This is a genomic window from Ideonella sp., assembly GCF_041287625.1.
Lineage (GTDB): Bacteria > Pseudomonadota > Gammaproteobacteria > Burkholderiales > Burkholderiaceae_C > Ideonella.
Genome location: NZ_JBGGNH010000021.1, coordinates 1 through 112,628 on the forward strand (window position 1 = coordinate 1; position 112,628 = coordinate 112,628).

The window sequence follows — 112,628 nt, forward strand, 5'->3', positions numbered from 1 at the left end:
CATGGACGACATGGTCGGTGGCGGCAAGGTCATCAAGGCCGAAGTCCCGCTGTCGGAAATGTTCGGCTACTCGACCACGCTGCGCTCGATGTCGCAAGGCCGCGCCACGTACACGATGGAGTTCAAGCACTACAGCGAAGCCCCGCGCAACGTGGCCGACGCGATCATCAACTCGCGCGGCAAGGGCTGAAGCCAGGAAGGCGGCGCTCAGGTCTGGCCGGCAACGGCCGATAAGCGTGGATCAGCCCCCCTGATCCCATGCGCGCCGCCTTTCTCGCTGTTCTCCTGGCCCTGCCGGCCGCCCTTGCGAGGGCCGCGGACCTGCCGCCGTGCAGCGAGCCTGTGCGCTACGCTGCCGACTGGTTTCCTTCGCCCGAGCTGGACCACGCCAAACCCTCGGCCCAGATCACTTCGCTGGGCAACGAAGGCAAGAAAAAGGCCGGCGGCAAAGGTGTTCAGCTGGGCCATGTGATGGTCCAGACCCAGCTCAGCGTGACGCCGCAGACCAGCTGCGCCGGCATCGTCGTGCGGCTGGGTTTTGTCAATCCGGTGCTGCGCATTGCCAGCGAATTCCCGAAAGACAGCTGCAGCTACGAGCGTGTGCTCAACCATGAGCACACGCATGTGCGCATCTGGCGCGACATCGCCGCCCAGTTCCGCCAGCTGCACTACCCGTGGCCCGAACGCGCCGCCTCTGCCACCGTGCTGGCGAATGCCAGGCAGGCGCTGGCCACGCTGGCGCGCGCGCAGGCCGAGTTCGACAGCCCCGAAGAGTACGCACGCAACAACGTGCTGTGCAACGGCGAGATCCAGCGGCTGTTGAAACTGCCTTCGATGGCTTCGGCCGGCGGCTGAGCTGCCCGCCATCAAGCAGGCTTGCGCGGGCCTTGCGCGGGATCAAGCCTGAGGCGGCCGCCTGCCCGGATCATGGCGGCAAGCCTACCGGAGAACCCCATGAAGACCATGAAAGCCGCTGTCGTGCACAGCTTCGGCCAGCCGCTGCAGATCGAGGAAGTGCCTGTGCCCGAGGTGACGGCCGGGCAGGTGCTGGTGAAGGTGGTCGCCTCGGGCGTCTGCCACACCGACCTGCACGCCGCCGAGGGCGACTGGCCAGTCAAGCCCAGCCTGCCGTTCATTCCCGGCCACGAAGGCGTGGGCTATGTCGCAGCGCTGGGCGCGGGCGTCAAGGGCATCAAGGAAGGCGACCGCGTGGGCGTGCCCTGGCTGCACACCGCCTGCGGCCATTGCGAGCACTGCATCACCGGCTGGGAAACCCTGTGCGACGAGCAGCAGATGACCGGCTACACCGTCAACGGCGGATATGCCGAGTACGTGCTTGCCGACCCGAACTATGTCGGGCAGCTGCCGGCCAACATCGGCTTCTCGGAAATCGCCCCGGTGCTGTGTGCTGGCGTCACGGTCTACAAGGGACTGAAGGTGCTGGACTGCAAGCCGGGCGACTGGATCGCCATCTCAGGCGTTGGCGGGCTGGGCCACCTGGCGGTGCAGTACGCGCGGGCCATGGGCTTTCATGTGATTGCAGTGGATGTGGACGACGCCAAGCTGGCGCTGGCCAGGCATCTCGGCGCAGAGATGACGATCAATGCGCTCACGCAGGATCCCGTGCTGGAGGTGCAGCGGGCCTTGCGCGGCGCGCATGGCGTGCTGGTCACCGCTGTTTCGCGCAGTGCGTTCGCGCAGGCGCTGGGCATGTTGCACAAGCGCGGCACGATGTCGCTGGTCGGCCTGCCGCCAGGCGACTTCGCGCTGCCCATCTTCGACGTGGTGCTGAACGCCAAGACCGTGCGTGGCTCCATCGTCGGCACGCGCAAGGACCTGCAGGAGGCGCTGGCCTTCGCGGGCGACGGTCTCGTGCACACCACCTTCACCGAAGACAGCCTGGACCACATCAACACCGTGCTGGGCCGCATGAAGCGCGGCGAGATCGAAGGGCGCGTGGTGATGCGCATTGGGGACGAAATCGGCGCGTGAAGCCATGCGGCGTGGCCAGCAATGAAGCGGGCGGGGGTCATGCCGCAGAATCCGCCGCATGACTGCCCCCAACCCCTACGCCGCGCCTTCGGCTGCCGTCGAAGACATCGCACCCGACGCCTCCAACCCGCAGAACCTCGAATACGCCGGCTTCTGGATCCGGGCCTGGGCCTCTGTGATCGACACAGTGCTGATCCTGCTGGTCACCACGCCCTTGCTGATCGCCGCCTACGGCTTCGCGTATTACACCGGTGGCAAGGAAGGCATCATCGCCGGGCCGGCGGACCTGTTGATCTCCTATGTGGGCCCGGCCGCGGCCACCATCGCTTTCTGGATCCTGCGCCAGGCCACGCCGGGCAAGATCGTCGTCGGCGCGCGGGTCGTCAACGCCAAGACGGGCGAGCCGATCGGCACCGGCCAGTCCATCGTGCGCTACCTGGGCTACTACCTTTCGCTGTTGCCGCTTGGTCTGGGTTTCCTGTGGGTCGCCTGGGATCCTCGCAAGCAAGGCTGGCACGACAAGCTGGCCGGCACGGTGGTGGTGCGCACTAAGCGGGTCGACGCGTCCAGGCAGGTCAAGTTCGGCTAGCACCTCGGCCGGCCTCGTCAGGCTGCCGGCGGGTTCTTGTCGAATTGCGGCACCGCTTCGGGCAGCGTCAGCCACGGCTGCCCGTCGTGGCCCCAGATGCTGAGCGCTGGCATCAGCCACGAGGTGTCGTCCAGCGTGCCGGACTTGATCCAATCGAGGTCCGGCGTGACGTCCAGCTCGGTCATGATCGGCGAGCCGCACTTGCGGCAGAAGTGGCGGTGCACCGTGCGGCCGCTGCCGCCCTTGTGCTCGAACGTGCCGGGCAGCTCGCCAAGGTATTCGAGCGAGCCTTTGGCAAAGCCCACGTTGACCGAAAACGAGCTGCCGGACTGCCGTTGGCACTGCTCGCACTGACAGAGCAAGGTCATCACCGGCGCTGCGGCAGACCGATACCTCACCGCGCCGCAAAGGCAACCACCCACCAGCTGTTCCATGCCTGCTCCTGTTTGAACGGGCGCGATGCGGCCCAGGTCCATTGGAGGTGCATGCCGCCAAGGCCGGCTCTCTCGGTTGGGAGGGAATGGCCTGTCCCTCATGCGAGGTGGCGCCAGGCCGGCGCTGCGCAAGGTCTGCGAAGGCGACTCGCCGAACTTCGCGTGGTAGGCCTGGGCAAAGCGGCCGAGGTGGGTGAAGCCGCAGTCAAGCGCGAAATGCGCTCACGGGTGCGCAGACGGTGACGGCCGAGCCTTCGCATGTCGTGATCCAGACCCGCACCAACGGCGAATCCTTCGTCGTCCAGGCCGGCCGCTACCTGGACCGCATCGTGCGCACGCTGGCCGGCTGGCGCCATGCCCAGCGCAGGGTGATCTACGACACCTCGCGGGGGCTGACGCTGCTGGCCACGCCGATCTGAAGACAGGGCCGGCCCATTGCCGACGCCGCGGCCTTGCGGTGAACCCGCTGTGCCCCGGTGCGGACTCCGGGGACAATCGCCGGCTCCCCGCGAAAGGTCCTCATGTCTTCCTCTGCACCAACACGGCCGGCCGCCGTGCTGCGCAACTCGCCCCGCCAGGTGGCGATGGCCTCGCTGATCGGCACCGCGATCGAGTTCTACGATTACTACATCTACGCCACCGCGGCGGTGCTGGTCTTCAACAGCCAGTTCTTTCCGAAGGCAGACCCTTCGGCCGCGCTGCTGCTGTCGCTGTCCACGATGGCGCTGGCCTTCGTGGCGCGGCCGGTGGGCTCGGCGCTGTTCGGCCACTTCGGCGACAAGATCGGCCGCAAGCGCACCCTCGTGGCTTCGCTGCTGACCATGGGCCTGTCCACCGTGGCCATCGGCCTGCTGCCGAGCTACGACAGCATCGGCCTGTGGGCGCCCCTCCTGCTGTGCGTGTTCCGCATTGGCCAGGGCATTGGCCTGGGCGGTGAATGGGGCGGTGCGGCACTGGTGGCGACGGAAAACGCGCCGGCGGGCAAGCGCGGCCTGTTCGGCAGCTTCCCGCAACTGGGGGCGCCCATCGGGCTGTTCGCGGCCAACGGCGTGTTCTTCCTGGTCAGCCATTTCCTTGGTGCCGAGGCCATGGTCGCCTGGGGCTGGCGCATCCCGTTCCTGCTGTCCATCGTGCTGGTGGGCGTGGGCCTGTACGTGCGGCTCACGCTGCATGAAAGCCAGGTCTTCCGCGAGGCCGAGAAAGCCGGCAAGAAGCTGAACGCGCCGGTCACCGCGGTGCTGCGCAGGCACGGCCTGCAGGTGCTGCAGGGCACGCTGATCATGACGACGACCTACGTGCTGTTCTACCTCATGACGGCCTTCGTGCAGATCTACTCGAAAAGCCCGTTGGGCACCTCGCCGGCGGGCCACGCCACCGGGCTGGGCATTCCGGCCAATACCTTCACCGGCATCCTGCTGATTGGCGCCATCGTGTTTGGCGTTTGCACCAGCATCGGCGGCGTGCTGGCCGACCGCATCGGCCGGCGCAGCTGGCTGATGGGCGTGACGCTGGCCATCATGGCCTTCGGCCTGAGCATGCCCGGCTTCCTCGGCGGCGCGACGGCCGGCACGGTGCTGCTGTTCATCATCGTCGGCCTGGGCCTGATGGGCTTCACCTTCGGGCCGATGGCCGCGCTGCTGCCCGAGCTGTTCCCGACCGAGGTGCGCTACTCGGGCGCCTCGCTGGCCTACAACTTCGGCGCCATCGTCGGCGCCTCGGTGCCCACGCTGGTGGCGGTGAGCCTGAACCAGACCTACGGCCTGTGGGGCGTGGGCCTGTACCTGGTGGCCAATGGCGCGGTGACGCTGGCCGCGCTGGCATTGACCCGCGAGACCCGCGGCATTGACCTGACGATGGTGCAGAGCGCCTGAAAAGCCCGCAGCGCTGGCTTCAGCCTTTCAACCCGCCAGCGGGAAGGCCAGCCCGATCTGCGAGCCATAGATCGGGTAGCGCACCCGGCAGCGGAACACCCGCAGGCGCGAGGCATCCCAGCCGGCCTGCTCGCAGACGGTGGCGACCAGCTCCGGGTAGCGCGCGAACTCGGCCATGCGCAAGGCATGCGCGCCGCGGCCGAGGAACTGCACGCTCTCCAGCATGTCCAGCCGATCGCCCTGGCGCATCGGGTTGTCCGGATGGGTGATGCCTCGCACCACCGTGTCGTAGATGCGCAGCTCCGGCTTGGCATCCGGCCACACGTCGTCGTGCAGCAGCGCGTCCACCACGTAGACCTCGGCCGGCGGCTCGGCCTGCCCGCCCACGCCTGAGGTCGGAGGACCTTCGCCACGCACGGCCCGCTGCACGCCGCGGTACAGGCGCGCGCTGACCAGGTCCTGGCCTGGGAAGTCCCCCATGCCCAGCGGCAGGTCGCGCACCGTCGTTTCGAGGTACTGGCCGTGCGCCACGCTCTCGGCCTGCGCGGCCGCCACGGTGCTGAAACCCGGCACCATCTCGTCGCGCAGCGAGCCAATGGCGCCACCCGCCAGCGAGGTCACCTGGTAGCTGGCCCCGGGAGGCGCCAGGTGCGAGCCGAACAGCCGCAACAACCCGCTGGGGCGCAGGCGGCGACAGCCCAGCATCGCGTCGACGCCAACGCAGTCGTAGACGCACGGATCGGCCGAAGGATGCACGATGGCGGCGTTGACGATCACGTCGGCCCGCACGCCGCGCAGCGCGCTCATGGACTTGAAGGCCGCCGCCTTGTGGCGCAGCTCGAAGCTGCCGCGAGACTCCTGCACCCAGTCGCACAACACCGCTTCCAGCGTGTTGCGGTCGCCCACCTCGGCGGCCAGGAAATGCTCCAGCTCGGCAATCGCCAGGTTGACCTGCGCCAGGCAGGCCTTGTCCACGCCGGACTTGGCCGCGCCCTTGGCGACCTGTTTCAGCGCCTCCAGCCCCGGGCTGTTGCTCAGCGAAGCCAGTGAATCGCCGCTGCGGGCCGACAGCACCAGGCGGCTGACAGCAGACTGGCTGAGGTTCAGCGCCTCCTGCATGCCGCGCTGGTCGCGGATGCCGCGCCCGCCCAGGTCGGTCAACAAACCGTCGACCGCGGCGCGCAGCCGATCGCCCGTTTCTTCTGCCCTGCGGCGCAGCGCCACTTCAACGCCGGCCGCCTGTGTCTCGGTTCTCATGCTGTCAAGCATAGCGCGAAAGACCCACACCCCGAAGTGACCGCAAGGGTATTTTCAGAATACCTTCACAGAACCCTTGTAGCGATTTCGGAAATGCCTTAGGCTGCGTTCCATCCTTCCCACCCACCTTTGCCTGAGGCCTTAGAAGTGACCGCACAAACCTGTCTCCTGCCCTTGCGCCCGTTGTTGGCGGCGCTTGCACTGGGCACCTCCGCGCTGCCCGCGCTGGCCGGCCTGACCGGCACCTTGTACCCGGGCCTGGGCTATGACCTGATCGAGACCTCGCCCGGCAACTACACGGCCACCGGCTACATGTACCCGTCGATGTCGTACACGCTGCCCAACGCCTCGGGTGGCGGCACCGCCTCCGGCGCAGCAGCCGGCGTGGGCGCAGCGCAGCTGTCGACCGGCACGGCCTTCCTGGGCTACCGCGGCATGGTGATCACGCCTGCGCAGACCTACGTGCTGGGCACCTTGGGCGTCAATTCGGTGGATGGCTGGATCCCGAAGGGCTCCGGCTCCTCGTCCGCCCAGGCCACCAATGCCAACAACGAAGTGGCCGGCACCAGCGAGCTGTACTCAAGCGACGGCACCATGGACCTCGGTGGCCGCGCCGTGTACTACGCGCCCGGCTCGGGCGAGCCCCGGATGCTGGCCGTCCCCAAGGGGTTCACCGATGCCAGCGGCGTCGGCTACATGGGCACGTCGAACATGTCGTCGTCCGGCGTCATCATCGGCTTTGGCGGCGAAGTCGCGGCCAACGGCGCGTCGCGCGTGATCCGCTGGGCCAACCCGACCGCCAAGGGCAAGGTGCTCGACAACGTCACCCTGGGCAGCGCCACCGGCACCGCCAGCTGGGGCGTGGCGGTGAACGCCGCAGGCGACGTGGTCGGCAAGGGCAATCTGTTCAACGCCAAGGGCCAGAACCTGGGCACCGTCGCCGCCCGCTGGCTGGCGGGCAGCACGGCAGCCACGGCGCTGCAGTCGCTGCCCAAGCCGCTTCGCGCCAGCCACAACAGCTCGGCCGCGGCCATCAACGGCGCTGGCGTCTCGGTGGGCTCGTCGGCCAAGTTCTCGGACAGCGGCGCTTCGATGGGCGACGCGGCCGTGCTGTGGCCGGCCGGCGCCACCACGCCCACCGAGCTCAAGGGCCTGGGGCACGGCAGCGACGGCATGGGCTGGACCTACGCGCTGGCCATCAACAACAAGGGCGTCGTGAGCGGCGTCGGCACGTCGTTCAGCGACTCGGGCACCAACCTCGGGCAGCGCGCCATCCGCTGGGCCGCCGGCAGCACCGAGCCCGAAGTGCTGGGCCTGCTGTCCCAGGCGGCGGATGGCGGCTCGTACAGCTACGCCTTCAGCATGAACAACAAGGGCTATGTGGTCGGCACGGCCAACGCCGTCGGCACCGCCTCGGGCGATGCGTCCGACCCGACCGCGCTGGCCGTGCACGCCGTGGTCTGGAAGCCCAACGGCACCGCCGTGGACCTCAACAAGCTGCTGCCGCCCAACAGCGGCTGGCAACTCTTCAGCGCCTACTCGATCAGCGACACCGGCTGGATCACCGGCATCGGCTTCTTCCAGCCGCCTGGCTACGACGTGAGCTACTCGTACCCGCGCCTGTATTCGATGCAGATCAGCAAGACGGACTGACCGCCGCGGTGGTCACCGGCTGGGCAGGCGCCGCAAGGCAGCCCAGTCCTTCCAGCGTCACCGCCACCGCCTGGTCCAGCGGCGTGTGCGGGACCTCGCCGAGGAAGGCCGCCAGCCGGCGTCCGTCCATGCGGACCGGCTGGCGCCACAGGTAGCGCATCTCCTGCATCTCGCGCAGCGTGGGCACGAAAGGCGATGCCAGCTTCATGAGCCACCACGGCAGCGCGGCGAGCTTGGGCGCCGCACCACCGCTGCGCCGGGAGACCACGCGTTGCACCGCCTGACCCAGTTGCTTTCCGTCCTTGTCCCAGTGGCCTTCGAAGTGGAAGCGGGCGAAGGCGGGCAACTCGGCGCGGCGGGCCAGCACGGCCACCATCGCGCGCGCCAGGTCAGGCAGGTAGGCCCACTGGTGGCCCACGCCAGGCGCTGAAGGCAGCGCCACGCTGCTCACCGGCTTGCCCGGCTTGACCATGCCTTGCGCAAACCAGTTGTTGCCAGCGCGCGGGCCAAAAAAGTCCCCCGCACGCAGGATCAACACCCGCGCTCCCTCGCCGCTGGCTTGCTGCAGCCGGCGCTCCATCTCCACGCGGATCGCACCCTTGCGCGTCACCGGCCGCTGCGGCGCGTCTTCGCCGATCAGCGGCTGGGCCAGCGCGTCCGGCCCGAAGTTGTAGACCGTGCCAGGCAGCGCGATGGTCGCGCCTACCGCCTTGGCCGCGGCGATGGTGTTGTCCAGCATCGGCAGCACCAGCTCGGCCCAGCGCAGGTAGCCAGGCGGGTTGACCGCGTGCACGATCACGCCGCAGCCTTGCGCCGCGGAGAGCACGTCCGCCGCATTCATCGCGTCACCGCGCAGCCAAGTCGTACCGTCGCGTTGGAGCTGCGGCTGTTCCAGGCCGCGCTGAAGCGCCCTCACCGTCCAGCCGGCGTCCCTCAGCTGCCGAGCCACTTCGCCGCCCACGCCACCACTGGCGCCCAGCACCAGCGCCGTCTTCGAACTCATCTGCTGTTGTTGCCGCTTGTCCATCTCATGCTCCTTGGGAATCGGGTTGATGGGATGGATTCTGGTCAGCGAGCCACTGATTGGGAATTGCCGAATACAAGCCAGCAGCTATACATTTCCGTATGGCTCAATCCATTGGCTGGGAACTCTATCGCTCGCTGCTGGGCGTGCTGCAGCAGGGCTCGCTGTCCGGCGCAGCCCGCGAACTGGGGCTCACGCAGCCGACCGTGGGCCGCCACATCGCCACGCTGGAACAGCAGCTCGGCGTGCTGCTGTTCACCCGCTCACAGCTGGGCCTGCTGCCGACCGACGCCGCCCTTGCGCTGCGCGGCCATGCCGAAGCGATGGCCAGCAGCGCCGCCGCGCTGGCGCGGCTCGCCACCAGCCAGGGCGACGCGGCGAAAGGTCTGAACGGCACCGTGCGCATCACCGCCAGCGAGGTGGTCGGCGTGGAGGTGCTGCCGCCCATCGTCAAGGCGCTGCGCGATCAGCAGCCCGGCATCACCATCGAGCTGCAGCTCAGCAACCGCGTGCAGGACCTGCTGCAGCGCGAGGCCGACATCGCGGTGCGCATGGTGCGGCCGACGCAAAACCAGCTTGTCGCCCGCCAGATCGGCCAGATCGAACTCGGCCTGTTCGCCCACCCCGCCTACCTCGCCGCCCACGGCACGCCACGCTCACTGCAAGACATGGCCGGCCACGCGTTCATCGGCTTCGACGAGCTGACGCCTTACCTGCGCGCCGTGGCCCAGCGTCTGGGCGTACAGCGCGAGATGTTCACCCTGCGCAGCGACAGCGACCTGGCGCAACTCGCACTGATCCGCGCCGCCGCCGGCATCGGCTTCTGCCAGGTCGCCCTGGCCCAGCGCAGCGAGCCGCCACTGCAACGGCTGCTGGCGAGCGAGTTCTCACTGCAACTGGACACCTGGATCACGATGCACGAGGACCTGCGCCACAGCGCAGCGTGCCGGGTCGTGTTTGATGGGCTGGCGGAGGGGTTGCAGCAGCATGTGGCTGCGGCGGGCAGCGCTTGAGGCGGCCCTGACTCCCAAGAGGGAGCTCAGCGGTTCAATTCACTTGCCTTCCGGCGGTTGCCAAAGCTCCACCTTGTTGCCCTCCGGGTCCATCACCCAGCCGAATTTGCCGTATTCCGATTCCTCGGTTTTCTCCAGCACTTCGCACCCTTCCGCCCGAAGCGCTGCCAGCAGCCCCGGCAGGTCGGCCACGCGGTAATTGACCATGAACGACGACGTGCTCGGCGCGAAACTCTTGCCGTCGCCGATGAACCAGGCGGTGCTGCCGGGCGTTGATTTCCCCGCGCTGTCCACCCACCGAAACTTGGCACCGCCCCACACCTGAACGTCGATGCCAAGGTGAGTCTTGTACCAAGCCCGCAGCGTCGCCGGATCCTTGGCCTTCAGGAAAACGCCGCCGATGCCCGTGACCCTGCTCATCGGCTTCTCCCCTGCCGGGCTGCCTGAAGCATTGCCTGCATCTGCCGCGGCGGCTTCCGCGCCGGCCCACGCCGGCATCGCTGCCAGCAACCCCGCGCACGCCAATGCAACCGCCAATCGTCTCTCACGCATTTGAAGAAATCTCCCGTGTTGACCCACCGCTGGTTCAGCCCACCAAAGCACCCGGTCGGGCTCGGGAGCGGCGCGAGGGCCAGCAAAGGCAAGTTCGCAGCTTGTCTTGTTCAAGCGCGATGAGCAAGCGCTTTCAAGCGGGCCGCTCGGGCCTCGCGCCGGCCGACTCGACCGCGGACTTGATGTCGTTCAGGCCTGCAGCAAGGCCTCACTAAAAACGAGCTTTGAAGAAGAAAGGCAAGCCATGGAATCAACTTTGTGTTGACTCAACGGGAAGTCCCTGTAAAGGGTCAGTCATCAACCCCTCAATAGCACCCTGAAATTCAACATCACCATTAACTTGCTTGAGCAATCTTCCAAGAAGCCGGGTATCCGGATTGTTCAACAAGTTCGTTGTGCTTTCCAACTACACACGAGTCAAAGTATTCCTGAACCTTCGAGTACGTATCAATAATTTCCGAAAGCGCTTGATCCAGCCATACTGAGAAGTAGTGAGTTTCAATGTTTCTTCTGTCAGAAGTCTTTTTGAGAAGTTCCGCCAGACCATCACTCAGACCCGCCATCTCGTAGTAATCGCGACTTCCAAGCATCGTTGACAGTGAAATCGTCTGCACATCAACGAGGTCAATTATTCGTTCGGTCGCTGTCGTCGGGAAACCTCCGGCTGACAGAAGCTCGAACTGCGTAACGGGTCTGGTCTTTTGCCGCTGCTTCAACGTCTTCAATTTTAGATCATTTGCTTTGGAGATCGAATGGACAACCAACTTTTGGTCTACGAGGAATGCTTTGATCGCGCATTCGACAGCCGTACAAATGCAAAACGCATCGATGGTTGCATCGATGCTCAAGAAGATCTCATGCAGCTGAAGGCTTGACGGCCCCGGATTCGATTGAAGAGCCTCCTTGGCATGCTGCAAGTTTTCGAGGCCCGGCGCCTTGCGCAAAACCCCATAGCCTCGACGAAGAAGTGCAATCGAAACATAGCGATGTTCCACGCTGTAGGCCTGCTTGGCTTCATTGGAATGGTTGCTCATTGATGCCTACGTCTGCCCTCTCGATAGTAGGCGTCACTGGCGGGCCTTCAGCAAGAGCGTTACTCCGGGGCCCGACCGGTGAGCAAATCGATTGTTTGGCGAAGTGCCAGCTCTATGTCGTGCATTCCCGTTAACCAGGCTTCCGGGCACTGAGGAGAGCCTTGCTCTCTTGCAACCTGAGCCTCGACTCTCGAGAGCGCCCGCTCTGCCAACTTGGTAGCCACCTTGCTGTTCCCGTTCGTGGCTGCATCCAGGAGGATTCGTAGACCAGAGGCTCGGCCTCCTATCCGCAGTTCTTCCTGTGCATCAAAGGGTTTGCCTGAACTTGTCATGTGCACTCCAACCTACCTTCGTGTGTTGCGTTCGATGAGCGAGATTTTTTTTCGATCTCCTCCAGTCGGGAGTTGACTTGGCTTCCTTGCTGCGACTCCTCATATGACGGCCCGGTGTATTGGTGACGGTCAATGGATCGGAGGAGCCATATGTTTGTGATCAGCGCCGCGACAACGATAACGCGGTACGTGAGGGTCAGCGCCTGTTCTGCATTGAGCTTGAGCATGAACGCGGTCCTTCGATCTGTGGGGAGTTGGTAGCGGATGAATCGGGTGGCGTCGTTCCGCCAGTTTGGTCTGTGACGCCTAATGAATAGCGTTTATCCGCCGAGCCACGGCCGATGGCGAGCGAGAGCCGGCTGAGCGAGGCAGATAAACCGTGTTGAACTGAACCATTGCGCCGTCCGTAGCCTTGTGTGGCGGTGAGTGATGCGCCAAGGAAGAGCGGACGCCCCGGGTGCTTCGGGCCATTATGGTCACGGGCGGGGTCGAGTAAAGCCCTCGGGGCAGGTTTGGCGTCGGCGGGAAAAGCGCGTGTAGGGCCAGAGCCGTACGCGCGGCACACCGAATGCCCTGCGCCTGTGACCTTGCCGCCTCTCTTCTGGAGCCTCGCCATGCCCACCTCATCCCTGCCCTCTTCCGCGTCCCGCCAGGCACCCCTCTCGATCCCGCCCGACGACGTTCGCCCGGTCGCGACGCCGGCAATGCTGGCCTCCACCGATGCCGGCAAGCTGGTGTTGCGGCTGACGGTGGCGGTGTTGATGCTGTTCCATGGCATCGGCAAGGTGGTCGACGGGCCGGGCCAGGTGATGGCGATGTTGACGCAGCACGGCTTGCCGCCGGCGCTGGCCTATGGCGCTTACCTCGGGGAAGTGCTGGGGCCTGTGTTGGTGATCATGGGCATGTACACGCGGGTGGGCGCGCTGCTGATGGTGGCGAACATGCTGGCGGCGTTTGCGCTGGTGCACATGGCGCAGTTGTTCACGCTGGCGCCCACCGGCGGCTGGGCGGTGGAGTTGCAGGTGTTCTACCTGTTCGGTTCGGTGGCCATCTTGCTGCTGGGCGCTGGCCGCTTCAGCCTGGCCGGGCCGCATGCACGCTGGAACTGACGACCAGGGCGCAGCGTGCAGGCAGCTTGGCAACCGGGACGGGACCACGGTTTGCCAAAGAGCCGGGAACTCACTCATCAGGAGATGCCATGTCTCACACCTTTGCCCATTTCGACAGCGCCGCCACGCACCGGCCTTCTTCCATCATCCGCCGCGGGCTGCGCCCGGCGCTTGCCATGGGCGCGCTGCTGCTCGCCAGCGGCCTGGCGACGGCAGCGGACTCGCTTTCGCGCGCCGACAGCAGCTTCATGAAGGATGCGGCCCAGGCCGGCAATGGCGAAATCGAAGCCAGCCAGCTGGCGCAGACCAAGGCCAAGCGCGACGACGTGAAAACCTTCGCGGCGCAGATGATCAAGGACCACACCGCGACGGCTGAGGAGTTGAAGGCGCTGGCGGCGAGCAAGAACGTCCAGCTGTCGGACAAGCCGTCGTTGGGCAAGCGCACCAAGCTCGAATTGATCAAGGCCGGCGACGACGACAAGTTCGACCAGCGTTACGTGGAAAGCTTCGGCGTGAAGGCGCACGAAGACACGGTGAAGCTGTTCCAGAAGGCTTCGACCGATGCCAAGGACGCGGACGTGAAGGCCTTCGCGGTGAAGACGCTGCCAGCGCTGCAGCATCACCTGGAGATGGCCAGGACGCTGCAGGCCGCCGTGGCGCCAGCGGCCGCGGCTTCGCGCTGACCGCCCGGGCCATCGCGGCACATGGCTTGCCGCGGTGGCTGCATTTCCGTGTTTGAAAAGGAGTCTGCAATGACCGCACGTTATGGCGACAAGGCGCAGGAGAAGGTGCACACCGCGCTGCACGAGCAGAAGGAAGGCAAGCTGAAAAGCGGCTCGACCGGCAAGCCCGTGAAGAGCCGCAAGCAGGCGATCGCGATCGGCCTCTCGGAGGCCCGCAAGGAGGGCGCAAAGGTGCCGTCCAAGCGGGGGTCGAAAAAGACCAGCGCACACTGAATCCTGCCTGCTGCGGGCCCAGCGAAGAAGTCGCCCTCGGGCGACTTTCTCCTTTCGTTTGCGCCGCGTTCACAGGCCGCTCGGGTAGGCCTCCGGCAGGTCGCCAGGCATGTCGAGGAGCGCCTCCTGCGACATGGGCTGGCTGCCGCCACCGGCGCGCCAAGCGGATTCGGGCGACAGCGGGCTCAGCGCACTGGTGCTGTCCAGGTGCAACAAAGCGTCGAACTGCTCGGCGGTGCGGGTGAAGAAGTAGTGGCTCTGGCGCTCGGTCTCCGGGCGGTAGATCACGCCGATGGCACGCTGCAGCCGCGGCTCGCGCAGCACCTCGCTTGCCTCGCTGCCGGTGCGCAGCGGCAGCCAGAAGCGAGGCAGGCCGGTGTCGTGCAGCAGCTGCTCCACGCTGCCGCCCAGCGACGGCCGCACGCGCTTCTGCTGTGCCGGGGCGCCCCAATCGCTGGCCGCGGTGACGGTTCCGCTGTGGGTGGACATGCCGATCAGCAGGCAGTCCTCGGGGTCGCGCTCGCGCACCAGCTGTCCCAGCGTCTGTTCGCCACGCAGGCGGCCCATCTCGGTGGCGCGCGCGTCGCCAGTGTGCGAGTTGTGGGCCCAGACGACGATCTTCGGCCGCGACACGCGCCGAGCCAGGTGCGTGCGCAGCTCGGCCAGCATCTCGGCCATGTGCTGGTCGCGCAGGTTCCAGGTGGACACGTCGCCCAAGTACATCGAGCGGTAGTAGCGCTCGGCGTTTTTCACCAGCCTGGCGTTCTGCTCGTCATCGAAATGGGACTCATCGTCGTCCACAGCGTTGCTGTGCTCGGCCGCCTGCCGGCTGCGCTGCAGCAGCTGCGCCAGCGCGGCGCTCACCGCGGCCTCGCAGGAACGCGCCGAACGCAGTCCGGTCATCAGGCCGTAGACCTGGCTGTCCGGCCCGAAGGCGCCGAAGCAGGCGTATTGCTCGCGCAGTGCGGCGGCGGTGCCCGGGTCGACCTGGTCCAGGTGATCCAGCACCGCGGTGATCGAGCCATGCAGGCTGTAGAGGTCCAGCCCGTAGAAGCCGGTGCGCACGGCCATGGGCCGCACGCTGTTGAACTCGCGCAGCCAGTCGATGAATCCCGCCACCACGGTGTTGCGCCACATCCAGGTGGGAAAGCGTTGGAAGCCAGCCAGCGCGGCGGCAGGCTCCATGGGCCGTGTGGTGGCGCTGGTGCGGTCCGCCGGCCGGCCGGTACCGCGCACGTGGCGGTTGACGCGCGCCGCGTCCGGCCAGTCGCCTTCGATGGCCACCGCGTGGAAGCCTTTCTCGGCGATCAGCCGCTGCGTGATGCGGGCGCGCTGCAGGTAGAACTCGTGCGTGCCGTGCGAGGCCTCGCCCAGCAGCACCAGGGACTTGTTGCCGACCAGATCGAGCAGCAGGTCGTGGTCCGTGGCATCGCCGCGCAGCGGGCGCGCAGCCCGCCGCAAGAGGTCCACGCATTCGTCATCGGGAGTTCGCATCGGGAAGTGTCTCCGGCGCCCGCGTGAGGGAGCGCACGCCGGTAGCAGGCAAGCGGCATGCCTTTCGCGCAGCGCCCGCCGGCAAGGGCATGCTGATTGCCGCGGCGAATGCACACCGTCCTTCCAGGAGACCACCATGGGCAATGCCGCCACCAAAACCAAACATCCGGAACAGCCGAGGGCCGACAAGGCCAAGGCGCCTGGGCCGCAGCGCGGGCCGGAAACCGAATCCGACGCGGGCGAGGAAGACCCGGGCGCGGCGCTGGACATGCCCGGCACCCGCGAGGCGATGGCGCCCGGGCTGCCGCAGCAGGAAAAGGGCGACGCGCTGGGCGGCGGCCGCAAGTAGGCCGCGTGGGATTCAGCGCGCCGCGTGTACGGCGCGGCAACTGCAGCAGCGGCTGCTCAGGGCAGGCTGTTGTGGATGTGCGTGGCTGCAATCGCGGCGACGCCGGTGGCCACGGTCAGCTGGTCCAGCCCGTCGATCACGTCGCCGGCCGCGTACAGGCCCGGCACGCTGGTGCGGCCGTGTGCGTCCACGACGATGGTGCGGGGCTTGGCCAGCTCGGCGCCCAGCGACTGGGCCAGCCCGGAAGCCGGGCGGGTGCCCAGCGCGGCATAGACCACGTCGGCCTGCACCGCCTCTCCTTCGCTGGTGTGCAACGTGACGCGCGGATCCTCTCCCACCCGCAGGGCCTCGGCCATGCCGGGCAGGCGGCGCACGCCCCGGCGCGCCAGCCGCGCCAGCAAGCTGGGGTCGGTCTCGCGATGCGCGCCGTGTGCGGCAATGCTGACGTGCTCGCTGAACCCGCGCAGGAAGAGCGCCTCGCGTGCCGCATGGTCGCCCTGGCCGATCACCAGCAGGCGCCGGCCGCGGTGTTCATGGCCATCGCAGATGGGACATTGCCGCAACAAATGCTGCTCGCGCAGCGCCTCGGTGCCGGGCAATGTCGGTTCCAGGTCCACCACGCCGGTGGCCAGCAGCACCCGCCGGGCGCGCAGCTTGCGGTTGCCCAGCTGGGCCTCGAAGCCGGCATGCGCCAGCGCCGGGTCGACGTGGATGCCGGGATCGGCCGGCTGCGGCGCCGGCAGTTCGGTGGCCGCGCAGGACGTTGCCGCGCCGCTGGACGGTTCGCCCGTGCCGGCCTGCGTGCAACCCGGCGGCGGCAACCGGGACAGCTGGCTCACCAGCCCCCAGGTGATGTGCGCCCCGGCCATGCGCAGCTGGGTGCGCATGCGCCGCAGCAGTTCGGTGCCGCTGATGCCCAGCGGGAAGCCAGGGTAGTTGTGCGTGCATGGAATGCGCTCGGCGCGGCTGTTGCCGGCGTCGACCAGCGCAACGCGGCGCTCGAAGCGCGCCAGGTACAGCGCCGCGGTGAGCCCGGCCGGGCCGCCACCGACGACCAGGCAGTCCAGCGGTTCGTCGCCGCTCATCGCTGCGAGGGCGCGGGGTCGTCCTGCGGGATGTCGTCTTCGTCGCCCCGTTCGGGCTCCTCGCGGGGCGGTGGCGTGCCTGGGGCAGGCGCGGGAGCAGTGGGCTGCGCGAAGCGGGCGTGGGTGTTCATCATGCCGCCGCTGCAGCAATCGGCGATCCCGGGCCGGCTTCAGCCGCCCAGGGCTTCCGACATGGCGCGGGCTTCGGCCTCGATTCGGCTCAGCAGCGCCAGCGCGGCGGGCTCGTCCAGCCGCAGCTGCAGCCAGGCGGCGGCGTCCAGTGGCGGGACGGCTTCGTCCGGCTCGTCGGCCAGGTCCAGGGCGTGGGCCAGTGCGTCACCCACGTGGATCAGCACCGTCAGCTCGGCCACGCCGGCCGCCAGCGCGTCGCCGGGCTGGTGGTGGTTGGCCATGGCTTCGCTGATGAGCGCGGGGAAGTGCCAGTGGCGGGCCAGGCGGGCGCCAATCTCGGCGTGGTCCATGCCCAGCACGGCCTGCTCTGCCAGGTGGCTCGGCAGGTCGCCGGCTTGTGCATGGGCGCGCACCGCGGCGGCCTCGGGTGCGAACTGCGAGACCAGCACCAGCTGGCCGATGTCGTGCATCAGCCCGGCGAGGAAGGCCTGTTCGGCGTCCATGCCCAGGCGCGGCGCCAGCGCGCGTGCGGCAACGGCGGCGGCCACGGCATGGCGGGTGTAGCCGCGCAGCGACCAGCCGGCAGGTGCGGCAGCGGGCTGCAATGCATCGCCAATGGACACCGCGGCCAGCATCGAGCCCATGGCCCGCAGGCCCAGCAGGTTGACAGCGTCGCCAATGCGGGCGACGCGGCCGGCCAGGCCGTAGAAGGCGGAGTTGGCCATGCGCAGCGTGCGGCCGGCCAACACCGAGTCCTGCTCGATCAGGTGCACGCAATGGGCGGTGGAAAGGTTCTCCTTGTCCAGCGCCTGCCAGACCGCGCGCAGCGCTTCGGGCAGCGGCGGCAGCTTGGCAATGCGGCCGTCCAGCCGCGCGGCGAAGGACTGGGGATCGGGCGTCACGATGGGCTCAGCCTCCAGGGCCTGGCGTGGTGTGGGTCGGCGGCAGCGCGCCCGTCAGCCCGCGGTGGCGGCGCAGCAGCGCATACAGCGGATGCAGGCGCTGCTCGCCCAGCGCGCGGCGGAACAGCCTGGCCAGCCGCTGCTCGGTGGCAGCAGCGTCGGCAGGATTTGCAGCGGGCAGCTTGCTTTGCGGTTCGTTCATGAAGCAGCAGGCGGCGAGGCCTTGGGCAGGAAGACCAGGCTGTGGCCACGCGGCGAGCCGTCGGCCACGCGCAGCGGCTGCACCAGCACCTGGCCGGGGCGGCCTTCGAAACACTGTTCCGACCAGTCCGAGGCCGGCAGCGAGATCACCGCCGGCATGCCGGGCCGCGTCAGCTCGGCCAGCCAGCCACCTGCCGGCAAGCCCAGTTGGGCCGCGGCTTCGGGCAGTTGCAAGTGGGCCTGTTCATTGGCATAGACGAGCAAGCCATCCGGATCCAGTCCCAGCACGGCCAGCGGCAATTGGTCCACCAGATCGCGCATGCCGCCGCTGCGGGCCTGCAGCAGTTGGTCCTGGGCTTCTTCGCGGGCCTGGGCGCCGGCCAGTTGCTGGCGCAGCAGCGTGACCTCGGTCTGCAGGCTGCCCAGTTCGTCCTGCAGGCGGCGGTGGTCGTCGCCCATCAGCTGCTGGTGGAAGGCCTGCGCCACCTGCGCGCAGAGCCGTGTTTCGTCCCAGGGCTTGGCGGCCACCTGGTGCAGCGCACCGCTGCTGGCCCCGCCCGCCACGGCGGCCCATTCCTCCGGGCCGGCCAGCGCAATGCGCACGACTTCCGGGTGCTGCTGCTGCGCATGCGCCAGCAGCGGCGGGCCGGGCAGGCCGGGGTCGCACAGCATCACGTCGACCGTGCTGTCGCTCAGGCGGGCGCGGCCCTCGGCGGCACTGGCGGCGGTGAGCACGCGGTAGCCCTCGCGGCGGAACAGCCTGCGCAGCGCGGAGAGCGCGGCCACGTCGTCGTCCACCAGCAGCAGTGTGCGGGTCTTGTGTCCGCCGCGCACGCGGTCTTCCGGCAGGCGCCGGCCTTCGCGCAGCAGCGCGGCCATTTCGTCGGCGGTGATGGGGCGGCTGAACAGGTAGCCCTGCATCTGGTCGCAGCCCTTGGCGACCAGCAGCGCCAGCTGGTCTTCGGTCTCCACGCCTTCGGCCAGCACCTGCATCTTCAGGCCCTGGGCCATCGTGATGATGGCGCGCGCCATCGAGACGCTCTCGGGCCCGTTGGTCATGTCCTGCACGAAGGAGCGGTCGATCTTGACCACGTCGATCGGCAGGCGGCGCAGGCAGCTGAGGCTGGAGAAACCGGTGCCGAAGTCGTCCAGCGAAATCTCGATGCCCAGCGCCCGCAGCTCGCGCAGCATGGCCGCGGCGCGCTCGGGGTTCTCCATCAGCGTGCTTTCGGTCAGCTCCATGCCCAGGCAGGCGGGGTCGGCACCGGTTTCGAGCAGCGTGCGCTGGACCTGGCGGGCCACATCGCCCTGCTGGAACTGCAGCGGCGAGAAATTGACCGCCAGCCGCACCGGCGGCAGGCCCTCCTGGCGCCAGATGACGGACTGTTCGCAGACGCGACGCAGCACCCAGTCGCCAATCGCGCCGATCAGCCCGGAGCGTTCGGCCACCTGGATGAATTCGACCGGCGACACGTCGCCCCATTTGGCCGAGCGCCAGCGCAGCAGCGCCTCGGCGCCGATCACGGCACCGGTCGCCAGGCTGACCTGCGGCTGGTAGCGCAGGCTCAGCTCGTTGCGCACCAGCGCATGGCGCAAAGCGCCGGCCAGCTGCATTTCGCGCAGCGCCAGCGCGTTGGATTCAGGCCGCGCGAAAGCCACGCCGCCGGCGGCTTCGGCGCCCAGCCGCGCGGTCTGCGCAGCTTCGAGCAAGGCATCGGCGGCTTCGCCATCGGCCGGGAACATCGCAATGCCGATGTGGCACAGCGGGAAGACTTCGGTGGGGCCGACACGCGCGGCCTCCTGCAGGCCGGCCTGCAGCGCCTGGGCGCGCAGGTGCAAGGCCTCTTGCGCGGCCGGACCGTCGAACACGCGCATGACCGCGAACTCGCTGCCGCCGACATGCGCTACGACCTCCTGCTCGGTGGCCATGCGCGAGAGCCGCGCGGCGATGGTCATGGCCAGGCTGTCGCCCGCGCCGAAGCCCATGGTGGCGCGCAGCTCGGTGATGCGCGGCACGTCGATGGAGATCAGGCAGAAGCCGCGTTCGTCCCAGCGCGCGGTGTGGGCGCGGGCATCGAGCTGGTCCAGCAGGCTGGAGCGGTTCGGCAGCCCCGTCACTTCATCGAAATTGGCCAGTTCCTGGATGCGGTGCTCGGCCTCGTGCTGGCGGGTGATGTCCTGGATCAGCGCCAGGCCGCGTGGCGGCTGGCCGGGTGCGCCGGCCTGCAGGATGCCGCGGTGCAGCACCACCAGGCGCTCGCCATCGGCACACAGCAGCCGGTGCTGCAGTTCGAAGGGTTCGCCGACCACGGCATTGCGCCAGATCGCGGCCAGCAGGCCGCGCTCGTCCGGCGGCACCCAGCTGATCATGTCCACCGTGTCGACCAGGTCCACCGGCGTGCTGCGACTGCCGGTCAACTCGCGCAGGCCCTGGGATGCCAGCAGGCGACCCGAAGGCCACTCAACCTCGAACGAGCCGGAGCGGCACAGCGACTCGCTGCGCGCCAGCAGGCTGGCGGTCCATTCGCTGCGGCGCAGGGCGTCCTTCAGCTCGGTCACGTCGGTGAGGGTCACCAGGTCGGCATGGTGGCCGTCGAACATCACCCGCTGGCCGAACAGGCGGGCGTCGAACTCGCTGCCATCGGTGCGGCGGCAGCGCACGTCGTAGGCGCTGCCCGGCTCGCCAGCCAGCCGGCGGCGGATCTGCTCGGCCACGTGCGCACGGTCGACCTGGGCAATGAAGTCGAGCAGGCTGCGGCCAATGACGGGCCGCCCGGGCGCGTCGCCCAGCAGCCGCAGCGCGGCCGGGTTGGCAAAGCGCAGCCCGTCCGCATCGACCACGACCAGCCCCACCTGGGCCTGGTCGAGCAAGGCGGCGGCGCGGCTGGCGTCCAGCCTGGCTTGAGCTGCGTTCGCGAAAGGGTCTTGCGCCATGGATGTGTGAGTCGGAAAGGCGGGCCGGGGCCCGCCATGAGGCCACTATCGGCACGGGCCCGCCCCGGCTTGAGAACAAGCGGCCTTCCATGGGGCTTTTCACCAGCCCGAGGCAAGCGCCGCGCCCGGAGAATGGCACTGCCGAAGGTCCCTGCTGCGCCGCTGCGCTTTCGGCCGGACCTGGCCGTTCCAGGCGCGAGGTGACACGATGACAACAACTTCACACCCTGCCTCCCCACTGCACATCGGCATGGCCGGCGCCGGCCTGTCCTGCGCGGTGATCGCCCGCGAGCTGGCCGAACAAGGCCACCGCTGCACCTTGTTCGAGAAACGCCCGCACGTGGCCGGCAACTGCCACACCGAGCGCGACGAGAAGTCCCAGGTGATGGTGCACATCTACGGCCCGCACATCTTCCACACCGACGACGACGAGGTCTGGGCGCTGGTGAACCGCTACATGCGCTTCATGCCCTTCGTGAACCGCGTGAAGGCCACCGCGCGCGGCCAGGTCTTCTCGCTGCCGATCAACCTGCACACCATCAACCAGTTTTTCGGCAAGACTTTCTCGCCGGCCGAGGCCGAGGCCTTCATCACGCAGGAACAGGCGGACACGAGCATCTCCGACCCGCAGAGCTTCGAGGAGCAGGCGCTGCGCTTCATCGGCCGCGAGCTGTACGAAACCTTCTTCCGCGGCTACACCTTGAAGCAGTGGGAGGTGGACCCGAAGCGCCTGCCGGCGGCCATCCTGAAGCGGCTGCCAGTGCGCTTCAACTACAACGACAACTACTTCTTCCACAAGCACCAGGGCATGCCGGAAAACGGCTACACCGAGATGGTGGAGAAGATGCTGGACCACCCGAACATCGAGGTGAAGCTGGGCACGCCGCTGGCCCCCGGTGCGCTGGCCGAGTTCGACCATGTGTTCTGGTCCGGCCCGGTGGACGGCTTCTACGGCTACGACCTGGGCCGCCTGCCCTACCGCACGCTGGACTTCCAGCGCTCCGAGGCCGAGGGCGACGTGCAGGGCTGCGCGGTGATGAACTACTGCGACGAAGCGGTGCCCTTCACCCGCATCACCGAGCACAAGCATTTCTCGCCCTGGGAAACCCACGCGGCTTCGGTCTGCTACACGGAACTCAGCCGCAGCTGCGGCGAGGCCGACATTCCGTACTACCCCGTGCACCTGACCGAAGGCGACGACCTGCTGCAGGCCTACCAGGCGCGCGCCGCCGCCGAGCCGGGCGTGACCTTCGTCGGCCGCCTGGGCACCTACCGCTACATGGACATGGACGTGACCATCCGCGCCGCGCTGGACACGGCGCGCGCCTTCCTGTCGAAACGCTGAGTAGGCACCGGGAACAGCCACCCGGGCTTTACGCGGTTTCCACAGGCCTGGCCGGCGACCAAGGGACTACCCTAGGAGTCATGGCATAGCATTGAACTGTGCCGATCCCAAAGGAACCCCCTGTGACGTCTTCCCTCTTCTCGCGCCGGCACACGCTGGCTTTGGCGCTTGCTGCCGCCCTGCCTGGCCTGGCCCATGCGCAAGCCGCGCCCTGGCCCAGCAAGCCGATCCACTTCGTCGTGCCTTTCGGGCCCGGCGGCTCGAACGACATCGTGGCCCGCGCGGTGGCCGAGGCCACCGCCAAGGTGCTGGGCGCGACCATCATCATCGAGAACAAACCTGGTGCCGGCTCGATGCTGGGCGCCGACATCGTCGCCAAATCCGCCCCCGACGGCTACACCTTCCTGACGCCTGCGGCCGGCGTGATCACCAACGCGATGATCAAGACGAAGATGCCGTACCAGGAAGACGCGCTGGTGCCGGTGGTGATGATGGCGGTCAGCCCGTCGGTCATCGTGGTGCCGGCCGATTCGAAGATCAGGGACCTGAAGGGCCTGGTCGCCGCGTCGAAGAAGGGTGACGGCCTGAACTTCTCGACTGCCGGCACCGGCAGCACGCCGCACTTCGTCGCCGAGATGCTCAAGCTCAAGGCCGGCGCGAAGATGCAGATCATCCCGTTCAAGAGCGGCTCGGAAGGCATGTCGGCCGTGGTCGGCAACCAGGTGGATGCGACCTCCGAAGGCAGCCCCATCGTGCTGCCGATGATCAAGGGCGGCAAGCTGATCCCCATTGCCTCGACCTGGAGCCGCCGCATTGCCGCGCTGCCGGACCTGCCGACCGCGCAGGAGCAAGGCTTCAACGACATCGTGATCGGCCACTGGACCGGCGTGTTCGCACCCAAGGGCACGCCGGACGCGATCCTGGACAAGCTCAATGCCGCGGTGAACACGGCGCTGAAGTCCAGCGAACTGCGGGCCCGGCTGATCCCGATGGCGATCGACCCGACCGGCGGCAGCCGCGAGGACTTCCGCAAGTTCCTGGCCGCCGAGAAGGCCAGGCTGGCCCCCATCGCCAAGGCCGCGCAAATGCGCGAAGACTGAACGCGAGGACTGAGCGGCTGAGCCCTCGCGCTACTCGGCGGACTGGGTGAGCGACTGCAGCGCGGCTTCGTAGTCGAAGCGCTGCAAGTCCTGCAGCAAGCGCTGCAGCTGGGTGCCACCCAAGGTCCGCCGCAGCGCGGCTTCATGGGCATGCGCGAAAGCCCCGGCGGTCAGGTGGCCAGTGGCCAGGTGCTCGCGCAGCTGCATCAGCACCTGCTCGGGGCTCAGCGCCGATGGCTCCGCGGGGTTTGCGTCACCAACTGATGCCGCCTCGGCCGGCGCTTCGGCAAGCGCATCGGTGAGTTCGGAGAGCAGCGGCGTCAAACGGGCCAGCAGCGCCTCGACCAGGCTGGCCAGCGCGGCCGGCTCGACGGGCGCCGCTTCGGTCTCGCCGCGCAGCGCCAGCTCCAGCTCGCGGGCGGCCTCGGTCAGCGCTTCAGCGCCGATCGCGCCGGCCGCGCCCTTGAGCGAATGCGCAGCCAGCCGCAGGCCGGCCGCATCCCGCTCGGCCAGCAGGCTGCCCAGCCGCGCCGGGTCTTCCGCATGGCTGCGGGCAAAGGCCTTCAGCACCCGCTGGTAGAGCGCCGGGTCGCCGCCGCAGACCTGCAGGCCGCGCGCCAGGTCCAACCCTTCGATTTGCGGCAGGCTGGCTGCGCCGCCGGCCGCCGCAGCAGGCAGCGGCAGCGCCGGCAGCCACTGCAGCAGGCAGCGGTACAAGGTGTCGGGGTCGACCGGCTTGCGGATGAAGCCGTTCATGCCGGCGGCTTCGCAGGCCTGCCGGTCATCGTCGAAGGCATTGGCCGTCAAGGCGACGATGGGCAACCCGGCCAGCGCCGGCTCGGCACGCATCGCGCGGGTGGTGTCCAGCCCGTCCAGCACCGGCATCTGCATGTCCATCAGCACCAGCGCGTGGCTTTGGCCGGCGCGCTGGGCCTGGCGGGCCAGGTCCAGGGCCTGCTGGCCGTTGCCCGCGGTGTCCACCGCCAGGCCCACGGCCTGCAGCAGGTCGACCATGACTTCGCGGTTGACCGCGTTGTCCTCGGCCAGCAGCACCCGCGCCTTGGTGCGGCGGGCGCGCAGCTGCTGCGCCGCCTCGCCACGCTGGCCCGGCATGGCCACGCGCGCATACGGCAGGCCACGCTCGAACCGGGCACTGAACCAGAAGGTGCTGCCCTGCCCCGGCTTGCTGGAGACGCCGGCTTCGCCGCCCATCAGCGCCGCCAGCCGGCGCACGATGGCCAGGCCCAGCCCGGTACCGCCAAAGCGCCGGGTGGTGGACAGGTCGGCCTGCTCGAAGGCCTCGAACACCCGGCCCGCCTGGTCGGCCGTCAGGCCGATGCCGGTGTCGCGCACTTCCAGCCGCAGCTGCACGCCGGCGGCGGTCTGCTGCAGCACCCGGGCCGACAGCCGCACCTCGCCTCGCTCGGTGAACTTGACGGCGTTGCCGGCGTAGTTGAGCAAGGCCTGGCGCAGGCGCGTGGCGTCCCCGCGCAGCCACAGCGGCGGCTCGACCGGCTCGACCCACACCGCCAGGCCGCGCGCCTGGGCCGGCTGCAGCACCAGCGTGCGCACTTCGTCGAGCAGCACGCCGAGCGAGAAGTCCACCGCCTCCAGCTCCACGCGGCCGGCCTCGATCTTGGACAGGTCCAGCACGTCGTTGAGGATGGACAGCAGGTGGTAGGCCGCGGCGTCGATCTTGTCCAGGCGCTCGGCCTGCAGCGGCGTGGTGTCGGCGTCGCGCAGCAGGTGGGTCAGGCCGATGACGGAGTTCATCGGCGTGCGGATCTCGTGGCTCATGTTGGCCAGGAAGCTGGTCTTGGCGGTGTTGGCGGCCTCGGCGCGCAGCCGCGCGTCGGCCAGCTCGGTGGTGCGGCGCTGCACCAGCTCTTCGAGGTGGTTGCGGTGCTGGTCCAGCTCGTCGAGCAGGCGGCGCTGCTCGGTCACGTCCTGCACAAAGCCTTGCAGCACCGCCTGCTGGCCCCGGCCGTTGGCGCTCGACAGCCCGGCCGGCAGGCCCACCACGCGCAGGCTGCGCTGGCCGCCGCCGGGCAGCATCAGCGGCTGCTCCAGGTCGAAGGGCTGGCCGCTCATCAGGCCGGCGTCGATCGCGTTGCCAAGGCGCTGCCTGTCCTCGGGCCGGCACAGCGCCAGCAGCTTGGCCAGCGTGACCGGCCGGCCGTTGGCCTGGCCCAGCATGCGCGAGACCTCGTCGGTCCAGGCTTCGCCGAGACCCGCGCCTGGCAGGCCGGTCAGCCGGAAACCGCCGATGCGGGCCATGGTGCTGACCTGGTGCAGCATCTCGTCCTGCTCGCGCAGCAGCTGCTCGGCGCGCATGCGTTCGGTGACGTCGCGCAGGATGCCGAACAGCCCGATGATCTCGCCCTGGGCATCGCGCAGCGGGCCCTTGGTGCTGAGGAAGGTGCGCTCGCCCAGCACCGTGGGAATGACTTCCTCGGCCGTGATCACCTGCTGCGCACGCATGACCCGGCCACAGGACTCTTCACGCTCGCGGGCCATCTCGGGCGGGAAGATTTCGCTGTCCAGCCGGCCCAGCACCTGGTCCACGGTCAGCCCGGTGACGGCGCAGGCTTCGCGGTTGAACAGCAGGTAGCGGCCTTCGAGGTCCTTGGCGAACATCAGGTCGGTGGAGCTGTCCGACAGGGCCTGCACCAGGCGCAGCGCCTGCAGTTGCCGGGCCTGGGCCTGGCGCTCACGCTCGGTGGCAGCCAGTTCGCGGCGCTGGCGCGACTGCCACAGCACGCCGGCCACGATGACCAGCGTCAGCAACCCGGCCAGGCCGATCCAGGTCAGGTCCTGCGCCGCGCCGGCGCGCACCTCGGCTTCGTCGATCTTGGCCAGCAGCAGCCAGTCGCTGCCCTCGACCGGCCGGGCCACCGCCAGTGCGGGCTCGCCGGCATAGTCGTCACCTTCCAGCAGCTGGCCCACGCGGCCGGGTTGCAGCAGGGCCTGGGCTTCGAGTGCATCGGCCTGGCCCAGCGGGCGGCTGCGCTGGCCGGCGGCATCGGCATCGCGCCGCAGCGGGTTCAGGAACACCGCGCGCTCGCCCCGGCGCGCCACCAGCACCGTCTCGCCACTGCGCGTGGGCACGGGCCACTGGCCGAGCGCGCGCACCGAGTGCCAGTTGCTGTCCACCCGCATCACGACGACCGCGACCTCCCCGCCCGGCAAGCGCGGCAGCGCGGTGAGGAAGTCCAGCCGCAGCACGCCGTCCGGATCGCGGTAAGGGCCGATGCGGCGCAGCCCGCCCTCGCGCGCCAGCTCGCGGGCCAGCGCCTGCAGCTGCGGGGCCAGGCTGGCAGCGGCGGGCCCGTCGGGCCGGCCCGTGTCGCCACCGGCCTGCAGGTTGTCGATCTGCAGCTGCAGCTGGCCCTGCTCGTCGAGCAACAGCACGTTGCGAAAGCCCTTGTTCTGGGCGAAGGCGATCAGCCGGTTGCGCAGCAGGTCCAGGTCGTTGCCGTCCTTCGTGGTGCGCCAGTGCTGGTAGAGCTCGGTCCAGGGCTTCGCGCCGCTGATGAAGCGCAGGTCGCTCATGCGTTCGTTGAGCCAGTCCGACAGCTGGGTGGACTGGGCCAGCGCAATGGCCTGCAGCCGCGCCAGTTCGGTCTGCCGGTGCTGCTGCAGGCTGGCTGTCGCAGCGCCCATGGTGACCGCGCCGGTGCCCAGCGCCGCCACCAGCAGCGGCCAGCCGACCGACCACCTGCGGGGCCGCCGCGCCGGCAGCAGTGAGCCGGGCCGCGCGGCCGAATAGCGGATGGTGAAGTACAGCAGCACCGAGGTGATGGCGACGAACAGCCAGCCCTTGAGCGTGCTGAGCAGCAGCAGCTGGTCGAAGTCGGTGACCAGCCAGGCCAGCACGCGGTCGGACAGCAGGATCCACAGTGCGGCGAAGATGGCATAGGCCAGCACGATCAGCCCGGCATCGACCTCGCGGGCGGACATCGTCTCGGCCTGGTCGGCCTGATCCACCGGAGTGCCAGCCGCGAAGCTGGCGTCGGGGTCGGGATCTGCAAGGGCGGCGGGCGCGGCTTGGGCCGGGGCCGTGTCGCGCTGCTCGGCCGCTTCGCTCACGGGTGCAGCTGCCAGCGCTCAATGCACGCGCGGCACGGCGGCCGGCGGCTTGTCGCGGTGGCGGTTGGCAATGTCGACGAAGCGCTGGAACTCGTCTTCGAAGACGTCGACCACCGCCGGGTCGAAATGGCTGCCGCGGCCGTCGCTGATCATGCGCCGGGCTTCGTCGAAGCTCATCGCCCGCTTGTAGACCCGCGGCGAGATCAGCGCGTCGAACACGTCGGCCACGGCCATCAGGCGGGCGGCAATGGGGATGGACTCGCCCGCCAGGCCGTCGGGGTAGCCGCTGCCGTCCCAGCGCTCGTGGTGCGAGCGGGCGATCTGCTTGGCCAGAGAAAGGAATTCGACCGGCCGGTCGATGTCGCGCTCGGCCTGCTCGATGGCCGCGGCGCCGAGCGCGGCATGGGTCTTCATCGGCTCCCATTCGTCGGCCGTCAGCCGGCCGGGCTTGAGCAGGATGTGGTCGGGAATGCCGACCTTGCCGATGTCGTGCAGCGGTGCCGAGCGGGTCAGCAGCTCGATGGTGTGTTCGTTCAGCGTGGCAGCGAAGCGCGGATGGTGGCTCAGCGCGCGCGCCAGCAGCTGCATGTAGGCCTGGGTGCGCAGGATGTGATTGCCGGTTTCCGGGTCGCGGGTTTCGGCCAGGTGGGCCAGCGCGCGGATCGTCACCTGCTGGATCGCGTCGTTCTCGGCCATGCGGCGGGCCACTTCGGCTTCCAGCGCGGCGTTCTGGTCGCGCAGCCATTCGTGCAGCCGGCGCGCGTCGATCTGGCTGCGCACCCGGGCCAGCACGACGGCGGGCTGGATGGGCTTGGCCAGATAGTCCACCGCCCCCAGGCTCAGGCCGTGCTCTTCGTCGCGCGGGTCGTCCAGCGCGGTCAGGAACATCACCGGAATGTCACGGCTGCGCGGCTCGGCACGCAGCCGGCGCAGCACTTCGTAGCCGTCCATGCCCGGCATCATCACATCGAGCAGGATCAGCTCGGGCGATGGCGTCTGGGTGGCCAGCCTGAGCGCGGCCGGGCCGCTGTTGGCGACCTGGACGATGCAACCGGCGCCTTGCAGCACCTCGCCGAGCACAGTGAGGTTCTCCGGTACGTCATCAACAATGAGGACGCGTGCCCGCTCAAGGTTGGACGTCGAGCCAAGTGTTTTCACAAGCCGTCATCCCGTGGCCGAGGCCGCCTCCCAAGCGGCATGCACCATGCGCGTCGCCATCGACCTCGATGGCGTTAGGCTACTCCAGTCCACCCCTTCTCCGTCACCCGCAAACCCTTACAGGTTGCGCACCCCCAAGGACCGGGCTAGTCAAGGCTGGTACTTCCAGGCGCCTTTGTCGATCTTGACCAACACCCGGGCCCGCTGGTCCAGGCCCAGGTGGTCGGCGGATGACATGTTGAAGATGCCGTGCGCGCCGGCCAGTTCCTTGACCTGTTCCAGCGCATCGCGCAGCGCGGCGCGGAAGGCTGGCGTGCCGGGCTGTCCCTTCTTCAGGGCCACCGGCACCGCGGCAGCCATCAGCAGGCCGGCGTCCCAGGCATGCGCGCCAAAGGTCGAGACCGAACCCTTGCCGAAGGCGGCTTCGTATTTGGCAACGTACTCGAGCGCGCTCTTGCGGGCCGGATGGTTGGCCGGCAGCTGGTCGGCCACCAGCACCGGGCCGGACGGCAGGAAGGTGCCTTCGACATTCTTGCCGCCGACGCGCAGGAAGTCGTTGTTGGCCACGCCATGGGTCTGGTAGACCTTGCCGGTGTAGCCGCGCTCGACGAGGCCGGCCTGCGGCAGCGCAGCCGGCGTGCCTGAGCCGGCGATCAGCACCGCGTCTGCGTGTGCACCGACCAGCTTCAGCACCTGCGCGGTGACCGAGGTGTCGGTGCGGTTGTAGCGTTCGTTGGCCACGACCTGCAGGCCCTTGAGGCCGGCGGCCTTGCCGAACTCCTGGTACCAGCCTTCGCCGTAGGCGTCGGCAAAGCCGATGAAGGCCACCGTCTTGATGCCGTGGTCGGCCATGTGGCTGGCAATCGCCAGCGACATCATGATGTCGTTCTGCGGCGTCTTGAAGACCCAGCGCTTCTTGGCGTCCTGCGGCTCGACGATGCGGGCCGAGGCGGCCATCGAGATCATCGGCACCTGGGCTTCGGCGACCACGTCGATCATCGCCAGCGAGTTCGGCGTGGTGGTCGAGCCGAGCACGATGTCGACCTTGTCCTCGGTGATCAGGCGGCGGGTGTTGGCCACGGCCTTGGTGGTGTCGGAAGCATCGTCCAGCACGATGTAGTTGACCTTCTGGCCGGCGATGGTGGTCGGCATCAGGCTCACGGTGTTCTTCTCGGGAATGCCCAGCGAAGCGGCCGGGCCGGTGGCCGAGACGGTGACGCCGACATTGATGTCGGCCAGCGCCTGGCCAGCCAGCACCAGCAGTGCGGCGGCGGCCAGGGCTTGCGGCAGCTTGTTCAGGGAAGGAAGGTTCACTTTGCTTGTCTCCTGTTGCGGTGTTGTCAGATCACGGAAATCGGCGCTGGCAGCGGGGCCGGCATCGCCGCCGCCTCGGGTGAGCCCACGGCGGCCAGCCCGCCGAAGAACAGCTCGGCCACGATGGGCGCCATCTGCTCATGGGTCAGCGGCTCGCCCGGTCGGAACCAGGTGAACAGCCAATTGATCATGCCGAACAGCAGCATCGTCAGCGGCCGGTGCAAGCCGCTTTCGGCTAGCGCCGGCCGCACTTCGGCCAGCGTGTCGGCAAAGGTTGCGACGACGCTGCGCTGCACATCCAGCACCCGCTCTCGCCGGGACGCTTCGAGCCGCTGCACGTCCTCGGTCAACACGCGGTGCTCGTTCTGCGCACTGGCGTATTCCTGCACGAAACGCACGATCAGCGCGCGCAGCCGGGGCTCGGGCGCCAGGCCTTCGTCCAGCACCTGCCGGACCACCGCCGCCAGCCGCTGCACATGGGCCTCGGCCACATCGGCCAGCAGCTCGTTCTTGTCACGCACGTAGTGGTACAGCGCGGCCTTGGACACGCCGCAGGCCGCAGCCACCTGGTTCATCGAGGTGCCCGCATAGCCTTGCGCCGCAAACAGCGCGGCCGCGTGCTGCAGGATCAGTTCGCGCTGGCCGTCATAGCCGGAGGAACGGGGCCTGGCCATGCGCCGGTCAGCCCGCCGCCAGGTCGCCCGGCGGCAGCTCGACCACCGGCTTGCCCTTCATGGTGTAAGAACGCCCGCGGAAGACGGCAATGCGCTCATCGCGCTGGTTGCGCACTTCCACGTCGTAAAGCCCCGTGCGGCCGGACTTGCTCAGCTCGACCGCGCGGGCCGTCAGCACGTCGCCCTCGCGGCCCGGCGCGATCAGGTCGACATTGAAGCCGGAGGCCACGGTCACTTCGTTGTGGGCATTGCAGGCGAAGGCGAAGGCCGAATCGGCCAGCGTCGTGACCAGGCCGCCGTGGCAGATGGCGTGGCCGTTGAGCATGTCGGCGCGCACGGTCATCTGCATCACCGCCTGCCCCGGCGCGATGAACAGCAGCTGCATGCCCAGCGCCTTGGAGGCCCGGTCGCCGGCCCACATGGCGTCCCGCACCGCCTCGGCGACGCGCTGGGCGCGCGCCTGGTCATCGTTCATCGACTGCATCGGATGTCAGCGGTCCTTGAAGGCCGGCACGCGCTTCTGGCGAAACGCCTCTACACCCTCCGCGAAGTCATCCGCGTGGCCCAGCTCGCGCTGCACACGAGCCTCCAGCGACAGCGCCTGCTCCAGGTCCATCTGGCTGGCCTGGTCCAGCGCGCGGCGGGTGGCGACCAGGGCCTTGGTCGGCATCGCCGCCAGGCGCTGGGCCATGGCCATCGCGGTGTCGGCCAGGTACTTGTCGTCCACGCATTCCCAGATCAGGCCCAGGCGCACCGCGTCTTCAGCGCTCAGCTTGTCGCCTGTCATCGCCAGCCCCAGCGCCATTGGCCGGCCCAGCAGGCGCGGCAACAGCCAGGTGCCGCCGCAGTCCGGCACCAGCCCGATCTTCGAGAAGGCCTGGATGAAGCTGGCCGAACGGCCGGCGATCACCATGTCGCACAGCAGCGCCAGGTTGGCGCCAGCACCGGCCGCCACGCCGTTGACCATGGCCAATACAGGCACCGGCATCTCGCGCAGGCGCAGCGCCAGCGGCTTGTAGTTGGCCTCGATCACCGCGCCAACGTCCACCCGCCCGTCCGGGCCAGGCACCATGCCGGAGTCATTCAGATCCTGCCCGGCACAAAAGCCGCGGCCAGCGCCCGTGAGCAACAGCGCCCGCACGCTGCGGTCTTCGGCGGCAGCGTCCAGCGCATTGCGCAACTCGGCATGCATCGCCGAAGTGAAGCTGTTCAGCGCAGCGGGGCGGTTCAGCGTCAGGGTGCGCACAGCGCCTTGCTGCGCCACCAGAACCAGGGCTTCGGACATCGGGGGCTCCAGTGAGAGGAAACCACCCGATTCGCATTCACCAACCGGGCGGTCGGTGAATGATAGGCAGGGGATCGGCGCCGCACAAGGCGCTCAAGCCAAAGCCAGACCCGAGGTTTCCCGGGCTGGCGCGGGAGTTATCGGCTCACTTGCCGTCGTTCTGAACCATCGGGTCAATGGGCAGCCTGTCTGTGGTGCCGACCTTGCGCACATACACGTGGTAGGGATGCTCGCCCTTCTTAGTAGCCTTGTTGAAAAGTGCCAGCTCGGTGGGGCTGAGACGCCAGGGCTGATACGGAAACTGGCCACTGGCTTCATCGAACACGATGGGATCGTCGGGGCAAAACTCATAGCCCTCGGTGGCCAGCGTGTACACCATCAAGGTGTTGTCCTTCTTGATCACAGCATCATGCGGATCAACATCGCCTTCGTCGCGGCCATCGGCCCCCGAGGAGACGGTGACCGTCAACGAAAAGAGATGGCTGGGTTCCATGGATGCACTCATGTTGGATTCAAATATGGGTGGGTGAGGCTTCAGGTCAATTGCCTAAAGCAGGTGAAGCGCTACAGCTTGGCAGCCAAGTGTTGGCGCAATTCAGAATACAGCGGATGGCGAAAAGCACTGTGCTCCAACGCATCCGCAAGTGCTTGCGCTTTCTCTGTTTGTGCTAAGCGCAGCAGCACATGTGCAAGCAAGGCTTTGGCATAGGGATCACCGCTTTCGGCAATGCCCTTCAATCGCCCGCTGGCCTGCCTCCACGAGTCCTGGGCTTGCGCAGAACCGCTGCTCAACCGATCACCCAGCCGAAGTTCCAATTCAGCAACGACGAGTTCCTGGACGCGGCTGAGCCGATTGCCGGCCTCAACAAAGCGCCGAACTTTCGCCAGATAGTCACTGGCCTCCTCTTGCAGTGCGTTGGTCAAGGACCCCGCTCCTGGGCCAAGTTGCTGCACAAGCCATCGGCCGCGCACGACGACGAACCATTTCGCCTGGGAGATTGACTGCTGCTGCTGCGCGACTTGCAAGCGATCCATCCGAGCAACAAGCATTGGCTCAACCAAGTTCGAAGCCGAGCCTGGCTGGGCTTGCCTCGCCGCGTCTGCTTTGATGCGCGCCAAGCACCAGTTCTGAATCCAGAGCAGGTTATTCGAATCTAGTTTGATCAGAGCTTCCAGCTGCGCAACGGCCCGCTCGAAACTTTGCAACGAGTCGCCCAACTTTCCCTCGCTAAGAAGCAAGTCGCCGATGGACAGTTCGGCCAAAGCGAGCTGGTATTGCTGTCTCCTGTCGCCAGTCCCTGGCTGCAAACGCAGTGCCTCAATCTTGGCCTGCTGGGATTGCAACGCACCCGCGTATTCCCCCAGTGCATCTTGCGCGTCGGCCTCCCATCCATAGGCGTTGGCCAGGTCAAAGTTGTGAGATGCCTCTTCTCCTGCGATGCCTAGCCATACCTTGCGAGCAGCGACAAAGGTCTGCAAAGACTCGCGTGCATTGCCGGTCTCCAACGCCAGCACGCCCAGGTTGTTGTGCGCGTAAGCCTCTTCAAGGCGCCAGTCGAGCTTCCCTGGTTCGAACTGCGTGAGCTGCTGCGCCAGTTGCAGGTAGCGCCGCCACTGCGTTTCGGCCTCCGGCAACTGGCCGCGCCGTCTTGCCACCCAGCCCACCCAATACACGCTCTGCGCATGGTCGAAGATGCGCTGGGTGTCTTTTGGATAGCGAGCAAGCAGTTCCGCGGTACTGTCCGCAGCCTCGCGAAACATGCGCTCAGCCTCGGCCAGCTTGCCTTGGGTGTCCGCCACCTCGCCCATCAGATGCAAGGCACGCGCGCGGCGACCCAACGCGTCCGGGTCCAGCCGGCTGAGTTGCTGGTCAGCGTAGTAGGCCAGGGCTTTTTCGCCGACGGCGTCCAGCACGTCGAGCCGGCCCACGGGCTCCAGCTTTTTGCGCAGGTCGCCCAGCATGAACTCGATCAGGCCTTCGGCTTGTTCGCGTTGGTGGCGGGCTTCGTGGGTTTGCCACAGGGCCAGGCCGAAGCCGGTCGCCAGGCCCAGCGTGGCCAAGGCGCTGGCGCCCACGCCCCACGGGTGGCGACGGACGAACTTGGCGCTGCGGTAGAGGCGGGTGTCGGGGCGGGCGCTGATGGGCTCGTTGTGCAGCCAGCGGCGCAGGTCATCGGCCAAGGCTTCGGCATGGGCGTAGCGCTCGGCGGGTGCCTTCTTGAGTGCCTTGGCGACGATGGTGTCCAGGTCGCCGCGCAGCTCGCGAACCTGCCGGGCGGTCTGGGCTGAATTCGACTCGCCCGGCGCTCCGGTCTTCGCAGCCATGGCGGCGTGCTCATGCAGCGCTTCTGAAACCCGCTTGGGCTCGACCTCCACCAATGCGCGCAGGCGCTCCAGCGGGGTGTCACCGTGCTGGCCGGTGTGATGCTCGGTGGGATGGGCGCCGCTGAGCAACTGGTAGAGCAGCACGCCGAGTGCGTAGACATCGGTGGCGGTGGTGACCTCGTCGCCCTGCACCTGCTCGGGCGCGGCATACAGGGGGGTGTAGGCGTTGCCTGCGCGCTGCGTGAGCTCTGTGGCCGGCGTGGGCATGGGCTGGGTGGCGTCACCGGCGAGCAGCTTGGCAATGCCGAAGTCCAGCAGCTTGGCCTCGCCGGCGGCGGTGACCAGGATGTTGCTGGGCTTGAGGTCGCGGTGCAGGATCAGCCGTTGCTGGGCATGGGCCACGGCGGCCAGCACGTCCAGGAACAGCGTGATGCGCTGGCGCAGGTCCAGGCCGTGCATCCGGCAATGCTGGTCAATCGGCTGACCGTCCACGTACTCCAGCACCAGATAGGGCTGCTGACCCTCGGGGCTGACGCCGGCGTCGATCAGCCTGGCGATGTGCGGGTGGGCCAGGCGGGCGAGGATCTGCCCTTCGCGCGCGAAGCGGCCGGCGTCACCCTGGCCCAGCAGGCCGCTGGAGAGGAACTTGATGGCCACCTGGCCCTGGTAGCGGCCATCGGTGCGGCTGGCCAGCCAAACGCTGCCCATTCCACCCTGACCCAGCATCCACTCCAGGGTGTAGACGCCCACCTGCTGGCCGGCCTGCTGGCTGCCGGGCAGCGGGCCCAGCGGCGCCGGGGTGGCGAGGAAGTCGGCTGCGTGCTGGGCCTGTTCGCGCCGCAGCAATTCCCGCAGGTCCAGCAGCAGCTCGGTGTCTTGGCCCGCCAAGCCCTGCAGGCGCGTTTCGCGCTGCTCGGCGGGCAGGTCCAGCAGTTCGTCCAGCATGGGGCTGAGCAGCGGCCAGCGGGACTTGTTGATCTCGCGGAACGCCGCGCGGGTGGTGTCGGCCGGACCCATCACTTCATTGCCATCGAAAGGAACAGCCTCGCCTTGGCCCAGTCGCGCTGCACGGTGCGCTCGGTCACGCCCAGGGTCTCGGCGATCTCGGCCTCGCCGAGGCCGGCAAAGTAGCGCATTTCCACCACCTGGGCCAGGCGGACGTCCATGGCCGCAAGCTCTGCCAACGCTTCATGCACGCGCAACACTTCGTCGTCGCGCTGCGGTGCCAGGTCGGCAATGCCGGTGTTGAAGGTGACCTGCTGCAGTGCGCCGCCGCGGCGTTCGGCCTGGCGGGCGCGCACCTGGTCGATCACGATGCTGTGCATCACCTTGGCGGCATACCCCAGGAAGTGTTTGCGATCCGGGAAGTCCAGCCCGCCGGCACGCTGCAGCCGCAGGTAGCTCTCGTGGACCAGCGCGGTGGCGTCCAGCGTCAGGTCGCCGGACTGGCGCAGCCGGCTGCCGGCAATGCGGCGCAGGTCGACATACAGGCGGGCGACGACTTCATCGGCCGCACGGGCGTCGCCCGCGCTGGCCTGGTGCAGCAGCTGGGTGATGCCGTCCGCGCCATCCGCACCGTCCGCGCGGTCATGGTCACGCTCCGGCGGGGCGGTGGCATCGGCGGTGGGCGGAAGCGTCATGGAGTCCATCGGCGAAGAACAACGACCGGGCGCGCGGCTGGCGCACCAGTGCAGCAGCCGCGGACAGCACTCTATCGCAGCGGTGCGAAAGATTTCGGCGGGCGATGTCGGGTTCTCGCGGCGCGTCCCGTTTGTGCAAGGGAGAGCCTGTCATGCAGCAACGGTCAGGGAGGTCCGCGTGAGACCGCCGCGCTGGGTGCCAGGTTCTCGCTCACCCCAAGTCCATGCTGAATCCCTGCCGCGCCCATGCCGAATCCACCCGAGGACCCGCCCATGTATGCCGTTGAAACCCAGTACCAGCCCACCATGCCAGCGGTCGCCCGGCAACGCCCGGCCGAAGAGGCGGTTGGTAACGATCAGCGCCCGCTGGACCGGCTGGGCTTTGTGCAGCTTGTGCACCGGCACCTGAACCAGGCCCGCCGCCACGGCACCTGCCCGGCGGTGCTGCTGGTGACGCTGCAGGCCACTGACGCCATGGTCACCACCGGCACGCTGGCACAGCACGCACAGTGGCTGCAGGCACTGCGCGAGCGGCTGCGCCAGCAGCTTCGGCGCTCGGACCTGCTGCTGCCACTGGAAGGCGGCTGCATGGGGGTGCTGCTGCTGGACACGCAGGCACCTGCGCTGCCGAAAATCCAGCAGCGGCTTCAGAAGGCAATGGCCTGGCCGCTCGAAGGCCGTGCCGCGGCCGCGAGGCCCCAGCTGCGCATGGGCGCCGCGGTGGACAGCACGGAACACGGGCAGGAGCCCAGCGCGGAGGAACTGGTCTGGGCCGCAGAGCGGGCCTTGCGCCCGGTCACGGCGGGCACGGAACAGGCGAACTGACAACACGGCCGCAGCCGCGGCGCCTGCGCGGCAGGATCAGGCTGCCGCGGGCTTCACCAGCGACAGCGGCGAGCCGAAGCGGCGCACCACCGCCTGCTCGATGCCGGCAGCGTCCAGGCCGCAGCGGGCCAGCAGTTGCGCGGTGTCGCCGTGTTCGATGAATTCATCCGGCAGGCCGAGTTGCAGCACCGGCGCCGCCAGGCCGGCTGCCGCCAGGCATTCCAGCACCGCGCTGCCGGCACCACCGGCGATGCAGCCTTCTTCCACGGTCACGAGGTGATCGTGGGTGCGGGCAAGTTCGAGCACCAACGCCTGGTCCAGCGGCTTGACGAAGCGCATGTTGGCGACCGTCGCGCCCAGCTTTTCACCAGCGGCCAGCGCCGGGTACAGCAGCGTGCCGAAGGCCAGGATGGCGATGCGCGAGCCTTTGCGGCGAACCTCGCCCCGGCCCCATGGCAGGGTGGCCAGCGTTGAATCGATGGCGACCCCGGCGCCCGCGCCGCGCGGGTAGCGCACGGCGGCCGGGCCGGCATGCGCAAACGCGGTGGACAGCGCCTGGCGGCATTCGTTTTCGTCGGCCGGGGCCAACACCGCCATGTTGGGCACGCAGCGCAGGAAGGCCAGGTCGAAAGCGCCGGCATGGGTCGCGCCGTCGGCACCGACCAGGCCGCCGCGGTCCACCGCGAAAACCACCGGCAGGTTCTGGATCGCCACGTCGTGGATCAGCTGGTCGTAACCGCGCTGCAGGAAGGTCGAGTAGATCGCCACCACCGGCTTCAGGCCTTCGCAGGCCAGGCCGGCAGCGAAGGTCACCGCATGCTGCTCGGCAATGCCGACGTCGTGGTAGCGCTTGGGGAAACGCTTCTCGAATTCCACCAGGCCGGAGCCTTCGCGCATCGCCGGCGTGATGCCGACCAGGCGTTCATCGGCCTCGGCCATGTCGCACAGCCACTGGCCGAAAACCTGGGTGAAGGTGGTCTTGGGCGGCGTGGCGGGCTTTTGGATGCCGATCTTGGGATCGAACTTGCCAGGGCCGTGGTAGTTGATGGGATCGGCCTCGGCCAGCTCGTAGCCGTAGCCCTTCTTGGTCACCACATGCAGGAACTGCGGGCCTTTGGCATCGCGCAGGTTTTCCAGCGTCGGCACCAGCGAGTCGAGGTCGTGGCCGTCGATCGGGCCGACGTAGTTGAAACCGAATTCTTCAAAGATGGTGCCCGGCACGACCATGCCCTTGGTGTGCTCTTCGAAGCGCTTGGCAAACTCGTACAGCGGTGTGTTGCGCAGCACGCTCTTGGCGCTTTCGCGCGCGGCGGCGTAGAACTTGCCACTCATCAGGCGGGCCAGGTAGCGGTTCAGCGCACCCACCGGCGGCGAGATCGACATGTCGTTGTCGTTCAGGATGACCAGCATGTCGGGCAAGCCCGCCGCGCCCTGGTAGCCGCCGTGGTTCAGGGCCTCGAAGGCCATGCCACCGGTCAAGGCACCGTCGCCGATGACGGCCACGGCCTTGCGGTTTTCACCCTTGAGCTTCGCGGCATGGGCCATGCCCAGCGCGGCCGAGATCGAGGTCGACGAATGACCCACGCCAAAGGTGTCGTATTCGCTCTCGCAGCGGCGCGGGAACCCGCTGATGCCACCCAAGGCCTTCAGCGTGGCCATGGCTTCACGCCGCCCGGTGAGGATCTTGTGCGGGTAGGACTGGTGGCCCACGTCCCAGACCAGGCGGTCATGCGGCGTGTTGAACACATGGTGCAGCGCGATGGTCAGCTCCACCGTGCCCAGGTTGGACGACAGGTGCCCGCCAGTGCGGCTGACCGACTGCAGCAGGAAGTCGCGCAACTCCTGGGCCAGGGTCTTGAGCTGCGCACGGCTCATCTGCCGCAGCGCCTCCGGGCCTTGAACGCTTTTCAGCAGCGTGTGTTGACTCATGCGATTCGCTCCGCTGAATTCTTGTGGTGTGCGCCGGCCAGGGTATCGCCCTCAGTGTTCGCGGTCGACCACCAGGTCGGCCAGCCAGCCCAGGTGCTGCGCGGGCAGCCCGCTGCGCTGCAGCGCCTCCAGCGCCTGCTCGTGCAGCGCGCGGGCATAAGCCTGCGCTGCGTCCAGGCCCAGCACCGAGACATAAGTCGGCTTGTTGGCATCCATGTCCTTGCCTGCCGTCTTGCCCAGCACCTCGCTGACCTGGGTGACGTCGAGGATGTCGTCCATCACCTGGAAAGCCAGGCCGATGGCCGCGCCGTATTCGGACAAGGCCTGCCAGGCGGCAGTGCTGATGGTGCCGCAAGCAGCGCCCATCAACACGCTGGCTTGTAACAAGGCGCCCGTCTTGCGGCGGTGCATGTCGCGCAACACGGCTTCGCTCAGCGGCTTGCCGACGCTGGCCAGGTCGATCGCCTGGCCGCCGGCCATGCCGGCGTGGCCAGCGGCACGCGCCAGCAGGCTGACCAGCCGGGCCTGCAGTTCGGGCGCCATCGAGCCGTCTTGTGGCGTCAGCACCTCGAAAGCCAGCGCCTGCATGGCATCGCCAGCCAGCATGGCCTGGGCCTCGCCATATTGGACATGCACCGTGGGCTTGCCGCGGCGCAGGGCGTCGTCGTCCATGCAGGGCATGTCGTCATGTACCAACGAGTAGGCGTGGATGAGCTCGACCGCGACCGCTGCGCGGATGGCCGCTTCAGCGTCACCCAGGCTGGCATCGCAAGCGGCGCGCACGAGCAGCGGCCGCAGGCGTTTGCCGCCGTCCAGCACGGCATAGCGCATGGCTTTGCCAAGGCCGACCGGCGCATCGGCCGGCACCAGGCGGTCGAGCGCTTGCTCGATGGACCGCAGTTCCTCTCGGACCCAGCGATCCAGATCTTCATTCGTCATGCAGCTGACCAGGGCTTGAGTTGCCCTTCCTCCAGGACCTTGACTTGTACTTCAACCGCCTGAAGCCGCTCGCGGCAGAACCCCAGCAGTACCGCCCCACGCTGGTAACTCTCCAGCAGGCGGTCCAGCGGCATCTGCCCGGTCTCCATCGCCAGCACCAGTTGGTCCAGTTCGGCGACCGCGTCGTCGTAGCTCGCGGGCGGGGGGCTGGCGGATGAAAACGACTCGCTGGGCATTTCGGCAGGTGAAAATTTAGCGCGATTGTAGTCAGGGTCTGCCCGAGGTCTGGCAGAAGATCCGGTCATGTTGCCGAATGCAAGGCGCATTTGGTGAAAATTCGCATTGACTGGCAGACCTGTTGCTTTCCCTTGGTTAGAATGCCAGACCGCCCTCTCCTTGCCGAGAGGGCTTTTCATTTGTCACAAACCCATCCGCGGGGCCACCGGGTGGGGGGTTTACAGACATGTTTTTTGGAGATCCTGGGGATCATGTCGGACCTGAGCATCAAGCTGGAAGCTCTGGAGCGCGCGCGCTCTCAACTCTCTGTCAGCACCTACTTCGATGAGGACCTGTTCCGCCGTGAACAGGAAGTCATTTTTCAGCACGGACCGCGCTACCTGGCGCACGAACTGTCCGTTCCCGAGATAGGCGACTTCTACGCCCTGCCGCAGGAAGGCGAGGGGCGTGCGCTCGTGCGCTCGCGCGACGGGCTGGAGCTGATCTCAAACGTCTGCCGGCACCGCCAGGCGGTGATGTTGAAGGGCCGTGGCAACACGCGAGCCAACATTGTCTGCCCGCTGCACCGCTGGACTTACGACCTGCAGGGTCAGCTCGTGGGTGCACCGCACTTCGATCGCGACCCCTGCCTGCACCTGAACAACTACAAGCTGCGGACCTGGAACGGCATGGTCTTCGAGGACAACGGCCGCGACGTGGCCGCCGACCTCGCCAACCTCGGTCCACGCGCCGACCTGGACTTCTCCGGCTACGTGCTCGACCACGTCGAGAAGCACGTCTGCAACTACAACTGGAAGACCTTCATCGAGGTCTACCTGGAGGACTACCACGTCGGCCCGTTCCACCCCGGCCTGGGCCAGTTCGTCACCTGCGACGACCTGCGCTGGGAGTTCGGCAAGCACCATTCGGTGCAGACGGTGGGCGTCAACGGCGGGCTGGAACGCGCCGGCTCACCGGCCTACCAGCGCTGGCACGACGCGGTGATGAAGTTCAACGGCGGCCGGCCACCCAAGCAGGGCGCGATCTGGCTGACCTACTACCCGAACATCATGATCGAGTGGTACCCGCACGTGCTGACCGTGTCCACGCTGTACCCGCAAGGGCCGCAGAAGACGCTCAACGTGGTCGAGTTCTACTACCCCGAAGAGATCGCGGCCTTCGAGCGCGAGTTCGTCGAGGCCCAGCGCGCGGCTTACATGGAAACCTGCGTCGAGGACGACGAGATTGCCGAGCGCATGGACACCGGCCGCCATGCGCTGCTCCAGCGCGGTGACGACGAAGCCGGGCCGTACCAGAGCCCGATGGAAGATGGCATGCAGCACTTCCACGAGTGGTACCGCAAGGTGCTGGGCATGGGCCGCCGGCCCGGGTGAAATTTCTTTTGTCGGTGCTGTAAGAACCACGCGCCTGGCGCGACTGACGTTCAGCCCGGATGACAAGTCCGGGTCGCCTTCCTGACGGAAGCGCCGTCTGATTCTTCTTCATCACATCACAGGAGTCATCCCATGTTCCATACCGCCAAGACCGGTGTCGCCATCGCTGCTGCCGCTGCCGCCATGTTCACGATGGGCGTTGCCCCGCTGGCCGCGCAAGCTGCCGATGGCGCCGTGCACTGCACCGGTGTCAACAGCTGCAAGGGCACCTCGGAGTGCAAGACCGCCAAGAACGAGTGCAAGGGCCAGAACAGCTGCAAGGGCCAGGGCTGGGTCAGCAAGAAGTCCGCTGACGAGTGCACCAAGGCTGGCGGCGCCGTCGTGAAGGGTTGACCCCCACGCCCCCCTGCCAGGGGGCTGCCCCCCGAGGGGGCTCGCGCAGCGGACCGGCGAAGCCGGATCCGCGCACGCCACTTGATGTGCGGCGCCCTGACGGCGCCGCTCGCGCCATATGCCTGACTTGACCGGCTTCGGCCTGGGCCTGCGGCCCGAACACTACGCCGACTTCCGCCAGCAGCCCGCGCCCGAATGGGGCGTGGACTGGCTGGAGGTGATCAGCGAAAACTACCTGGTGCCCGGCGGCAAGCCGCTGGCGCACCTGGACGCCATCCGCCGTGACGTGCCCATGGTGATGCACGGCGTGTCGCTCTCCATCGGCGGGACCGATGCGCTGGACCTGGACTACCTGCGCCAGCTGCGTTCGCTGGCGCAGCGCATCGAACCCGGCTGGGTCTCGGACCACCTGTGCTGGACCGGCGTGGCCGGCACCCAGTTGCACGACTTGCTGCCGCTGCCCTACACCGAGGCCAGCCTGCGCCATGTGGCCAGCCGCGTCCAGCAGGTGCAGGACACCCTCGGCCGGCCGCTGGTGCTGGAAAACGTCTCCAGCTACGCCGCCTGGGCCGGCGACGAAATGAACGAAGCCGAGTTCCTCGCCGCACTGCTGCAGCGTACCGGCAGCGAGCTGCTGCTGGACGTCAACAACGTCTTTGTCAGCGCACACAACCACGGCTTCGACGCCAGGGCTTTCATCGACACGCTACCGCTGGACCGTGTGCGCCAACTGCACCTGGCAGGCCACAGCGAGGAAACCCACGGTGGCCGCAGCTGGCTGATCGACACGCACGACCAACCGGTGTGCAACGGCGTGTGGGACCTGTACCGCCACACCTTGCGCCGCTTCGGCCCGCTGCCCACCATGATCGAGCGCGACGACCACATTCCGCCGCTGCCCGAGTTGCTGGCCGAACTCACGCTGGCACGTGAACACGCCGCGCAGGCCCTGGCCCAAGTGCCGGAGGCCGCATGACGCTGGACACCTTGCGCAACGCCCAGCTCGCGCTGGCCGCCTTGATCCAGCAAGCGGAGACGCCACCCGCCGCCGCGTTGCCGCCGCTGCTGCGCGCACTTCACGGCAGGCCCGACTCGCCGCAGGTCTCGCTGGGGATCTACCGCAATGCCTGGCGCGGCCGCCTGGTCGAAGCGCTGCGCACCAACTACCCGGTGCTGCACCGCGTGCTGGGCGATGACGGTTTCGCCGAGCTGGCGATGGGCTTCATTGCCGCGCACCCGCCACACACGCCGTCCATCCGCTGGTTCGGTGCAGCGCTGCCGGCTTACCTGCAGCAACAACCCGATGCCCTGCCCCACCCTGCACTGGCCGACCTGGCCGGCATGGAGTGGGCGCTGGGCCTGAGCTTCGACGCGGCCGACGCCACGCCGCTCGATGGCGCGCAGCTCGCCACGCTGGCGCCGGAAGACTGGGCCAGCCTGCGCCTGTCCCCCCATCCTTCGCTGCAACTGCTGGACCTGGCATGGGCCGTCGAGCCGCTGTGGCAGCAGCTCACGCATGGGCAGGACGACTCCGAGACCGAGCCGCCCGAGCCGCTGCAGCATCAGCTGCTGGTCTGGCGCCAGGACCTGGACAGCCGCTGGCGTTCGCTGCAGCCCGAAGAAGCCGCGCTGCTGCAGGCCACGCTGGCCGGTGTGCCGTTTGGCGAGCTGGGCCTTGTGGCGGCGCAGCAGGTGGGGGACGAAGCTGCGCCTGGCCTGCTGGCCTCGGCGCTGCAGACCTGGGTCAACCAGGGACTGCTGGTGATGCACGACCGGTAGCCGCCTGTCACACCGGCAGCGCGCAAAAAGCCTGCTTGCTTGTGCGAATTCATCGCATACAGATCGGCCCTGACGCGGGTTTTCCTTGGAAGGAAATCCCACCTGCCGGCGGACGCCATCCCTAGAATCGACTCCTCGTCCCCACGCCTTGCCACGCCGACAGAGGAGCACCCCCATGTTCGACGATCTGGAAGACGGTTCGCACCTTGGCCTTTGGGCCGCCGCAGGTCTGCTGGTCATGCTGCTGTTGGGCTTGGTGGGCGGGCTATGGGTGCAGCAGCACAGAGAAGCGAAAGCGCTTCTTCGTGCCGGTTCCGGCACTCACCTCGGCGCTCCGGCGTCAGCCGTTTTGGCCAATGGCCAGCCTGGCATCCAGCTTCACTGAAGCCACCCGGCTTTTTTTGCTGAAGCCCCGTCCGCTGGCGATGCCCCGGCGGGCGTGAGGGTGGTGCGCCACGCCACAATCACGTCCCCATGCCCGGCATTCACATCACCGACATCGAATCGGCCATCAACTGGTGGCGCGAGCGTTCTCCTTCCGCTGATGGCATCTCTGCCTGCCCAGAAGTCCGGGCACTGGCCGAGGTCTATGCGCTGATGGTCTATTACCACGAGCCCGAGGCCGACGAGGCCAGCATGCCTGCGCGCGCCCGCACCGCCTGGCTGGACTGGTACGCCAGCACGCCGGACGCGCCGTGCATCGCGATCTGCTCGACCGCCCAGGGCGACCCGATCTGCAAAGGCTGCGGCCGCACTGAAGACGAGGTGCAGCACTGGCCGCTGCTGAGCCCGGCGGAAAAACGCCAGGTCTGGCGCCGCATCACGCTGGACGCCAAGGCCTGGCGCTTCAACCGCTATGCCGAGCGCGCGCGGCTGTCCGGCAGCAGTCCGCAGGATGACCCGCCACCGAACCCACCGGCTGAACAAGCCCCCCTTTCCAGCCCGCAGCCGGCAGGCGGCCCCTGGTGAGCCGGGTGCTCCCCGCCCAGGGCGCAGGTCATGCCAGCGCCGGCAGCCGCTTCGCGCGCTGGCAGGCCGACGTGCGCGAGCTGCTGCCACTGGCCTGGCCGGTGGTCATCGGCCAGCTGGCCATGCTGGCCTTCAACACCATGGACACGATGATGGTGGCGCGACACTCGCAGGCCGACCTGGCTGCATTTGCGGTTGGCGCTGCGGCCTACATCACCGTCTTCATCGGCTTCATGGGCGTGCTGCTGTCCGTCGCGCCGCTGGCGGGACAGCTGTTCGGCGCCGGGCGCATGGAAGCCGCGGGCGACCAGGTGCACCAGGGCATCTGGCTGGCGCTGCTGCTGTCGGTGGCCGGCTGCCTGCTGCTGATCTTTCCGCAGCCCTTCCTGTGGCTGGCCAAGGCCACGCCCGAGGTCGCTGCCAAGGTGCGCGGCTACCTGCTGGCACTGGCCTGCTCGCTGCCGGCGGCGCTGATCTTCACCGTGGTGCGCGGCTTCAACACCGCCGTCTCGCGGCCCAAGGCGGTGATGCTGCTGCAGGTGGGCGGGCTGGCGCTGAAACTGCCGGTGACCGCGCTGCTGGTCTTTGGCGTGCCGTCGCTGGGGCTGGCGCCACTGGGCGTGACCGGCTGCGGCATTGGCACCGCCACGGCCCTGTGGGCGCAGTTGCTGGGCGCCTGGTGGCTGATGCGGCGCGACCCGTTCTACGCGCCCTTCCAACTCTGGGGCCGCGGCCTGCATGCACCGCACTGGCCGGCGCTCAAGGCGCTGCTGAAGCTGGGCGTGCCGATGGGCGCGTCCATCCTGGTAGAGGTCACCGCGTTCAGTTTCATGGCCTTGTTCATCGCCCGGCTCGGCACCGTGGCGGTCGCCGGCCACCAGATCGCGATCAACCTGGTCTCGATGCTGTTCATGGTGCCGCTGGCGCTGGCCAATGCCACCAGCACGCTGGTCGCGCAGCGCATCGGCGCGGGTGACCTGCCGCACGCGCGCCGGCTGGGCTGGCATGGCCTGGTGCTGGGCATGCTGCTGGCAGCACTGCTGGGCGGCGCGGTGTTCATCGGGCGGCGGGCGGTGGTGGGCCTGTACACGGCCGACCTGGCGGTGGTGGCTGCCGCGCTGCCGTTGCTGGCCTGGCTGGCGCTGTTCCATGTGGTGGACGCGATGCAGACCATCGTCGCCTACACGCTGCGCGCCTGGCGCATCGCCACCGCGCCCATGGTCATCTATGCCTGTGCGCTGTGGGGCGTGGGCCTGGGCGGTGGTTATGCGCTGGCCTTCAACCTCAGCGGCACGGTGCCGGAGTCGCTGCAAGGCGCGCCTGGCTTCTGGACCGCAGCCTTTGCCGGCCTGACGGTTGCCAGCCTGGGCTTGACCGGCTTCATGGCGCTGGTCCTGCGCCGCACGGCAAGCTGATTCAGCGCCGCGGCGACAGCACCAGCAGCCGGTCCGCCGGCAGTGTGATCATGAAGCAGCTGCCGCCGCCTTCGTGCGGCAGGCAGCTCACCTCGCCGCCATGCCGGCGCGCGATCTGCCGCACCAGCGCCAGCCCCAGGCCCACGCCGCCTTCGCGCTCGGCATGGCCGGCCATGCGGTAGAACGGCTCGAAGATGCGCTCGCGCTCTTCCTCCGGCACGCCCGGCCCCCGGTCGCAGACCCGCAGCAGCACCCGCCCACCGCCGGCTTCCTGGTGCAGCGTGGCGCTGATCTCCGCGCCACCGTAGCGGCGCGCGTTTTCCAGCAGGTTGCGCACTGCGCGGCGCAGCAGCCGGTCGCTGCCCTTGACGATCAAGGCGTCCCCGGTCACCCCGGCCTGCACCCGCGCGCCCTCTTCGGCCAGCAGGCCCAGCAGGTCGACCGGATCGCCCAGGTCCATCGCCGCACCCGCTTCCAGCCGGCTCGACAGCAGCACTTCCTCGACCAGCGCGTCCAGTTCGCCGATGTTGACGTTGATCTCACGCCGCAGCGACTTCTTCAGCGCCGGTGGCGCGTCGTCCTCGAACATCGAGACCGCCATCTTCAGCCGCGCCAGCGGCGAGCGCAGTTCGTGGCTGGCATTGGCCAGCAGGCTCTGGTTGGCCTGCATCAGCGTTTGCAGGCGGGCGGCGGCCTGGTTGAAGCTGGTCGCCAGCGCCGCCACTTCGTCGCGCCCTTCTTCCTTGACCCGGTGGTCCAGCGCGCCGGCGCCAAAGGCCTCCACGCCACGCTTCAGGGCTTCCAGCCGCCGGGTCAGCCCCCGCACCACCGGATAGGCACCGGCCGCCACGGCGATGAACAGCAGCATCAACAACACCAGCAAACCCACGCTGGCCGGCCAGTCACGCGGCAGCCCCGGCATGTCCCAGCCAAACGGCATCGCGGTGCGGCTGACGATGCGGCGGTTCACCAGGCTGCCGCGGTCCTCGCCCGGCGGACCGCCGAGGCCATCGGGCGGCGGGCCGGGCGGCAGCTGCGGCCCGCCAGCCGTCGCGGCATCGTCGGGCCGCCCCGGGCCACCCGGACCTTCGCCGGGACGCGGGCCGTCGTCCATCTCGCCATGCGGACCGCGGAAGTCCCGCCATGGCCGCATGATCCACAGCTTGCGGCCATCGTCCAGCTGCAGCATCACCGGCCGGCCGCGGCCCTCGGCCAGCAGCCGGGCATAGGCTTCGGACTGGGCGATCACCTTGCCGCGGGAGTCGCTCAGCGCCAGCGGCATGCGCAGCCGGGTCGACCATTCCTGCAGCGCCTTGGCCTGGTCCTCGCCAGGCGCATCGCGCTCGGGCAGCGAGTTCTGGATCAGCGTGCCCCAGCCGGCCATGCGCTCGGCCATCGCAGCCTCGGCGCGTGCATGCTCCTGCGCCAGGTGGCTCTGCAACAACCAGCCGGAGACCAGCGCGAACAGCGCCAGGGCGGCCACCACGGTGAGCCAGATGCGCAGGTACAGGGATTTCAAGGCGTCAGGTGCAAACAGGCATGGCGGCGGACCGCCCAGGCAAGACAAAGGGGCGCATCAAGCGCCCCACGGGAAAAGCAGGCTTCGGAAAGGCTCAGTCCGCGTCCTGCTTGCGGGCGAAGACGTAGCCGGTGCCGCGCACAGTCAGCACCCGCTTGGGGTTCTTCACGTCGTCCTCGATCACCGAACGGATGCGCGAAATGTGCACGTCGATCGAGCGGTCGAAGGCTTCCATCGGGTGGCCCTTCAGCGCGTCCATGATCTGGTCGCGGCTCAGCACCCGGCCGGGGCTTTGCGCCAGCACCACCAGCAGCTCGAACTGGTGACCGGTCAGGTCGCAGCGCTTGCCGTCCAGCCTGGCCTCGCGCGCGCCCAGGTCGATCTCCAGCCGGCCAAAGCGCAGCAGTTCCTCGCTGGCCTGGTCCGGGGCTGCGCGGCGCAGCAAGGCCTTGACACGGGCCAGCAGCTCACGCGGCTCGAAAGGCTTGGGCAGGTAGTCGTCCGCGCCGATCTCCAGGCCGACGATGCGGTCCATCGGCTCGCCGCGGGCGGTGAGCATCAGCAGCGGCAGGCGGCGCAGCCGGGCGTCGGCACGCAGTTCGCGCGTCAGGTCCAGGCCGTCGCCGTCGGGCAGCATCAGGTCCAGGACCAGCGCGTCGACCGAGGTGCCACGCAGTTTCACGCGGCCCTCGGCCAGCGAGCTGGCGGTTTCGACTTCGAAACCGTGGCCGCGCAGGTAGTCACCCACCATCGCGGTCAGCCGGGTGTCGTCGTCGATCAGCAGGAGTTTGGCTGCAGACATCTCGATCGGTGCACCGAGGCCAGGGCCGCCCTGGCGGGCGAGGCGCACGGTTTGTTGGGCAAACGTCATGGTATCGCCCTCTCGGCTCAGCTGCGTGGAGTGCCCGGGCGGGCATCGGGGCCAGCATCGGGCCGGCCGTCAGGGCCGGGACCGGTGCGGCCACGCGGCTCGCCGTCGTGGCCCATGTGCGCCAGGTGCTCACCCATCTGCTGGCGCTGCTCCGGCGTCAGCACCTTGCTGGCGGCCAGCATGCCCTGGGTCACGCGGCGGCTGATGCTGTCCTCGCGGGTCATTGCCCGCTGGCGCAAGGCCTCGACTGCCGCCGGGTCAACGTTCGGCTGGGTGAACAGCTTGCCCAGTTGCTCATGTTCGCCGCGACCGGCCTCGTGCAATGCCTTCACGTCGTCGCGCATCGCGCCAACGATCTTGCGCAGCTCGGCGCGCTGCTCGGGCGTGGCCTTCAGTTCGTCGAGCAAGCGGTCCAGCGGCGGACCTTCAGGCGGCAGGCCGCCACCGTGGCCAACCATCATCATTGCGGGCATGAAGCCACCGCGGGGCATGGCGCCGGCACTCGGACGCGGATGCTCCTGCTGCTGCTGCTGCTGCTGAGGCTGCATCTGGCCCGGCGCCTCATGCGCGGAAGCCATGGCCACCAGGCCCAGCCCGCCAACCAGCGACAGCAGCAGGCCCAGGCCGACCAGGCGAGCCTGGCGCGAAGTCGTGTTCTTCATCGTGTGTCCTCTCGTGCTGTTGCGTTGGCACAGCGTGGAGTGAATGCTCGCGGCCCCGTGTTGGTCCGGCTTGAGCGCGCCGTAAAGATGCGTAAACCGACCGGTTTGACACCGCGAAGAGGCCGCCGGTGCCGGCAGGAGCGCGCTCCGCTAAAGTCGGGCTCACCATGACCGACACCGGCAAAGCTTGGCTCGTCCGCCTGGGGGTGCTGGCAACCGCCACCGCAGGCCTGCTGGTGTACTGGCAGTTGCGGCCGCTGGCCGACGGCCGCAAGGCAGAGATTGCCTCCTACGCCCCCGGCAGCGCGCGGGACCGGTCGCTGCAGTATTTCAAGGCCACCGAGTACCGCGTGGTGGACGCGCACTGGACCTCCGAACAGGACTTCAACGTCGCGGTCTTCAACGACAAGGCACCGCGCGACCACTACGCCCAGTACGTCTGCGAGATCCTCACGGCCAACGGCATGCAGGGCCAGGACGTGCGTGTCCACGTGATCGACGCGGCCAAACTGCTGCAGGATGGCCAGTCGGTGACCTTGGCCGAGCGGCGCTGTTAAGGCAGGGGCAGCACCGTGTCCTGCACAGGCACGAAGAATTGCCGCCCCGGGGACATTGGCAGGCTCGCGGCACCGGTGAATTCGCCAAAGGCCGGCAGCACCAGCAGCCCGGCTTCGCCGCCGCCGGGCCGGTCCAGGCAGAAACACGGCAGCCGCAACCGATCGCGGCCCGGGCCTTGCAGCGACACGGCCGGGTGCCAATGCCCGGCCAGCACACGCCTGCCCGGCAGCACCTGCGGATGATGACAGGCGAGCCACGCACCGGGCTCGTCCAGCGGCCAGGGTTCGTCGACCACGCGAATGCCCAGCGACGGCGGTGGATCGCCAGCGCGCAGGTCATGGTTGCCTCGCACCAGCACCACCTCCAACACCGCATGCGCTTCGCGCCATTGCCGCACCGCCGCCAGCACGGTCTGCGTTCGGGCTTCCGGCGCGTGCAGGAAGTCGCCAAGGAAGGTCAGCTGCGTGGCCGGGTAAGCGGCCAGCAGCGCGTCCAGCCGCGCCAGGTTGGCCGCCGTGGTGCCGGCCGGCACCGGCTGGCCGAGCGCGCGGAAAGTCGCTGCCTTGCCGAGGTGCAGGTCCGCCACCAGCAGCAGGCCCCGCGACGGCCACCACACGGCGCGCTCGGGCAACAGCCACAGTTCCTCGCCAGCCCAGTTCAGCGCGTGGTGGCTCGGCATGGTCACAGCAAGGGCAAGGGCCGGGACGCCCGGCGCGGGCGGCGCCGCTTGCCTGGCTCGCCAGTGTCGCGGTCTTGCCCAAAGGCCAGGCCCTGCTGCACCTCAGGTGCTGCGGCCTCCGGCGCGGCGTCGCCCGTGGTCTTGGTGGCGGCGGCTTCCAGCTGCTGCACCATGCGCGCAATGCGCTCGGCCAGCGGCTCGTTGCTGAGCCGCTCGCGGAAGCGCTCGACCATCAGCGGAAAGGCCAGCGGCGTTGGCCGCTTGGGCGCCTGCAGCACCAGGTCGCGCGAGCGCATGCGCTGCAGCGCCGCCTGCAGGCGCTCGATGTCCAACTCGTTGGCCAGCAGTTCCTGCTCGGCCTGGCGCAGCAGCGGGTTGGCCGGGTCGTACTTGCGGAACACCTCGTAGAACAGCGCGGAAGACGCCTGCAGCTGCCGGTTGCTGCGCCGCTCGCCCGGGTAGCCCTGGCTGATGAGCCCGGCCACGCGGGCGATCTCGCGGAAGCGCCGCTGCGCCAGCTCGCTGGCATTCAGGCTGGCCATCACCTCGGCCAGCACGTCGGCCTCGGTGTCCAGCAGCGCCGGCAGCTGCTGCGCCCAGTCGCGCTCGGTGGCGCTGAGCAGCTCGAAGCCGTAGTCGTTGAAAGCCATCGAGAAGGTGCCGGGCGACAGCTGCGCGGCGCGCCAGGCCAGCAAATTCGCCAGGCCCAGGTGCACCTGGCGGCCGGCAAAGGGGTACAGGAATAAGTGCCAGCCCTCGCGCGTCTTCAGCAGCTCGGCCAGCAGCATGCCCGGCGCCGGCAGCCGCGACCAGGCCTGCTGCACCGCCAGCAGCGGCCGGGCGAACGCCAGCTCCTGGCTGTCGAAGCGGCCCGCGTCGGCCTCGGAGAACTGCTGGACCATCGCGTCTGCCAGCGTGGTGGACAGCGGCATGCGCCCGCCGTTCCAGCGCGGCACGGTGGCGCGGCCCGCCGGCGCGCGCTTGACCTGCGCCGTCATCTGATGCACTCGCACCAGCTCCAGCAGCCGGCCGGCAAACAGGAAGCGGTCGCCCGGTTTCATGCGCGCGACGAAGCTCTCTTCCACCTGCCCCAGCCGCGCCCCGCCAACGAATTCCACCGTCATGCTGGCATCGCTGACGATGGTGCCGATGTTCATGCGGTGGCGCCGCGCCACCGCCGCATCCGGCACGTGCCAGCGGCCGGCCTCGTCCGCCGCCACGCGCCGGTATTCTGGGTAGGCGGCCAGCGAAGGCCCGCCGCGCGCCACGAAGTCCAGGCACCACTGCCAGGCCTCGGGCGACAGTGCCGCATAGGCTGCCGTGCGCCGCACCTCGGCGTACAGCGCCTGCGGCTCGAAGCCACCGCCCAGCGCCACCGTCACCAGGTGCTGCACCAGCACGTCCAGCGGCTGGTGCGGCGTGCGGCGGGACTCGATGTGGCCCGCCGCCACGGCTGCCCGCGCAGCCGCGCCTTCGATCAGTTCCAGGCTGTGGGTGGGCACCAGCGTGATGCGCGACGGCCGGCCCGGCGCGTGGCCCGAGCGGCCGGCGCGCTGCAGCAGCCGCGCCACGCCCTTGGGCGAGCCGATCTGCAGCACCCGCTCCACCGGCAGGAAGTCCACGCCCAGGTCCAGGCTGGAAGTGCAGACCACCGCCTTCAGCTGCCCGGCCTTCAGCCCGGCCTCGACCCATTCGCGCGTCTCGCGCGCCAGCGAGCCGTGGTGCAACGCGATCTGCCCGGCCCAGTCCGGCCGCGCGTCCAGCAGTGCCTGGTACCAGAGCTCGGCCTGCGAGCGGGTGTTGGTGAAGACCAGCGAGGACGGGCTGCCGTCCAACTCGGCCACCACCTGCGGCAGCATGCGCAGCCCCAGGTGGCCGGCCCAGGCAAAACGCTCGGCGGTGGGCGGCAGCAGCGTGTCGATCTGCAGGGTTTTGGCAAGCTGCGCGCGCACCAGCCTGCCCGGCCGCGCCGGCCCCACCAGCGTGGCCATCGCTTCTTCGAGGTTGCCCAGCGTGGCCGACAGCGCCCAGCGCATCGGCCCCTGCGGCGAGCGGGACAGGCTGTCCAGCCGCGCCAGTGCCAGCTGCACCTGCACACCGCGCTTGTTGCCCAGTTGCTCATGCCATTCGTCCACCACCACCAGCCGCACCGCGCCCAGCGCTTCCGCCACATCGGCCCGCGCCAGCATCAGCGACAGGCTTTCGGGCGTGGTCACCAGCGCAGTCGGCAGGCGCCTGTTCTGCGCGCTGCGCTCGGCGCTGGTGCTGTCTCCGGTGCGCAGGCCCAGCGTCCAGCGTGCGAGCGGCGTGCCGCCGTCGCGCAGCGCCAGCAGCGGTGCCTCCAGCGCGCGCTGCGTGTCGGTTGCCAGCGCGCGCATCGGCGTGATCCACAGCACCGTGAGCGGCGGCCCGGCCTTGCCCGTGGCACGCACCTCGTCCGCCAATGCCAGCAGCGCGCCCAGCCACACCGCATAGGTCTTGCCGGCGCCTGTCGTCGCATGCAGCAGGCCGGACTCGCTGCGCTGCATCGCGGCCCACACCTCGCGCTGGAACGGGAACGGCGACCAGCCCAGGCCTTCCCACCAGGCCGCGAGCGCGTCCTCTGTCGGTGTCACGCCTTGGCCCCAGGCAGCAGCAGCGAAAGCGTCTGCAGCGTGTCGGCCTCGTCGATGGGCTTGTCCGTCCGCCAGCGCAGCATGCGCGGGAAGCGCACCGCAATGCCACTCTTGTGCCGCGGGCTGCGCGCAATGCCTTCGAAGCCCAGCTCGAAGACCAGTGTGGGCTCGACGCTGCGCACCGGCCCGAAGCTCTCGCGCGTGGTGCGGCGGACGATCGCGTCGACCTGCTTCATCTCCTCGTCCGTCAGCCCCGAATAGGCCTTGGCAAACGGCACCAGCGCGCGCTCGGGATCGTCCGCAGGGCCGTTCCAGACCGCGAACGTGTAGTCGGTGTACAGGCTCGCGCGCCGGCCATGGCCACGCTGTGCGTAGACCAGCACCGCGTCGACCGCATACGGCTCGATCTTCCACTTCCACCACACGCCGTCCACCCGCGTGCGGCCGCTGCCATAGGCCGAAGCCTGCGACTTCAGCATCAGTCCTTCGACACCCAGCGCCCTTGACTGCGCCCGCTGCTCGGCCAGCTCGGCCCAGCCCTCCGCCGTCGGCACGCGCGGGCTGAGCCGCAGCGAAGGATGCGGATGCGCTGCCACCAGCGCCTCCAGCCGCGCGCGGCGCTCGTGCTGCGCCACCTGCCGCAGGTCCTGCCCGCCCTGCTCCAGCAGGTCATAGGCCAGCAGCGCCACCGGCAGTTCGCCGAGCAGCTTCGCGCCCAGCGTCTTGCGGCCGATGCGGCGCTGCAGCTCGGCAAACGGCTGCACCAGCCCGTCGCGCCAGACCACCAGCTCGCCGTCCAGCACGGTGCCCGGCGGCAGCACCGCGGCCAGCGTGGCGACTTCAGGAAAGCGGTCCGTCACCAGTTCCTCGCCGCGCGACCACAGCCAGGCCTGGCCTTCGCGGCAGACCAGCTGCGCGCGGATGCCGTCCCATTTCCACTCGACCAGCCAGTCGTCGGGCGACCCGAGTTCGGCGCCCAGCGCCTCAGGCGTGTCCAGCGCCGGCGGCAGCGGGTGGGCCAGGAAAAACGGATACGGGTGGCCGCCGCGCGCGGCCGGCAACGCTTCACCTTCGGCCACCTCGGCAACAGGCTCGACCAGGTGCGCCCAGGCGGTCTCGTCCGGCCGCGCCTGCGGGTGTGTGTAGCCCATCAGCCGCTGCGCAATCGTCTTGGCGTCCACGCCGGCCACCGCGGCCAGCGCCTGCGTGACCTGCAGCCGCGACACGCCCACACGCAAAGCGCCGGTGATCAACTTGAGGTACACGAATCGCTCGTCATCCGGCAGCGTGCGCCATTGCTGCAGCAGCTCGGCCACGCGCTGCGCGTCGTTCATCTCGCGCAGCGGCAGCAGGTGTTGGTTGATCCACTCGGCCAGCGGCCGGCGCAGCGGCGCTTCGGCCGGCGGTAGCAGCAGCGCAATCGTCTCGGCCAGGTCGCCCACGGCTTCGTAGCATTCGTCAAACAGCCACTCGGGCAGCGCTGCAGCCTGCTGCGCCAGCGTGCGCAAGACCTTGGTCGGCACCAGCTGCCGCGGCTTGCCGCCGGCCAGCACATAGACGGCCCAGGCCGCGTCGGCCGGCAGCGCGGCGCGCAGGTAGCGCTGCAGCGCGTCCTGCTTGGCGCGGGTCGAGGTGGACGCATCCAACTCGCGGTAGAGCGTGGCGAAGTCCTTCATGCGAGGCCTTTCACGCGTCGGGCTCTGGTGTCGGCGTGGCTGCGCCGCTTTCGGCTGCGGGCGGCGTGAGTTCCGGGTCTGCCTCACTGCCGCCCTCGCCTTCGTATTCGGTGCTGAAAGCTTCGGCCTGCAAGCCCTGTTCGGTCAACCAGCGCACCATCACCGGCACGCTGCCGTGCGTCACGATGACCCGCTGCGCACCGGTCGCACGAATCGCGCTTTGCAGCCCGGGCCAGTCCGCGTGGTCCGACATCACGAAGCCGCGGTCCACGCCACGCCGCCGCCGCGCGCCGCGCACCAGCATCCAGCCGCTGGCAAACGCGTCCGAGGCATTCGGGAACCGCCGCATCCAGGCCGAGCCCAGCGCAGACGGCGGCGCCACTACCAGCGCACGCTTCAGCTCGGTGGCCGAACAGTCCGTTGCCAGCCGCGTCTCGGGCAGCGCCACGCCGGCCGCACGGTAGGACTGGTTGACCGCCTCGACCGCGCCGTGCACCACCAGCGGCCCGGTCGACGTGTCCAGCCCGGCGAGCAGCCGCTGCGCCTTGCCGAAGGCATAAGCGCCGACCACGCTGGGGCGGCCGGCTGCGGCGTTGTCGGCCCACCATTGCTGCACCTCGGCCATCAGCTGCGCAGGGGTGGGCCAGCGGTAGATCGGCAGGCCGAAGGTCGATTCGGTGATGAAGGTGTGGCAGCGCACCGCCTCGAACGGCGTGCAGGTCGGGTCGGCCTCGACCTTGTAGTCACCCGACGCGACCCAGACCTCGCCCTGCCACTCGATGCGCACCTGCGCAGAGCCCAGCACATGCCCCGCCGGGTGCAGCGAGATGCGCACGCCTTGCTGCGTGACGAGCTCGCCGTAATCGAGCGTCTGCAGCTCGATCTCACCCAGCCTCCCGCGCAGCACGCCGGCGCTGGCCGCATGCGCCAGGTAGTGGCCGTGGCCCACGCGCGCATGGTCCGAATGCGCGTGCGTGATGATGGCCCGCGCCACCGGCCGCCAGGGGTCGATGTAGAAATCGCCGGGTGGGCAATACAGGCCCTCGGGACGGGCGACAACCAAGTCCATGACCTGACGCTAGCACGCAGCACGCGGCCTGCGTGTCAGCGCAGGCCGACTCGCACCCCCTTCACAGTAGGTGTTTTGCGAGCCTGCGCGCGCCGCCTACGATGGTGGTCACAAGGAACACCAGGGAAGCCCATGCCACGTTTCAACATCGCCTCGTCCACCGCACTTTTGCTGAGCGTCTTCACGCTGGCCCAAGCCGCACCACCGGCCGAGCCGCCGCTCAAGCCGGCCTTCGACTACAGCTTCCCGCTGCAGGAACTGGCCAAGCTGCGGCTGAGCCGCCTGGGCGACGGGCAGACACCGACCGAATTCCGGCTGAACCAGTGGATCCACATGCGCGCATTGCTGGGCCCGGCCGACCGGCGCGTCACCGCGCCGAACAACGACACGCTGTATTCGCTGGCCTGGCTGGACCTGGCCAACGGGCCGGTGCGGCTGTCGCTGCCCGATACCCAGGGCCGTTACTACTCGGTGGCGGTGCTGGACATGTACACCAACAACGTCGCCGTGCTGGGCCGCCGCACCGGCGGCACGCGGGCGCGCGAGGTGCTGCTGGTCGGCCCGCGCTGGCAAGGCCCGCTGCCCGAAGGCCAGCAGGTGGTGCAGAGCACGACCAACGACGTGCTGCTGCTGTCGCGCATGCTGGTGGATGGGCCGGCCGACATGCCCGCCGTGCATGCGCTGCAGGACCAGCTGAAGCTGGCGCCGCTGGCCGAGGCGCCTGCGCAGCCGCTGTGGATCAGTGCGCCGCTGGTGCCGGCCAGCGACACCAGCCCCATGGCCGCCGCGCGGCGCTACCTGGAGATGGTCAACGAGATGCTGGCGCGCAACCCGCCGCCCGCCTACGAGCAGGCGAAGCTGGACGCCTGGGCCGCCATCGGCATCTGCGGCAGCCGCTGCCGCTGGAGCCAGCTGTCGCCCGAAGTCCAGCAGCGCTGGGCCACCGAGCTGCCCGGCCTGCTCGCCGAACTCAAGCGCAATGCCAGCCTGGGCAAGCCGCAGCCCGGCGGCTGGACCAAGCCGCTGGACACCCTGGGCGACTTCGGCACCGACTACCGCTACCGAGCAGACGTGGCGCTGACCGGTCTGCTGGCCTTGATCCCGCCGGAGGACAGCAACGCCACGGTGAAGGTGGACGGCCGCGGCGAACCGCTGAGCGGCCAGCACCGCTATCGCCTGAGCTTGCCGGCCGGCGGCATGCCGGTGGACGGCTTCTGGTCGCTCTCGATGTACCAGGAAGAGCCCGACGGCCGGCTGTTCTTCACCGACAACCCGCTCAAGCGCTACACGCTGGGCGACCGCACGCCGGGCCTGAAGCGAGGCGCTGACGGCAGCGTGGTGATCGAAGTCAGCAACAGCCAGCCGGCCGACGCCACGGCCAACTGGCTGCCTGCGCCGGCCGGCCCGTTCATGCTGGTGATGCGGGCCTACCAGCCGCGGGCCGAAGTGCTGGACGGGCGCTTCCAGATGCCGGCGGTGCAGCGGGTGGATTGAGGCCCTGGGCCGCCGTGGGCACGTGGATTGCCCTCAGGGTTGCGTGCCGCACAGGCGCAAACGGTTCATGCAGCCGCCAGGGCAAGCAGACCTGCTTCATGAGAAAAACAGGTATGTGCCCAGGCAACTTTTACACCCTAACCCGGAAGCTTCGACGATGTACAAAAAAATCATGGCCGCCAGTGCACTGCTGGCTTCGATGGGCATGGCGCACGCTTTCGTCAACTCGGCCATCTCGCTGGATGGCTATTGCGACAGCTTCACCGACCTCACCACCGAAGGCCAGACCGGTGCCGCCGGCACCTGGCAAAACGCGGACTGCAATGGCACCGCCCTCACCACCGGCGGCGCGCAGGTTCGCGCCGGCACCAGCGCCCGCATCGGCTACGTGCTGGGCAGCAGCGGCGCGGCGATGCTGATGCCCAGCGGCAAGGAAGTGACCTGGTGGATCAAGGACGACAGGACCTGGACCGTGTATGACTGGCAAGGCGTGGTGCTCAACCAGGGCACCTGGAGCCCGGTGCTGCGCGGCACCCTCGCGCCCACCGGCAGCGCACCGAGCGTGATCGGCCGCTGAACCCAGCCGTCTTGATGCTCAGGGCCGCCTCCGAGGGGAGACGGCCCTTTTTTACGCCTGGCTTCTTGACGGCCGCGTTTGGCGGCCACGCGGGCTTGCTGCTGCCAGGGTTGGCGCATTGCTGAGGAGTTGGTTACAACCGCGGCCGGCCGAGCCCTGACCCTGCAAGGATGTGCGCGGCCGCATCGAGCAGCGTCTGGCAGCGGTGGTGCGGCTCGCGTTCGGGCGTCATGCGCCACTCGGTCTCGCCGCCGCGGTCCAGCAGCACGCTGCGGCAGCCGGCGCGGCGGCCGGCCTCCACGTCATCGAGGATGTCGCCCACCATCCACGAGGCGGCGAGGTCGATCTGCAGCGCCTCGGCAGCCGCGTGCAGCATGCCGGGCTGCGGCTTGCGGCAGCTGCAGCCGGTTTCGCCAGGGGCCGCCGGCTTGTGCGGGCAGGCGTAGAAGCCGGCCAGCGTGATGCCGGCTTCGGCCTGCAGCTTGTCGCACAGCGCCTGCTGCAGCCGCGCCCATTGCTCGGGGTTGAAGCGGCCCAGCGCCAGGCCGGACTGGTTGCTGACGACGACCAGCAGCCAGCCCGCTGCGGCGAGCTGCTGCAGGGCCTCGCAAGCCTGCGGCGTGAAGCGCAGCAGCGCCGGGTCGACGTTGTAGGGCACGTCCTCGACCAGCCTGCCGTCCTTGTCCAGGAACACCGCCCGCCGCAAGACCGCCATGTTCAGGCCGCCACTTCCCGGCCGGCCAGCCGGCGCAGGGTCTCGATCAGCTGCGCGCCGCCGACCGGCTTGCCCAGGTGCGACTGGAAGCCGGCCAGCATCGCGCGCAGCCGGCCCTCCGGCCGGGCCAGGCCACTGAGCGCCAGCGCCGGCATGCGCTGCGCCAGGTCCACCCCCCGCCTGGCCTCCAGCTGGCGGATCGCCTGCATCACCGTGTGGCCGTCCTCCTGGTCGCCAAGCAGCAGGTCGCAGACCAGCAACTGCGGCCATTCATTGGTCGGGCGCGCGGTCAACCAGTCGATCGCTTCGTGGCCGCTGCCGAAGCTCACGACCTGCGCCCCAGCAGTCTCCAGCAGCAGCGCCAGCGAATCCCGCGCGTCGGCCAGGTCGTCCACCACCAGCACGCGTTGCCCGGCCAGCGCGTCTTCGCGCCAGGGCTCGGGTGGCGCCGCGGCTTCGCCGTTTGCTGCCACTTCGGGGCTGGGCGCCGCTGCCGGGTCGACCGCACGCAGCGGCAGCGTGATCCGGTAACGCATGCCGCGGTGCGCGGCCGGCGGCTCGATGGTCAGCCGGCCGCCCTGGCGCTCGACCATCGAGCGCAGTGCCAGCGGATCGGCCGGCGGCTCGGCCAGCGCGCCGGCACTGCCGGGACCGCCCGGCAGCGGCGCCTCGCCGGCATGGCGGCCGTCGGTCACCGTGAGGCAGGCCTCCACGCCCTCGCGCGCCAGCGCCACCGCGATGCGGCCGCCATCCGGTGTCGCGTCCAGCGCCGTCTGGCACAGCGCCTGGACCACCTGCGCCAGCGCCAACGGATCGCCATCGACCAGGCCGCTGCCCAGGTCCACATCCGAATAAAGGCTCACGCTGCGGGCGTCCACCGCCGCACGCAGCGTGTCGAGTGCGCCGGCCAGCAGCACCGCCAAGTTGACCGGCTGGCGCGCCAGGCGCCGCTCCAGGCGCTCGAAGGCCTGCTGCTCGCGCTGCAGTGTCCACAGCTGGGCGTACAGGCCTTGCGCGGCCAGCAGGTCGTCGTGCCGGCCACGTTCGACGATGCGCCCGCGGTCCATCACGACGATCTGGTCGGCAGCCGGTGCGCGATGACCAGCGTGGTGCGGCCCTTGGCGATCTGGTCCAGCTGCTGCTGGATCGCCCGTTCGGCCCGCGTGTCCAGCGCCGAGGTGGCTTCGTCGAAGATCATCAGCGGCGGGTTCTTGACAAAGGCGCGGGCACCTTCCCCGCCAGTGACCCGATCTCGCCCAGCGCGGCGATGCACGCCGAACAGGAAATCGCGGGGCAGCATGACGACAAGGACTGGACCTTGCAACCATCGAAACAGCCTGTTGGCAGTGCGCAAGCGAACGATGCGGCGAGCGAAGTCCATGCCTCCGGGGGCGGTGACGGCAACGAAGGTGCCTTTCCCTTTCCCACGCAGGCTCACCCTCCCGACCGGGAAGCCCGCATTGCGTTCGCGGCCCACGCCCGGTACGAAGCCCGCGGAAGGGCGCCCGGCCTGGCGCTGCAGGACTGGCTGGCCGCAGAAGCCGAGATTGACGCCGAGCTGAACGGCGAAGCGGCAAAGCGCGCCGCGGGTTGAATCGGCCCGATCCGAGGCATGCAGCCTGCAGGGACCATCCGATGGCTCCATCGCCGACCGAGCGCCGCGCCCCGGGCGCGTCGCCTCGTCCCGCACGGGATGCCACCGCGGTCGGCCGGGCCGACGCGGATCAGCTCGCCGCGCTGCGCCACACGGCACACCAATGCCAAGACTGCCCGCTCTACCTGCATGCCACGCAGACCGTGTTTGGCGAAGGACCCAGCCGCCCGCGGGTGATGCTGGTGGGCGAGCAGCCGGGCGAGCAGGAAGATCAGGCGGGCCGGCCGTTCGTCGGGCCGGCCGGGCGGCTGCTGGACCGGGCGCTGGCACAGCTGGGCTGGCAGCGCGAGGAGCTCTACATCACCAATGCCGTGAAGCATTTCAAATTCGAGCTGCGCGGCAAGCGGCGGCTGCACAAGAGCGCGTCGGTGCTGGAAGCGCTGGCCTGTCAGCATTGGCTGGAAGCAGAAATCGCGCTGCTCCATCCGCCGGCCATCATTGCGCTGGGCGCGATGGCCACGCGTGCATTGCTGCGTGGCAGCGGGCCAGCCTCCGCCGTGCCTTCGGTGATGCGCGAACGCGGCCACTGGCACCGCCGCGCCGTGGACAACATTCCGGTGCTGATCACCTTGCATCCTTCGGCGTTGCTGCGCGGTGAGCCCGAGCAGCGGGACGCTGCCTTTGCCGCCTGGCTGGCCGACCTGCGCAGGGCCGACAGGGTGCCGGACTGAGCGTCATGGAACGCGCTTTGCCAAAGCACGTCTGTCGTGTCTTTTGAATTTGATTCGAGATGAGCCTGTCCGATCTTCGCGACCTCTTCACGTTCTCGATGTCGCCAATCGAACTGATGATCCGCGGCAGCGCGATTTACGTGTTCCTGTTCGTGATCTTTCGGTTTGTGCTGAGGCGAGACGTGGGCTCCATCGCCATTTCAGACGTGCTGCTGCTGGTCCTGGTGGCCGATGCCTCGCAGAACGCGATGGCCGCCGAATACAAGACCGTGGCGGACGGCATGGTGTTGGTCGGCACCATCGTCGGGTGGAACTGGGTGCTCGACTGGGCGGCGTTTCACTTCGATGCCGTCCATCGACTGCTGGAAGCGTCCCCGTTGCTGCTGGTGAGGAATGGCCGAATCCTTCGGCGCAACCTTCGCAAGGAGTACCTGACGGTGGACGACCTGATGTCGGAGCTCAGAAAGCAGGGCGTGGATTCGGTGGCCGAGGTCCGATCGGCGCTGATGGAGGGCGACGGCGAAATCAGCGTCATCCGTCGGGACGGCCGGCGCTTGCAGCGGCCCAGGGACCTGCCGACGTAGCGCGGAGATGGCCATGACGCGCCCTCAGCGCATCCAACGCAGCGGACTCGACGCCAGCGACACCGTGCTGCTGCTGGTCGACTTCATCAACCCCTTGGACTTCCCCGGTGCCGAGGCCATTCGGCCGCCAGCGGTGCTCGCAGCCCGGGCCGCGGCCGCGCTGCGAAGGCAGATGTCCAAGGGCGGCTGCGCGACCGTGTACGCAAACGACAACTACGGCGTCTGGCGGGCCGACTTCCCCGAGATCTGGCGGCGTTGCCACGCCGCGGGCGCAGAGGCCGCCGAGATCGCCCGGCGCCTGAAGCCTCGCCGGCAGGACTACACCATCCTCAAGCCTCGGCACTCCGCCTTCTATGCCACACCGCTGGGACTGCTGCTGGAAGAGCTTCGGTGCAAACGTTTGGTCATTGCGGGTTTGGCCGCCGACAGCTGCGTGCTCTTCACCGCGATGGATGCGTATTTGCGCGGCTTGTCGATCTGGGTGCCGAGCGACTGCGTGGCGGCGGAAACCGAAGAGGCGCGCCAAGCCGCACTGCAGCAAATGGCGCGCGTCCTGAAGGCCGACATCGCGGCTTCGAGCCCGGCGCACCCATGACATGAGCGAAGTCCTCGGGCACTGCTCGGCGCTGCCCTGGTGACGGCCTGCGGCGAACGGCACTGGCCAACGGCTTCGACTGATGTCGAAGCCGTTGACACGTCACAGCTAGACGATGGCCGCTGCCGAGTCACCGGCCAAAAGGCATTGAGGCACCTGGGTGAATCGGGTCCGGCCTTGATCGAAATCGATGATCCACACCATGTCGAACCGGTCCGCAGGCCACCGGGAGGGCACCCATTGATCGCCCCCAACCAGATCCCGAGCAATGGCAGACAGGCCTTGGTGCGACCAGCACACCAGAACCACACCATCCGTCGTTCGCGCCAGTTCAGCCAAGCTGGCTTCATCACCCTTGGCCACATGGCTGCGAATCGGCATGGACAGCATCTCCGCCAGCGGAAGCAGGGTTAGCCGAGGCCGTTCGCTCCCTGACGGAACAGTCGCGGGTGCGAACAAGGCGCTGGGCACAGCCAAGCCGGCGCGGATGGCCTGGCCGCTCAGAGGCGAAAAAAGTCGCACCAGCGCACCAGCCCGCTGCCAGCCCCTGACGCTGAGCCCGTTGTCGTCGGCCTGCCCGCGCGGCCCCACGCCGAACTGCACGCCATCTTCCGAAGGCTTCTCCCCATGCCGGATCAACATGACTTTGCGAACCATGCCCGTCCTTCGCGCCGCTTCAAAGCTTGAACCCGAGCGCCTTTGCCGCTGCGTCGAGCGTCCTGGCTGCCTTCGCGTAGCCCTTCCAGGCGTCGTTGCCCACATCCAGGCGCGCCTGCACCGAGCGGATGGTCCAGTGGTCGCCGCCACGCAGCTTGGCGAGTTCCTCCCAGGCCACCGGCACCGAGATGCCCATGCCCGGACGCGAGCGGGCCGACCAGGCGCAGGCGGTGGTCGAGCCGCGGCCGTTGCGCAGGTAGTCGATGAAGATCTTGCCGACGCGGTTCCTGCCGCCGGACTTGCTCACGAACATTTGCGGAATCGTGCGCGCCACATGGTCGACCACCGCCTTGGAGAAGGCCTTGGCGCGGTCCCAGTCCGCCTTGGGTTTCAGCGGCACCACCACATGCAGGCCCTTGCCGCCGCTGGTCTTCAGGAACGGGCCGAGGCCCAGGTCGCCAAGGAAGGCGCGCATCAGTTCCGCCGCCTGCTTGATCATCGACCAGTCCACGCCCTCCCCGGGGTCGAGGTCGAAGACGATGCGGTCCGGGTGTTCGTAGTCGCCGGCCAGCGCGTTCTGCGTGTGGAACTCGACCACGTTCCACTGCGCAGCCGCGAGCAGGCCATCGGCCGTGGCCACTTCGAGCATCGGCGGATGATCGGCGTCCAGCGAGGCGTCGAGCTGGACCACGCCGGGCAGCTTCTCCACTTCGGCATGCTTCTGGAAAAAGACCTGGCCGGCCACGCCGGCCGGTGCGCGCACCAGCGACACCGGGCGCTTGCGCAGGTGGTCCATCATCAGCCGGCCGACCAGGCCGTAGTAGCGGATCAGCTCGACCTTGGTGATGCCGGTCGAGGCGTCGATCACCCGCTCGGGGTGGGTGATGCGCAGCTTGGTGTTCAGCGCATGCGAGACCGGCGCTTCCCGCGTCTCCTGCGTGGCCTTGGCCGCCAGTGGCGCCGCCTTCGCGGGGCTTTGGGCCTTGGCCCCGCGCGGCGCCGACTTGGCCTTTTCGCGCACGATGGCCTTGGCGTCCTTGTCCAGCCGCAGCGCGTGGAACACCGAGTGCCGGATGTGGCCGGCGCTGGTCCATTCCCCGAAGGTGACCTCGGCCACCAGTTCGGGCCGGACCCAGTGCGGCTTGCCGGGAATGGCGTCACCCTTGGCGAAGGGATTGGCATCCGACGCGACACCGTCGAGCTTGGCGCGGGTGGACGACAGCGTCCTGGTGTCGAAGCCGGTGCCCACGTTGCCTGCATAGCGGAGCTTCCCGCCCTCGTACACACCCAGCAGCAGCGAGCCGATGCCGGTGCGCGAGGCCTTCGGATCGGTCCAGCCGCCGATCACGAATTCCTGGCGGTGACTGCACTTGAGCTTGATCCAGTCCGATGAACGCGTGGACCGATAGGCCGCGTCGCGGCGCTTGGCGATCACGCCTTCCAGGCCGAGGCGGCAGGCGGAGGCCACGACGCTGCCGGGCGGCGCATCGAAGGCCTCGCTGAACTTCACGTGCTCGGACGGGCGCGTGGCGAGCGCCGTGCGCAGTGCCGCGCGGCGGTCGTCCAGCGGCACCTCGCGCAGGTCGAAGCCGCCCATGAACGGGACGTCGAACACGAAGTAGACGATGGGCTTGGGGCGTGCGGCATCGAACGCGGTCTGCAGCGCGCCAAAGTCCGGCACGCCCTTGTCGTTGAGCACGACGATCTCGCCGTCGTACCAGCCATCGGGCAGCTTCATGCGCGCGATCTCGGCCTGCAGCGGCTTGAGCTTGGCCGTCCAGTCGTTGCCATTGCGGGTGTGCAGCTGCACATCGCCAGCGTCAATGCGCGCGAGCAGCCGGTAGCCATCGAACTTGATCTCGTAGACCCAATCCGAAGGGTCGCCGGGCGGCGCGTCGACCAGCGTGGCGAGCTGCGGCGAGAAGGTCTTGGGCAGCGCGGCGGCGGGCTTGGCACCGGGATGCAGCGGTGCGGCCCCGGCGCCGCGTTTTGCGGCACGCTTGGCCGGTGCCTTCCTGACGGCCGTCTTTTTGGGCGGCGGTTCTTGCAGGCTTTTGACGCTGTCGGGAAACTCGTCGACCACGCTGAACTCCGAGGCGGGCCGCACGTATTCATCCTTCTCCTTGATCAGCAGCCAAGGCTCCTGCTTCTCGCCGCGGCCCTTCATGCGGATCAGCGCCCACTTGCCCTTGAGCTTGTGGCCGCGCAGCTCGAACTTCAGGTTCCCGGCGCGAAGCGCAGCGTGCGAGTCCCCGACGGGATGCCAGGTGCCCTCGTCCCAGACGATGACCTTGCCCGCACCGTATTGCCCCGCGGGGATGGTGCCCTCGAAGCTGGAATACGAGATCGGGTGGTCCTCGACGTGCGCCGCCAGGCGCTTGTCGTGGCTGTCGTAGCTCGGACCCTTGGGCACGGCCCAGGACAGCATCACGCCGTCCAACTCGATGCGGAAGTCGTAGTGAAGCCGCGTCGCCCAGTGCTTCTGCACGACGAAGCTCAGCGCGTCGACCCCTTCGACGCCGCCTTCGGCCGGCTCGCCGGTGATGGAGAAGTTGCGCTTGGCCTTGTACGCGGCCAGCTTCCCGGTGGCCGCGGTGCTCATGGCCGCATCCTCACGCGTGCGATGTGAGGTACGCCCCGACATCCGCCGCCATCGAACCGACAGCCTTCGCCGCGGCCTTCAACGCTTCGGTGCCGACGCCGGGCTTCTTCGCCCAGGCGCGGACCTCGTGGTCCTCCAGGGAGTTGATGCGCAAGCGGTCCTGGCGGCCGGTCTTCAGCTTGTCGTCGGGCATGTCGTTCTCCTCAAGACAGCAACAGGGTCACGCGTCGCCAGCAATCGGCGCGCCCGACCCGGCGCCCAAACGCTGCCAGGCCTGTGATCGAGAGCGCCGTGCGGCGCAGGCGCGTGGGCCACGCTCACGGCCTCACGCGCTCACCCGCGATGGATCATTTCGGCTTGGGGCTGCCGCTGCCGGTGCTGCTGCTGCCTGCGGTACTGCCGGCGGCCGCGCCGCCCGAGCCTGCGTTGGCGCCCTGGCCCGAACTGCTGCCGCTGCTGCCGGCACCGCTGCTGGCCAGCGAGCCCGTCTCTCCGGCGACCGTGCTGCCCTGGCGCTGGCCGTTGGTCGAGCCGGGGTTGCCGTTGCCGGGCTGTGCCTCGACCTGGGACACGCCACCACCTTGGCCGCGCCGGTTGCGCCACTGGCCGAAATCTTCGGAGAACTTCTGGTAGCGCTCCTGCTGCCAGGCGCGGTAGTCGTCGTCGAGCTGGCGCATCTGTTCGCTGCGCCACTGGTGGTAATGCGGATCGCTGCGCGACCAGTCGCGGTCCGCCCCGCCCTCGCGGTCCCAACCGCCCGGGCCGCGGCCCAGAGGTTGGCCCCAGCGGCCCAACTCGGACGGCGCGCCCATGGTCTCGCCGTCTTCGCCCTGGCGGTGGCGCATGGTGGCGTCGTAGCCGTAACCGCCCCCACCACGCGGGCCGCCGCGGCCGTAGGCCCGACTGCGGGCGGCGTCGCGGTTGCGGTCCCAGTCCAGCTCGCTCTCCTGGCCGCCGCGGGTCCAGTCCTGCGAACCTTGCCAGGCCCGTGCCTGGCCGTATGCGTCTTCGCGTTCGTCGCGGCCCATGCCGTAGCCGCTGGGGTCGTCGTAGCGCCCAATGCCTTCGTAGCCACCGCCGTAGCCACTGCGGCCGGTCGGGTAGCCGACCGAGCCGGCATCCCGGCCCATCGGACCCGGGCCGCCCTCGTGACCGTAAGGCCCGCCTTGCTGCTGGCTCCTGCTGCCACCAGGGCCCTGCCAGTTGCCGCCTTGCTGGTGGCGGCCACCTTGATCGAAAGCCTGCTGGCCGCCACGGTCGCGGCCGGCGTCCTGGCTGCCGCCCTGCTGGCCGCCGCTGCTGCCTTGGCCGTGGGACTGATCCTGTTGCCGAAGCCCGCCTGCTTGCCGCGACCACTGCGAATCGCCGTCATCCTGCCACTGCTGGCCGGGGTTGTTGCGTTGCATCATGCTCTTGCCCTCTGTATCAGTTGCACAAGAACTGGAATCGGCATGATTCCAGTCTCGTGCTTGGGCAATGCATGTGCCGAGGCGGCGGACCGGCCGATCCGGTTTCGAGCGGCATCAGGGCCTCGCGCAGGGACGGATGCGAGACACCCGGCTGCAGTGCTAACTCGCGCTCCGGCGGCACCCGCTGCCCCAACGTGTGGACGTGTGGCAAAGCAAGATGTTCGAGTGAGGCGAAATCGCCTCCGGCAACCATGCCTCCCAGCCAGGAAACCTTCCTGAACGGGACCGGAGTCAGTGCTGTGTGCTGGGTGCGACGGGAAATGCAGGGGACGCCTCTGCGCACCGCGCCCTAGAACGTGCCCCAGTGCAGGTGATCAGGACCTCTCGGCCACCACCTGTTGGGAGGCCAGTTCGATCTTGAATGGCTTGAAGTAGCCTTTGACGCAGGCTGGGTCGAGCACCGCAATCTGGATGTGACTCTTTTCGCGAATGCCAGCACCGTCGTAGATGGGCTTGCCTTCGAGAAACGGGCCCCGCACGGTTTGGTAACGCTCGAGCCCGTTGTTTTCCCGGAGAAGGTGAAGCGCGGTGAACACCGCGGCATCAAGCTCGCGGATCACGAGGTCGCCATCCTCGTCCTTCTTGCGATCTCGATTGGTCGGCAACGTGCCACCCGCAGCTTCGGTCATGTCCTTGAGCCAGGCATGTGCCCGCTTCAACTCATCGACCGTGGCCATGTCGGCCAAGTTGAGACAACGCCCCAGATCGATAATCGCGCCCAGCACGAAAGGCGTGGCCTTCTTGACGCTTACCGCCCACTCTTCCGCTCGCTGGGGGCTGCCCTCCCAAAAGTACATGCCATTGCCGAGCCAGTCCCACGGGTTTACGCTCGGCGCCAAGTGGTTGCCCTGAATGGCATCTAACCCAACCTGCTCTTCACATCCGTGAAAGCCAAGCACGAAGGCCGGCTGGGCCTTGTACAAGTCCCAGCAGCCAACGCTCACTTTTTGGCGAACGCTGGTGTCAGATGCCCGTTGCTGTCCAGCACCCCTGCCGCCATCAGAATGCGATTGCGGAACGCGATGTCCCTTCGTCCAAGTGCCTTGAGCTCGACCACGTCATCGTCCGACAGCCGCACGGGCTCGCCTGGAACATGGACCCGATTCAGACCCGGCACATGAGCTTTCACTGGCTTGGGCGTAAGGTCTGACATCGCGGCTCCTTCTTTCGATTCACAAGTTCTCGGCAGCAACCTTCACAAGTTGAGCCGACGCTCGTCTGGTTTGGTCTTCGAAACGACTTGTCGTTCGTAGGACTTCACTGATTCGAGCATATTGACGGCTTCGTCAATTACCGGAAATGTACCGGGAATGACGCACTGCAACCCATACGACTCAATAGGAATCGCCAATTGCGTCTCAAGTCCTTATAAGGATTTTCGTTCCCATACGCCTTGTAGATGGGCACATTTCGGCGGCGGTAGAGTCGTCGCCGCCCGACTCCGAATGTCGGCACGAAGTTACCAGCGCTGCGCAGTTGCGCTGTCGGCATGGCCTGGCTCTACGAGGGGTACGCGTAGCGAGGCTCACTGCTGCACAAGCCGCAGACCGAGGCTCGCGCCCAGCATGGCGGGCTGTGGGTTCGCGCCGACCCTGTGCTCACGGCCTGGGCAAAGGGAGACTTCCCCCTCCGCTCATCCCGCAGCCTTGAACGGCGGCGCGTGGCCTCGCATCGACAGGTAACGCTCGAATTCCTCTTCGGTGGTTTCACCGTCCGCGACATCGACCAGCACCTGCGTGTATTCCGCGTCGAGAGTGAGGTGCATCAATAGATGCTCGGCGATGAGCGCGACCGCAGTCAGATTTTCGGGCCGGCTCATCAGATCAACAGCGCGGGATTTGCAGCCTTCCAGCCCGCCTTCGAGGGACCAATCATCTGCGAGCGACTCGGCGCTCTCGAAGTCCGAGTCACAACCTGGCGCGGCGGCGTCATCAGCTTGACCAACCGCTTTCAACGCCGCGCAGCCAGCGCAATCGGCAATGGCCATGTCCTCCGCGCCGGCAGCAGTCCAGACGTCGCAGTTGCTCAACACCGCTCCCTGCAGTTCATCGGTGGGGACGATGCTGGCCCGCATCTGGTCAATCTGCAGCCTCACGTGGGCCAGTGCATGCCCCGCCTCGTGCAGCGCCGTCAGCCTGGCCTGATCCATCACGCGACCCTCAACGGCACGACATTGGCGCCCTGGCGCAGCTGATCGAGGTGATTGGCCCAAGCCTGCATCACCTTGCGGCGCGCCGGCAGGTAGGTGGCGAAGTTGTAGGCAGCAGAAACTTCGTCGCGCTCCATGTGCGCCAACTGCAGATCGATGTGGGCGTGGTCGAAGCCCATCTCGTGCAGCGCGGTGGAGGCCACGCCTCGGAAGCCGTGGCCGGTCATCTTGCCCGCGTATCCCATGCGGCGCAGAGCGCCCAGGATCGTGCCGTTGCTCATGGACTTCTCATGGTCCCGCTCGCCGGGGAACAGCAGACCGCTGAGGCCGCGCAGCTCGTTCAGACACCGAAGCATGTCAACGGCCTGGGTCGACAGCGGCACGATGTGCGACGTGCGCATCTTCATCCGCACAGCAGGGATGCGCCACTCGGCCGCGTCCAGGTCGAACTCCTCCCAGCGTGCGCCGATCAGCTCACCGGTGCGCACGAAGGTCAGCGTCATCAGCTGAAGGGCGAAGCGCGTGTAGGGCGAGCCGGGATAGGCCTCGATCTTCCGTAGCAGCTCGGGCAGTTCCCTGCCCTCGACCCGCGCGAAGTGCTGCTTGTCGCGCGGCTTCAGCGCCACGCTGGGCTTCACGTCCTTCGACGGGTTGCGCTCAATGGCGCCGTGGGCCACCGCGTATTCGAAGACCTGGCCACAGGTCTGCCAGCACCGGCGCGCGATGTCCTGGGCGCCGCGGGCCTCGATCTTCTTGGCCATGGCCAGCAACTGCGGCGCCGTGATGTCGACGATCGGCTTCGCCCCCAGCACCGAAAACACATCGGCTTCCAGGCGTCGGATCACGTACTCGGCATGCCTGGGCGAGCGCGGCCCCTTCCAGTGGTCAAACCACGTGCGGGCCACCGCCTCGAAGGTGTTGCCCATGCGCACGGCGTCTGCCAGCTTCGCGTCCTTCTTGGCCTGCACCGGATCGCTGCCGCCCTTCAAGACGTCGCGCGCCTTGTCGCGTTCACTGCGCGCCTTGCTGAGCGACACGTCGGGGTAGCTGCCAAGCGCCAGCCGCTTCTCTTTGCCGCCGAAGCGGTACTTCCAGCGCCAGTGCTTTGAGATTGACCCATCTGCCTTCGGGGGCTGCACTTCGAGGTACAGGCCACCACTGTCCGAGTACCTTTCGCGGGCTCTGCCGTCGGGGCATTTCGCGTTTCTGCAGGCAGCGTCGGTCAGGGCCATCTGGGGGACTTTTCGAAGTTTTGGGGGCACGAAGCGCCTCCGTTCCCCCAAATATGCCCCCAGCAAAACGCGACTGTCAACGAACAACGGCGGCGCTCCACAAACGGAAAAGCCCCGGCTAGCGGGGCTCTTACGTGGATTCTGCGGTCGTCTACGACGTTTACCGAATCTATCCTTGGCGGAGAGGGAGTCTTTCGAACCGGTATCTCAGGACGTCCCACTAGATCCCGACACCTCATCTAGGCCATTGATTTCATTTGATTTTTCTTCCACTCATGTCCATAGTGATTTCATGACGTCTTGTCAAAGCGCGGCGCGCTCTGTAGGTACATCTGTAGGTAGAGAAATGACCAGCCCAATACACCGACTGTCGGCACGCGCCGTTCAGAGTCAGGCCGAACCTGGGTACTACGCCGACGGCGCCGGGCTCTATCTGCAGGTCAAATTGACCGCGAAGAACACCGCTGTGACGCGGTCATGGCTGTTCCGTTACAGCCATAGCCAGCGTGCGCGATGGATGGGCCTTGGTTCGGCTCGTGACGTCAGCTTGGCGCAGGCACGACAACAGGCTGCCGATTGCAGGCGCCTTTTGGCACAGGGCAAGGATCCCATTGACGAGCGCAATGGGGAACGCACTCTCCTGCTTGTCAAAAAGCAGCGCGCAATGAGCTTCGACAAATGCGCCGAGGCCTACATCGCCGCGCATCGTGATGCGTGGAGGAACGCCAAACATGCGGCGCAATGGGAAAGCACACTTCGGCTTCACGCGAGCCCTGTGATCGGGAAGTTGCCAATCCACGAAGTCGAGTTGCGGCACCTACTGTTGATCCTTGAACCGATTTGGCGAGATCGCACGGAGACCGCTTCACGTGTGAGGGGCCGCATCGAGTCCATATTGGATTGGGCGACGGTTCGTCAGTTGCGGCACGGCGACAACCCTGCACGCTGGCGCGGGCACTTGGACCAACTGCTGCCAGCACCAACCAAAGTCAAAAAGGTCGAGCATCACGCGGCCATACCCTTCACGGGCATGCTCGACTTCATGCAGAAGCTCGCAGGACAAGAAGGCACCGGCGCACGCGCCCTCACCTTCTTGATCCTCACCGCAGCGCGCTCGGGTGAAGTCCGTGGCGCGACCAGCGGCGAAATTGACCCTCAGACCCGCGTTTGGAACATCCCGGCCACGCGGATGAAGGCGGGGCGCGAACACAGAGTGCCACTATCGGACGCGGCCTGGAGGCTCTTGCCAGACCCACTGCCGCAAGATTCCACCGTCCTGCTCTTCCCCTCGCCCCGTGGAGAGCAACTCTCGGACATGACTCTGACCGCGGTGATGCGACGCATGCAGGTTGGCGCGGTTCCGCATGGGTTTCGTTCGACCTTCCGTGACTGGTGCGCGGAAGCTACCGACGTGTCCCGCGAGGTCGCCGAAATGGCACTCGCACACGCAATCGGTGACAAGGTTGAAGCAGCATATCGCCGAGGCGATCTGTTTGAAAAGCGGCGAAAGCTCATGGACGAGTGGGCACACCACTGCTCCAGCAAGCCAAGCCGGCTCAAGTCGACGGTATCGACCAACGGCTGATCGGCACAAAGCCCGCGCTTTCGCCCACGGCCGCGCGGAACTGGCGGGCAAGCAGTCGCTCACGAGCAAACGCCGCACGACTTCGCGTTGCGAATGCAGTTGGCGGGCGATGGTGGCCAACAGCTCCTTCGTGATGCAGTTCAGGCGCCGGGGCGAGATCCGCGCTACCAAGTCCAGGGGCGGTGACCATGGTGCCGCCCTGGATGCGAAGCAGGTAACGAGCAGGATTGCAGCCCGAATCGAGCACATCGCCGATCCCGCGCGCGTCCTAGAGTTGCGCACATGCCTCTCACCGGAGATCGCCTGTGCAATCCAACCCTTCCGAACAATCGCGTGGCCACGCGGAGGCCGTGACGCCGGTCTTTCTACGGATGCCCACTGTCATGCGCATGACAGGCCTCGGCCGGTCGACAATCTATCGACTGATCGCGGACCACAAGTTCCCGAGCCCGGTGCGCCTTGGCCCTCGCGCAGTTGCGTGGAGGAGTTCAGACCTCGATCAGTGGAGCGAAGCTCGTCCTTTGGTTGCGCACTGACCTGCGAAACGCGCAGCGGCCTTCATCGGGCCGCCAGCTTCGTGTCGCATCTGACGGTCTCACCGGCAGCGCCAATTTCAGCACCGCATCGCCGACCACCTGCCGTGCAACCACCGCAGCCCGGCGTCATGCCGTGAATCAATGGCGTGAAGGCACAGTGCAACGACCAACCGGTCCGACGCCCACAAGCACTGCCAACGCGGTGATGCGAGGCACATACGACCGCTACGCAGTGAGCAGCGTCGCAAGTTTCAGCGCGTACCCGAAGGCGAGCACGAGCACCACCCAGCGCCCCCAACGCCATGTCGTGAAGTGGTAGCGAGGATTCTGGACCACCGCTTGATGGGCGCGCTGAATCGCCGCGAAGCCGCAATATGCCAACACGCATTGCCCCGCCAGTCCCAGGTGAGCCGGCAGACCGAAAACGAAGTTCGCCCACGCCACCGGCCAAGCCACGGCATCGGCAAAAGCGAGCAGGCGTCGACCCGGCCAGACTCGGGCGTCTGGCTGCGGCGTGCGCTGAAGGATCATCAACATCGTGTTTCTCCCAAAGTGAGCAGAACCCGGATCTCGTCTGCCAACAACCACCGGCCTATTGAAGTCAGGCCTGTCTTCCCTGCCTGCCCAAAGTTCCGAGGGAGCCGCTTGTGGCTGTTGTCCCTCGGAGAAAGCCAGGCTGTCGAGCTGGTGCTTGCCCCGCATTCGTCGGTCGCCGTGCGGCATCAAGCGCGCCGCCTGCGAGCGCGGCGGCAAGGGGACCGTGGAATAAACAGAGGGCACCCGCGTGAGCGGGGCGCAGGCCGTTTATGCCGCGAAAGCCCCTTGCGGCTGCGCGTGCGGCGCGACGATCCGCATGTCTGGCGACCGGCGAGGCGAGGCATGGGCGAATGCATGGCGACGAGGGGATCGGGCAAGCATAGGCCCTGGGCCGTAGCGCAGACCGCAGTCTCCGTGCGTGCGGAAGCATGCGCGCCCATTGCTGGCATTTACGCTTTGTGACGTAACGCCTCTGGACAATACCTCCCTCCGTAGACATCAATAGCGACTTGAACAAGGCCGACTCCGAAGCGGTCCGACAAGCACCCGTCGCCCGATGTGGTTCGCTTGGAAAAACGGGGGGCGCCTGAACAGCAACGACGTCAGTCTGAGCGACCCGATGGCGCACCCCGGCATCGACGCAGATCGTTTCCAGTGCCCACGGCAACGGGACCACCGTCTCTGCGGCCGCGAACGGCTGTACGCCTCGCGCGTCGTCCGGACAGGAGATTGCGCCATGCTGGACAGAGATCAACTGGAGACGTTTGCGAGCGTGGCCGAGCAACAGAGCTTCGAGCGCGCAGCCACGCTTTTGAACGTGACGCGAGGTGCCGTCTCGCAACGGATCAAGGCACTCGAAGAGTCGCTCGCGACCATCCTTCTCCTGCGCGACAAGCCCGTCACACCGACGCCTGCTGGCGAGGTGCTGTTGCGTCACGTCAAGGCGCTGCGCCTGCTGGAGGCGTCCTCTCTGCGCGAGCTCTTGAACCCATCGGTTGGAGAAGGCCCTGTGCCGCTGGCAATTGCGGTGAACGCGGACTCCCTGGCCACCTGGTTCATGCCGCTGCTGCGCGACCTCTTCGCGCAGCGCGCCGTCGCGCTTGAGGTCGTCACCGATGACCAGGACCACACATCCGGACGCTTGCGCCGTGGCGAGGTCGTCGGTTGCATCTCGACTGATGCCAAGGCAGCCTCGGGCTTCGTCGCAGAACCTCTCGGAGCCATGGAGTACCGCTGCTACGCGACACCAGCTTTCGTGGCAGAGTTTCTGGGTGACGGTCTGACGGTCGCGAACGTGTTGCGCGCGCCCGCGATCCATTTCAATCGCAAGGACGCGCTGCATGCGGAATTCCTGCAACGGCGCTTCGGTGTTCGCATCGACCGCTATCCACGCCACTACCTGCCCTCCCCGTCCGCTCTGCTCGAAGGCATCGCCATGGGTGCCGGCTACGGGTTGGCGCCCTCCACCCAAGCCCAACGTCTGCTTCAGGAAGGGGTGCTGCAAGAGCTGGCACCGGGCGATCCTGTGCACGTCGACTTGTTCTGGCATCACTGGGAGATGGAGCCGCCCATCGCCAGGGAGATCACCGACTTGATCGTTGGCCATGCGGCGAAGTGCCTCATCCAACCGCGCCGGCCGACCGGCAAGCCACGCCGGCAGCGGACGCTGTCTCCGCTACCGGCGCGACGCAGGGCACGCGAGGTGGTCATCGCGTCGATGTAGCGTGGCTCGCGCCACGCCGGCGCACGCCAATCCGGCAAGGAGCGAGACAAGCTCGCGATTCGGAATTGGCAAACCCAGCCAGCTCACAACGAAGACAGCCGACGCGACAAGAAAGCCCGTCGCGATCACCCAGGTTTCGTCAACCTTGTGCCCATGCCTTCCCCGCAGAAAGCCATAAAGGCTGACACCGACACTGGCGATGTAGACCACATTGACCGACACCATCGTGTCCACAATGGGCAAGCCGCTGGCCGTCAAAGTCGCTGAGACGGCCATGGCGATGGCCGCCGGGACAATAGGCCTCACCGATAGATGGCGAGGCTCCGCTGCCTGCAACGCTGACACCATGGCGCGAAGCACCGCGCCCCCCGATCCCAGCGCTGCGACGCCGAGCGCTCCAAGCATCGTCGGGCCGGCACCGACCGCCAGATGCTTCGCCGCCAGAGACAGCGCCTGCGGCACGACCTGCTTGGGATCCGCTACGCCAGGCCACCCGGGCTGGGCAATCGTGGACAGCACGACCGCAGGGGGCAGGAAGGCCAGGAAGAGCAGACCCACGCCAGCCAGCAGGCATCCACAGATGGCTGCGCCTGGTCCACGCGCAGCAAGAACGAACTGGTGGTAGTCCGCTCCGGTGCAGACGAGCAGGCCCACGCCAATGGCGATCGTGAAGGTCTGCGCCACGCCAAGCGACGGCAAGGCCTGAGCGAATGCCGGCAATGATCCGATGTAGAGGTCAACACCGCCGCTCGTGACCAATGCAAACAAGAGGACCATCGCGCTGACTGCGAGGCAACCGGCGAAGACGACAGAAGCCGCGCGCAACTCGACGCGAGACGCCGCGAAGATCAGCGCAATGGCGGCGGCATGTGCTGGCACGGCGCGGACACCCAATAGGCGGATGACGGCGACGGCGCCATGGATCTGCGCGGCCAGCACGCCCGCCATCCAGACGACAGATAGCAGTGCGACCAGTCGTCGCACGCGCTCCCCGCACTGATCCCCAAGCAGGTCCCACACCGAAAGACCCGCCTGCCACAGCCGGCCCGCGACAGCAGCCATCGCAATCATCCCCAGCCCAGTCGCAACGCCGTAGACAGCACCCGCCATGCCGAATCTCAGGGCGTATTCGCCCGAACCGAACAGGAAGCCAGTGCCGTAACTGGCCGAGATTAGGAGTGCGCCGACCTGAAGAGCGCCCAGCGTCCGTGCCGTCATCGCGCCGGCTCCTGCTGCCAAGAAGCCACCGCTCGCTCGGGACCCGAGAAATAGGCCTCGCACACACAGGCTCGTTCCTGGTACTCGGGCAGCGTCGCAAAGAGGCGCTGCGCGTCGGGCAGCCGGTAGTACGGGATGGCCGGCAACAGATGGTGGGTCAGGTGGTACGCATTGTTCCGCGGATGGATGAGCGCCGACCACAGTCCTGTAGCCTTGAGGTCGCGCGTGAAGCTGAACACGCCGCCAGGCATCAGGCCATGGTGATCGCACATCTCCCGGACGATGGTGATCAGGTGAAAAACCGTGCATCTGGCAGCCAGCCAGAGGGCAAGCATCCTGAGCGCCGCACCGGCGCCGGTCACCGCAATGAGCGCTGCGACGAGCAGCGCCCACCACGCGAGGACGTACAGCCTCTCTCGGCGCGGAACGCCTTTATCCAGCAAGTGCCCGAAAGCGGAACCCAGCACCGCCCGCACGGACAGCGCGTTGACCGCCACCGCCGACACCCAGGATCGAGCCTTCATCGGCGGAATCGGGATCAAGTCGGGGTCGGCGCCCTTCGCCCCGAGGTCCAGATGGTGGCGGAAGTGCAAGTCTCGATAGCGCGGAAGGCTCACGAAAAGCAGAGGCGCGATCAACGCCCACGTCACCAGATCGTTCAACACCTGATCGCGCATCAGGTTACGGTGCGCAGCGTCATGCAGGATGTTGCCCAGCGCCCGCTGGCGATTGCCGAGGACCAGCAGTGCAAGCGACGATGTCCAGGGTTCGTGCAGCGCGACAGCGAGCGCTGCACAGATCGCTGCAACATCGACAAGGATGTCCATGATCGGGCGCCAGCCCTCCAGCTTCAGCAGCGGCAAGTGGGGGCTGCCGGCGCGACGCAAGGACTGCCGGAGCAGCGCGATGTCGGACAGTACTTCCGAGCGGGTGGCCATGGCAGACCTCCTTGAGCGCGGCCGACGGGCGCCGTGGAAAGGGCCCGCACTCGACAGGATCGTCCCAGCCGCGACCCCAAGGTACCAAGCCGCCGCTGCCGGTGATCGCGGTTTAGCAACTTTCGCTTCACGTCAAGAACGCTAAACCGGAGCCGAGCTCATCTCCCGCCTCGCTGTCTGATTGAGGGTTCCTTCGGCGCTGGAGGATGGTCATAATCTCGGCCGTGGTGGGTCCAAGCAGGCTCGAGGAAATCACGATGAACGCAGTTCGCGATCTGCACGACCTGTGCCGAGAGATGACGCCGAGCATTGCCGATGGCGTCTTCGTCTTTTGCACCTTCAGTGACTTCCGACTCCCGCAGGGCATCGATCCCATCTGCACATTCCGGGAGGCTGAGGGGCTCACCGCCATCATCGACAAATCGCAGGCGGAGGCAGCCAGCGTTCGCTACACCTTCCCCTGTCGCCTCATCACCCTCACCGTCCACTCGTCGCTCGATGCGGTGGGTTTTCTCGCCTGTATCACGGATCGACTTGCGCACGCGGGCATCGCCTGCAATGCCGTAGCAGCCTTCCACCACGACCACCTCTTCGTGCCGGAGGCGCGCGCTGCGGAAACGATGGAAGTTCTTCGCCAGCTCTCCGCGAACGCCAACCTCTCCTGATTTCGATTGAGGCTCGATTGGGGCTCACCACCGCACGCTTGGCTGTCGTTTAGCAGAGTTGACGCTGCCACAAATTTACGGAAATCGGCCCTGATGCATTGACAGGCACTGCAGCTGCTTTCTAGGCTGCGCTCCCGGTAGCTCTCGAAACGTCCAGGCCGTGATCGGGCCGTCGGACGAAGAGGTACCGGATTCATTGGGAGCGCCGCCATGAGCACGTCGCAGTCACGAGCCAAGAAGCATTCGACCGACAGCCCTGCTTTCGATCGCCATCGTAATGGGCGTCGAACGCCTGCGGGACGACAGCGATTTGCATCCGATCCGTCTGTCCGCCCAGCGGTCGCATCGTTCACCCGCGATTTACGTCATGTCCGTGCATCGTGGACCTCCAAGTACGGCTGGCTCGAACTCGTCGTGGGCGCTGATCCCGCCGGCCTGCAAGTCCAACTGAGCACCTGGCTGCACACCGGCACGGCATTGGAGGAGTGCTTCGTCATTCACAGCTTGGCCGAGTTCGAACAGTGGCTCGTCAACGCGCCAACCAAATTCGATCACCCGGTCGCGCATGACGAACTGCGGAGGTTTGCGCATGGCAACCTCGCTCGATGACGCCGACCGGCGCGGCGAAGCTCCGCCTTCCGCTTCTCCCACTGCGGCATTCGAGCTTTGCGAGTTGGCCGCCTCGCTGGACTTCGCCGACCTGGCGAGCGTCATCTCTGCGCTGGAGCTGGCCGCACAGACGGGCGGTGCAAGCGCAGCACTGTTCGTCTGGGCGATTTCAGACGGCGAACATGGCTGGTACCGATCCGTCGCAGCCCTGGACCCGGACTGGACCGCAAGCGCGCTGAGGCAGCTGCACAGCGGTCCACACAACTGGTTGGCCCATGCTGCGCGAACGAGCGAACCCCTGCTCGTTCAGCAGTCCCTTGATGAGCGAGAGGCGGACGACCAAGACGCCGACCACAGCACGCTTGCGAGGGCGGTCTGGCTGATTCCTGCGCCGCTTCCGCAAGATTCTGACGCGCTCGGCCTCCTGATGCTGGCGGGCGAGGATGCGCATTGCCTCGACGCCATCAGCCGCCTCATGCCGATCTACCGTGCACTGGCTTTGGGGTTGACGGACTGGTTCCAGCGTCGCGGACGCGATGAACTCATTCAACGCGCTCATCTGACGGACCGTGACCTCGAACTGCTGCGTCGCGAGTCGCTTGGGCAGGGTTCAAAGCAAATTGCATCAGCCTTGAACACGGAGCCAAAGACCATCGACTGCCGTTTTCATCGGCTCAACGTGCGGCTTGGAGTGGCCAGTCGCCGCGATGCGGTCTGGTTGTGCAGGCGATATGGGTTGCTCTGAGACAAGCCCGTAGCCGGCGCGCAAGAAATTCGCGCATTTGAAGCAGTCGCTCTCACGGATTCTGCGAATAGAGTGAACTCAATGCAAGGCGCCGGGCTTCCCGAGGCTGCCTCGCAGCCTCTGAAGGAGCCGCGACATGACCATTGCAATGGCCGCCAGCCTTTCCTCGCCGTCGAGCTTCCCGTTGCGCCAACGCTGGACCGCCTCGGTGCTGGCGACCGTCGCAGCCATCACCGGTGCCTTCGTCGCAGGTCCGGCCCATGCGGTCGACGGCTGCCTCGTGCTGCTCTGCTTCGCCGCGCCCAGCTGGCACTCGATCCCGCAGTGCGTACCACCCATCAAGCAGGTCTTGCATGACTTGGCCTTCGGCAAGCCGTTCCCGACCTGCAGCATGGCCGGTGGGGGGAATTCAGCCAACAACGCCTGGGCCAGCGCGCCGAGCTACTGCCCGCCGCAGTACACGCGGGTCTTCGAGAGCGACATCGGCCCTGTCTACACCTGCGACTACACCGGCGCTGTCTCGGTCTCGATCAACGGAGAGTCCTTCACCCGTACCTGGTGGTCAATGAGCGGCGACACGGTGACCGAGTTCAGCCCGACCGCGAAAGCACAGCTCGGCACCTGGGATCCGCGGTTCGACGACGATTACGCCGCCTGGCTCGCCTCGTTGCCGCCGCCGCCAGTCGAACCGGGCAACTGAGTCCAAATCATGGATGCGTCCGCCTTCTTCGCGCTGGCACTGGCCTGTGCACCGCAGGTGCATCCTGCCACCGCGCAGGCCCTGGTCAGCGTCGAGAGCGCCTTCAACCCCTGGGCGATCGGCGTGGTCGGCGGGGCTCTGGTGCACCAGCCGCGGCACCGCGCAGAAGCCCTGGCCACAGCTCGGGCCCTGCGAGCTGCTGGCTGGAACTTCAGCGTCGGTCTCGGCCAGATCAACATCGGCAACTTCGAGCGCCTGGGCCTGACGGTCGAGTCGGCCTTCGAGCCCTGCACCAACCTGACCGCCATGCAGACCGTGCTGGCCGAATGCTTCAACCGCACACGCACACCGGCCACAGCAACGGTGGTCAACCAGGCAGCCTTGCGACAGGCCTTGTCCTGCTACTACAGCGGCAATTTCGTCACCGGCTTTCACCACGGCTACGTGCGCAGGGTCGTGACAGCCGCGGTCACCGCCTCACGTCCCGCTTCAACCACCCAACCCAAGGAGAAGACATGAAACCCCTCGCATTGAGCCGCCGCGCTGCACCGGTGCTGGCCGCCCTGCTGTCGCAAACAGCCTCGCAGCTGGCCTTGGCCGACGGCTTCGACAAGATCAACACCACAGTGATGAACGTCAACGCGATCCTGGTGACGATCTCGATCGCGGTGGTGACCATTGCCATCATCTGGGCCGGCTTCAAGATGATCTTTCAGGGGGCCCGCCTGGCCGACGTGTCCAACGTGCTGATCGGCGGCACCTTCGTCGGCGGCGCGGCGGCCTTCGCCAGCTACATCGTCAGCTGAGCGACGACGGGCCAGACCATGCAAGTCGAAGCCATCTACAAGGGCGCCACGCGCCCGGCCATGAAGCTGGGCATCCCGCTGGTGCCACTGGTGGTGCTGTTTGGCACGGGAATGCTGCTGGTCATCTGGGGCGGCATCCTGGTGAGCTGGTGGATTGCCCTCGGGGTGGTGGCTGCCTTCGTGCCTGCGCTGCTGTGGATGCGCCTTGTGACCGCCAAGGACGACCAGCGCTTTCGGCAAATGTTTGTTGCCATGAAGCTGCGCCTTCATGACCGCAACCGCCGCTTGTGGCACGCGCGCAGCTACGCGCCCACCCTCTACCGGAGCAATCGCGATGCTTGGCATGTCTAGAGGCAACGCCTCCAACGCGCGGCCGGGCCGCGATGCTCGCGTGGCTTCGCGGCCCCGATACTGGGCGCAGGCCCGGACTGAGAACCCACTGGCCCGCTTCATCCCGTTTTCGTCGCTGCTCAGCCCGCACGACGTCATCACACGGGGTGGTGACTACCTCCGCGTGTGGCGCCTGGACGGCGTGGCCTTTGAGTGCGCCGATGAGCACCAGATCAGCGAGCGGCACGAGGCCTTGTGCAGCCTGCTGCGCAACCTGGCCGGCGGCCAGTGGGCGCTGTGGACGCACCGCCTGCACCGGGTCGCCAGCGACAGTCTGCAAGACCCGGCGCAGCCCGGCTTCGCCAGAGACCTGTCCATCGCCTATCAGGCCAAGCTCGGCGAGCAGCGGATGATGAGCAACGAGCTCTACCTGACGCTGGTGTACCGGCCCAATGTGTCGCGCGTGAGCCGCGCCCTGCAGTCGACGCAGCGCACGCGTGCCGCCATCGCCGAAGCGCAAAGCGAGGCAATGCGGATCATGGAGGAGCGCAGCGCATTGGTGGGCCGGGTGCTGCGTGGCTTTGGCCCTCAGTTGCTCGGCAAGCGCGAGCACCGCGGCCGGACCTACTCCGAACTGGCCGAATTCCTCGGCTACCTGGTCAACGGCCGCTGGCGGCCCATTCCGATGACGGCGGGGCCGCTCTACCGTTTGCTGCCAACGGCCCGGCTGTCTTTCGGCGGGGACAAGCTCGAACTGCGGCACGGCCATCAGCGGCGCTATGCCGCCTTGGTGGACATCAAGGAGTACGCCGACGCGGTTGAGCCAGGCATCCTCAACGCGCTGCTCTACGAGGCCAGCGAGTTCATCGAGACGCAAAGCTTCTCCATCCTGCCGCGCCGGGAGGCGATGCGCTCGCTCGAACTGCAGCGCGACCAGCTCATCGCCAGTGATGACGTGGTGGCCAGCCAGGTGGCCGAGATGGACGTGGCGCTGAACGAACTCGGCGACGGCCAGTTCTGCATGGGCGAGTACCACTACAGCCTGGTCGTGTTCGGGGAGAGCGTGGCGGATGCCGGCCGCCGGGCTTCGCAAGCCATCGGCGCAATCGGTGAAGCCTCCAGCCTGCAGATGTCGCCAGTGGACCTGGTGGCCGACGCCGCCTGGTTCGCCCAGATGCCAGGCAACTGGCAGTGGCGGCCCCGGGATGCGAAGCTGTCCTCGCGCGCCTTTGCGGCACTCGCCAGTGCCCACAACTTCGCCCGCGGCAAGCGCGAGGGCAATCCCTGGGGCGAGGCGCTGGCCCTGCTGCGCACGCCCTCAGGTCAACCGTTTTACCTGAACCTGCACAGCAGCCCCGAAGGCGAGGACTCGGCAGACAAGAAGCTGCCCGGCAACACGCTGATCATCGGCTCGACCGGTGTGGGCAAGACGACGCTGGAGATGTTCCTTCTGACGCTCACGCGCAAATGGCACCCCGCGCCGAGGCTCGTGCTGTTCGACCTGGACCGTGGCTGCGAGATCGCGATCCGGGCCCTGGGTGGCCGCTACTTCACGCTCGAAGCGGGCAAGCCCACGGGTTGCAATCCATTGCAGCGCGAGCCGACACCGGCGCGCATCCAGTTCTGGGAACAGTTGATCCGCACCTGCATCGGCACGCCGAGCATGCCGCTGCTGCCGGCCGACGAGCGGGCCATCGCCGATGCCGTCAAGGCCGTGGCAATGATGCCGGCGCCGCTGCGCCGCTTCTCGACCGTGCGCCAGAACTTGCCGAAGGCGGGCGAGAACAGTCTGTTCGAGCGGCTCGGCCGCTGGTGCCAAGGAGGCGCGCTCGGGTGGGTGTTCGACCTGGCCGACGATCAGCTGCTCGACCTCGACGCCGCATCAGTCATCGGCTTCGACACCACTGAGTTCCTCGACCTGCCCGAAGTTCGCACGCCGGTGATGATGTACCTGCTGCAGGTGATGGAAGAGCTCGTCAACGGTGAACGGTTGATCTACGTCATCTCCGAGTTCTGGAAGGCGCTCGACCACGAGATTTTCAGCGACTTCGCCAAGCAAAAGCAGAAGACGATCCGCAAGCAGAACGGCCTGGGCATCTTCGACACACAGAGTCCGTCCGACGTGCTGCGCCACCCCATCGGCCGCACGATGATCGAGCAGAGCGTGACAAAAATTTTCCTCGCCAATCCGGAAGCGGTGCGCGAGGAATACGTCGACGGCTTCGGGCTGACGCAGGCCGAGTTCGACATCGTGCGCAGCCTCGGCGCACAAGGCGGCCGGCGCTTCCTCGTCAAGCAGGGCCATGCCAGTGCGATCTGCGAGTTGGACCTCGCGGGGCTGGAGGATTTCATCACTGTGCTGTCGGCCACCACCGACAACGTGGCCCTGCTCGATGCGGTGCGCGAACGACACGGCAACGATCCGTTTCAATGGCTTCCCGTCCTGCTCGCCGAGGTTCAGGATCGCAAGTTTCGAACCTCCAGGAGAGCCGCATGAACGCTGTTCGTCATCTCGCTGCAGTGATCGCGATCGCACTTGCCGCCACCACTGCCGGCGCCCAGTTCGTGAAGGGCAACGAGGCTGTCAAGGTGATGCCTGATGGGAGTAAGCGCGTTGAAACCGCCCCCCTTCCGTCAACTGGTCCGATCCGAAGCACGAAGCGCTGCGACGCAGACGCGGGATGCAACGCAGGACCCTGGCACATGGTCGAGACCAACGATGGACTTGTGGAGTGCACCGAGGCCTATGCCCGGCCGGGCACCTGCCGCAAGTCCACGTACGGAACGACGAGGCACTCCCGCCTTTGGGTGGTCAAGTCCGGCAACAACTGGCTTCAATGCCAATTTCCTGACTTGGGTAGCAAGTGCGTGAACATGTTTGCGCGGCCACCCGCCAACCTTCCGTTTGACGCCGTTCAGTAGGAGATCAATGCCATGTTTGCCTGGGTCGGTGCCAAGTTCGACGCTATCCTCAGCACCTACGTGCTCAGCGTGGTCTCGACCCTCATGACTGCCATCGCACCGGTCGCGCTGACAGCGATGACGTTATGGGTGGCCTTGTACGGCTGGGCCGTACTGCGAAACGAGGTCTCCGAGACCTTGCCCACCTTCATGTGGAAGGTCTTCAAGATCGGCTTGGTCCTGGCCTTCGCGCTCCAGTCCGGCTTTTACATCTCGAACGTGTCGGACAGCGCCAATGCCTTGGCAATGGGGGTTGCATCGACCTTCGTTCCGTCCGGCGTCGATCCGGCGACTGTCTCCACGCCCTATGCACTGCTCGACAAGTTCAACGACGACGCCAGCGCTCAGGTAGCAGACATCATGAAAGAGGCCGGTATGTTCCGCCTGGACCTGGTTCTGGCCGCCGCGATCTTTTCCATCGGCTCGGTCTGCTTCCTCTGCATTGGGCTCTTCGTGGTGACGTTGGCCAAGCTGTTCCTGACGTTCGTGATTGCGGTCGGGCCTCTGTTCATTCTCTGCCTTGCTTGGCGGCCCACCACACGATTCTTCGACAGCTGGTTGTCGATGGTCCTCAACTCTGTGGTGCTCACCTGGTTCGCCTTCTTTGCCCTCGGCCTGAGCACGTACATGGGAGCTGCCATGTTCAAGGCGATCATTGACGGCGGGGGATTCCTGGGAGCCACGTTCAACGTCCTGGGCGAGGCCACGCGCTACTGCGTGCTGATGGTCCTCATGGCCATTATCTGCTTCCAGGCGCCCAGCCTCGCCTCCGCACTGACAGGCGGGGCAGCAGTCCAGCAGGGCATGCAGATGATCCAGAACGCCCTGATGGTCTCGGGCCTGCGCTCCGCGTCGTCTGCAAGGGGTGAAGGTGGCGCGGGTGCTGCCGGCGGTGTCGTTCGCGCAGGCGCCGGCCTGCCCTTTGCGGCTGGCCAGGCCGCCGGCGCCGCTGCCGCTGCCACTGGTCGCGCTGCGGGAGCCATGGCCGGCGGGGCCGGCGCATTGGCACGCCAGGGTTACGGCGCGGTGCGAGTCGCTGCCTACAAGCTCGCCGCATTGCGCGGTCGGGCGTGATCGCCAACCGGAACAGGAGCCTCACCATGCCCACTTGTCTCAAAGTCGCTGCCGCCGCCTGCGTCGCTGCGAGCGTCTTCGGCGCCAACAATGCCCGAGCGCAGGGCATCCCGGTCTTCGATGCCGCCAACCTGACCCAGACCGTCCAGCAGGTCCTCAACGACATCACTGCAATAGACAACCAGGTGCAACAGATCACCCAGTTGCAGGGCCAGCTCAACAGCATCAACGGCATCCGCAACCTCGGCAACGTCTTCAATAACCCGATGCTGCAGAACTACGTGCCGGCCGAGGCCTATACCTACATCAACGCCATCAACTCGTCGGGATACGCCGGCCTGAGCGCCACCTCCAAGGCGCTGCGCGACGAGGGCATGGTCTACAACTGCATGGACCTGAGCGGCGACGCCCGCACCAGCTGCCAGGCGTCGCTGGCCCAGCCGTATCAGTACAAGGGCATGCTGCAGGATGCGATGAAGTCGGCCGCAGGGCGCTTGTCTCAGATCCAGTCGCTGATGGGCCAGATCAACGCCACCACGGATCAGAAGGCCGTGCAGGAGATCCAGGCCCGCGTCGGCGCCGAAGACGCACTCCTTGCCCACGAGATGTCTCAACTGCAGATGCTGCAAGGCATGGCCGACAGCGAGGAGCGCATCGCACGGTCGCGAGAGCGCGAACGCCAGTACCAGATGCTCGTCCGAACCGGGAAGGTGTCCGACTACCTGCCCTGATGCCTGATCCCTGAACCACTGCGTCCTGCCCCCAAGGCCCGCACGCAGTCCAACTGAGGTCCCACCATGAGTGCCGTCCTGACGCCAGGAATCGCCGCTGCATTGCCTGATCGCCCCCTCAGCACAGCACACGACGGTGCCGAGGCCACCGCGGAGCAGGCTGTGATCGACGCCAATCGGGCGTGGGAGCTCGACCGGGCGGTGATGCTCGAACGCTCCGAGCGACGGGCCTGGTGGGTGGCCATCGCCGGCCTCACGCTGGGCTTCATCGGCATCGCAGCCGTCTTCGTCCAGGGCCCACTCCGCCGTGTGGTCGAGATCCCCATCGTCGTCGACCGGGTCACCGGCGAAGCCACGATCCAGCAGCGGCTGGACGTCGAGACCATCCCGCCGATGGAGGCGCTCGACAAGCACAACCTCGCCACGTTCGTGCGCGCCAGGGAGGGCTACAGCTGGACCTTCCTGCAGCGCGACTTCGACCAAGTGGCCCGAATGGCGGTGCCAGCCGTGTTCGCCGACTACAACCGTCAGTTCGAGGGCGACGGTGCCCTGCAGAAGCGGATTGGCCCTGCTGAGGATTGGCGCATCAACGTCATCGGCGTGCGCCTGACCGCCTCCGCTCGAAGCGGCAGCAAAGGCCAGGCGACCGTCACCTACGACAAGGTCGTGCGCCTGACGGAGCGCAAGCTGCCTGAGGTCACCACGCGGCACGTGGCCAGCGTCAACTTCCAATACCAGCCCAGGGTGCTGGCCAAGGAGCGCGACCGAATCGAGAACCCGTTTGGCTTCGTCGTCACCGCGTATCGGTCCGATCCGGAGATCAACACGACCGCAGCGGAGATCAAGCCATGAAAGCCTGCACCTGGCTGACAGTGATCACTGGACTGGCCATGTGCGGCCCGGCCCTGGCCGCCCCGGAGCCCGCAGATCCTCGCCTCCGCGAAGTGATCTACGACCCGCACGCGGTGGTGACAGTCCCCGTCAAGCGTGGCGTCGTCACCCTGGTCGTTCTCGACGCCAACGAGTCGATTACCGAAGTAGCGGCGGGCCTCGGCGGCGACTGTGCAAAGGCCGAAGCCGCATGGTGCGTTGCTGCGCAAGCCGGCGGCCGGAACATCTTCGTCAAGGCCAAGAGTTCGGCCAGCGCGGCGAACAACCTGGCCGTTGTCACCGACCGCAGAACGCATGCCTTCCGCTTTGTCGTGCTGGCCGATGGCGACCCCAAGCCGCCGGTGTACCGGCTGGTGGTCAGGGCGCCGGTCCAGGTGATGCCTGTTGCTCGGCTCACGCAGCGCGAGACGGTGCCCCTGATCGCACTGCCAGCCGTGCCGCCGCCATTGCCCCCTGAACAAGTCGTCGCCGAACGGCTGCAGGCCAAGCCGCAGGTGATGAACACCCGATATTCGGTTGCCGAAGGCGACGGCTCGCAGGACATCGTGCCGACGCTGGTCTTCGACGATGGCCGTTTCACCTACCTGCGCTTTCCAGGCAATCGCGAGGTCCCGGCCGTGTTCCATGTCCTGGGCGATGGCAGCGAGACGCTGGTCAACGCACGCATGGAAGACGACCTGCTCGTGCTGGACCGCGTCAGCCGGCGGCTGATGCTGCGCGCGGGCGCGGCTGTCGTCGGCCTCTGGAACGAGGCCTTCGACCTGGATGGCAGACCGCCAGCTGATGGCACCACCGTGCCAGGCGTGCAGCGCGTGCTCAAGGACGACACCGGTGGCCACGCCGCTGCGGCCACCAGCACGCACAGAGGAGTGACGCCATGAAGCGCGACGCCAACCCGAGCGACAACGGCGATCCTGAACTCGGCGCCGATGCCAGTGCGGATGCCGAAGCTGACGGCCACACGATCTCACCACTGCCCGGCGAGGCCGGCATTCCCAACGTCGCCGCCAGGCCGCGCGTGTCGATGTCGAAGAAGGGCTTGCTGGCCGTCGCGCTGCTGATGGGTTCGCTGGTCGCCGTCGCCGCCTTGACGATCCAGCGCCTGTCGGCCAGTGGCAGGAAGGCCGACGACGCAGCGGCAATGCTGGTGAAGAACAAGCCAACGGCGGCCACGGCCGAGCCGCGCAAGCTCGAGATGCCTGCCGCACCCGCAGCGAGCGCGTTGGCGGCCACGGCGCCGCGCATCCCGGCCCTGACCCCGACGGCCGAAGAACTCGCCGAGCCCATCGGCGTCCGGCGGACAGGATCCGGTGACGCCGCGTCAGGCGGTCCGAAGATGGCGTCGCCGCAGGACGCCCCTGTCCTGCTGGTCACCTCCCGCCCGGGCGCACTCAACCGAAAGGCGGATACAGCCGCGCCCCCTGCTCAAGACGGCGCGACTTCGCCCGATGCTGCTGGCCCGATCGATCCAATGGCCGCAACCTCGCGCAACTTGCAGGGCTACCAGCGCCAGCTCCAGGGCCTGCTCGACAACATGACCAAGTCCGCAGCACTGGCCACAGGCCAGGCGACCGGCCAGACGCCGTCGGGAGCCCTTCTCGGCGGGCCGCCGATGGCCGGCACGGCCCCCGTTGGTGGCCCCTCTGCCGGCGCTGGGCTGTTCGGCGGCCAGCTGCAAGCCTCCGCCACGCCCAAGGTGGCCGCCTCGATGCTCGGCAAGCGAAGCCTCACGCTGCCCAAGGGCACCGCCTTCACCTGTGCGCTCAAGACCAAGGTGATCAGCGCCGCATCCGGCCTGGTCGGCTGCCAGGTGCAGCGCAACGTCTTCAGCGACGACGGGCGCGTGCTGTTGATCGAACGTGGCTCGCACATGGATGGCGAATACCGCGTCGCAGCCGTGAAACCCGGCACTGTGCGCATTCCTGTGCTGTGGACCCGCATCCGCACGCCGTTGGGCGTCACGGTCGACATCGACTCCCCCGGCACGGGTCAGCTGGGCGAGTCCGGCATTGACGGCTACGTCGACAACCGATGGGGCGAGCGCATCGGCGCGGCCATGCTGCTGTCCTTGATCGACGACTCGGTCAAGCTGCTCATCCAAAACCAGGCCAACGAAGGTGACAGCGGCGGCCAAGCCAACACCGTCGTGCTGCCGTCCACGACGGCCAACACCAACAAGCTGGCCGAGAAGGTGCTCGACAGCACCATCAACATCCCGCCGCTGATCTACCAGAATCAAGGCGGCATCGTTGGCATCTACGTCGCTCGGGACGTGGACTTCTCGTCGGTGTACGCGCTGAGGCCCACCGCCAGCGAGCTGGCACGCGAGGTGGCGCCATGAACCCGCACACCTGTGAGCACGAAACCCTGGGCGAAGGCTGGTGCGGTGACGCGACCTCGGTGGTCGAGTTCCTGCGCCCGTTGCGCGATCAGCTCGATGCACCCGGCGTGCTGGAGGTCTGCATCAACCGGCCGGGCGAGCTGCTGGTCGAGACGGTGCGTGGTTGGCAAACGGTGCCTGCGCCGGAGATGACGCAGGAGCGCTGCCTGTCGCTGGCCACAGCCGTGGCCACCTTCTGCGACCAGCAGGTCAACCAGGAGCGGCCGCTGCTGTCGGCCACGCTGCCCAGCGGCGAACGCATCCAGTTTGTGATCCCGCCTGCGGTGCCGCGCGGCACGGTGTCGGTCACGGTGCGCAAGCCGTCGCAACTGATCAAGCGGCTGGACGACTTCGAGCGCGAAGGCCTGTTCGAGCGCACAGCCACAGTGGCGCGCACGGCGAACGCCGAACTGCAGCCTTTCGAGCGCGAACTGGTGGCACTGAAGGACGCCGGCCGCTGCGCCGAATTCCTGCGGCTGGCGGTGCGTACCCACCAGACGATCGTCGTCAGCGGCAAGACCGGCTCGGGCAAGACCACCTTCATGAAGGGCCTGGTCGAGGAAGTACCCAGGCATGAGCGGCTGATCACGATCCAGGACACCGCCGAGCTGACGCTGCCCAACCACCCGAACGTGGTGCACCTCTTCTACAGCAAGGACGCACAGGGAACGGCCCGCGTGACGGCCAAGTCGCTGCTGGAGGCCTGCCTGCGCATGAAGCCGGACCGCATCTTCCTGGCCGAGGTACGCGGCGACGAGTGCTTCCACTTCGTGCGCCTCGCAGCCTCTGGCCACCCAGGCAGCATCACCAGCGTGCATGCCGGCAGCTGCGCGCTGGCCTTTGAGCAGATGTCACTGATGATCCGCGAGACCGGCGCTGGCGGCGGACTGCGCTTGAATGAGATCAAGTGGCTGCTGAACGTCGTGGTCGACGTGGTCGTGCAGTTCGATCGCGACGAGCGCGGCCGCTTCATCTCCGAGATCCTCTATGAGCCCCGCGGCCAGCGGCTCAGCCGAGGGGATGCACAGGTGGCACCAGCATGAGCAGCGTCACTGCCTTGCCGTTTTCTGCATGGCCGAAGGGACGCAAGGTCGCTGCCTGCGGCTTTGCAGTCATGGGCTACGTCGTGTTGGCCTGTGCGGCGTTCTACGTGGCAGGGGCCCTGTTCCTGGTGCTGAACAAGGCCAACCCGCGTCAGGCGCACTTCGCCAGCGTCGTGCACTACTGGGCCCTGTACGCGGACGATGCTCAGCTCCGAAAGAAGCTGCAGCTCTCAATCGGCACCTCGGGGTTCGGCCTGCTGATCCTGCTGCCTGCGGGCTTGGTCGCCGCAGCACGGCCGCGCCGCGCGCTGCATGGCGACGCCCGCTTCGCCTGCCCCTCCGAGGTGGACCGCGCTGGATTGACCCGCAGCGACAGCGACGGTCAGCCCGGCATCCTCATCGGCCGGCACCGCGGCAAATTCCTATCGCTGCCCGGCCAGCTGTCGGTGATGTTGTCCGCCCCCACCCGCAGCGGCAAGGGCGTGGGTGTCGTGATCCCCAACCTGCTGAACTGGCCCGACTCGGTCGTGGTGCTCGACATCAAGGGCGAGAACTACGACATCACAGCGGGCTACCGCGCCACGCATGGCCAAGCCGTCTATGCCTTCTCACCCTTCGACGAAGACGCGCGCAGCCACCGCTGGAACCCGCTGACCGCCGTGCGCTCCAGCCTGCTACACCGTGTGGGCGACCTGCTCACCATTGGGCAGGTCTTCTTTCCCAACGATGGCGGCGGCACTTCATCGGAAGCCTTCTTCAACGATCAGGCACGCAACCTGTTCCTGGGCCTGGGCCTTGTGCTGCTCGAAACGCCAGACCTGCCACGCACCATCGGCGAGATGCTGCGCCAATCCTCGGGCAAGGGCCGCTCGCTTAAAGAGCACCTGAGCGGCCTGATCAGCCGGCGCCGAGAAGAAGGCAATCCGTTCTCCGACGAGTGTGCGGACGCCCTGCAGCGCCTGTTGTCAAACTCCGAGAACACGCTGTCCAGCGTGGTGGCCACCTTCAACGCGCCGCTGACCATCTTTGCGGATGCCGTGGTGGATGCGGCCACGAGCGCCGACGACTTCCGGCTCCAGGACGTGCGCCGTCGTCGCATGTCGGTCTATGTGCGCATCCCGCCGAACCGGCTGGCCAACGCCCGGCCGCTGCTCAACCTGTTTTTCTCGCAGCTCGTCAACCTGAACACGCAGCACCTGCCCGAGCAGGACCCGACGCTGACAGTGCAGTGCCTTCTGGTCAATGACGAGTTCACGGCCATGGGCCGCGTGGGCGCCATCACCAACGCCGCCGCCTTCCTTGCCGGCTACAACTTGCGGCTGCTGACCGTGGTGCAGGCCATGTCCCAGCTGGACGCCGTCTATGGCGACAAGGAAGCCCGCACCTTCGCCACCAACCACGGCTTGCAGATCCTCTTCGCGCCGCGCGAGCAGCGCGACGCCGACGAATACAGCGCCATGCTGGGCCAGTTCACCGAGCGCGCCACCTCACGCGGGCGCAGCCGGTCCATCGGCGGCCATGGGCACAGCAGCGTGAGCCGCAACGAAAGCGAGCAGCGCCGAGCCTTGTTGCTGCCACAAGAATTCAAGGAGCTGGGCAGCGAACGGCTGGTGGTGATCTTCGAGAACTGCAAGCCCATCCTCGCCGAGAAGATCCGCTACCACCGCGACAAGGCCTTCACCTCACGCCTGCTGTCCCCGCCGGCCGTGCCGCGCATGAACATGGACCTGCACGTCGCACGCGTGCAAGAGCGTTGGCGCTACGCCGACGATGAACTGGCGTCCGGTGAGAGCCTGGACGTCGAGCAACTCGTCTGCGACATGAGCCGTTTGCCTGAGCTGCCCGACGGGCAGCCAGGCGAAGTGGCCGAGGCCGTGCTGGACTTCGTCGTCGGCCCCAGGGCGGGCCAGGCCGCAAGCGGTGGCTTGATCGAGGCCGCTGCAGACGAAGACGGCGTGCTCATCAACGATCCATGCATCTTCGAGCGAGCAGACATCACTTGAACCGGGAGCACCGTCATGCGAACAAGCATCACCCTCACGCCCTTCGTTCCCTGGCTGCTGCTGTTGGCCTCCTGCAGTTCGCCGCCGCAGCCGCCGACGGTGGACGAATCGCAGAGGCGGCCGGTCAACGCGAAGACAGCCGTCGAGCTGCAGGTCTGCAAGAACGAGCTGCAGAACACGCGCCTGGCAGCCGCGGAGTCCCGGCGCCTGACGGAAACGACTGCCGCCACGCTGGCAAACATGGCGGCGCGTCAGCAGATCCTTGCCGCCATGCAGGCGCCGTCGGGTCAGCAGCGCCAGGCAAACACCCTCTTCACCGTTCGATTCGAGTTCGGCAGCACGCGCGTTGCCATTCCGGCCGATGTCACGTCAGCCCTGGTCGAGGAGGCCAAGGCATCGCCACTGGTGCTGCTGCGCGGGCGCACCGACGGCACCAGCGATGCGCCAGCCGAGAGCCGCATCGCCAGGGACAGGGCCGCCGCAGTCCGCGACTACCTGGTTGCGGCAGGCGTGGAGCCCGGGCGCATTCGTACCACCTACCAGCCGACAGGTGACCCTGTGGCCGACAACGCCAGCGCCGGTGGCCGTGCTCTGAATCGCCGCGTCGAGATCGAGCTGTACCGCGCACTGCCGGTCGCACTGAGTGCGACCGCTGTCGTCCAGCCCTGATCCCTCACACAGCCCACCATTGCGAGGTCGCCATGGATGCAGACAACTCATCAGACAGCCAAAGCACGCCGGGCCAGGGCGGCACTGTCGAACCTGCCAGCCGCGCGTCCGCGGCCATCTCCCGCTCCCAGGCGTCGAACAGCAAGCCTGCGGAGCGCTTCGAACTGCGCGACCCCTTCGCGGAGGTCACCTACCGGGCCAACAGTCTCCCGGAGATGGTGGCCAAGGCCGATCAACTGGGCATCACCCGGTTCGTCGCGGTGGCTGAGGACGGCAAGCGAACGGCGATCCAGAAAGTCGATGGTGGGTGGCGGCGCGGTCAGCAACACCCGGCGCAGCCCGAGCGCCCCCTGGACCCCTTGCCGGCGCGAGATGAGGTGCCCGGCGCTGCAAACGTGGCCCCCATGCCCGGCGCCGCCAGGGTCCAACCGAAACCTGAGCAGGGCACCGTCAAGACGACCGCAAGGATGGAAGGCCAAGCCGAACGCGCTGTGCTCGTCGCCCGCCTCGAAGCCGCGCTGATGGAGCGCTACGTCATCAAGCGCGCCCCGGTGAGCGTCGGCGAGGTGTCCATCGGCCGCACCGAATACCGCTTCCGCGGCGACAGCTCCCGCGTGGCGTTCACCGAATCACCGTTCCGGCTGGCCACGGACACCAACAGCCCGTCGGTCGCGCGCTCGATGGTCGATGTGGCCGAGGCCCGCAACTGGAAGGCGCTGCGCGTCTCGGGCAACGAAGACTTCAAGCGACTGGTCTGGCTGGAAGCGTCGGTGCGTGGCGTGAAGACCCTGGGCTACGACCCGACCCCGGGCGACCTGGAGGTGCTCAAGCGCGAGCGCGAGGCGCGCCTGGTCAATCGCATCGAGCCCGCCCGAGAGGCCAGCAGCGGCGCCGCAGCGGCCTCCGCCGAGAAGCCCTCCGCAAGGGGCAGTGGCGGCCGCAAGGCCGTACTGGCTGCCGTCGAAGCGGTGCTGGTCGCCAAGAATGTGCCTGAGAAGCAGCGTGCAGCCGTGATGGCGGCTGCGACCGAAAAGCTGGCTCAACGCACTCGCAACGGGGAGGCACCCAAGGTCAAGGTCTATGACAAGGCTGCGCCTTCGCAGCGCACGGTTGTCTTGCCAACACCCGAACAGCAGCGCTCACGCGAGCGCGCCGCACCGGCACCTGCTCGGTGAGGCCACGCCAGTGAAAACTTCCGCCGGAGACATGGAGGCGCCGACTGCGGCCTACGAGGTCGGCGGGCGACGGTTTGAAATCGGATCACCCGGCCTTGTGGCGGCCATCGCCGACGCGTACGAAGCACGCCTGCGACCTCGCTGCATGTGCTTGGCAGAAGGCGTTGAGATGTATGTGGCCCGGCTTGCCAATGGCCACATCGTCAAGCGCATGCCAGGCACGGGCAGCCACCATTCGCCCGACTGCCCGTCCTACGATCCCGCAGCGGAGTTCTCCGGGTTGAACCAAGCGCTGGGCTCTGCGATCACCGAAGACCTGAGCACCGGCAGCATCACACTGAAGCTCGACTTCTCGTTGTCCAAGCTCGGCAGCCGTCCTACTGCCTCTGCGCCATGCCGCCTTAACGGCGGCTCGGTGAGCGGCGGCGCCAGGCTGTCGATGCGGGACCTGCTGCACTACCTGTGGAATCAGGCAGAGCTCACGCACTGGCATCCTGGCTTTGAAGGCAAGCGGTCGTGGGCTACCGTTCGGCGCCATCTCCTGCGGGCGGCAGAAGGGAAATTTGCAGGTCATGCTGAGCTGTACAGCCGGCTCTATGTGCCGGAGGTGTTTTGTGTCGCGGAGCGAGACGCAATCAACGCGCGCCGCATTGGTCGGTGGGCCCGAACTTCGTTCGCGCCGGGAAATGCACAGCAGCTGATGCTGCTCATCGCGGAGCTCAAGGAGATCGTGCCAACGCGCTTCGGCGCCAAAGCCACGGTCAAGCATGTGCCGGATCAGGCCTTTACGCTGGACGAGCCGCTGTACCGCCGCCTGTGCCAACGCTTCGAGCCAGAGCTTTCAATGTGGGGCGCGGCGCCGGACCTGCACATGGTGATCATCGCGACCTTCGGGGTCAGCCTCCTCGGCGTGCCCGCAATCTCGGCGCTGTCACTGATGCCGGTGGATAGACGTTGGCTCCCGCTTCGAGCCGGCCCTAAGTGGTCTCAGCCCATCCAGCTGATCAGTGACAGCAACAGGTGTGCTGGCTCACTCCATGAGCTCGGCGTCCCGGAAACTCCAAATGCTGGATATCCATACAGCCATACCTGCAATTGATGGACTCCATAGCGTCCAACCCAACGCTCTTGCACAATTGAACGGTACAGACTGGTGGAAGTCTCCAGTTCGCGTCCGTCACCTAGCTAGAATGGCTTTTCAATGAAGAACACCACCACAGTTTTGACGTCGATGACGCCTCATTTCTCCGGGCATGAGACCTTCCCACTCCGTCAGATGTGGCTGAAAAAGGCATTCGACAAATCGATCGGGGGGAGAGTCGCTAAGACCACGTTCTCCGACGAGAAAGCTATCGCCGAATTCGGTGTAGGCAAAAACATGGTGGGATCGATTCGCCATTGGGCTCTAGCCTGCGACGTCTTGCGAGACGACGGCGGCGAGGCCTACACGGTGTCCGATTGGGCAATAAAGGCGCTCGACGACGACGGATGGGATCCCTATGCCGAACACTCAACGACGGCTTGGCATGCTCATTGGCAGGTGGCGGGAAGAGGAAACCGAGCGACGACTTGGTATTGGCTCTTCAATCATGTCACGGCATCTTCATTCTCTCGAGAGGAGCTTGAACCTGCGCTGATGGACTATGCACTCGGTCTCGAGGCCAAGCGCAAGCTGTCGCCCGCAACCCTGTCGCGCGACCTTGAGACTTGCCTGCGCGGCTACGCGCCTCGCGTAGCCGGGGCGTCGCCCGAAGAATACGCGGAGCCGATGCTCGGCGAGCTCGGCTTGCTGCATGAAGAGCGCAAGGGACAGTACGCGTTCCGACGTGGCCCCAAGCCAACCTTGAACGATGCCATGTTTGCCTTCGCTCTTCTCGACTATTGGGGCCGCTGCGCTCCCGACCTGAGCTCACTTTCCTTCGAGGCAATCGCGTATGGTGAGGGTTCTCCCGGCCGCGTCTTCAAGCTCGACGAGGACTCGGTAGCGGAACGTCTCTTTGGCCTAGGCGACCTGACCCGCCGAGCACTCAACTGGACTGATACCGCGGGCTTGCGGCAAGTTCATCGCAACAGCGCCGACAGCATAAATCTGAGCGCAATGATGATCGAACGAGCATATGACTGACGAACGCGACCCCAAGCTTTCGGAACTGGTGTGCATTGCGCGCCACTATCAACGGTCTATCCGTATCGATTCCGACTTAGGCACACCCGAGGCTTTGGATGGCTACATCTGCCATGCAACCGCACGAGCCGCTCTAAGCGCCATGTCGAGGCAGATGTGTGAGAACAAGCAGTGCGCTTTCACATGGACGGGGCCGTTCGGCGGAGGGAAGTCTTCATTGGCCCTTGCTTTCGCAAGCGCGCTGTCGCCTAACAAGACCTCGCGCTCGAAGGCCCGCCGGCTACTCGATTTGCCTGAACTACCCTCTTTCGATAAGGCGTTCCCGGTTCGGCGCGGCTGGACGACGCTAGCCGTCGTCGGAAAGCGCACCAGCGTCGTCGCCGAGTTGGGCAGGGCATTGCGGCGAGCGCAAGGCCAAAACTCGGAGCCGCGCAAGATTAGCCCATCGTCGGTGATCGCGGATATTGAGAGAGCTGCCGGGTCGCGTGACTCCGACGGCGTATTGATCGTGATCGATGAAATGGGCAAGTTCTTGGAGGCTTCTGCGCTTGGCTCCGGCGACGATGTCTATTTCTTCCAAGAACTTGCCGAAGCCGCGGGTCGCTCGGAAGGCAAAATCGTCGTTGTAGGCATCCTGCATCAGTCGTTCGGCCAATACGCGGCACGGCTGGGAATTGACACCAGGGACGACTGGTCCAAGATTCAAGGCCGCTTCTCGGACATCCCACTCGTTGCTGCGAGTGATGAGGTGGTCGAACTGATTGGCCGCGCCATCGAATCGAAGAAGCGCCCCCCATGGATGCTTGAAGCCTCGAACGCCGTGGCCTCCTCGATCAAGTCGCGCCGGCCCGCGGTAGGCGAAGACTTCGGCTTGCGCCTCAATGCTTGCTGGCCCCTGCATCCCGCGATGGCAGCATTGCTGGGGCCGATTTCAAAACGGCAATTCGGACAAAACGAGCGCAGCGTATTCGGGTTCCTTGCGTCGGTCGAGCCTTACGGATTTCGCGCCTATCTGCAAGAGACTCCGCTCTCCCAAGCGCGCTGGTATCGACCCGATGACTATTGGGACTACCTGCGGTCGAACCTCGAGCCCGCGATCCTCGCATCCCCCGACGGCCACCGTTGGGCGCAGGCCGTCGAGGCCGTCGAGCGCGCGGAGGCCAAGGCCACCGACCCTCTCGACATCGCCCTGATCAAGAACGTCGCCGTCATCGACCTCTTCCGGAACGGCTCCGGACTCGCCGCCGACTTGGGCACGCTGAGCGCGATCTTCTACACTCGCCCGAGCAAAGAGATCGAGGGCGCGCTGGAACGCCTGGCGGCCATGCGCGTTGCCTTGTTCAAGAAGCACATCGGCGCGTGGTCGGTGTTCGAGGGCAGCGACTTCGACATCGATCGAGCGGTGTGGCAATCCCGCTCGACGCTTCCCGGCGTGGACTTCGACGTCCTCACGAGCATGGCGAGCCTCTACCCCGTGATCGCGAAGCGTCACTATCACGAGACGGGAACCATGCGCTGGATGGACATGGTTCTCTGCCGCCTGGACGAAGCCGCTCGCATCGCAGCGAAGTTCAAGCCTCGCAAGGGCGAGTTCGGCCTGTTCCTGCTGGCGCTGCCCGGCAAGGGGGCGAGCGCCAAGACCTTCACGCGCATTTGCCAAGAGGCCGGACGCATGGCGCCTTGGCCGGTGATCGTCGCGGTGCCGCGCAACCACGCGAAGATCGAGGATCTCGGAGCGGAGTTGCTGTCGTTGCAGCACGTGCAGTCGCGCCACGAGCTCGATGGCGATTCGGTGGCCCGCCGCGAGGTCGTCGCTCGGCTGTCCTCCGTGCGCGCGAACCTCGAAGAGCAACTGCGCGCCGCGGTGGGTGACGCGCGGTGGCATATCGGCGAGCGCTCGTTCGATCCCGGAGCTCGGCTCACGCCGCTGGCTTCCGAGCTCGCCGACGAGGTCTACGCGAGCGCCCCCGAGGTGTGGAGCGAGCTCATCAATCGGGAGAATCCGTCGAGCAACAGCGTCAAGGCTCGGCGCGACCTCATGCACCGCATGCTGACGCATGAAAACTCGGAGCACCTCGACATCGACGGCTACCCGGCCGACAGAGGCCTCTACGAAACGCTGCTGCGCGCCCCGGGCTTGCATCGCAAGGGAGCCGACGGCTCGCTCGGCTTCCATGCGCCGGACGAAGGCAACGCGCAGGCGTTCCTGCCCTTGTGGGAAGCCACCAGGCGCATGTTCGTGGACTCGGCCTCGCGCGTGAGCGTCGCGGACATCCACGCCCTGTGGGCAATGCCGCCCTACGGCGTCCGCGACGGCGTGAAGCCGGTCTTCCTGACCGCCTTCCTTCTCGCTCACAAGTCGAACGTCGCGGTCTACAAGGACGGCTTCTTCATCCCGAAGCTGAGCGACGCCGACATCGACGAATACCTCCAAGACGCGAGCCGCTTCTCGCTGCGCTGGATTCAGATCGACGCGGCCAAGTCGAGCATCCTCGCCGGCATCGCCGACATCCTCGCGGAGGTTGGCGCCGCGTCCGAGGCGCGCGACCCGCTCGAAGCCGCGCGCGGGCTCGTCGCGTTGGTCTTCGGGCTTCCCGCTTGGAGCCAGCGCACGCTGAGCCTGAGCGTGGAGGCGCGCGCCGTGCGCGACACGCTGCTCAAAGCGAGCGATCCGCACAAGGTGCTCTTCGTCGACCTAGCCGCCCTTTTGGAGGCGTCGCCGCACGGCTCCTACGTCGAGGCCTTGCGCGCCCCGATCAAGGAACTGGCCGGTGCCTACGACGCCCTGCTGCAACGCATCCAAGGCTCCATGCTCGAATCGCTCGACGCGCCTCCCGACAGGCTCGACCGCCTCCGCGCGCGCGCCGAGGCAGTGGCCGGCGTCACCGGACACCTGCGCCAAGACGCTTTCGCCGCGCGCCTCGCCGGCCATGACGGAAGCAAGGCGAGCATCGAGGGGATTTTGAGCCTGGCTGCGAACAAGCCACCGCGCGACTGGATCGATCGCGACATCGACGTCGCGCTGCTCGACATCGCGCAAGCCGCGGCTCGCTTCCGGCAGTCCGAGGCGTTCGTCTCCGTGCGAGGCCGCAAGCCCACCAGCGAGGCCTTCGCGGTCGTCATCGGGGCCGGCGCGCAGACGCGCACCATGACTCGCGAATTTTCGATATCCGACCGCCACCGCGAGCACGTCGACGCGATGGCCAACGACCTGGCGGATCGCCTAAAGGCGGAAGGCCTGGACACGGACGTCCTCTTGGCTGTGCTGGCGCGCGCCGGCATGCGACTGACCGCGGACGAACGAATCGAAGGGGAGAAGGCGTATGGCTGAAAAGCACGTGCTCGGCATCTCGGGAGGCAAGGACAGCGCCGCCCTGGCCGTCTTCATGCGCCAAACCCATCCGGAGCTGGCCATCGAATACTTCTTCACCGACACCGGCGAAGAGCTCCCCGAGGTCTATGAATTTTTAGGCCGCCTCGAAGGCTTCCTCGGCAAGCCGATCCTCCGGCTCAATCCCCGCCGCGACTTCGATTTCTGGCTGCGGGAATACAACCACTACCTGCCGTCTGCGCAAACCCGCTGGTGCACGCGCAAGCTCAAACTCGCGCCATTCGAGCAATGGGTGCGTCCCATGCTCGCGGCGGGGGACAAAGTCGTGAGCTACGTCGCCATCCGGTCCGACGAGGAATACCGCGAGGGCTACACGTCCAAACACGACAACTTGTCGGTGAGGCTGCCCTTCCGCGAGGCTGGCATCGACAAGCGCGTCGTGATGGACATCCTGGAATCGTCAGGCGTCGGCATCCCGAAGTATTACGAATGGCGATCGCGTAGCGGCTGCACGTTCTGCTTCTTCCAACAGAAGATCGAATGGGTTCGCCTCAAGGAGCGTCATCCGGACAAGTTCGAGGAAGCCAAGGAGTTGGAGAAGAACGCCTTGGAGCACGGATCGCCATTCACGTGGTCGCATGCGGAGCCATTGACCGAGTTGGAAAAGCCCGCGCGCGTAATCCAAATCGTCGCCGACCACGAGTTGCGCAAAAAGCGCGACCTAGCCAGCCGCCCGATCAACCCACTGCGCCCCGTCAGCACGCTCGAAGACATCGACGAGATCTACGGAGAGGACGAGGGTGGTGGCGCATGCGTGGTCTGCCACAAATGAACCGCTTGAGCGACGGGCTTCCCGCCGAGATTCTCGAAGACTCGACGCTCGCCTTCTACGAGGCGCATGCGCACGAATATTCACGCCGCACTTTGGACGCCGATCTCACCGACGTTCAGCAGCGTTTCGCACGGCGTCTGAGCCCGGGAGCGCGTATCTTGGATCTCGGGTGCGGCCCGGGTCGAGACCTTCGGGCGTTTTCACGCCTTGGCTTCATGCCCATAGGCCTCGACGCCTCGCCGTCTCTGGTTCGCATAGCGCGGGAAGTCTCCGGCTCTCCTGTCAGCGTCGGCCGCATTGAGGAGATCGAATTCGATCATGAGTTCGACGGGATCTGGGCCTGTGCTTCGCTCTTGCACGTCGCAAGGCCCGCTCTCTCGGAAACGCTGGCGCGGATCCGCTCCGCGCTGCGGCCAGGCGGGACATTTTTCGCATCTGTGCAAGAAGGCGCGGGCGATTCGCGCGCTCCCGATGGGCGCTCTTTCACCTATTTCGAAGAGCGCGCGTTCCGCATGGCTCTGGGCCGGAGCGGGTTCAAAGAGACTGACGTCTGGAGAACCGCCGACTCGCTACGAGAGGGTCGGCAACTCAGCTGGCTCAATTTCCTCTCAGCGTGAGCCGGCGCTCGCCGCAATGGCGGGCTCTCCTCTGGACCGCCATCCCGCCAATTCCGCGTTGAGCTTGCGGAAGCCCTCGTCCACCAATCCTTGAATCTCCGTAGGGAACACTGCGTCGTCGTTGACGTAGCGGGCAGCGTTCGGCGCAGGCTGCCTCGCCCGCTTGTGAACCTCCTTGAGCGTCACATAGTGCGCGAGATACTTCCCCAGCACTTCGATGAGCTTGTCCTGATCTTGACGGACATAGCCGGCGCGCTCCTGTATTAGCAGAGCGATGCGATCGGCAACCTCAGCCACGGCGTCAAAGATCGGTTCAACTCCCAGGCCCTGACCGTAGACCCGCTCCAAGTGCTTGACCGTTCGGAAATGCGTCCATTCGCCATCGATCAACACCTCGAACACCTTGTTGTCGAAATCGCCAGCGGGGCGATCCGCCAAGCGAAATTGGGCGACCGGCGCGTTCTTGATAACCAGCGCATTCATTTGGCGATACAAGACGTTGGACTGGCCCAGCAGCGCGCGGAGCGGGCCGTAGAGCTCACACAGCTGCTTCAGCTGCCACTGCGCAAACGAGTTGGAGATCTCTTTTCTCGCTTGATCCGCCGTCTGCCGACGCTGATGCCACATCAGAAGCGATTGCGCAAGCAACGCCATAAGCCCGCTGACTATCACGGTGCCGACAGCGAACCATGATGTGCGCTCAGCGGCAACCTTAGATTTCTCGCCGGCCTCTTGAACGGCTTTCTGGAGCGCCTGCATTCGGGAAATCATGGCAGGCTCCGCGGACGGGGTCGCCAATGGGGCAGACGCAGGGGTCGGCGCCACCTGAGCGGTCTGAGATGCCGATGGCGCTGAACCGTTCGCGGTCGACGACGCTGGTTGAGCCATAGCCGCCCCAAGCGCGCATAGCAACAGCACGACAGAAATTGCAGACCTCATCTGTCTTCCCCATTTGAAAAATGAATAGAGGCCGGACCGTCGATGCCGCAGATGAGCCCCGAACATGCAAATCCGCCGGCTTTTGCCCGAGCCGCTCAGAGCGGTAAGCCCAGCCACGGGCTGATTCTCGCCCAAGCCAGTTCGCAGATTCTCTTAGTGCGGGCTTCAACCAGGTCCAGGTTCCACCCCTGGCTCCCGACCACGCCAACAATGGGCTCGATGTGATGGGCGTAAGAGGAATTCTTCAACAGGTCGATTGTGTGCGGTTGCAATTCGACGCCGCTAACCTCAGCCTCTTTCATAAGCGCGGCCAACTTGTCCGGATCTTTCTCCGCGAGATGGCGGTAGTAGATCGATTTCACGCGCCACTCGTGTTTGCCAAGGGAACTATTGATTTCAACTGGCAAGAGCGTCAAGTTTCCAACCGCTTGAAATCGATCGCTCTCGTATAGCCGCGGGTCCCACTCGCCATCGCCTTTCACAGGCGCGATGTGCTCGATGGTTTTGAAGTTGGGGGAGCTCCAGGCGGTCGGCTCGACAAGCGTGCGAGTGCCTTCAGCGCCGATTTTCATCAAGCCAGGAGCCTCAGGATCTGGAATGGCGTCGTGTGCGCTGAGTAAAAGCGCGAATTTGCACATGGGCTTCGCCGAGTCGTATCGCAGATACAATCCGGCCTGCTTCAGCCACGTTTCCTTCACGGCCAGGTCGCCGAGCGCGGCGACAAAAAACTCTCGGAGCTTGCCGATGTCAAGGGCATCGAAGCCGTTGGCTGCGGACATGGCCGGCACTTCGATCTTGGGCTCCCCCAGACGCAAAAGCTTGCGGTAGACGTCGTCGAGACCAGAATTCGACTTCGCGGCTCGCCATAGGAAGTAGAAGGCGCTGACGGCCTTGCACGCGTCGGCGAAATCCGTGGCCGCGTCAACCGTCTTGAGTCGCAGGAGCCGTCCGTAGAAGCGACTTAATATCGAGTGCGCCATCCGGTGGCCGGAGTCCCGAACAAACAAGACGCTAAATCCGGAAGCCTCCTTGTGCTGGGCCCCCACGCTTTCCAGGCCTGCGATCGCCAACTGGTTGTTGGGTTCGAAGCCGATGACGCATTCCCAGTAGGTGGCCAGATCGCCCATTTGCCTCACAAGCTCTTCGCGCCCCTCCGGACCCGCGGTCGATCTGAGCTGGTCGTTCAAATAGCGCCGTTGGAGGCTGAACTGCCCCGACAGCGAATGACCGTTGCGAGTCAGCGCAAACGTGCTCAAAAACTCGTCCGTCAGCTTGTTCTTCTTGGCGGATGGACCCGTCTCGCCAACTAGCTTGTCAACCTTGCTGAAATATTTGTTCGATTCGGTGTCTTTAAACACCTTGCCTTCCTGCGCGAGGTGGTTGACGACAAGCGGCTTGAAGGTCTCGATGGCCGTCAACGGGGTTCCGGACGCGTTGAGCGACTGGAACATGTCGAACGCCCATTCCTCGGAAACCGGCTTTATGACCGTGAAGCAGCAACGCTCAGCGAAATAGTGGATGAAGGCCAGCAGCTGGATGAGCGTCGAAACAGCCCTCGATTTGGCGTCGAACGCCTCAGTCGGCTCCGGCACGAATTCGTGAAACTCTTTGCGGGAATATGACCACAAGGACTCCTCCGGAACGGTGCCGAGGATTTGCTTCGCCCGCGGGTAGTCGTTGGAATCGTCCGCGACAGTCTGCTCCACGCGGTTGAGCCACTTCTGCATCTCCGCGACGTTGCGAGCGACTCTCTTGTCCAGGGGCGCCGCGACCGAGGAGATCGCGTTGTTGGCAACCGCCCGAATGGTGGCCGCCAGATAGCTCGTGACGCCGGAGCGATAGTTGTCGGCGTCTGCGCCGTCGAAGGTCCATCCGTCGATGGAACCGCGGACGATGATGGGCTTCCGACTTGGCGTTCCGCGCTTGATGTCGACCGAGAAGACCTCGAGCAGCAGATCGCGTTTCGAGTCGACCTCGGTCCGAAGCGAATCGAACACCGTGTCGGCAGGCAGTTTCGCCCGAATGACCATGAGCCGCTGCAAAAGCACGCAAGCGAGCAATGCGATCGTGGAGATACGCTGCTGGCCATCGATTACATTGTCTATGCGTGGCGGCAGAGCGCGATCGTCGCGGGGCTGGATGTTCTGGTGCGGATTCGATTCCTGAAAGAGGATGACGGTGCCCATGAAATGGATCGCCCGATCTCTCGTCTCGCTGCCGTCCTCGACCAGGGATTTGACGCCGTTGAAGATGTCCTCCATCAGCTGCTCGACGTTGCCCGCCTCCCAGCTGTATTCCCGCTGATACAGGGGGATGTAGTAGGCGACACCAGGCTGCTGGAAGAAGCCTGAGATGGGCTCGCTGATGGGTGCGAACGCCTTCGAAATATCAATCATTCATCTCTCCCAATTGGATGTTGAGCCGATCCCAAAAGCCGGAACTCTGTCTCGACCCGGCAGTCCTACATGACGCCGGCGCAGTCGGAAACGATGGCTTCGATCGCCAACTCGATGTCCTGGTCGGATAAAAACGGGGCCTGCGCGAACACCAGACCTTGCTCTCCATTGAGTTTCGCTGCGAGATGCCCCTTTCCGAGAAGCAACTCAGCTCCCGGACGATCAAGTGCGATCTTGGAAGTCGCCTCGCTTGCCACCTTCAAGATCAGCCGATTCCCAAGGTTTTCGCGCAGTTGCATCGGCATGACATCCTTGTCCGGGCGCTGCGCCGCGAAGATAAGGTGGATGCCGGCGGCTCGCGCCTTGACACCAAGCCGCTGCACCGCGGCGCTGACTGCACCCTTGTAGCCATCGTCGAGCATCCAGTCCGCGAACTCGTCGTGCACCAGGAACATTATTGGCAGCTTGTCCGCCTCCGACGCCTTCGCGTTGAACGTCATCAGATCGCGAGCCCTGGCCGCCGCGAATGTGCGATACCGAGACTCCATTTCCTCCACGAGCTCCTTGAGGATTTCGATCGCCCGCTCGCGCGTGGTGACGATCGGTTCGCGCATGTGCGGAAGATCTTCCAAGGCCGAGTAGTCGACGCCCATCTTGGGATCGATCAGGACGATTTGCGCAAGCGATTTCGGATTGGTCGCCGCGATGTCCAGGAGGATGGCCTGGATCAGCACCGACTTCCCGCTGCCAGTCGCTCCGGCCACCAGCGAATGCGGCTCGTGGGACGCGAGCCCACCGAACTCGCCGCCAAGGTTGAGGTAAAGCAGCGAACCACTGATCTCTTGGAGGCCAAGCACGAACGACGTGTTGATGCCGGCGACGTTCCGGTTCAGGCTTCGGCGCGCCCAAAGATCCCACAGCGAAACCGACTGCCTCTTCGAGCCCGCGATCGTCACGACGATCTCGCCCGGCTTGGGTTGCACCGTCACCAAGCTGATGGCATGCGTCGTGAGCAACTGAACGCGCTTCGATTCGATGTCCTCGACCCGAAGCCGGTCGGAGCCCGCCAGCCTGACCAGACAGCCATTGGGCGTCAAACGGGTGCCCAGCACGGCCGCCTGCAGTCCGTAGCTGTTGAGCGCGGCTTTGAGCTTCTTCGTCGTGTCTTCGGCCCAAGCTTCCCGCTCGTCCACTGCGTCTGTCGTCGAAGAAGTCTTCGACGCGATCAGCGCGGCCAATGCGCCATGGCCGTCCGAGCTCGATGCGCCAGCGCCGGAGCCAGCGGGCAATGATCCCGAGCTGACTGCAACGCTCTGGGGAGCCGGCGACGCCGCGGCCTCTTCCAGCATCGAGTTTTCAGGCGCTGTCGTTGGCGCCGACGGCGACTCCACGACGATGGGCGTTTCCGCCACCGCCTCGCCGGGCGCCGCTAACTGCTCCATCATCGCCGTCCAGGCCACGCGAGCGGCCGGCGGCAGCGAATTGACGGTCAACCAGGGCTCGTGCCCGCCAAGCTTCGCGCGCACTGGCGTCGGGTCGGCCTTGCGCGCGTACGCTTCCACCAACTCCCGGAGCTCGGGCCTGTCGAAGACCTCCTGCCAGGCTTGGACGCCGTCCGTCTCGTCCAACAGAACCTGCTCCGACGCTGAAAGGCTCGCAGCGGGATCCGGCGAATGCACGAAGACCTGCGAATAGCCGCGCAGCGAAATGGCCGCTTCGCCGTCGCGCAGCTTGGCTCTCGCGCGCTCGAGCAATCCCGAACGTCCGGGCGGAATGTCGGCGTCGATCAGAAGATCCGCTAGTCGCGCGAGCCAGACGTCGCGATCGAGCCTGCCAGGCGCGCCGAATAGCGCGGCGCGGAACGTGGACAACGTAGCCATGAGCTGAGCCTTCGACGAGCGGCGAGCGTCGGCCGCGGCGATCCCAGCGACATATTTGGACTCGACAACCGCGATGTGCAGCCGCACGCCAGAATCGCCCTCTTCCACGCACAGGCCGAGGATGTCGGCGATCCGGTTTTCCTTCTGGGCGAGCCAGTCGGCGTAGTCATCGAGAAGGAAGAAGACGCTGAACGACTGCCCGCCGGCGCCGCAAATCGACCTGAACTCGCGTTCGATCAGATAGCGGCTCATCACGAGCCCCAGCATTTCGCCCGCGGAGACTCCGCGCTTGGCTGCGCGTAAGACGATGTCCCCCGAAATGGAAAGAGCGTCCTTCTTGACTCTCCCAGCCACTTCCTCGAACAGGTCGGCATCGAACGGCAGGCCGAGCTCTCCGAGCCTGCGACGCGCCAGGACGCCCAACAGCCGCAGCTCGGAAGTCGAGCTCACGATCATGTTCCGGCCATTCGTGGAGGCGCGGCGGTAGCGCACCACCGTCACCCCGTTGGCTTGCAGTTGGCGCTTGTCCAGCAGCTCGTCGTAGGTCGCGACCCATTCGGCCAACGCGTGCGCGTCGTCCATCGTCGCCTTCAACGCCGAGTTCTGCAGCGAGATGCGACGCGCGGGCAGGAAGATCGCCCCCGCCGGCGCGTCGATTTGGCGCGCGACCGAGGCGACCGCCGCAACATAGGCCCACCCGGTCGCGGTTTGCCGCGGGCAAGTCAGGAACGTCGTGGATTTGAGCTCGTCCTCGCCCGAGACGCTGCGATACGACCACCGCGACGGCGCGTGGTCGAGACTGGGCCTGTCGTTGGTCCAATCGACGGGGAGCCACTCCACCGCCGCTGTCCGCGAGACGACGTCGTGCAGGAAGGCGATATCGAACGCGCGAAAACCGTCGTCGCCCTGCCGCGGCGTCGAAGACGACGGCGCGACGGCGATGCGGAGCTTCGATATGAAGCTCGCCGATGTCTCGCCGACGACCGACAGGTCGGGGTCGTCGCCGCCCTTCGTCACGAGCTCGGCGTAGACGCGGCGAAGCTTCGCCGGATCGCCATGGCGCACGGAGACGTCGCAGCGGAAGTCCGAATCGGTCTGCATGCTTCCAAGCTCGCGCACTACGGCCAACGGAAGCTCCGCGGCGTCGGCGTTGTAGAGCAGGACGCTCAGGTTGCTGGCCTCGTGCGGTTGAAGCCCCACGTAGCGCTCAAGCAGCTCTCGCACCTGCTTGGAGGCAGCGCCCGGCTCGACGTCGGTCAGCGCATCGTCTTCAGCGCGCGTCGGGCGCTCGAAGAGGCTGTATCCGTTGACGGTGCTGCTTTCGGAGACGAGCACAGGCGCTCCGCCGCGCGTCAGCGCCGCGATCTCCGGGTAGAACGGATGCGCCATCTCCTCGGCGAACTCGCGGAAGAAGATGCCGCGGTCGCCGAACAGTACGTCCTCGCCGCCGAGGATGTGCGTCACGAGTCCCGCGACCCTGCGGGTCTTGACCGCCAGCGCCTTCATGCGCTCGGGGTGCCACGGCGGAACGATCAACGTCGCCTGGTCGCCGAGGACGCGTACCGTCCCGATCGAGAGCACCTCGGAGACGAGACGCGAGCGGCAGACGTCTCCGCGGGCATGGATGGCGAGCGATCGCAGCAACGCGGCATAGGAGTCCGCCTGGCGCATCACCGCCTCGCCGTGCAGGCCGGTCTCGACGAAATCCGTCAGCGCTTGGGCGTAGTCCGCCTCGAAGGCGTCCCAAGCCGCGCGGATCTCCACGCGCTGCTCCGCCGAGAGGCGGCCCTCCTCGGCCAAATCGTCGATGCGCCGCTTGATGTCGGCTCGCATGCTCCTGAGTTTGCCAGGCGGAGGGACGAGCGAGCCTGCGTCGCGAGAGAACGTCGCTTCGAGCGTCCCCGTGTCCAGCAGCGACACGCTCTGCACGCCGCCCTTCTTGCTCACGACCCGCCGCGGCACTTCCGTGCAGCCGACGGCGCCCTTCTCGCGCAACCGCTCCATGTCGTCGACCAGTGCGAGGCCGATCGACTCCGGCCGGTATTGCCAAAGGAGCTGGGTCTTGTCGACGACCGTCTCCCTGTCGCCGACCGTCTCGACGAGCGACACCTCGAACTTGATCTGCACCGCGCCGCGGGCCAGCGACGTCACCGCCTTGACCTTGTCACCGCGCAGCTTCTTCTCAGCCGCGAAGAACGCCGGGAACTTGAAAAGCGGATCGGGCAAGTTGGCGTTGCCCATGCGCTCGACGCGCCACTGGACCTTCGCCCCCATCAGCTCCTTGAGGCCGCGGTGTATCGCCGAGAAATACGCGCCCACGTCGCCGTTGAAGCGCTCGCGCCACTCGGTGCGCCCCTTCGAGACCGTGAAACGCAGGAAGCGCTCGCCCGAGGCGGGCCCGGCGCTGACGACAAGCCTCTGCGCGACGCTGGCGAAGCCCTCGAAGAAGTCGTTGCACTCGATCGGCTTGCCGAAGACCACCTTCTCCCAGCGGCCATGCAGCTTGGGATCGGGCTCGATATAGCGGCGATGGATCTCGAAGAAGTTCTCGTCGTCCTCATTCCATTCCGAGCGGCGCTCGCGCGGGCGCAGCTCCTCCAAGTGCTTGCGCCACTGCGCATCGAGCACCTCGGGATCGTCGCAATCGTGGTCGAAGAACGCGAGCGTCCGTTCGGCCAATCCTTGCTGGCGCTCGCGCGCCTTCTCGAAGATGAAGTGGACGCCGTCCTGCTCCCATTCGAGCAGGGCGACTTCCGCGGCCAAGCCATCCGCTCCCGGCGCCGCGTTGACGAACGCCTCCAAGGTCGCCCGCGCTCCATCCGGAATCGACGCCGCGTTATCCTCCAGCCGCTGCCGCATGTCCTCGGCGTCCAGCGGCTGGCCGTTGGGGCGAAGCCTCGCGAGAAGCGGGGCGCGGTTGGCGAACAGCTTCTCGAAGGACTTGCGCCACGGCCCCATCGCGGTGGCGTAGCTCTTGGAATTCGAGAAGAACGACGTGTCGCGGGGAAGCGCCACGCACGGAAGCGCCCAACCGACGGCATCGCGCACCGCCAAGCCGCGCGTGGATATCCCTTCGGCGACCTTCGAGCAGAAGTCGCCAAGCTGCACAAGCGACAAGTCAGACGCCGAGATCAGCCCCTTGATCGCCGCGCGCAGCACGAGCCGATCTTCCGCGACCGGCGAGAGCTGGCCCACATGGCAGGTCGCCTCGACCCACGCGCCGTCGTTCGCGCGGAACTCCGTCGCGCCGATCGCCGTCACGTGCCCGAGCGTGTCGGCCAGGTTGTGCTCGTTGCCGTTGGCGGTGAGCAGCGCTTCCCTGTCCGTGCCCGCATTGCGCACCGCGCCCGCGTTCTCCGTCGTCAGCGCCGAGTCGGGAAGGCCCTCGCCCGCCACCAGTCCGGCCGGGATGCGCAGATCGATGCGTGCCGACAGGTCGGGGCTCGCGACGACTTCGCGCACGACCGCCGCGATTTGGGCCGGAGCGAGCTTGTCGAGCCTGAACAGCGCCGCGGAGTCCGCGAGCTTGCCGTCCCGCTGCCTGGCGTCGTCGAGCCTGCGCGCGAGGATGTCCGCGCCGACCCGCCCGATGATTCGATCCGTCAACATCATTCTTCCCCATCGAACCCGAACGGGTTCTCCACGAACGAGCACGAGTCGGAGAGCCGGCGCACGAGCCCCAGCCCGACAAGCCGCGCCTCGAGGTTCCCGCGGTTCTCGCTGAGCGCCTCCTGGTCAACCTTCTTTTGGCTGACGAGCCTCTTGCCCTCGGCGTCGCCGATCACCAGCCCATAGCGGCGCTGCGCCTCGGCGAGGAAGTCGTCGAACTGCATGCGGTCGTCGACGATCGCGACGACCAAGGTCTTCAACAGGCGATCGTTCGGGGCGTAGCGCGTGCGCCTTGCCAATCGTCGCGAGCTCAGGCCGATCGCGCGCGACCAGGTCGAGTGGATCTTCGCGACGTGCTGGCCGTGGCGGGACTCGGCCATCTCGACGAGCTTCTTGACCAGCTCGTCGCCCGACGTCATCGAGTAGTCCGGCTCGTCCTTGCCGCCCTGAGTGGGCCATTGGAAGTTGGCGCGCATCAGCTTGCCGCACTCGACCTCGGGGAACTCCGAAGCCAAGGCCGCTCGCCATTCCGGCGTCAGCTTGATCGCCTCGACGGCGGCCCGCACCGCGCGCAAGGACAGCGATTGGTTGTGCTGGTAGGAGTCGCCGGACAGCGCCCGAACCTTGGTGCGCACGCGAACGATCTCGCAAACCAGCTCCACCGGCTCCGCGTCGCCGGCTTGCGCCTTCGAGCACTCGAGGAAATACAGCAGCATGTTCAAGCCTGCCGTCGCGATCAGGTGCTCCAAGGCGTCGTAGATCGGCATGTCCCGCGAGAGGATGGCGATCCAGTCCTCGCAAAGCCGGTCGAATCGCGGATGGAATGCGTGCGGAAGGTAGCCGACGTCGCGCGCGTCCGAGGCGAGCTGCGGCTCGCCTTGCAGCGCCTTGACGAGCCTGTTCATCGGAGCCGTCCGATCGAAGAGGCGCTCGACGAGCGTCTTGCCCAGCTCGGGGCCCCGCTTGGCCCGGCACAGCATGAGATAGAGCAGCTCGCCGGTGCGCGCGAAGAATCGCCGATCATTCGACGCACCATGCGAATCGATCCGCAGATCCTCGTAGAGCGCGTCGGGGCCGAACGGGAATACGAACTTCGAGCTCCACCGCTTGTTGCTGCGGGCCTCGAAGGCCGACGAGCGCAAGAGCTCGATGGCCTTCGCGAAGTCGTCGAAGCTCGCGAAGACTTGCCGCAGATAGGCCATGTCCTCGTCGCCCTGCCTGGTGGCGTCTTGGGCGAAATGCTCCGCCCACACCCGCCACTTGTCCTCGTCGCCGATGGATCGCTCGCGCACCGACTCGACATACGGGTTGTTGAACAGCAGGCCGCGCAGACGGATCTGCCTCTGCGGCTTGTAGCGCACGCGATCGGCGGCGCCGGCCACGAGCGGGCTGTCGGCGTTGGCGCCGAGCACGCCGAGGAACTCGAGGACGGTCAGATGCGGAAGCTGCTCGTCGTAGAGCCGATGGCCCCAGATGTGCTCGTCGACCGCGAAGTCGACCGATTCGATGACTGGCCTCATGCTCCGATCCTGACGGTGACGGGCCGGGAGAATCCGTGGCCGCTCTGCTCGATCTCGATGAAGTTGAGGGTGAGCGCGCCCTCGTCGGCGCCCGGCTCCTCGTCCTCGTCTGGGGATCGCCGCCTGCGGATCAGCTCCGCCTTGCGCAGCATCTTGGCCTTGAACGCCAACATGTCCTCCAAACACTCGTTGGAGAAGCTTCCGGGAAGCGATCCCTCGGACACTCGGCACAAGAACTCGAAGCGCACCGGGGAGAGCTCGAAGGTGACGGAGTTTCCGGGGCCCGCCGCCAACGAGACGTCGAGCAGCGCCCGCCCCGTCTGGGCATCGAGCTTGATGAGCATGCCGGTGCCCGTCCCCGGAGCGCGGCGCGCGGCAGCCTCCGTGTCGCATAGGACGCTCACGCGCGACTGCGTGAAGCCTCCCGAGCTGGCGACGAAGATCTTGTCGGTGTTGTCGATCAGCAGGCCCGTCATGACGCGGTTGAGCCCGCGCACCAGCCGGTTGCGGGTCGTCTCGTCGACGCGCGCGCGGGCGGCCAGGGCCGCGATCGTCGTCAGATATTCGCCCGCGAAGCGAAACGCAGTCAGGCTCCAAAACGGATACTCCGCCTCGCCGTCCGGCAGGGTGAAGAAGAGCCGGCGGCGCTGCGATTCGAGCCTCTTGAGGAAATCGTCGGCGCCGCCATCGACGCGCGCCGCCTCCTCCCCCTCGAGATACCGCTCTTGGGCCGAGAGATAGGGCGCGGTGGCGCCGTAGGCTCCATCGGACGCGACCAGGCGCTCGAACGCCGCCGAGAGCTTCGCGTCATCGCGGCCGTAGACTAACAAGCCGTCGGCGCCGTTGGTGGTCTCCTCGCCGATGCCGAACGACGCGATCGCGTGAAACACCGGCCTATCCATGGCTCGCCGGCGTGGAAGGTTGGCGCCGAAGACGTTATCGTAGAGGTTGCCGCGCTCCTCGGAGCCAGCGGCTTGGATGCCGGCGATGTCGGCGCACGCCATGAGGCCTTCCTTCGCGTCGCGATGCCCCAAGATCATGTTGGAGGTCAACGCCAGCAGGTCGCGCACGGGAAGATGCCAGCCATTGAGCTTGGCGACTTCGACGATGTCGCCCAAGCGTCGCGCGAAACGGCCGCCGTCGGCCTCGCTCAGAAGCCGCGACTTGTTCTCGTAGATCGGGCACGTCAGGCCATCGGCCTTGAGCGGGCACCGCTCGCAGTTTTCCCATTCCGGATGCCCGGCGACGGCTGCGAGGATCTCCTCGATCGACTCGCGATGAGTGGCTCGGCTGAGATCGAAAATCGCCAGCCGCTCCAACGGCTGCGCGCCGGAGAGAAAGGCATCCTGCACGGGCTTGCGCAGCGGATGCTGCCGACCTTGCCTCGAGCCAAGATCGCGCAGGCGTTCGAGAATCTGTCCATGGTTAGCGGCGACGACGACGAACGCCTCGCCTTCGTCGCCAAGGACTGAACTCTCGAGAAGCGCCAGCGCTTCGTCGCTTTGGTCGTCCGAGAGCTCGCTGAGATCCTTGACGAACAACGCGCGGCGCCCATCCGCGAGGCTCAGCGACTTGACCTTGGTGGAGGAGGCCCAATCCTTCGGAGCGCCTCCCAGCGAGAGCCAAAGGCTCCGGCAGTGATAGGTCTTCCCGTCGCCGGCCGTGCCCGCGACGAGGATGGAGCCCGGCGCCTTGGAAGCCACCCTGTCCTTCAACCGTTCGAGCATCGGGCTCGACAGCTCGATGGGCCGCACCTTGGCTCGGTCGAGCGCGCCCGTGACGTATTCGTCGAACAACGTCAGATTGTTCGGCGTCGGCCCGTATGAGCGCAGGAAGCGCACCCAGGCGCTCGATGGCGGAGCCATGGCGTCCAGGCTTGCCGGCGCGATCGATGTCATTAGGAGTCTCCCCAGTTTCTATTTTGTCTAGCCGTTCGCCTCAAAGGCGGTACGCCCCAAGCGCGCGAATCAGGACTGGCTGCCGAGTCACTAGAGGTGCAACGCAACGAGTGCGAGGGCGGACTTACCGAAAGCCTCGCCCTCAGCAAGTCTCGAACGCCCAAAGCATAAGGGCTGTCAGCGGATTGGGGCGGATGGCATTCACCACAAGCCAGCAAGCTGACCGCCCGGCGGCAAACAAAGCCCACAGCTCTCCGGCACGAATGCGAAGCGACATTCGGGAAGGTCCACATCAATTCGCGCGCCTTCAGCGCCAAGCCGACTTACGAACGCAGATGAGACAGGCGATTAATCGCAAAAGGTCGCCGGTTGCGGTCAAAAATTTGAGTGACTTGCATCATCTTCGAACTGC

At 67.1% G+C, this 112,628-nt stretch carries 104 protein-coding genes and 2 pseudogenes (1 of these 106 running past the window's edge); 55 read left to right on the top strand and 51 right to left on the bottom strand.

Features of this window, described 5'->3' with window-relative positions; genetic code table 11:
* The 4 genes from ACAH41_RS08110 to ACAH41_RS08125 all read left to right on the top strand — a co-directional run.
* The coding region (locus ACAH41_RS08110; protein ID WP_325655862.1) for a hypothetical protein at positions 1-190 on the top strand (190 nt) is incomplete at its 5' end.
* A gap of 68 nt (positions 191-258) precedes the next feature.
* Positions 259-855 (top strand): hypothetical protein, encoded by a 597-nt coding sequence (locus tag ACAH41_RS08115; RefSeq protein ID WP_325655863.1) that lies wholly within the window; start codon positions 259-261, stop codon positions 853-855.
* A gap of 99 nt (positions 856-954) precedes the next feature.
* Positions 955-1,992: a zinc-dependent alcohol dehydrogenase gene (locus tag ACAH41_RS08120; RefSeq protein WP_325655864.1), complete on the top strand. Its 1,038-nt coding sequence runs from the start codon at positions 955-957 to the stop codon at positions 1,990-1,992.
* A 58-nt stretch (positions 1,993-2,050) separates the two neighbouring features.
* The gene (locus tag ACAH41_RS08125; protein WP_325655865.1) at positions 2,051-2,581 is read left to right on the top strand and encodes an RDD family protein; all 531 of its coding nucleotides are present in this window, start codon (positions 2,051-2,053) and stop codon (positions 2,579-2,581) included.
* A gap of 17 nt (positions 2,582-2,598) precedes the next feature.
* Here the strand turns inward: ACAH41_RS08125 and ACAH41_RS08130 are convergent, their stop codons facing one another.
* The gene (locus ACAH41_RS08130; RefSeq protein WP_325655866.1) at positions 2,599-2,949 is read right to left on the bottom strand and encodes a GFA family protein; all 351 of its coding nucleotides are present in this window, start codon (positions 2,947-2,949) and stop codon (positions 2,599-2,601) included.
* Between the two features lie 302 nt (positions 2,950-3,251).
* On the opposite strand from ACAH41_RS08130, the pseudogene ACAH41_RS08135 reads away from it, so the two are divergent.
* Together ACAH41_RS08135 and ACAH41_RS08140 are read left to right on the top strand one after the other, a co-directional pair.
* Positions 3,252-3,434: pseudogene (locus tag ACAH41_RS08135) on the top strand (anthranilate 1,2-dioxygenase); the annotation flags it as partial.
* A gap of 102 nt (positions 3,435-3,536) precedes the next feature.
* Positions 3,537-4,886, top strand: coding sequence for an MFS transporter (locus ACAH41_RS08140; RefSeq protein ID WP_325655868.1), 1,350 nt, complete (start codon positions 3,537-3,539; stop codon positions 4,884-4,886).
* Between the two features lie 27 nt (positions 4,887-4,913).
* On the opposite strand, the gene ACAH41_RS08145 is transcribed toward ACAH41_RS08140, so the two are convergent.
* Positions 4,914-6,143 carry a hypothetical protein gene (locus ACAH41_RS08145; RefSeq protein WP_325655869.1) on the bottom strand — a complete coding sequence of 410 codons (1,230 nt, stop codon included), beginning with the start codon at positions 6,141-6,143 and terminating at the stop codon, positions 4,914-4,916.
* A gap of 174 nt (positions 6,144-6,317) precedes the next feature.
* Here ACAH41_RS08145 and ACAH41_RS08150 point away from each other — a divergent pair, with 174 nt between their 5' ends.
* Positions 6,318-7,796, top strand: a complete 1,479-nt coding sequence (locus tag ACAH41_RS08150) for a DUF3466 family protein (protein ID WP_325655870.1) — start codon at positions 6,318-6,320, stop codon at positions 7,794-7,796.
* On the opposite strand, the gene ACAH41_RS08155 is transcribed toward ACAH41_RS08150, so the two are convergent.
* On the bottom strand, positions 7,780-8,823 hold the full coding sequence (locus tag ACAH41_RS08155; protein ID WP_325655871.1) for an NAD-dependent epimerase/dehydratase family protein: 1,044 nt from the start codon (positions 8,821-8,823) through the stop codon (positions 7,780-7,782). The two genes, ACAH41_RS08150 and ACAH41_RS08155, sit on opposite strands and share 17 nt — an antisense overlap.
* A 98-nt stretch (positions 8,824-8,921) precedes the next feature.
* On the opposite strand from ACAH41_RS08155, the gene ACAH41_RS08160 reads away from it, so the two are divergent.
* Positions 8,922-9,833 (top strand): LysR family transcriptional regulator, encoded by a 912-nt coding sequence (locus tag ACAH41_RS08160; protein ID WP_325655872.1) that lies wholly within the window; start codon positions 8,922-8,924, stop codon positions 9,831-9,833.
* A gap of 39 nt (positions 9,834-9,872) precedes the next feature.
* On the opposite strand, the gene ACAH41_RS08165 is transcribed toward ACAH41_RS08160, so the two are convergent.
* Together ACAH41_RS08165 and ACAH41_RS08170 are read right to left on the bottom strand one after the other, a co-directional pair.
* Positions 9,873-10,385 (bottom strand): VOC family protein, encoded by a 513-nt coding sequence (locus tag ACAH41_RS08165; protein WP_325655873.1) that lies wholly within the window; start codon positions 10,383-10,385, stop codon positions 9,873-9,875.
* A gap of 335 nt (positions 10,386-10,720) precedes the next feature.
* Entirely contained in the window at positions 10,721-11,419 is a 699-nt protein-coding gene (locus tag ACAH41_RS08170; RefSeq protein WP_325655874.1) for a hypothetical protein, read from the bottom strand.
* A gap of 1,036 nt (positions 11,420-12,455) precedes the next feature.
* Between ACAH41_RS08170 and ACAH41_RS08175 the strand changes: the two genes are divergently transcribed.
* The 3 genes from ACAH41_RS08175 to ACAH41_RS08185 all read left to right on the top strand — a co-directional run bounded on the left by ACAH41_RS08175 (position 12,456) and on the right by ACAH41_RS08185 (position 13,816).
* Positions 12,456-12,860, top strand: coding sequence for a DoxX family protein (locus ACAH41_RS08175; protein WP_325656007.1), 405 nt, complete (start codon positions 12,456-12,458; stop codon positions 12,858-12,860).
* Between the two features lie 89 nt (positions 12,861-12,949).
* The gene (locus tag ACAH41_RS08180) at positions 12,950-13,543 is read left to right on the top strand and encodes a DUF4142 domain-containing protein (RefSeq protein WP_325655875.1); all 594 of its coding nucleotides are present in this window, start codon (positions 12,950-12,952) and stop codon (positions 13,541-13,543) included.
* 69 nt (positions 13,544-13,612) lie between these two features.
* The gene (locus ACAH41_RS08185) at positions 13,613-13,816 is read left to right on the top strand and encodes a DUF6496 domain-containing protein (protein WP_325655876.1); all 204 of its coding nucleotides are present in this window, start codon (positions 13,613-13,615) and stop codon (positions 13,814-13,816) included.
* A 69-nt stretch (positions 13,817-13,885) separates the two neighbouring features.
* Here ACAH41_RS08185 and ACAH41_RS08190 read toward each other — a convergent pair whose 3' ends face one another.
* Positions 13,886-15,310 (bottom strand): erythromycin esterase family protein, encoded by a 1,425-nt coding sequence (locus tag ACAH41_RS08190; RefSeq protein ID WP_325655877.1) that lies wholly within the window; start codon positions 15,308-15,310, stop codon positions 13,886-13,888.
* Positions 15,311-15,446: 136 nt separating this feature from the next.
* Here ACAH41_RS08190 and ACAH41_RS08195 point away from each other — a divergent pair, with 136 nt between their 5' ends.
* A complete protein-coding gene (locus ACAH41_RS08195; protein ID WP_325655878.1) occupies positions 15,447-15,659 on the top strand; it encodes a hypothetical protein in 213 nt (70 codons plus the stop codon).
* 56 nt (positions 15,660-15,715) lie between these two features.
* Here ACAH41_RS08195 and ACAH41_RS08200 read toward each other — a convergent pair whose 3' ends face one another.
* From ACAH41_RS08200 to ACAH41_RS08220, 5 genes are read right to left on the bottom strand one after another with little or no spacing between them, the layout of a single operon-like run.
* Positions 15,716-16,744, bottom strand: a complete 1,029-nt coding sequence (locus ACAH41_RS08200; protein ID WP_325655879.1) for an NAD(P)/FAD-dependent oxidoreductase — start codon at positions 16,742-16,744, stop codon at positions 15,716-15,718.
* A complete protein-coding gene (locus ACAH41_RS08205; protein ID WP_325655880.1) occupies positions 16,741-16,878 on the bottom strand; it encodes a hypothetical protein in 138 nt (45 codons plus the stop codon). Before ACAH41_RS08205 ends, ACAH41_RS08200 begins: the two co-directional genes overlap by 4 nt.
* Before the next feature lie 36 nt (positions 16,879-16,914).
* Positions 16,915-17,778, bottom strand: coding sequence for an HDOD domain-containing protein (locus ACAH41_RS08210; RefSeq protein ID WP_325655881.1), 864 nt, complete (start codon positions 17,776-17,778; stop codon positions 16,915-16,917).
* 7 nt (positions 17,779-17,785) lie between these two features.
* Entirely contained in the window at positions 17,786-17,980 is a 195-nt protein-coding gene (locus ACAH41_RS08215) for a hypothetical protein (protein WP_325655882.1), read from the bottom strand.
* A complete protein-coding gene (locus ACAH41_RS08220) occupies positions 17,977-20,913 on the bottom strand; it encodes an EAL domain-containing protein (protein WP_325655883.1) in 2,937 nt (978 codons plus the stop codon). The genes ACAH41_RS08215 and ACAH41_RS08220 overlap by 4 nt, the downstream gene beginning before the upstream one ends.
* Before the next feature lie 208 nt (positions 20,914-21,121).
* On the opposite strand from ACAH41_RS08220, the gene ACAH41_RS08225 reads away from it, so the two are divergent.
* On the top strand, positions 21,122-22,258 hold the full coding sequence (locus tag ACAH41_RS08225; RefSeq protein WP_325655884.1) for a UDP-galactopyranose mutase: 1,137 nt from the start codon (positions 21,122-21,124) through the stop codon (positions 22,256-22,258).
* 122 nt (positions 22,259-22,380) lie between these two features.
* Positions 22,381-23,358: a tripartite tricarboxylate transporter substrate binding protein gene (locus ACAH41_RS08230; protein WP_370538249.1), complete on the top strand. Its 978-nt coding sequence runs from the start codon at positions 22,381-22,383 to the stop codon at positions 23,356-23,358.
* Positions 23,359-23,388: 30 nt separating this feature from the next.
* Here ACAH41_RS08230 and ACAH41_RS08235 read toward each other — a convergent pair whose 3' ends face one another.
* The 9 genes from ACAH41_RS08235 to ACAH41_RS08275 all read right to left on the bottom strand — a co-directional run bounded on the left by ACAH41_RS08235 (position 23,389) and on the right by ACAH41_RS08275 (position 35,843).
* Positions 23,389-27,447, bottom strand: a complete 4,059-nt coding sequence (locus tag ACAH41_RS08235) for an ATP-binding protein (RefSeq protein WP_325655885.1) — start codon at positions 27,445-27,447, stop codon at positions 23,389-23,391.
* Positions 27,448-27,465: 18 nt separating this feature from the next.
* The gene (locus tag ACAH41_RS08240; RefSeq protein WP_325655886.1) at positions 27,466-28,605 is read right to left on the bottom strand and encodes a two-component system response regulator; all 1,140 of its coding nucleotides are present in this window, start codon (positions 28,603-28,605) and stop codon (positions 27,466-27,468) included.
* Positions 28,606-28,755: 150 nt separating this feature from the next.
* The gene (locus ACAH41_RS08245) at positions 28,756-29,904 is read right to left on the bottom strand and encodes an ABC transporter substrate-binding protein (protein ID WP_370538257.1); all 1,149 of its coding nucleotides are present in this window, start codon (positions 29,902-29,904) and stop codon (positions 28,756-28,758) included.
* Positions 29,905-29,945: 41 nt separating this feature from the next.
* Complete coding sequence (locus ACAH41_RS08250; protein WP_325655887.1) at positions 29,946-30,593, bottom strand: TetR/AcrR family transcriptional regulator; 648 nt, start codon at positions 30,591-30,593, stop codon at positions 29,946-29,948.
* Between the two features lie 7 nt (positions 30,594-30,600).
* Positions 30,601-31,077, bottom strand: coding sequence for a hydroxyphenylacetyl-CoA thioesterase PaaI (paaI, locus tag ACAH41_RS08255; RefSeq protein ID WP_370538250.1), 477 nt, complete (start codon positions 31,075-31,077; stop codon positions 30,601-30,603).
* 6 nt (positions 31,078-31,083) lie between these two features.
* Complete coding sequence (locus ACAH41_RS08260; protein ID WP_325655889.1) at positions 31,084-31,878, bottom strand: enoyl-CoA hydratase-related protein; 795 nt, start codon at positions 31,876-31,878, stop codon at positions 31,084-31,086.
* A gap of 145 nt (positions 31,879-32,023) precedes the next feature.
* Positions 32,024-32,383: a hypothetical protein gene (locus tag ACAH41_RS08265; RefSeq protein WP_325655890.1), complete on the bottom strand. Its 360-nt coding sequence runs from the start codon at positions 32,381-32,383 to the stop codon at positions 32,024-32,026.
* 59 nt (positions 32,384-32,442) lie between these two features.
* A complete protein-coding gene (locus ACAH41_RS08270) occupies positions 32,443-35,220 on the bottom strand; it encodes a protein kinase (protein WP_325655891.1) in 2,778 nt (925 codons plus the stop codon).
* Positions 35,220-35,843 (bottom strand): ECF-type sigma factor, encoded by a 624-nt coding sequence (locus tag ACAH41_RS08275; protein WP_325655892.1) that lies wholly within the window; start codon positions 35,841-35,843, stop codon positions 35,220-35,222. The genes ACAH41_RS08270 and ACAH41_RS08275 overlap by 1 nt, the downstream gene beginning before the upstream one ends.
* Before the next feature lie 273 nt (positions 35,844-36,116).
* On the opposite strand from ACAH41_RS08275, the gene ACAH41_RS08280 reads away from it, so the two are divergent.
* Positions 36,117-36,668 (top strand): diguanylate cyclase domain-containing protein, encoded by a 552-nt coding sequence (locus tag ACAH41_RS08280; protein ID WP_325655893.1) that lies wholly within the window; start codon positions 36,117-36,119, stop codon positions 36,666-36,668.
* A 36-nt stretch (positions 36,669-36,704) separates the two neighbouring features.
* Here the strand turns inward: ACAH41_RS08280 and dxs are convergent, their stop codons facing one another.
* Genes dxs through xseB form a run of 3 tightly spaced genes read right to left on the bottom strand, consistent with a single transcriptional unit; the run spans position 36,705 to position 39,772 of the window.
* Positions 36,705-38,597 (bottom strand): 1-deoxy-D-xylulose-5-phosphate synthase, encoded by a 1,893-nt coding sequence (gene dxs, locus ACAH41_RS08285; RefSeq protein WP_325655894.1) that lies wholly within the window; start codon positions 38,595-38,597, stop codon positions 36,705-36,707.
* Positions 38,598-38,648: 51 nt separating this feature from the next.
* Positions 38,649-39,536 (bottom strand): farnesyl diphosphate synthase, encoded by an 888-nt coding sequence (locus ACAH41_RS08290; RefSeq protein WP_325655895.1) that lies wholly within the window; start codon positions 39,534-39,536, stop codon positions 38,649-38,651.
* Entirely contained in the window at positions 39,533-39,772 is a 240-nt protein-coding gene (gene xseB / locus ACAH41_RS08295; RefSeq protein ID WP_325656013.1) for an exodeoxyribonuclease VII small subunit, read from the bottom strand. The genes ACAH41_RS08290 and xseB overlap by 4 nt, the downstream gene beginning before the upstream one ends.
* A gap of 252 nt (positions 39,773-40,024) precedes the next feature.
* Here xseB and ACAH41_RS08300 point away from each other — a divergent pair, with 252 nt between their 5' ends.
* The 7 genes from ACAH41_RS08300 to ACAH41_RS08330 all read left to right on the top strand — a co-directional run bounded on the left by ACAH41_RS08300 (position 40,025) and on the right by ACAH41_RS08330 (position 45,702).
* The gene (locus tag ACAH41_RS08300; protein ID WP_325655896.1) at positions 40,025-41,146 is read left to right on the top strand and encodes an aromatic ring-hydroxylating dioxygenase subunit alpha; all 1,122 of its coding nucleotides are present in this window, start codon (positions 40,025-40,027) and stop codon (positions 41,144-41,146) included.
* A gap of 132 nt (positions 41,147-41,278) precedes the next feature.
* Positions 41,279-41,539: a hypothetical protein gene (locus ACAH41_RS08305; protein WP_325655897.1), complete on the top strand. Its 261-nt coding sequence runs from the start codon at positions 41,279-41,281 to the stop codon at positions 41,537-41,539.
* A gap of 118 nt (positions 41,540-41,657) precedes the next feature.
* Positions 41,658-42,515: a DUF692 domain-containing protein gene (locus ACAH41_RS08310; RefSeq protein WP_325655898.1), complete on the top strand. Its 858-nt coding sequence runs from the start codon at positions 41,658-41,660 to the stop codon at positions 42,513-42,515.
* On the top strand, positions 42,512-43,318 hold the full coding sequence (locus ACAH41_RS08315) for a DNA-binding domain-containing protein (RefSeq protein WP_325655899.1): 807 nt from the start codon (positions 42,512-42,514) through the stop codon (positions 43,316-43,318). The genes ACAH41_RS08310 and ACAH41_RS08315 overlap by 4 nt, the downstream gene beginning before the upstream one ends.
* Before the next feature lie 175 nt (positions 43,319-43,493).
* Positions 43,494-43,703, top strand: coding sequence for a hypothetical protein (locus ACAH41_RS08320; RefSeq protein WP_325655900.1), 210 nt, complete (start codon positions 43,494-43,496; stop codon positions 43,701-43,703).
* 89 nt (positions 43,704-43,792) lie between these two features.
* On the top strand, positions 43,793-44,287 hold the full coding sequence (locus ACAH41_RS08325; RefSeq protein WP_325655901.1) for a DUF3717 domain-containing protein: 495 nt from the start codon (positions 43,793-43,795) through the stop codon (positions 44,285-44,287).
* The gene (locus tag ACAH41_RS08330; protein WP_325655902.1) at positions 44,284-45,702 is read left to right on the top strand and encodes an MATE family efflux transporter; all 1,419 of its coding nucleotides are present in this window, start codon (positions 44,284-44,286) and stop codon (positions 45,700-45,702) included. The genes ACAH41_RS08325 and ACAH41_RS08330 overlap by 4 nt, the downstream gene beginning before the upstream one ends.
* Before the next feature lies 1 nt (position 45,703).
* Here the strand turns inward: ACAH41_RS08330 and ACAH41_RS08335 are convergent, their stop codons facing one another.
* From ACAH41_RS08335 to ACAH41_RS08345, 3 genes are all read right to left on the bottom strand, one after another.
* Complete coding sequence (locus tag ACAH41_RS08335; protein ID WP_325655903.1) at positions 45,704-47,221, bottom strand: HAMP domain-containing sensor histidine kinase; 1,518 nt, start codon at positions 47,219-47,221, stop codon at positions 45,704-45,706.
* A 94-nt stretch (positions 47,222-47,315) separates the two neighbouring features.
* Entirely contained in the window at positions 47,316-48,023 is a 708-nt protein-coding gene (locus ACAH41_RS08340; RefSeq protein WP_325656015.1) for a response regulator transcription factor, read from the bottom strand.
* Positions 48,024-48,109: 86 nt separating this feature from the next.
* Positions 48,110-48,754, bottom strand: coding sequence for a Spy/CpxP family protein refolding chaperone (locus ACAH41_RS08345; protein ID WP_325655904.1), 645 nt, complete (start codon positions 48,752-48,754; stop codon positions 48,110-48,112).
* A gap of 167 nt (positions 48,755-48,921) precedes the next feature.
* On the opposite strand from ACAH41_RS08345, the gene ACAH41_RS08350 reads away from it, so the two are divergent.
* Positions 48,922-49,311, top strand: coding sequence for a hypothetical protein (locus ACAH41_RS08350; RefSeq protein ID WP_325655905.1), 390 nt, complete (start codon positions 48,922-48,924; stop codon positions 49,309-49,311).
* Here ACAH41_RS08350 and pdeM read toward each other — a convergent pair.
* Genes pdeM through ACAH41_RS08370 form a run of 4 tightly spaced genes read right to left on the bottom strand, consistent with a single transcriptional unit; the run spans position 49,308 to position 55,351 of the window.
* A complete protein-coding gene (gene pdeM, locus ACAH41_RS08355; RefSeq protein ID WP_325655906.1) occupies positions 49,308-49,991 on the bottom strand; it encodes a ligase-associated DNA damage response endonuclease PdeM in 684 nt (227 codons plus the stop codon). The two genes, ACAH41_RS08350 and pdeM, sit on opposite strands and share 4 nt — an antisense overlap.
* 2 nt (positions 49,992-49,993) lie before the next feature.
* Positions 49,994-52,606, bottom strand: coding sequence for a ligase-associated DNA damage response DEXH box helicase (locus ACAH41_RS08360; protein WP_325655907.1), 2,613 nt, complete (start codon positions 52,604-52,606; stop codon positions 49,994-49,996).
* The gene (locus ACAH41_RS08365) at positions 52,603-54,282 is read right to left on the bottom strand and encodes an ATP-dependent DNA ligase (RefSeq protein ID WP_325655908.1); all 1,680 of its coding nucleotides are present in this window, start codon (positions 54,280-54,282) and stop codon (positions 52,603-52,605) included. Before ACAH41_RS08365 ends, ACAH41_RS08360 begins: the two co-directional genes overlap by 4 nt.
* 10 nt (positions 54,283-54,292) lie before the next feature.
* A complete protein-coding gene (locus tag ACAH41_RS08370; RefSeq protein ID WP_325655909.1) occupies positions 54,293-55,351 on the bottom strand; it encodes a ligase-associated DNA damage response exonuclease in 1,059 nt (352 codons plus the stop codon).
* 132 nt (positions 55,352-55,483) lie between these two features.
* On the opposite strand from ACAH41_RS08370, the gene ACAH41_RS08375 reads away from it, so the two are divergent.
* Positions 55,484-56,845 (top strand): DUF1254 domain-containing protein, encoded by a 1,362-nt coding sequence (locus ACAH41_RS08375; protein WP_370538251.1) that lies wholly within the window; start codon positions 55,484-55,486, stop codon positions 56,843-56,845.
* A 157-nt stretch (positions 56,846-57,002) separates the two neighbouring features.
* Positions 57,003-57,422: a hypothetical protein gene (locus tag ACAH41_RS08380; RefSeq protein WP_325655911.1), complete on the top strand. Its 420-nt coding sequence runs from the start codon at positions 57,003-57,005 to the stop codon at positions 57,420-57,422.
* A 133-nt stretch (positions 57,423-57,555) separates the two neighbouring features.
* Here ACAH41_RS08380 and ACAH41_RS08385 read toward each other — a convergent pair whose 3' ends face one another.
* The 3 genes and pseudogenes from ACAH41_RS08385 to ACAH41_RS08395 all read right to left on the bottom strand — a co-directional run.
* Positions 57,556-58,137, bottom strand: coding sequence for an HAD family hydrolase (locus ACAH41_RS08385; RefSeq protein WP_325655912.1), 582 nt, complete (start codon positions 58,135-58,137; stop codon positions 57,556-57,558).
* Between the two features lie 2 nt (positions 58,138-58,139).
* Positions 58,140-58,730 (bottom strand): response regulator, encoded by a 591-nt coding sequence (locus ACAH41_RS08390; protein WP_325656018.1) that lies wholly within the window; start codon positions 58,728-58,730, stop codon positions 58,140-58,142.
* 372 nt (positions 58,731-59,102) lie between these two features.
* A pseudogene (locus ACAH41_RS08395) lies at positions 59,103-59,386 on the bottom strand (metal ABC transporter permease); the annotation flags it as partial.
* 18 nt (positions 59,387-59,404) lie between these two features.
* Between ACAH41_RS08395 and ACAH41_RS08400 the strand changes: the two are divergent.
* From ACAH41_RS08400 to ACAH41_RS08415, 4 genes are all read left to right on the top strand, one after another.
* Positions 59,405-59,731 carry a DUF2934 domain-containing protein gene (locus tag ACAH41_RS08400; RefSeq protein WP_325655913.1) on the top strand — a complete coding sequence of 109 codons (327 nt, stop codon included), beginning with the start codon at positions 59,405-59,407 and terminating at the stop codon, positions 59,729-59,731.
* Positions 59,728-60,462 carry a UdgX family uracil-DNA binding protein gene (locus ACAH41_RS08405; RefSeq protein ID WP_325655914.1) on the top strand — a complete coding sequence of 245 codons (735 nt, stop codon included), beginning with the start codon at positions 59,728-59,730 and terminating at the stop codon, positions 60,460-60,462. The genes ACAH41_RS08400 and ACAH41_RS08405 overlap by 4 nt, the downstream gene beginning before the upstream one ends.
* A gap of 59 nt (positions 60,463-60,521) precedes the next feature.
* On the top strand, positions 60,522-61,046 hold the full coding sequence (locus ACAH41_RS08410; protein WP_325655915.1) for a YetF domain-containing protein: 525 nt from the start codon (positions 60,522-60,524) through the stop codon (positions 61,044-61,046).
* 64 nt (positions 61,047-61,110) lie between these two features.
* Positions 61,111-61,641, top strand: a complete 531-nt coding sequence (locus ACAH41_RS08415; protein ID WP_325655916.1) for an isochorismatase family cysteine hydrolase — start codon at positions 61,111-61,113, stop codon at positions 61,639-61,641.
* 108 nt (positions 61,642-61,749) lie between these two features.
* Here ACAH41_RS08415 and ACAH41_RS08420 read toward each other — a convergent pair whose 3' ends face one another.
* The 9 genes from ACAH41_RS08420 to ACAH41_RS08460 all read right to left on the bottom strand — a co-directional run bounded on the left by ACAH41_RS08420 (position 61,750) and on the right by ACAH41_RS08460 (position 69,837).
* Positions 61,750-62,298 (bottom strand): hypothetical protein, encoded by a 549-nt coding sequence (locus ACAH41_RS08420; protein ID WP_325655917.1) that lies wholly within the window; start codon positions 62,296-62,298, stop codon positions 61,750-61,752.
* A gap of 19 nt (positions 62,299-62,317) precedes the next feature.
* Positions 62,318-64,900, bottom strand: coding sequence for a DNA ligase D (ligD, locus tag ACAH41_RS08425; protein ID WP_325655918.1), 2,583 nt, complete (start codon positions 64,898-64,900; stop codon positions 62,318-62,320).
* A 10-nt stretch (positions 64,901-64,910) separates the two neighbouring features.
* Entirely contained in the window at positions 64,911-65,093 is a 183-nt protein-coding gene (locus tag ACAH41_RS08430) for a DUF3606 domain-containing protein (protein WP_325655919.1), read from the bottom strand.
* A 154-nt stretch (positions 65,094-65,247) separates the two neighbouring features.
* Entirely contained in the window at positions 65,248-66,309 is a 1,062-nt protein-coding gene (locus ACAH41_RS08435) for a hypothetical protein (RefSeq protein ID WP_325655920.1), read from the bottom strand.
* Positions 66,310-66,325: 16 nt separating this feature from the next.
* Entirely contained in the window at positions 66,326-66,562 is a 237-nt protein-coding gene (locus tag ACAH41_RS08440; protein WP_370538252.1) for a GntR family transcriptional regulator, read from the bottom strand.
* Between the two features lie 121 nt (positions 66,563-66,683).
* Complete coding sequence (locus ACAH41_RS08445; protein ID WP_325655921.1) at positions 66,684-67,292, bottom strand: hypothetical protein; 609 nt, start codon at positions 67,290-67,292, stop codon at positions 66,684-66,686.
* A 17-nt stretch (positions 67,293-67,309) separates the two neighbouring features.
* Positions 67,310-67,522, bottom strand: a complete 213-nt coding sequence (locus ACAH41_RS08450; RefSeq protein ID WP_325655922.1) for a hypothetical protein — start codon at positions 67,520-67,522, stop codon at positions 67,310-67,312.
* A 480-nt stretch (positions 67,523-68,002) separates the two neighbouring features.
* Positions 68,003-68,518, bottom strand: a complete 516-nt coding sequence (locus tag ACAH41_RS08455) for a hypothetical protein (RefSeq protein ID WP_370538253.1) — start codon at positions 68,516-68,518, stop codon at positions 68,003-68,005.
* Entirely contained in the window at positions 68,518-69,837 is a 1,320-nt protein-coding gene (locus ACAH41_RS08460) for an integrase arm-type DNA-binding domain-containing protein (protein ID WP_325655924.1), read from the bottom strand. Before ACAH41_RS08460 ends, ACAH41_RS08455 begins: the two co-directional genes overlap by 1 nt.
* 259 nt (positions 69,838-70,096) lie before the next feature.
* Here ACAH41_RS08460 and ACAH41_RS08465 point away from each other — a divergent pair, with 259 nt between their 5' ends.
* Positions 70,097-71,335 carry a site-specific integrase gene (locus ACAH41_RS08465; RefSeq protein ID WP_141283964.1) on the top strand — a complete coding sequence of 413 codons (1,239 nt, stop codon included), beginning with the start codon at positions 70,097-70,099 and terminating at the stop codon, positions 71,333-71,335.
* A gap of 371 nt (positions 71,336-71,706) precedes the next feature.
* Positions 71,707-71,871, top strand: coding sequence for an AlpA family transcriptional regulator (locus ACAH41_RS08470; protein WP_141284053.1), 165 nt, complete (start codon positions 71,707-71,709; stop codon positions 71,869-71,871).
* Positions 71,872-72,096: 225 nt separating this feature from the next.
* On the opposite strand, the gene ACAH41_RS08475 is transcribed toward ACAH41_RS08470, so the two are convergent.
* Complete coding sequence (locus ACAH41_RS08475; RefSeq protein WP_141283966.1) at positions 72,097-72,408, bottom strand: hypothetical protein; 312 nt, start codon at positions 72,406-72,408, stop codon at positions 72,097-72,099.
* A 736-nt stretch (positions 72,409-73,144) separates the two neighbouring features.
* Between ACAH41_RS08475 and ACAH41_RS08480 the strand changes: the two genes are divergently transcribed.
* Positions 73,145-74,131, top strand: a complete 987-nt coding sequence (locus tag ACAH41_RS08480) for an HTH-type transcriptional regulator ArgP (RefSeq protein WP_141283968.1) — start codon at positions 73,145-73,147, stop codon at positions 74,129-74,131.
* Here ACAH41_RS08480 and ACAH41_RS08485 read toward each other — a convergent pair.
* A complete protein-coding gene (locus ACAH41_RS08485) occupies positions 74,084-75,349 on the bottom strand; it encodes a hypothetical protein (protein ID WP_325655925.1) in 1,266 nt (421 codons plus the stop codon). The two genes, ACAH41_RS08480 and ACAH41_RS08485, sit on opposite strands and share 48 nt — an antisense overlap.
* The gene (locus ACAH41_RS08490; RefSeq protein ID WP_325655926.1) at positions 75,346-76,287 is read right to left on the bottom strand and encodes a fatty acid desaturase; all 942 of its coding nucleotides are present in this window, start codon (positions 76,285-76,287) and stop codon (positions 75,346-75,348) included. Before ACAH41_RS08490 ends, ACAH41_RS08485 begins: the two co-directional genes overlap by 4 nt.
* A 257-nt stretch (positions 76,288-76,544) precedes the next feature.
* Between ACAH41_RS08490 and ACAH41_RS08495 the strand changes: the two genes are divergently transcribed.
* From ACAH41_RS08495 to ACAH41_RS08605, 23 genes are all read left to right on the top strand, one after another.
* A complete protein-coding gene (locus tag ACAH41_RS08495; RefSeq protein ID WP_325655927.1) occupies positions 76,545-76,952 on the top strand; it encodes an ACT domain-containing protein in 408 nt (135 codons plus the stop codon).
* A gap of 210 nt (positions 76,953-77,162) precedes the next feature.
* Positions 77,163-77,561 (top strand): hypothetical protein, encoded by a 399-nt coding sequence (locus tag ACAH41_RS08500; protein WP_325655928.1) that lies wholly within the window; start codon positions 77,163-77,165, stop codon positions 77,559-77,561.
* On the top strand, positions 77,542-78,306 hold the full coding sequence (locus ACAH41_RS08505; protein ID WP_325655929.1) for a LuxR C-terminal-related transcriptional regulator: 765 nt from the start codon (positions 77,542-77,544) through the stop codon (positions 78,304-78,306). The genes ACAH41_RS08500 and ACAH41_RS08505 overlap by 20 nt, the downstream gene beginning before the upstream one ends.
* A gap of 136 nt (positions 78,307-78,442) precedes the next feature.
* Positions 78,443-79,006: a hypothetical protein gene (locus ACAH41_RS08510; protein ID WP_325655930.1), complete on the top strand. Its 564-nt coding sequence runs from the start codon at positions 78,443-78,445 to the stop codon at positions 79,004-79,006.
* 9 nt (positions 79,007-79,015) lie between these two features.
* Complete coding sequence (locus ACAH41_RS08515) at positions 79,016-79,525, top strand: lytic transglycosylase domain-containing protein (RefSeq protein WP_325655931.1); 510 nt, start codon at positions 79,016-79,018, stop codon at positions 79,523-79,525.
* Positions 79,522-79,812 (top strand): TrbC/VirB2 family protein, encoded by a 291-nt coding sequence (locus tag ACAH41_RS08520; protein WP_141283985.1) that lies wholly within the window; start codon positions 79,522-79,524, stop codon positions 79,810-79,812. The genes ACAH41_RS08515 and ACAH41_RS08520 overlap by 4 nt, the downstream gene beginning before the upstream one ends.
* 18 nt (positions 79,813-79,830) lie before the next feature.
* Positions 79,831-80,163: a VirB3 family type IV secretion system protein gene (locus ACAH41_RS08525; protein WP_325655932.1), complete on the top strand. Its 333-nt coding sequence runs from the start codon at positions 79,831-79,833 to the stop codon at positions 80,161-80,163.
* The gene (locus ACAH41_RS08530) at positions 80,147-82,639 is read left to right on the top strand and encodes a VirB4 family type IV secretion/conjugal transfer ATPase (RefSeq protein ID WP_370538254.1); all 2,493 of its coding nucleotides are present in this window, start codon (positions 80,147-80,149) and stop codon (positions 82,637-82,639) included. The genes ACAH41_RS08525 and ACAH41_RS08530 overlap by 17 nt, the downstream gene beginning before the upstream one ends.
* The gene (locus tag ACAH41_RS08535; RefSeq protein WP_325655934.1) at positions 82,636-83,064 is read left to right on the top strand and encodes a hypothetical protein; all 429 of its coding nucleotides are present in this window, start codon (positions 82,636-82,638) and stop codon (positions 83,062-83,064) included. Before ACAH41_RS08530 ends, ACAH41_RS08535 begins: the two co-directional genes overlap by 4 nt.
* A gap of 12 nt (positions 83,065-83,076) precedes the next feature.
* Positions 83,077-84,177: a type IV secretion system protein gene (locus ACAH41_RS08540; RefSeq protein WP_325655935.1), complete on the top strand. Its 1,101-nt coding sequence runs from the start codon at positions 83,077-83,079 to the stop codon at positions 84,175-84,177.
* A gap of 26 nt (positions 84,178-84,203) precedes the next feature.
* Positions 84,204-84,908, top strand: coding sequence for a type IV secretion system protein (locus ACAH41_RS08545; RefSeq protein ID WP_325655937.1), 705 nt, complete (start codon positions 84,204-84,206; stop codon positions 84,906-84,908).
* A gap of 66 nt (positions 84,909-84,974) precedes the next feature.
* Entirely contained in the window at positions 84,975-85,760 is a 786-nt protein-coding gene (locus ACAH41_RS08550; protein ID WP_325655939.1) for a type IV secretion system protein, read from the top strand.
* On the top strand, positions 85,757-86,680 hold the full coding sequence (locus tag ACAH41_RS08555) for a TrbG/VirB9 family P-type conjugative transfer protein (protein WP_325655941.1): 924 nt from the start codon (positions 85,757-85,759) through the stop codon (positions 86,678-86,680). The genes ACAH41_RS08550 and ACAH41_RS08555 overlap by 4 nt, the downstream gene beginning before the upstream one ends.
* A complete protein-coding gene (gene virB10, locus ACAH41_RS08560; protein WP_325655943.1) occupies positions 86,677-88,140 on the top strand; it encodes a type IV secretion system protein VirB10 in 1,464 nt (487 codons plus the stop codon). The genes ACAH41_RS08555 and virB10 overlap by 4 nt, the downstream gene beginning before the upstream one ends.
* Positions 88,137-89,222, top strand: coding sequence for a P-type DNA transfer ATPase VirB11 (gene virB11 / locus ACAH41_RS08565; protein ID WP_325655945.1), 1,086 nt, complete (start codon positions 88,137-88,139; stop codon positions 89,220-89,222). The genes virB10 and virB11 overlap by 4 nt, the downstream gene beginning before the upstream one ends.
* On the top strand, positions 89,219-91,225 hold the full coding sequence (locus tag ACAH41_RS08570; protein ID WP_325655947.1) for a type IV secretory system conjugative DNA transfer family protein: 2,007 nt from the start codon (positions 89,219-89,221) through the stop codon (positions 91,223-91,225). Before virB11 ends, ACAH41_RS08570 begins: the two co-directional genes overlap by 4 nt.
* A gap of 15 nt (positions 91,226-91,240) precedes the next feature.
* Positions 91,241-91,894: an OmpA family protein gene (locus tag ACAH41_RS08575; RefSeq protein ID WP_370538255.1), complete on the top strand. Its 654-nt coding sequence runs from the start codon at positions 91,241-91,243 to the stop codon at positions 91,892-91,894.
* A gap of 32 nt (positions 91,895-91,926) precedes the next feature.
* Entirely contained in the window at positions 91,927-93,069 is a 1,143-nt protein-coding gene (locus ACAH41_RS08580; RefSeq protein WP_325655952.1) for an LPD7 domain-containing protein, read from the top strand.
* 10 nt (positions 93,070-93,079) lie between these two features.
* A complete protein-coding gene (locus ACAH41_RS08585; protein ID WP_325655954.1) occupies positions 93,080-94,168 on the top strand; it encodes a DUF1173 family protein in 1,089 nt (362 codons plus the stop codon).
* 102 nt (positions 94,169-94,270) lie between these two features.
* Complete coding sequence (locus ACAH41_RS08590; protein ID WP_325655956.1) at positions 94,271-95,194, top strand: DUF4007 family protein; 924 nt, start codon at positions 94,271-94,273, stop codon at positions 95,192-95,194.
* On the top strand, positions 95,187-98,525 hold the full coding sequence (locus tag ACAH41_RS08595) for an ATP-binding protein (RefSeq protein WP_325655958.1): 3,339 nt from the start codon (positions 95,187-95,189) through the stop codon (positions 98,523-98,525). The genes ACAH41_RS08590 and ACAH41_RS08595 overlap by 8 nt, the downstream gene beginning before the upstream one ends.
* Complete coding sequence (locus tag ACAH41_RS08600) at positions 98,518-99,357, top strand: phosphoadenosine phosphosulfate reductase family protein (RefSeq protein ID WP_325655960.1); 840 nt, start codon at positions 98,518-98,520, stop codon at positions 99,355-99,357. The genes ACAH41_RS08595 and ACAH41_RS08600 overlap by 8 nt, the downstream gene beginning before the upstream one ends.
* On the top strand, positions 99,354-99,974 hold the full coding sequence (locus tag ACAH41_RS08605) for a class I SAM-dependent methyltransferase (protein ID WP_325655962.1): 621 nt from the start codon (positions 99,354-99,356) through the stop codon (positions 99,972-99,974). Before ACAH41_RS08600 ends, ACAH41_RS08605 begins: the two co-directional genes overlap by 4 nt.
* On the opposite strand, the gene ACAH41_RS08610 is transcribed toward ACAH41_RS08605, so the two are convergent.
* The 6 genes from ACAH41_RS08610 to ACAH41_RS08635 form a co-directional block, all read right to left on the bottom strand.
* Positions 99,966-100,745: a hypothetical protein gene (locus ACAH41_RS08610; protein ID WP_325655965.1), complete on the bottom strand. Its 780-nt coding sequence runs from the start codon at positions 100,743-100,745 to the stop codon at positions 99,966-99,968. The genes ACAH41_RS08605 and ACAH41_RS08610 overlap by 9 nt on opposite strands.
* A gap of 263 nt (positions 100,746-101,008) precedes the next feature.
* Positions 101,009-103,309, bottom strand: a complete 2,301-nt coding sequence (locus ACAH41_RS08615; protein ID WP_325655967.1) for a DUF262 domain-containing protein — start codon at positions 103,307-103,309, stop codon at positions 101,009-101,011.
* Between the two features lie 65 nt (positions 103,310-103,374).
* Positions 103,375-108,801 (bottom strand): FtsK/SpoIIIE domain-containing protein, encoded by a 5,427-nt coding sequence (locus tag ACAH41_RS08620; RefSeq protein ID WP_325655969.1) that lies wholly within the window; start codon positions 108,799-108,801, stop codon positions 103,375-103,377.
* Entirely contained in the window at positions 108,798-110,318 is a 1,521-nt protein-coding gene (locus ACAH41_RS08625) for a hypothetical protein (protein ID WP_325655971.1), read from the bottom strand. The genes ACAH41_RS08620 and ACAH41_RS08625 overlap by 4 nt, the downstream gene beginning before the upstream one ends.
* Positions 110,315-112,216, bottom strand: a complete 1,902-nt coding sequence (locus ACAH41_RS08630) for a hypothetical protein (RefSeq protein ID WP_325655973.1) — start codon at positions 112,214-112,216, stop codon at positions 110,315-110,317. The genes ACAH41_RS08625 and ACAH41_RS08630 overlap by 4 nt, the downstream gene beginning before the upstream one ends.
* Positions 112,217-112,613: 397 nt before the next feature.
* A protein-coding gene (locus ACAH41_RS08635) for a relaxase/mobilization nuclease domain-containing protein (RefSeq protein WP_325655975.1) crosses the window boundary here: on the bottom strand, positions 112,614-112,628 show its 3' portion. 960 nt of this gene lie beyond the right edge of the window; 15 of the gene's 975 nt are visible here — the last part of the coding sequence; the start codon falls outside the window, past its right edge; it ends in the stop codon at positions 112,614-112,616.

Excerpts from the sequence above, each read along its gene's own strand:
- ACAH41_RS08265 (WP_325655890.1), bottom strand. The coding sequence starts at position 32,383 with ATGAGTGCATCCATGGAACCCAGCCATCTCTTTTCGTTGACGGTCACC.
- ACAH41_RS08495 (WP_325655927.1), top strand. The coding sequence starts at position 76,545 with ATGAACGCAGTTCGCGATCTGCACGACCTGTGCCGAGAGATGACGCCG.
- ACAH41_RS08630 (WP_325655973.1), bottom strand. The coding sequence starts at position 112,216 with ATGACATCGATCGCGCCGGCAAGCCTGGACGCCATGGCTCCGCCATCG.
- xseB (WP_325656013.1), bottom strand. The coding sequence starts at position 39,772 with ATGCCCAGCGAGTCGTTTTCATCCGCCAGCCCCCCGCCCGCGAGCTAC.
- ACAH41_RS08575 (WP_370538255.1), top strand. The coding sequence starts at position 91,241 with ATGCGAACAAGCATCACCCTCACGCCCTTCGTTCCCTGGCTGCTGCTG.
- ACAH41_RS08505 (WP_325655929.1), top strand. The coding sequence starts at position 77,542 with ATGGCAACCTCGCTCGATGACGCCGACCGGCGCGGCGAAGCTCCGCCT.
- ACAH41_RS08620 (WP_325655969.1), bottom strand. The coding sequence starts at position 108,801 with ATGATGTTGACGGATCGAATCATCGGGCGGGTCGGCGCGGACATCCTC.
- ACAH41_RS08440 (WP_370538252.1), bottom strand. The coding sequence starts at position 66,562 with ATGGTTGCCGGAGGCGATTTCGCCTCACTCGAACATCTTGCTTTGCCA.
- virB11 (WP_325655945.1), top strand. The coding sequence starts at position 88,137 with ATGAACCCGCACACCTGTGAGCACGAAACCCTGGGCGAAGGCTGGTGC.
- ACAH41_RS08165 (WP_325655873.1), bottom strand. The coding sequence starts at position 10,385 with ATGCGTGAGAGACGATTGGCGGTTGCATTGGCGTGCGCGGGGTTGCTG.
- ACAH41_RS08140 (WP_325655868.1), top strand. The coding sequence starts at position 3,537 with ATGTCTTCCTCTGCACCAACACGGCCGGCCGCCGTGCTGCGCAACTCG.
- ACAH41_RS08220 (WP_325655883.1), bottom strand. The coding sequence starts at position 20,913 with ATGGCGCAAGACCCTTTCGCGAACGCAGCTCAAGCCAGGCTGGACGCC.
- ACAH41_RS08500 (WP_325655928.1), top strand. The coding sequence starts at position 77,163 with ATGAGCACGTCGCAGTCACGAGCCAAGAAGCATTCGACCGACAGCCCT.
- ACAH41_RS08205 (WP_325655880.1), bottom strand. The coding sequence starts at position 16,878 with ATGATGAACACCCACGCCCGCTTCGCGCAGCCCACTGCTCCCGCGCCT.
- ACAH41_RS08485 (WP_325655925.1), bottom strand. The coding sequence starts at position 75,349 with ATGACGGCACGGACGCTGGGCGCTCTTCAGGTCGGCGCACTCCTAATC.
- ACAH41_RS08610 (WP_325655965.1), bottom strand. The coding sequence starts at position 100,745 with ATGATTTCCCGAATGCAGGCGCTCCAGAAAGCCGTTCAAGAGGCCGGC.
- ACAH41_RS08535 (WP_325655934.1), top strand. The coding sequence starts at position 82,636 with ATGAACGCTGTTCGTCATCTCGCTGCAGTGATCGCGATCGCACTTGCC.
- ACAH41_RS08530 (WP_370538254.1), top strand. The coding sequence starts at position 80,147 with ATGCTTGGCATGTCTAGAGGCAACGCCTCCAACGCGCGGCCGGGCCGC.
- ACAH41_RS08170 (WP_325655874.1), bottom strand. The coding sequence starts at position 11,419 with ATGAGCAACCATTCCAATGAAGCCAAGCAGGCCTACAGCGTGGAACAT.
- ACAH41_RS08300 (WP_325655896.1), top strand. The coding sequence starts at position 40,025 with ATGTCGGACCTGAGCATCAAGCTGGAAGCTCTGGAGCGCGCGCGCTCT.
- ACAH41_RS08260 (WP_325655889.1), bottom strand. The coding sequence starts at position 31,878 with ATGTCCGAAGCCCTGGTTCTGGTGGCGCAGCAAGGCGCTGTGCGCACC.
- ACAH41_RS08190 (WP_325655877.1), bottom strand. The coding sequence starts at position 15,310 with ATGCGAACTCCCGATGACGAATGCGTGGACCTCTTGCGGCGGGCTGCG.
- ACAH41_RS08605 (WP_325655962.1), top strand. The coding sequence starts at position 99,354 with ATGAACCGCTTGAGCGACGGGCTTCCCGCCGAGATTCTCGAAGACTCG.
- ACAH41_RS08615 (WP_325655967.1), bottom strand. The coding sequence starts at position 103,309 with ATGATTGATATTTCGAAGGCGTTCGCACCCATCAGCGAGCCCATCTCA.
- ACAH41_RS08120 (WP_325655864.1), top strand. The coding sequence starts at position 955 with ATGAAGACCATGAAAGCCGCTGTCGTGCACAGCTTCGGCCAGCCGCTG.
- ACAH41_RS08370 (WP_325655909.1), bottom strand. The coding sequence starts at position 55,351 with ATGGACTTGGTTGTCGCCCGTCCCGAGGGCCTGTATTGCCCACCCGGC.
- ACAH41_RS08390 (WP_325656018.1), bottom strand. The coding sequence starts at position 58,730 with ATGGTCGAGCGCCAGGGCGGCCGGCTGACCATCGAGCCGCCGGCCGCG.
- ACAH41_RS08545 (WP_325655937.1), top strand. The coding sequence starts at position 84,204 with ATGCCCACTTGTCTCAAAGTCGCTGCCGCCGCCTGCGTCGCTGCGAGC.
- ACAH41_RS08200 (WP_325655879.1), bottom strand. The coding sequence starts at position 16,744 with ATGAGCGGCGACGAACCGCTGGACTGCCTGGTCGTCGGTGGCGGCCCG.
- ACAH41_RS08185 (WP_325655876.1), top strand. The coding sequence starts at position 13,613 with ATGACCGCACGTTATGGCGACAAGGCGCAGGAGAAGGTGCACACCGCG.
- ACAH41_RS08325 (WP_325655901.1), top strand. The coding sequence starts at position 43,793 with ATGCCCGGCATTCACATCACCGACATCGAATCGGCCATCAACTGGTGG.
- ACAH41_RS08455 (WP_370538253.1), bottom strand. The coding sequence starts at position 68,518 with ATGGATCAGGCCAGGCTGACGGCGCTGCACGAGGCGGGGCATGCACTG.
- ACAH41_RS08385 (WP_325655912.1), bottom strand. The coding sequence starts at position 58,137 with ATGGCGGTCTTGCGGCGGGCGGTGTTCCTGGACAAGGACGGCAGGCTG.
- ACAH41_RS08130 (WP_325655866.1), bottom strand. The coding sequence starts at position 2,949 with ATGACCTTGCTCTGTCAGTGCGAGCAGTGCCAACGGCAGTCCGGCAGC.
- ACAH41_RS08595 (WP_325655958.1), top strand. The coding sequence starts at position 95,187 with ATGACTGACGAACGCGACCCCAAGCTTTCGGAACTGGTGTGCATTGCG.
- ACAH41_RS08540 (WP_325655935.1), top strand. The coding sequence starts at position 83,077 with ATGTTTGCCTGGGTCGGTGCCAAGTTCGACGCTATCCTCAGCACCTAC.
- ACAH41_RS08275 (WP_325655892.1), bottom strand. The coding sequence starts at position 35,843 with ATGACGCTTCCGCCCACCGCCGATGCCACCGCCCCGCCGGAGCGTGAC.
- ACAH41_RS08555 (WP_325655941.1), top strand. The coding sequence starts at position 85,757 with ATGAAAGCCTGCACCTGGCTGACAGTGATCACTGGACTGGCCATGTGC.
- virB10 (WP_325655943.1), top strand. The coding sequence starts at position 86,677 with ATGAAGCGCGACGCCAACCCGAGCGACAACGGCGATCCTGAACTCGGC.
- ACAH41_RS08280 (WP_325655893.1), top strand. The coding sequence starts at position 36,117 with ATGTATGCCGTTGAAACCCAGTACCAGCCCACCATGCCAGCGGTCGCC.
- paaI (WP_370538250.1), bottom strand. The coding sequence starts at position 31,077 with ATGCAGTCGATGAACGATGACCAGGCGCGCGCCCAGCGCGTCGCCGAG.
- ACAH41_RS08375 (WP_370538251.1), top strand. The coding sequence starts at position 55,484 with ATGCCACGTTTCAACATCGCCTCGTCCACCGCACTTTTGCTGAGCGTC.
- ACAH41_RS08470 (WP_141284053.1), top strand. The coding sequence starts at position 71,707 with ATGCCCACTGTCATGCGCATGACAGGCCTCGGCCGGTCGACAATCTAT.
- ACAH41_RS08570 (WP_325655947.1), top strand. The coding sequence starts at position 89,219 with ATGAGCAGCGTCACTGCCTTGCCGTTTTCTGCATGGCCGAAGGGACGC.
- ACAH41_RS08590 (WP_325655956.1), top strand. The coding sequence starts at position 94,271 with ATGAAGAACACCACCACAGTTTTGACGTCGATGACGCCTCATTTCTCC.
- ACAH41_RS08600 (WP_325655960.1), top strand. The coding sequence starts at position 98,518 with ATGGCTGAAAAGCACGTGCTCGGCATCTCGGGAGGCAAGGACAGCGCC.
- ACAH41_RS08310 (WP_325655898.1), top strand. The coding sequence starts at position 41,658 with ATGCCTGACTTGACCGGCTTCGGCCTGGGCCTGCGGCCCGAACACTAC.
- ACAH41_RS08450 (WP_325655922.1), bottom strand. The coding sequence starts at position 67,522 with ATGTCAGACCTTACGCCCAAGCCAGTGAAAGCTCATGTGCCGGGTCTG.
- ACAH41_RS08420 (WP_325655917.1), bottom strand. The coding sequence starts at position 62,298 with ATGGTTCGCAAAGTCATGTTGATCCGGCATGGGGAGAAGCCTTCGGAA.
- ACAH41_RS08340 (WP_325656015.1), bottom strand. The coding sequence starts at position 48,023 with ATGTCTGCAGCCAAACTCCTGCTGATCGACGACGACACCCGGCTGACC.
- pdeM (WP_325655906.1), bottom strand. The coding sequence starts at position 49,991 with ATGCCGAGCCACCACGCGCTGAACTGGGCTGGCGAGGAACTGTGGCTG.
- ACAH41_RS08305 (WP_325655897.1), top strand. The coding sequence starts at position 41,279 with ATGTTCCATACCGCCAAGACCGGTGTCGCCATCGCTGCTGCCGCTGCC.
- ACAH41_RS08155 (WP_325655871.1), bottom strand. The coding sequence starts at position 8,823 with ATGGACAAGCGGCAACAACAGCAGATGAGTTCGAAGACGGCGCTGGTG.
- ACAH41_RS08465 (WP_141283964.1), top strand. The coding sequence starts at position 70,097 with ATGACCAGCCCAATACACCGACTGTCGGCACGCGCCGTTCAGAGTCAG.
- ACAH41_RS08580 (WP_325655952.1), top strand. The coding sequence starts at position 91,927 with ATGGATGCAGACAACTCATCAGACAGCCAAAGCACGCCGGGCCAGGGC.
- ACAH41_RS08625 (WP_325655971.1), bottom strand. The coding sequence starts at position 110,318 with ATGAGGCCAGTCATCGAATCGGTCGACTTCGCGGTCGACGAGCACATC.
- ACAH41_RS08480 (WP_141283968.1), top strand. The coding sequence starts at position 73,145 with ATGCTGGACAGAGATCAACTGGAGACGTTTGCGAGCGTGGCCGAGCAA.
- ACAH41_RS08345 (WP_325655904.1), bottom strand. The coding sequence starts at position 48,754 with ATGAAGAACACGACTTCGCGCCAGGCTCGCCTGGTCGGCCTGGGCCTG.
- ACAH41_RS08515 (WP_325655931.1), top strand. The coding sequence starts at position 79,016 with ATGGATGCGTCCGCCTTCTTCGCGCTGGCACTGGCCTGTGCACCGCAG.
- ACAH41_RS08350 (WP_325655905.1), top strand. The coding sequence starts at position 48,922 with ATGACCGACACCGGCAAAGCTTGGCTCGTCCGCCTGGGGGTGCTGGCA.
- ACAH41_RS08290 (WP_325655895.1), bottom strand. The coding sequence starts at position 39,536 with ATGACGAATGAAGATCTGGATCGCTGGGTCCGAGAGGAACTGCGGTCC.
- ACAH41_RS08315 (WP_325655899.1), top strand. The coding sequence starts at position 42,512 with ATGACGCTGGACACCTTGCGCAACGCCCAGCTCGCGCTGGCCGCCTTG.
- ACAH41_RS08380 (WP_325655911.1), top strand. The coding sequence starts at position 57,003 with ATGTACAAAAAAATCATGGCCGCCAGTGCACTGCTGGCTTCGATGGGC.
- ACAH41_RS08125 (WP_325655865.1), top strand. The coding sequence starts at position 2,051 with ATGACTGCCCCCAACCCCTACGCCGCGCCTTCGGCTGCCGTCGAAGAC.
- ACAH41_RS08320 (WP_325655900.1), top strand. The coding sequence starts at position 43,494 with ATGTTCGACGATCTGGAAGACGGTTCGCACCTTGGCCTTTGGGCCGCC.
- ACAH41_RS08510 (WP_325655930.1), top strand. The coding sequence starts at position 78,443 with ATGACCATTGCAATGGCCGCCAGCCTTTCCTCGCCGTCGAGCTTCCCG.
- ACAH41_RS08180 (WP_325655875.1), top strand. The coding sequence starts at position 12,950 with ATGTCTCACACCTTTGCCCATTTCGACAGCGCCGCCACGCACCGGCCT.
- ACAH41_RS08410 (WP_325655915.1), top strand. The coding sequence starts at position 60,522 with ATGAGCCTGTCCGATCTTCGCGACCTCTTCACGTTCTCGATGTCGCCA.
- ACAH41_RS08270 (WP_325655891.1), bottom strand. The coding sequence starts at position 35,220 with ATGGGTCCGGCCGACACCACCCGCGCGGCGTTCCGCGAGATCAACAAG.
- ACAH41_RS08145 (WP_325655869.1), bottom strand. The coding sequence starts at position 6,143 with ATGAGAACCGAGACACAGGCGGCCGGCGTTGAAGTGGCGCTGCGCCGC.
- ACAH41_RS08225 (WP_325655884.1), top strand. The coding sequence starts at position 21,122 with ATGACAACAACTTCACACCCTGCCTCCCCACTGCACATCGGCATGGCC.
- ligD (WP_325655918.1), bottom strand. The coding sequence starts at position 64,900 with ATGAGCACCGCGGCCACCGGGAAGCTGGCCGCGTACAAGGCCAAGCGC.
- ACAH41_RS08430 (WP_325655919.1), bottom strand. The coding sequence starts at position 65,093 with ATGCCCGACGACAAGCTGAAGACCGGCCGCCAGGACCGCTTGCGCATC.
- ACAH41_RS08160 (WP_325655872.1), top strand. The coding sequence starts at position 8,922 with ATGGCTCAATCCATTGGCTGGGAACTCTATCGCTCGCTGCTGGGCGTG.
- ACAH41_RS08490 (WP_325655926.1), bottom strand. The coding sequence starts at position 76,287 with ATGGCCACCCGCTCGGAAGTACTGTCCGACATCGCGCTGCTCCGGCAG.
- ACAH41_RS08550 (WP_325655939.1), top strand. The coding sequence starts at position 84,975 with ATGAGTGCCGTCCTGACGCCAGGAATCGCCGCTGCATTGCCTGATCGC.
- ACAH41_RS08475 (WP_141283966.1), bottom strand. The coding sequence starts at position 72,408 with ATGTTGATGATCCTTCAGCGCACGCCGCAGCCAGACGCCCGAGTCTGG.
- ACAH41_RS08215 (WP_325655882.1), bottom strand. The coding sequence starts at position 17,980 with ATGAACGAACCGCAAAGCAAGCTGCCCGCTGCAAATCCTGCCGACGCT.
- ACAH41_RS08195 (WP_325655878.1), top strand. The coding sequence starts at position 15,447 with ATGGGCAATGCCGCCACCAAAACCAAACATCCGGAACAGCCGAGGGCC.
- dxs (WP_325655894.1), bottom strand. The coding sequence starts at position 38,597 with ATGAGTCAACACACGCTGCTGAAAAGCGTTCAAGGCCCGGAGGCGCTG.
- ACAH41_RS08115 (WP_325655863.1), top strand. The coding sequence starts at position 259 with ATGCGCGCCGCCTTTCTCGCTGTTCTCCTGGCCCTGCCGGCCGCCCTT.
- ACAH41_RS08250 (WP_325655887.1), bottom strand. The coding sequence starts at position 30,593 with ATGGCCAGGCCCCGTTCCTCCGGCTATGACGGCCAGCGCGAACTGATC.
- ACAH41_RS08525 (WP_325655932.1), top strand. The coding sequence starts at position 79,831 with ATGCAAGTCGAAGCCATCTACAAGGGCGCCACGCGCCCGGCCATGAAG.
- ACAH41_RS08435 (WP_325655920.1), bottom strand. The coding sequence starts at position 66,309 with ATGATGCAACGCAACAACCCCGGCCAGCAGTGGCAGGATGACGGCGAT.
- ACAH41_RS08175 (WP_325656007.1), top strand. The coding sequence starts at position 12,456 with ATGCTGGCCTCCACCGATGCCGGCAAGCTGGTGTTGCGGCTGACGGTG.
- ACAH41_RS08400 (WP_325655913.1), top strand. The coding sequence starts at position 59,405 with ATGCACGCCGAACAGGAAATCGCGGGGCAGCATGACGACAAGGACTGG.
- ACAH41_RS08365 (WP_325655908.1), bottom strand. The coding sequence starts at position 54,282 with ATGAAGGACTTCGCCACGCTCTACCGCGAGTTGGATGCGTCCACCTCG.
- ACAH41_RS08520 (WP_141283985.1), top strand. The coding sequence starts at position 79,522 with ATGAAACCCCTCGCATTGAGCCGCCGCGCTGCACCGGTGCTGGCCGCC.